The following is a 111,909-nucleotide window of genomic DNA, read 5'->3' as shown; positions in this document are numbered from 1 at the left end:
TCTTGGGCGCTTTAGTGAGTGGCTGGCACTGCGCTTTGATGTGTGGTGGGATCGCTGCAGCTATAGAGCGTCCAGTAGCCCTAGAGAGTCCTCTAAGAGCTAAATCTGAACTCTTTTACCTGCAAATCATCATGCATTTAGGTCGAATCACGACCTATGTCATTTTGGGTGCCTTTGCGGCATGGGTAGGAGTAGTCGTTTGGCAACAAAGCTTTCTACCAATCCAGAGATTCTTATTTGTAATGACTTCTTTGCTATTGATTTTTATGAGCCTTCGCTTGCTAGGTCTTGGTAAGTCAGAGAGTCGACTGGGTGGAAGATGGTTAAGTACCCAGATCGCAAGTTATTGGGCAAAATATTTAGGTCGTTTTGCTAATGGACCCTCTCGCTGGTTTAGTGGCATGTTATGGGGTCTAGTGCCATGTGGTTTGGTATACAGCGTTTTGCCCTTAGCTTTTTTATCAGGTGACGTCTTTACTGGAGCAGCATTCATGTTGGTATTTGGTCTAGGAACCTTACCTAACTTATTATTGATTTCTAAATTTTCAGCGGCATTGACTCAATTTGCGCAGTATGTATGGGTGCGTTACTTTGCTGCCTTACTACTATTTTTTGGTGGTGGTTTTGGCTTGTATCGCGCCTGGATTTTGCCTGAAGCCTTACTTAAGGGCGGTTTCTGTATTACTTAATGCCCTGTCGCTGCTGCAACGCCAGAAGGTAGATCAGGATATAAGCAATCTGGCGGTATTGTTTGCAAGAAGCCGCTACGCTGGGCCATCTCATATGGCTGATGATCTAAACCACAAATAATCAATTTAATATTGCGAACTTTGCAAAGATACGCTAATTCAGTAATCGTTTCCATTCCAGAGGTATCCACATAGATCACATTCTTGAGATCAATGAGCAGTACTTGTGACGGTAGTTTCACTTCAATTTTTTCTAGAAGTTTCACAGCCCCAAAAAAGATGGCGCCATAAATACGGTAAGCATCAATACGGCCTTGATGGTTTTCTAGTTGCGGAAAGTGATCGGTATCAGCCAATTCACAACGAGATAGGCTGGAGATGCGATAGATAAAGGTAATAAATGCAAACAGCAGTCCTACTTGTACTGCAATCGTCAGATCCAAAATGACAGTGAGTAAAAATACACTCATGATGGTGAGTTGATAGGGCAGGCGGAACTGCTTTAAGTCTACAAATTTTTTCCATTCACCCATATTCCAGGCAACATACATTAAGATGGCCGCCAAACTTGCTAAGGGAATATCTTTTGCTAGAGGCGCTGCAAATAGGACAACCAGTAATAGAGTGAGTGCGTGCACGATCCCTGCAATTGGAGTGGTGCCACCGCTTTCGATATTGGTCACGGTGCGCGCAATCGTGCCGGTTGCAGGCATGCCACCAAAAAATGGGATTGCTAAGTTTGCAATCCCTTGCGCAATGAGCTCTTGGTTAGATTCGTGACGATCGTGAATTAATCCATCAGCAATACGAGCGCATAGTAAAGATTCAATTGCACCCAATAGGGCCAGAGTTAATGCGGGGGTGACCATAAATTGCGCAGTACCCCAACTTATGGGTATCCACTCAAAATGTGGCAGGCTAGAGGGAATGCCGCCAAATCGGCTACCTATAGTGTCGATCGGCAGGCTCAATAGGCCCGTAATGATGGTGGCTACCACCATTGCCACAACCGTTCCCGGCAAGTGACTGAGCCAGCCCAAATGTTTCTGAATCATCTTCCAGATAATGATGATGGCTAAGCTGCCGCAGGCTATGCAGAGCGCAGCAGAATTAAATGTATCTGCAGCGTTATAAAGTGCCCCAATAGATTGAAAAAACTGAGCAGGCATTTTCTCAATGGATAAACCAAAAAAATATTTGACTTGAGATAGCCCAATGAGAACTGCGATACCGTTAGTAAATCCAATGATGACGGCAATTGGAATGAATCTCACTAGGGTTCCGAGTCTGAGTATGCCCATCAGTAACAGAAATACGCCAGACATTGCGGTGGCTAATAAAAGGTTAGGAACACCATATCGCTCGACGATGCCATATACAATGACAATAAAGGCGCCAGCTGGGCCACCGATTTGCACACGACTGCCGCCCAGTAATGAGATAAGTCCGCCGGCGATGATGGCAGTAAAAATCCCGGCTTCAGGTTTTAATCCACTCGCAATTGCAAATGCCATCGCCAGCGGGAGCGCTACGACGCCAACAGTAAGGCCAGCTAAAACATCTTTGGTAAATAGGGTGCGGTTATAACCCTGAAAAGAGTCGAGGATTCTGGGGTGAAAAAACATCAGGATTTCAAGAAAGTCGATCGCCTATCCAGTAGGCAAATCCTGCAGAGAATGCCGTTACGAGTGAACCCCAGGCAATATCTACGAAAGCAAGTTTGGTGGGGAAGTCTCGAATCACTGCCAGATTAGTTAAGTCATAAGTCATATAGCAAACCAATCCAAACAAAGCGCCATATTGCAGTGCATGTATCAAAGACTGTTTAGAAAGTGCTGGCGCGATGACAAAAATACAGACGCCTAGGGCATAAATGAGATAAAAAGCTAAGCCTGCTAATAGCTTGGGTTCACTGGCCATCAAATCACCCATCTCGTCACGATATAGATTCTTTGCGATCCCTAAAAGCCAGACTAAATCCACCGCAATCAGGGTGATTAAAAAAGAAAAGTAGATCCCTAAATACTTGAGCAATTAAGTTACCCTTTGAGCTTTTATAGGTCAATAATAAGCATTATGATGGAAAGAGTGAATCAGTAGTTTAATTTAAAGGGGGTTGATTATGTTTAAGCATTTATTGGTGCCGGTTGACGGTTCAGATGTCAGCAAAAAGTCTTTAAAAAAGGTTGCTGAGCTTGCAAAGGCGGATGGTGCGGCTGTAACACTAGTTTATGTTTCTGACCCGTTACCGCCTTTGGTCTACTCCGATAGCACTATGGGCTATGGTTTATCTGCTAAAGAACATAAAAGCGCTTGTGACGCTTACGCAAAAGATGTATTCAAAACAGCGGTTACTGCACTAGGCTCTAGTATCAAAGCAAAATCACTGCATATCTCCAATACAAACCTTGCTGAAGGTATTTTGGATGGCGCTAAAAAAGCTAAGGCGGATGTGATCGTAATGGCTTCCCATAAACGCACAGGAATTAGTGGCGTTTTGTTGGGTAGCGAAACACATGAAGTTATCGTGCATTCCAAATTACCAGTTTTAGTACTTGGTTAAGCTTCACCAAGTTAGAAAAATACAATGGGGTCCATCAGGACCCCATTTGTTTTATGCTGCTTGATTTATTGGCGCGTAATTGGACTGCCGAGTAACAATATCTCGCGGGTTAGCTGCCCACTTTCATTGTCACGCATTGACCATAGATCGAGTTGTGTTTTTGATGCATAGGGGTCAACATAAATACCATCTTTTCTCAACTCAAAATGCAGATGGGGGCCAGTTGATCGACCGGTAGTTCCAACATAGCCAATTTCAAGACCACGACGAACTTCATTGCCCACTTCAAGTTCGGAGTTGTAATTACTTAAATGTGCATAGTAGGTGTGATATCCGCCTGGATGTTCAAGAACAATCAAATTACCAAAGGCGCCGCTAAATCCTTGATGAACTACTCTACCATTGGCTACGCTAAAGATTGGGGTGCCTACAGGAGCGGCATAGTCAATACCCATATGAGCCCGATAGCGTTGTTTGGTAGGGGTGGGTTGAGTTACTGCCATATTATTTTTGGGGCGTTTCGGGCTGCCAGCGCGAACCATCCCTACGCCACGTGAGATGCGTCGATAGCTTAATGGGTTTGTCCAAAAAGATCGCTCTAAAGATTCGCCGCTACCAGTAAAGAAACCACCGGGGATATCGCTGCGTTCTACCCAAAAAGCACTGGCAAATACCTCCTTATTAGCTGGATCAATAATCTCTGCAGCCCATATCTGCGCCCATCTTTCTCGATCACCAAAATCAACAATCAGGCGCACGATACTATTAGTGTTTTCGAGGGAGTTGTTATCTTCAGGATAGATCTGTTTGATGATGGAGTTGAGTTCCCAAACTAACTCCACAGGTAATTTATCACCCAATTTACGTGGATCATATAAAACCTCTTTTAAGGGAACACGTATTTCAGTGAGATTTTTAGATTCGTTTCTTAAAAAGTCTTGCTGCACTAAGAAGCCGCCAAAAGCGGATGGGGTGAATGTCCAAATTTCTGTTTTACTGTCTTGGATTGGACCATTCATGATGCTTAGCGAGTCAAAGCGATTGCGGGTAGTGAAGGCAACGGCATATGGAATACAGTCACCACGCACCTTGTCAAAGAAGCTTTTCGTCTGACTTTTGAAGAATTCAGAAAATTGGCGATTATCAATGCCAATACTGGAGGGTAAATTATTTTCGTTAAAGCTTCGTCGAAGACAACCTTGTATGACTCGATAGTCTAGGTTGGCATCGCTATCAAGCATGAGCTCGCTGGGATTTTTTTTCTGAAAGAGCGAGGGATTTAAGCTCATACTGTTGGTCTTTGAGCCAGACCCCGCAGATTTATCCTTGAACCCTATTTGTTTTGTGTTTTGGACGTACACCTTTGTTCGGCTTTGATTAGCCTGCTGAGTCTTATTTGTTTGGGCATGCGCTGCAGCGCTCAATCCTAGAATCAGGCTGAGTAAACTGCTTCCCAGGAGGAGTGCCGCCCCATCCATGAGGCGGTGATAAACGGTCACTTTTTTATTCACCTCACAATTATCTAATAATGTGAGTTATGACCCGGGGAATTTTGTTGTGCCGCAATAAATTAACCCTACAACAGGCTCAAACTGAGTATTTCATTACTAGCTACAATATTTTTTTCATTAAGGAGTTCAGATGCCAATCATCGAGTCTTTGCAAGTCGCGTCAGTCGCCGTACCCCTGGATAAAGTCACTTCATTTTCAACACGTACTGTAACTGAGCGCCACTATTGTTTGGTTAAAGTGCGCGGCAAAGATGGTAATGAGGGTATTGGTTTTTGTTATGTTGGCAGTGCTGGTGGTGATATTGCCAAAATTGCTGTTCAGCAATTGTTAGCGCCCAAGTTAATTGGCCAGAATAGCCATCGCAGTGAAGGTCTCTGGATGGAGATGTATAACGAATCCATTTTGCAGGGTCGAACTGGCGCTGTGATGCGTGGCATTTCAATTTTGGACACAGCGCTTTGGGATTTAAATGCTCGCGCTGTAGGTTTACCTTTGCACCAGTATCTGGGGTCTGTAGTGGACGATCGTGTGCCTGCATATGCCAGTGGCGGTTATTACTTGGATGGTAAGACTCCAGCCAAGCTTGGTAAGGAAATGGAATCTTACGTAAAGCAGGGCTTTAAGGCGGTCAAGATGAAAGTAGGGCGTCTATCTCCCTCAGAGGAAGAGGATCGCGTCAAAGCAGCCCGCAAAGCGATTGGTGACGATATCTTATTAACATTGGATGCCAATAATGCCTGGCGAGATCTGCCAACAGCGCTGGAGTATGTCAGGCGCTTTGAGGCTTACAACCCATACTGGATTGAGGAGCCTTTTTCACCAGATGCGATCGACCTTCATGCAGCCTTAGCGCGTCAAACCAAGATTAATGTTGCTACTGGCGAGATGGAAACAGGTCGTTGGCGTTTTAGGGAGTTAATCGACGCAGGTGGTGCAGCCATTTTGCAATCTGATGCTGCGGTATGTGGTGGCATTACTGAGTGGCGCCGTATCTCTGCTTATGCAGATTTAAAGGGCATTACGGTTTGCCCGCATTGGATGCATGACTTGCATGCACCGCTGGTGGCAGCAACTCCCAATGCTCGCTTCGTGGAATTCTTTCTAGATGATCAGGTTCTCAATTTCCGTAGATTGATCAATAAGCAACTCACTTTTAAAAACGGAGATTTGATTTTGCATAAAACTCCAGGACTAGGCTTTGAGTTTGATGAGTCAGCCATTAAGAAATATGCTGGCAAAACTCCATGGACTAAGATTGCTTAAATCTTCTACACTCTAAAAAAATCAGCCCGCAATAGCGGGCTGATTTGCTTCTAATACCTTAATCACCAAAAACTTATGTTGATCTGGGGTGTAATTTGAAGTGGGCAATAGTTTGAGTTACCAATACCAAGGCAAAGCCCACAAAACCAATCAAGTCTGCTTCAGTAGATGGGTAAGCTAGCGCAACACCAGAGATCACCATAATGATGCGCTCAAACACCTTGGTCTTCTCGATAAACCAGCCTTGAAGACCACCAGCCAAGCAAATGATGCCAACGACTGCAGTAAACGAGACCCAGGCAATTTGTAGCCAGTCTGCCTGCTCAAGCGCATCGGTTGAGCCCATAAGCAATAAACTCACACCAGATTTATCTAACACGAACATGAAAGGAACAAGGATTGCAGGCGCAACATACTTCCAGGTTTGCAAGGTAGTTTTATAGGGGTTGCCTTTGCAGATCGCAGCAGCAGCAAATGGTGATAGCGCAGTAGGAGGAGATACCTCAGAGAGAACAGCGTAGTAGAAGATAAACATATGTGCGGCAAACGCTGGTACACCCAGGTTAATCAAAGCTGGTGCAGCGATCACTGCGCAAATAATGTAGGAGGCTGTCACTGGTACTGCAAGACCTACCACCCATACTACAAGCGCAGTAAAGATGGTGGTAAGCAATAGAGAGCCACCTGCATACTGAATCACAATCGAGCTAAATTTGAGACCAAGGCCAGTGAGGGTAACTGTACCCACGATTAAGCCAGCGCCTGCACAAGTAGCTGCAATTGCTAGAACACCCGTAGAGCCTGAAGCAAGTGCTTTAGTGAGGTTTGAGTTATACAGACCTGAAAGAATTGGCTCTTTGCCTTTAAACCAAGCCCAAGGAATAATGGCGGTATCTTCTCGGAGCATGCTGGATAGGGCAGAAACTACAGTTGCCCAGAATACAGACATGACTGGTGAAAAGCCCATGAGCATGAACACCACAATAGAGATGAGTGAGAAGAAGTGGAACCAATATTTCTTCGTTAACTGCCAGGCAGTCTCGGCAGATTCAAAATGAATGCTCTTCATGTTGTACTTGCGCACATCGATTTCTACCATGACAAATAAACCAAGGTAGAACAAGATGGTTGGAATACTTGCCATTAAGAGCACATCTAAATAGGAGATCTTGAGAAAGTCGGCAATCAAGAATGCGGCCGCACCCAATACAGGCGGTGAAATAATGGCGCCTAATCCACCGGCTGCCAATAGTCCACCCGCTGCATTTTTTTCGTAACCCACTTTTTCAAGCATGGGCGCAGCAACTGAGCCGACGGTGACAGTAGTGGCTACACCTGAGCCTGATGGGCCCCCCAAGAGGAAGGAGGACATCACAATCGTTCTGCCAACACCAGAAGATTTACCACCCATCGCTGCAAAAGAAAAATCGATAAAGAATTTACCGGCACCAGTGAACTGTAAAAATGCACCGAAGATGGTGAAGAGAATAATGAGGGTTGCAGAGACATCGACTGCGGTGCCATAAATACCCTCTAGGGTCATGTACATGTAACCCACTAAGCGATCAAGATCATAGCCTTTGTGTGTCCAGGGTGCAGGCAGATGATTGCCGAATAGGGCGTATAGCAAAAACAATACAGTGACCGTTACCAAGATCATGCCGTTAGTTCTACGGACACTTTCTAAAATAAGAAGAATTAACCCAATACCTACCATGACATCGGTTGTGTTCGGGGCGGTATTTCTGTCCATGAAATCATCGCCGCCACTAAGGATGTAATACGCAATGGCAACTGATGCCACTGCAAAGACAATATCCCAGGGCATGAGCCGATTTTTAAAGCGCGCGGCAATAGGAAAGCTCAAGAACACCAAAAATAAAACCAGTGCCACATGAATCACGCGTAGTTCTTGAGTTGGTACGATAGAGTAGGCAGCGTACAAATGAAACAAAGACATGCCTACTGCTACGAGCGTGATGAACTTAGCCAATAAGCCTTTGTAGTCATTTGAATCACCTTCCTCCTGCTTAATGAAGGCGTCTAGTTTTTCTTGGGTTTCGTTATCAATGACGTTTTGATTCATGTCTCAACCTATATCTTTATCAATATGTAATTCATTAAAAGCAGAAGGGGTGAGATTAACTCACCCCTGCCACAGTTTTAATTCAATTTAATATTCTTTTCTTTGTAATACTTTATGGCACCTGGATGAAAGTCAACCGGAGTTGCTTTGACTTTTTGATTGTCAAGGCTGACATTCATATATTCCTGGTGTGTACGCACAAGATCGAGCTTATTGTCAAAAATTGCTTTAGTAATTTTATAGGCTTGATCATCAGGCATGTTGGCGTTGACCACTAAGATATTCGCAACTGCAGCAACTTTATTATCTTTTGCCATGCCGCTATAAGTTGCCTTAGGAATGTTTGCATCAAAGTAGAGGTTGCCGTACTTCTTATTCATCGCTACTACCTCTGCATTGGTATCAATCATCACAATCTTGGTGCCAGGTGTATTAGCAAGGTCCGTGACTGCAGCTGTTGGTAATCCACCGACCCAGAAGAATGCGTCGATCTTGCGATCTTTCACTGCGTTAACAGATTCCGCTACGCTTAGACGCTCACGTTTTACATCTTTGTCCTTATCAAGGCCGGCAGCTTCTAGGATGCGAAATGCCATTACTTCAGTTGCGCTTCCAGGGGCGCCAGTGCTCACGCGTTTGCCCTTGAGATCCTTCATGGATTTAATACCAGTGGAATCTACGGTTACTACATGCATGAGGTTTGGATAAAGAACAACGAGTGTTCTTAAATCTACTTTCTTGCCATTAAATTTTCCTTCACCGATCTGGGCATCTTTAGCAGCGTCTGCCATCGAGAACCCAACATAAGGTTTGCCAGTGCCAATCAGGTTGAGGTTATCTACTGATCCGCCAGTCACTTCGGCGGTTGCAGACATCCCTGGAACTTTGCTGGAAAGAACGGATGCTAAGCCACCACCCATTGGGTAATAAACACCACCAGTACCACCTGTCGCAATGGAAATATTTTGTGCTTGCGCTCCAACCCATACAAAGCTGAGGGATAGAGCAATCACTTTGAGTAGTTTCATAGAAGTCTCCTAAATAGCTTTTGAATTAAAGGCCGGGCATGCTGAAGTGAATTTGCTTTAACTCGCTCAGTAGCTGGGCTTGTTGATCTGCTGTCAACTGCATGAGTGGTGGGCGGACACGAAGCCACTCTGGATCTTTGCTGAAATGCGCAACTGCAGTTTTCATACCAGCAATCATTTGATACTTCGCAAATACGCTACGCACTTGATCTAATTCAGCTTGACGCTCATCTGCATTTGATTCTCTCCAGTGTGCAGCAAGGTCAGCGAGGGCGTGAGGATTCACATTAGCTGTCGCGGAGATGCAACCTACACCACCGGCTCTTAGGGTGCGCATTAAGAACACTTCACTACCAGCGTAGACGCGGAAGCCTGATGGCGCCAAGAGTTTAATGACTGACTCGGTGTAAGCCCAGTCACCAGAACTATCTTTCATACCGACCACTGTCTTTGGATAATCTTTGGCGAGGCGCTCAAGTAGTGACAAGCTCAAATTTATTTTGGTAACAGGCGGAATGTTGTAGATATAAATTTGTAATGCAGAGCTACCCACCTTCTGAATGACTTCAGAGAAATAGGCGAATAGACCATCATCAGTAATATCTTTGTAGTAGAACGGTGGCAGCATCAGTACGCCAGCACATTTGTGATTCACTGCATGACGTGTCATATTGACTGTGGCATCGATTGAAGTTGCGCCAGTACCAGGCATCATATGTCCAGGATTTAAGCCACCTTCAATCAGGGCGGTCAAAGTACTCATCTTTTGTGGTGCTGACATTGAGTTGGCTTCAGAGTTTGTGCCAAATATTGCTTGTCCAACGCCATTAGATTCCAACCACTGACATTGTTTTAATAGCTTCTGGGCATCTGGATTGCCGTCCGCCTTAAATGGTGTCAAGACTGGTGATAACACCGCTGGCAAGGTAGAAGGATGCAAAGACATGGGCATGCTGACTCCAATTAATAATGCACTTCGGTAAGAAGTGGTTGTTGTTTAAAGAATGCTTCTAAATTATCTACAGCTAAGTTGGTCATAGCTATCCGTGTTTCCGAGGTAGCACTTCCGATATGGGGGGTGAGCAAAACATTATCAAGATTTAAAAAAGCAGGGTTTGGATTGGGTTCATTATTGAACACGTCCAAGGCAGCGCCGCCGATTTTTTTATGTTGCAGTGCATATAAAAGAGCTTCCTCGTTAACGACACTGCCGCGGGCAATATTAATTAAATAGGATGAGGGCCCCAAAGCCTCTAATACTTTGGCATCCACCAAGTTGTCCGTATCGGCTGAGGCAGGGCAAGCCAGGAATAAAACATCACACGCTGCCGCTAATTCGCGCACATCCTTGTAATAGGTGTAAGGCACTGGTTTTGGATTGGGGCCTGAATAGGCAATTTCGACCTTGAATGGTTCAAGGCGCTTGGCCAGATCCTGACCAATACGACCCATGCCTGCAATCCCGACTCGTTTGCCAGCTAAGGTGGTGGTGAGCTGAAATAGACCTTTGGACCAGGCGCCGCTCTTGACGTGCTCTTGGGACTCTGGAAGACGGCGCATGAGGCTGAGCATCATGCCGATAGCTAGTTCGCAGACGGCATCATTGAGAACGCCAGGTGTATTGCTGGCTTTAATCCCATGTTCCTTGAGGTAGGACAGAGGAAGATTGTCGTAACCGACGCCACAGGTCGATACCAGTCTAATGCTTGGAATTTGTTTTACCAGGGCCTCAGGTAATTTTGTATTGGAGCGAACTAAGATTGCTTCAAACTTACCGGGGGGTGGAGGGGCATTGACATCGGGATGACGGATAGGGGTGAAGCGGCGATCAATTTCCGCCTGCATAATCTCAGGAAAGTGGCCGACCTGCAGCACCGAGTTGACGGGGATCATGTCTGTCTCTATTTTTTATTGGAATAATGATTCCATTGTATGAGGATTTTTTGAAAAAAGTCCTCCCTCTAGGAGAAAGTGATGTTGTTTACCCCAGCAGAAACTAAGGTAGTTGTCGTCGGTGGCGGCACGATGGGCGCGGATGTCGCTGCAGTCTGTGCTCGTGGCGGATGTGCTGTGCAAGTAGTAGAGCCGACCACAGAGCGACGTGCTCTCTTGCCGGACTATTTTGTTAATACTATGACCGAGTTGGGATACGAGAACCGTATTCATTTATTGTCAGTGGCTGGCTCGCTAGAGGAAGTGGATTGGGCTGATATTGATTTGGTGATTGAGTGTGTACCAGAGCGTTTGGATATTAAGCGTGAGTTATTTGCGAAGTTAGAGCAATACGCAAAACCAGAGGCGGTATTGGCTAGCAATAGTACGAGCTTCCCAATTAGTCAAATTGCGAACGGATTAAAAACATCGGCACGCATGATTGGCTTGCATTTTTTCATGCCAGCACATTTAATTCCTTGTGTTGAAGTGATTTATGGTGAAAAGACGTCACCAATGGTAGGTGATAGTCTCACACGATTGATGACAGCCTGCGGCATGGTGCCGGTAACCGTGAAAAAGGACTTGCCAGGCTTCTTGGCTAATCGCTTGCAACATGCTTTATCACGCGAAGCATTCTCTATGGTGGATGCTGGCATTTGCACTCCTGAGGATATCGATAAGGCCGTCCGTTATGGCTTTGGTTTCCGCTACATTGCTGCAGGTCCTGCAATGCAACGCGATCATGCTGGACTTGAGATCCATGCTGCCGGCGGAGCGACGATTTACCCTACGCTGAATAATTCTGCGACGATTGCGAAGTGTTTAAGTGAGCGTGTAGAGAGTGGAAAATTTGGCATGAAAACCGGAGAGGGTTTTTACTCTTGGACTGCGGATAGCATCAAGGCAGAACGTGAGCGTTATCAAGCCGCTTTGCGTGAAGGCTTAAAGATTATTCAAAAAGAATTACCAGAAATCAAATAGGTTTGGTAAACATAAACTCCATCTTTAAGAGATATCTTTGAGATGGAGTTTGCTTAAGTGTGGTGCGAGTCGATAAGTAATGAATACGATCGCAATCGTAGCTACACCACCAAAGACGATAGAGGGTACTAGGCCCATTATGCTTGCTGCGATACCGGATTCAAGCGCGCCTAATTCATTTGATGACCCAATGAATATTCCGTTTATCGCACTGATGCGCCCACGCATATGATCTGGGGTTGTGAGTTGCATGATGCTGCCACGAATGACTACGGATACTGAATCGCAGCATCCAGAAATAAACAAGAAGAAAGCACACACCCAGAGATGACTAGAAAGACCAAAGGCAATAATTGCGAGACCAAACCCTGCCACCGATAGAAATAGATGCTTACCAGAGTCTGTTAGTAATGGTCGTTTGGCTAGATAAATTCCCGTGATGACGGCGCCCGCCGCTGGTGCGGCACGTAATATTCCTAAAACTTCTGGGCCTGCATTCAACACCTCTTTAACAAAGGCGGGAAGAATGGAAACAGCGCCACCAAATAAAACGGCAAACATATCTAGCGCCATGATGCCTAGAATCAACTCGTGCTTACGAACGTAATCAAAGCCCTCTAAAAAGCTTTTGAAAAAATGCCCAGAGAGTTGACTGATTTTTTCATGGGGCGCGTGAATAAAGGTAATGCCATACAGACCAATGGCGCCACATAAACCAGCTAATAGATAAGTCCACTCTAATCCTGCAAAGCCTATCATCAATCCACCTAAGCCAGGACCAGCGACGACGCAGATCTGAAATGCAGAAGATGCATAGGCTGTGTAGCGCGGTAAATGTTCTCTAGAAATAATTTGGCCAAAGATGGCGGTATAAGAGGGTCTTAATAAAGCTCGGCCTGCTCCAATACAAGCAATCGCAGTGTAAATAAGAGGTACGGGTGGCGTGAGCCATCCAAGTGCAATGACGGTTAAAAATAGGGCAACTGCAATATGCATCATGCATGCGATCGCGGCAATCAGTTTGCGTGAGTAGTGATCCACTGCATGACCCGCATAGAGTGCCAGCAAAAAATAAGGCACTAGCTCGGCCAAGCCAACCAAGCCCAAGGAGACAACGCTGTTGGTAAGTTCGTATATGTGCCAACCCACCGCCACCATCGTAATTTGGTAGCTCAGTGTTGCACCAACGCGGTAGAGCAGCAGGGTTCTGAAGGCTTTGCTTGAATTCATTTTTACTGAGTTTAAGGGAGTTTGTGCTTTATCCTTAATGGTATGAAGAAAACGATTCGTGTCTGGGACTTGCCAATTCGCCTATTTCATTGGCTTTTAGCGCTTTGTATTGCGGGTAGCCTCATTAGCATCAATCTGAGTGATGCTGCAATTGAATACCATGCTTATTTTGGCTATAGCATCCTGGCTTTATTGATTTTCAGAATCATCTGGGGTTTTGTAGGCTCTAGGCATGCTCGCTTTGCTTCATTCTTTCCGACGCGTACGGCTATTCAGAATTATTTGCAAGGCAAGTCGCCACGCATGTTGGGACATAACCCGATTGGTGCTCTCTCGGTCTTTGCTTTGCTCTTTGTTTTGAGCGTACAAGTATTTACTGGTTTATTTGTTGATGATGAGATTGCTTTTCAGGGGCCATTAGCGAAATTCGTCCCTAATGCAGTGGTTTCTCTTTTTTCAGAGATTCATGAAGGTAATCAAGTGCTCATCTACACCTTGATTGCGATTCATATTGCTGCAATTCTGTTCTATAAGAAATTTAAAGGTGAAGATTTAATTAAGCCAATGATTAGTGGTGACAAAGAAATTGACCCAAGCGAGGAAGCAAAATATTTGCCTTCTGACTTGAGTCAACCCTCCAAAGATGGAGGTTTACAACGGACTCTAGCTCTAGTGCTCTTAAGTGTTATCGCCGTTGTAGTGGGTTATTTAATTACTAAATAAGCGGATCACTTCTTTTTAAAATCATCATGGCAGCCTTTGCAGCTTGCACCAGCAGCTGCAAAAGTTTTCTTGATACTTTCTAAGTCGCCTGATTGTGCAGCTTTATTCAAATCAGCTACTGCTAGTTGCATTTTTTCAGATGCTGCTTTGAACTTCGCGTTATCAGACCAAATTTCAGGCTGTGCTTTGCCGCCTTCAGTACCTGGACCAAATGCTTGCCAAGGTAATGTAGAAAGTGTCGCAACAACAGCGGCATTCTTGGCTACTTCATCTTTGCTGTAGGGAGCCTCACCTTTCACTACAGCGCCAATTTTTGCCATAGAGTTTGACATTACTGTAAAAACGCTCTGGCGATACTTAATGGCATCTTCAGGTTTTTGGAATTGCGCGACTGCAGTGCCTGCGGCAATGGCTAAAACTGTTGCCGTACTGGCTAGGAGAATTTTCTGTAGTTTCATGTGAACCTCTTTAGGTGTATTAAAAAATGGAGACCGCAACTGTGAAATTAGCATACTCCAGATTGATGACTTTTGTCTGAATCATTCATCAGAAGATCATTTGTAATGGGGAAGTTAATAAAAGAATTAGCCATTGAAAGAAGCTCATGAGTGGCGCCATCCATAAATTGCTGATGATTCCCGTGAACATGAGTCCAAGAACGATGTAGAAACCCCATTTTTCCAATCTATCGAGCGCTAGAGATTGCCGTGTTGGTAAAAGTCCCGAAAGAACTCTTCCTCCGTCAAAAGGGGGAATTGGCAGTAGGTTAAATACAAGCAAGCTGAGGTTCCAGGAGATGCCAGCCTGAGACATAGAAATCAAGAATTTTTCATCTATTCGAAAGCCCATTAACAAAATCAGCAGAATTAGCCAGATTAGCGCCTGAAAAAAGTTCGATCCTGGTCCTGCCAAGGCAACCCAAATTGAGTCGATTCGAGGGTTTTTGAGGCGCCCAAAGTTAACGGGTACTGGTTTGGCATAGCCAATCAAAAAAGGAGACTGCATCAAAATCAATGCCAAGGGGAGCAGGATTGTCCCAACGGGATCGATATGTTTGGCGGGATTCAGGCTCACTCGGCCAAGCATATAAGCCGTGTTATCCCCAAACTTACGGGCTGCATAGCCATGGGCGGCTTCATGGATAGTAATGGCAAAAATCAAGGGAATCGCATTAATGGCGACTGCTTGGATAGAATAGTCAGTAATCATGGCAATATGATATCTATAGGAGCTAAAAGTGACTGACGATAAAAAAACAGACCCAAAAACCCCGGCCAAGCCTGTGGCGGCCAAACCTCCAGCCCGTCCACCAGCACCAAAAGGCCCTTCAGGACCGGCTGGCAGGCCTCAAGCAGGCTTTGGCGGTGGAAAAGGCATGATGCGCAAGGCCGGCCGCGGTCGATAGTGGATAATTACACGCATTATTAATGTGTTTACAGAGGATTTAGCATGAACGAATGGCACAACGAATCTAAAGAAGAAGTTAACAAAAAGATCATTACTTTGATCGTCATGTTGGCTGCTGCAACTAGCTTGGCGATTTTGTTTGCGTTGGTAGCTGCTCATACTGGTTACGTATTCGGTTAATCAGTCTTAATGACTAGCCATCGCCAACCTGCTGTATTTGCTGGCCATGGCAGTCCAATGTACGCCATTGAGCCCAACCGTTTTACAGCGGCTTGGGCTTCTTTAGGAAAATCTCTCAAACGGCCTGATGCCATTCTGGTGATCTCAGCGCATTGGGTAACTCGCGGTACTTGGGTTACTGCAATGTCTAAGCCTAAAACGATTCATGACTTCGGCGGCTTTCCGCAAGCGCTGTTTGATATCCAATATCCAGCCCCCGGAAGCCCTGCATTGGCGGATCGTATTCAAGAGTTATTGAGCATCCCGGTTGTCCTTGAAGAGAATGAGTGGGGTATTGATCATGGTGCTTGGTCTGTTCTAAAGTATCTCTATCCCAATGCGGATGTGCCTGTGGTGCAGTTGAGTTTGGATGGTTCTATGTCAGCCCGTGAGCATTACGACTTAGCAAAACAGTTAAGACCTTTGCGCGATGAAAATATTCTGATTCTGTCTAGTGGCAATGTGGTGCACAACTTGCGTACGATTCACTGGCAAGATGGTGCGCAACCTTACCCATGGGCAAAAGATTTTAATGATTTTTTCGCCGCAGAGATTCATGCTGATCACCATGAGACATTAATTGAGTGGGAAAAATATGGTGAGGCCGCTCATTTATCTATTCCCACTGCAGAGCACTATTGGCCTGCTTTATATACTTTAGCTTTACAAGAAAAAGATGAGCATGCCAAAGTGTTTATCGATGGCATCGAAATGAGTTCGATTAGCATGCTGGGTTTTATCGTTCAATAAAGAAAAGATTATGTGGCTCTCTATCCTTGCAATTTTCTTTGGCGCTGGTCTAGGCGCATTATTAAGGGCGGGCTTTAACTTTCTCACCGTAAGCGCCGCTTCTATTATTCCTTTGGGAACATTACTTTCTAATATGGTGGGTGGCTACTTAGTTGGCTTGGCTGTAGCGTTCTTTGGTAATAATCCTCAGCTCTCACCAGAGTGGCGGCTGTTGGTAGTGACTGGCTTCTTAGGTGGTTTGACAACCTTCTCTAGTTTTTCTGCTGAAGTGGTTGCCTTTATTCAGCGCGGAGAATTTACTTGGGCGCTTGGTACGGCAATGCTGCATCTAGTCGGTTCACTGCTATTAACCTTTTTGGGTATCTTGACCTATCAAGCCCTGAAATAAAAAAAGGGAGCTACTAAGCCCCCTTTTTTAGTTATCAAACGCGTTACTCTGGTTTGATATTGGCCGTTTTCACAACTGCGCTCCATTTGGCTGATTCAGATTTAATCAAAGCAGCAAATTCTGCAGGACTACCGCCACCAATTTCATTTCCTTGAGATAGCATGAGTTCTCGTAATTGAGGATCTTTGAGAGCCTCATTTGCTGCAGCATTGAGCTTATCAATAATGGCCTTTGGGGTTCCCTTGGGCGCAATCAAGCCTTGCCAATTCAGCACTTCAACCTTTGGGTAACCTACTTCAGCAAAGGTGGGTACGTTAGGCAGCAAGGGAGAACGTTTTTTGCTGGTAATGGCAATTGGACGAAGCTTATCGGCCTTAATTGAAGGCATAGCGGAATACATTTGATCGAACATCATGGTGACGTTACCCGCCATCAAATCCGTTAAGCCGGCTGAGCCACTCTTATAGGGCACGTGAATCATATCGATGCCAGCATTTTGCTCAAAGATTTCAGCAGACAGTTGGTGGCTGCCACCAATCCCACCCGATGAAAAGGTGAGTACGCCAGGCTTTGCTTTGGCGGCCGCAACAATATCTTGCACTGTTTTATAAGGTGAGTTTGGGTTAACTACTAAAACTAAAGGACCTTTTTCGATTAACACGATTGGCGTGATATCGGTTTCTGGGTCGTAACGTAAATTACCAAATAACGTTTTATTGACGGCCATTGGGGCAAAGTTCCCCATACCAATGGTGTAACCATCTGGTGCTGCACGAGAAATAAATTCAGTGCCAATATTGCCGCCAGCACCTGGTTTGTTATCGACGATGATGGGTTGCTTCAGAATGACACTCATCTTCTGTGCAATTTGACGGCTACGAGAATCCGCACCACCACCAGCGCCATAAGGAACAACAAAATTAATGGGCTTATTGGGATAACTAGACTGTGCGAATGAAGGGGTTGCGAAGGAGCTTAAAAGCCCTAAAAGCGCAATAGTAATGAATGTAAATCGATTCATTTTCAACATAATCTTAGCTTTCCTTAGATAAAACCCAAAATGCCCAGTACGGCACCAATAGCAATTAAATATAAAGGGTGGATACGAGTAAAGAAGGTAATCGCAATGGTGCCAATCGTCAATAGATAGGCGGCTAGACTTTGATTAATTTGTAATGAGATTTGCCATGCCGCAGAGAGAACTAGACCAACAGCAAGGGCACCAGCGGCAAACTGAATCATTTGCTGCTTTTGCTTATCCTGCATATTAAGGATTGAGCGTTGTAAAAAGAAGATCATGATGGATGAGGGCCAAGAGATCGCAAATGTTGCGATTGCTGCCCCAAGCACACCACCCACGTTCCAGCCAATCAGGGTGACTGTCATCAAATTTGGCCCTGGGGCTGCTTGTGCAATTGCAAAGTAATCAGAGAAAGTTTGACTATTAATCCAATGCTCTTGATTTACAGAGAGGTCATATAGAACCGGCAACAAGGCATTGATTCCGCCAAACGCAAATAAAGAGAACAAGGAAAACTTAAGAAAGAGGCTAATGAGTGAACTAATCATCTTTTTGTCTTCTTCCAAGCTAACAGGACTGCAAGTGGTGATGCTAGCAATACAACCCAACCTAAGCCTAAATGAAAGTAAACAGCCATCAGAATAACTAAAAGAATTACCGTCACCATTGGTGGGTACTTCAGTTCAGTGCGCAACATCTTAAACCCGGTACTCGCAATGAGACCAACGCCAACTGCAGAGACACCTCTAAGCATTCCCTGCACAATTGGCATATAGCTGTAATGCTCATAAAGTACAGCTAGGACTAACAATAAAGCAACTGGTCCTAGCATCAGACCCATCACCGCAGCAATTGCGCCGGGCACTCCAGCAAAGCGACTCCCCACACATACGCCGAGATTAACGATATTAGGACCTGGAACAATTTGGCAGATACCAAGCATAGCGCTGAATTCTTCAGCAGTTAACCACTTCTCTTGTTCAACGATTGTGCGGCGCGCCCAAGGCAATACCCCGCCAAAACCAGACATGCCGATTTTGCTAAACCCAATGAAGAGTTCTTTTGGGGTGAGTGTTTTCAAGGTTACTGTGGCTTAAATGGGTGAGGTAGTGGCTTGTTATCCAACCATGCTTCCAAGGTTTCAGTGATGCCTTTGGAGAAACTAGCAAAGATAGGCTCTGCAATAAAACCTAAATGGGGTGTAACCAGCAGATTCGGTGTGTTGCGCAAAGGATCATTTGCTGGAAGGGGTTCAACATCAAATACATCGACGGCTGCTTGACCCGGCTTGCCTGCAATCAAGGCTTTTTGCAGATCAGTCATATTGATTAGGGCTGCACGTGAAGTATTTACCAAAATAGAATCAGGACGCATCAAAGCTAGTTGATCTGCGCTAATCAATCCTTTGGTACCAGGTCCTGCTACCAGATGCATGGATACCACTTTGGATGTAGATAGCAATTCATCAAGGCTGACTGCTTTAGCATTCTGCTCAGCAGCACGTTCTGGGGTCATGCGAGGACTCCAGGCAACTACTTCCATTCCAAATGCAGCGCCTACTCGTGCTACGCGACTACCAATTGCGCCTAGACCCATAATGCCCAAGCGTTCACCTGAGAGCATGGGGAGAACAGAAAGGTGATCACGCCACCCGCCTGATGCAATCAATTTATTTTCTTCAATCAGACGTTTCGATGCGCCAAGAATGAGAGCCCAAGTCAATTCCGCTGTAGTTTCCTTTGATGGGCCGCCGGGTGAACAGGCAATAGGAATATTACGAGCCACCAATGCCCCCGCATCGAGAGTGCCATTTCGTTCACCTGTAAACATTAAAAATTTGAGCTTTGGTAAGCGTGCAATCATGGCTTCATTGAATGGAGAGCGATCGCGCACGATCGCAATTGCATCTGCATCTTTCACCGCTTCATAAAGCTCCTCATCACGCAGTGGCTCGTGGTGAAAGGTGAGATTTGCTTGCTTCTCAAGTTTTTCCCAATTGGAGAAGCGGCGCAGGGCGCGCTCGTAGTCTCCAAGGATGACGATATTTGGTAATGAAGCCATTAATCAATACTCTCTTTAAATTTAGTCAGGTGTGCAAAGGCTCAAGATCTGTTTAAGGTCAGATGCTTGACCTAATTTCCATAGAGCGGAAATTAGTTGACGAGTTTTCTCTTTGCCAATAATGGGTTCTGCCAAGCTGGTAAATTTCTGTTCCAAATTCGCATCGCTCATGGGGTTTTCTACAGAACCAATCGCATTCTTCACAAAAATATGTACTTCTTTACCGTCTTTTAAGATGGCCTTAACATCAACTGAAGCTTCGCTGATAGATGTATCAGTAGTGGCGTTCACCTTAGCGCGCAATGCTACGACGTCAGCGCGGTTCACGATGTCATCCGCATACTCGCCTTCACCGGCTTGACCAAAGATCAGTCCAACAGCGCAACCATGGTAGACGCTGAATTTGCCCTCAAGACCATCCTTAGGGGTTTTCTTGCCAGTAAGCTCTAGTACGAGTGGGTGCACGCGCAATTCGATACGCTCTACGTCCTCAGCCTTGACGCCCTGTGCGCGTAATTGCGCGCACGCATCAATCGCAGGATGAATCACAATGCCACAAGCAAATGGTTTGTAGGTATTTAAGGAAATCTCAAATGATTTACCCAGGGCACGATCAATTTCTGTCCAATCATTTTTGGTAGAAACCGTTTGCATATAGCCACGACCTGCTTCTAGTGCTTTAGGGCTGGCTGTAAAACCATGCTTAGCTAGTAAAGCAGAGAGTTGACCAGCACGAGCAGCACCGCCTGGATGGAAGGGCTTCGTCATCGTGCCAAACTGCTCGCGCATGCCAACTGGCTGTGAAGCGGCAATACCGAGTGCCATGGTTGTTTTCCGAAGATCAAGACCCATTAAACGCGAACAAGCTGCAGCAGATCCCAACATGCCAGTAGAGCCAGTGATATGCCAACCGCGGTGGTAGTGGTCTGGATACATCGCATTGCCAACGCGACACGCTACGTCAATACCCAAGACGAGTGAGTCGATGATTTGACGGCCATTTGCATTGATGTGCTCGCCCAATGCCAAGATTGCTGAAGCAACGGGGCCTGCTGGATGAATTACGGTCTTTAAGTGAGTGTCATCAAAGTCAAAGGTATGGGAGCTAATGCCATTAATGAGAGCAGCTCCACCCATATCTACCTTATCTTTACGTCCCAAGATGCTGGCCTGTGGTGCTGGCTGAAATTCACGAATTGCAGCTAAAGAAGATTCAACGCTTTCATGGTTAGCGGCGCCAATTGCGCAGCCAAGCCAGTTTAAAAAGGTACGGTGTGCTTCGTGATCCACCTCTGGAGTCCAGCCTTGGCTAGGATGTGAAGTGACAAATTCCGCCAGAATCTTCGTAACCGGTGGCGCATTTAAATCGGCTGCTGCTGCAATAGCGTGAGACATATTATTTCCTGTGATTGATATGAATGATTGGAATGTGATAGATAAATTTATTCAAGTTCAATATGGCGATCTTTGGCAACCTTAGCCCAGCGTGCAATATCTTCTTTGATGTAATTTGAGAATTGGTTTGGAGACATTGGCATTAAGGTCATTGCTTCGCTTGTCATTTTTTCTGAGAAGTCATGTAAAGCCAACACTTTATTGAGTTCAGTGTTCAGTTTGCTAACAATGGCTGGCGGTAGATTTGCAGGCCCAACAATTCCATACCATTGCTGACCATCAAAACCGCTAAAGCCCAACTCTTTAAAGGTGGGGATGGTGGGGGCGGCTGAACTGCGCTTAGCGCCTGTAACTGCTAGGCCGCGCACGCGATTTGTATCAATATAGGGTAGGGCTGCGAATAGAGTGGGGAACATCGCCTGCGTTTGCCCAGCCAGAAGGTCTGTGTAGGCAGGTCCGACGCCACGATAAGGTACGTGCACCATGAAGATGCCAGCGGCAAGCTTCAGTTGCTCCATGCCGAGGTGAGTTAATGTTCCTGGCCCAGCTGATCCATAGCTTAATTTGGCTGGATTCTTTTTTGCGTAGTCCACAAACTCTTTAAAGTTTTTAATTGGTAACTCAGGGTTGATGATTAAGACATTTGGGGTTGCGCCAATCATTCCGATGGGCGTGAAATCTTTGATCGCATCATAAGGAAGGCGACGTACTGCTGGATTAGTGCCATGAGTACCAACATACGCAACCATCAAGGTATATCCATCCGCAGGCGCTTTTGCAGTTGCTTGCGAGGCAATGGCGCCTCCACCACCGCCCATGTTTTCAACAATGACTGGCTGACCAAGTGAGCGAGATAATTTCTCGGCAACAGCGCGAGCGATATTGTCCAAGCCACCGCCAGCAGCAACAGGTGCAATGAGTTTGATCGGTTTAGTGGGGTAAGCAGGGGTTTGAGCATGAGCGCTCAGGGTGATTGCCAGCCCAATGAAGGCAAACAGAAAAGATAAAAAAATCGGCTTTTGCCGATAAATAGTATTAGACATGTCTCAAGTCCGAATTGTTGTTTTGTAATAGTGTGCTGCGATTAAAGTGCTGCTGTTCGGTAATTTTACTATTTATGCCAAATATAGGTGACTACTTAGCCAGTTTTTAGCTTTTTCCGAATAGAACGCTCAACGGGGATGGAATCTAGGTTTGGCTCTAGAGCCTCTCGCTCATCAAAGACAAAGCAACTGCCCTGATAGTGGGCAGAGCCCACTTCTTCAAAGTACTTGAGAATGCCACCTTCCAATTGGTAGCTATGCTCCATACCAATCTCGCGCATATACAAGCCTGATTTTTCGCAACGAATGCCACCAGTACAAAAGCTAACTAGCGTTTTGTCAGCTAACTCTTCTTTGTGGGCGGAGATAGCCGCAGGAAAGTCAGTGAACTTTTCAATATTAAAGTGCAGCGCATTTTCAAAAGTCCCATAGTCCACTTCAAATGCATTGCGAGTGTCTACCATGACCACTGGCCGACCAAGATCATCGGTCCCACGATCTAGCCATTCTTGTAATTTTTTTGGTGAAATGAAATTTGCACGTCCCTTTTCTGGCTGAATAGCGGGGTGATTCATGCGAATAATTTCATTCTTCAGTTTGATGAGCATTTTTTTGAATGGCTGCTCGTCCGACCAACTCTCTTTAGCCTGAAGAGGCGCAAAGCGAGGATCAGTGCGTAGCCAATCTAAGAATCCGCGCAAGGAATCTGCTTTGCCTGCAAGGAACATATTGATACCTTCACCAGTGAGCAAAATAGTGCCCTTGAGCTCCCGATTCTGGCATTGGTCGAGCATTTTGGCGCGCAGCTCTGGCAGGCCATCAAGGCTGACAAATAAGTAGGCGGCAATATTCAAAATCGACTTCATGTTTTCTCTCTTCAGGCTACCCCAGCATTATCGAGCAAATGAGGCTCGGGGGTGGTAATCTTGAGGTCTTAATTACAGGAGACAAAACCATGCTAGATCTGGCGAAAACGGCCAAAAGAGCTCTATTACTGGCCTTATTAGCCCTGGGAGCGGGCAACCTTGCGTTAGCGCAAACGGCGGGAACAGGCACATGGCCTACTCAAAAACCGATTCGATTTATTGCGGTTTTTCCGCCTGGTGGATCTGTTGACCAAGTTGCTCGTATTTTGGCGCCTGCTTTGCAGGCTGAGTTAAAGCAAAACGTCATTGTTGAAAATATCGGTGGAGCTTCCGGAGTCATTGGTACTTCTGCAATGACTCGCTCTGATCCGGATGGTTACACCTTTGCGGTGGTCTTTGATACACACGGTGTTAATCCAAGTCTCAAGGAAAAGCTTCCTTACGACACTATTAAAGATATTTCACCAATTATTTTGGTGGGCACATCACCAATGGTTTTGCTGGCTAGTAAGAATTCAGGAATCACGAGTTTTAAACAGCTGGTGGATCAATCAAAGGCGGGTAAGAAATTTAGCTATGGCTCGATTGGTATTGGTAGCCTAGGCCACTTAGCTATGGCGCGCTTGGCCAAGCAAGTAGGGTTTGATTGGAACCATATTCCTTATCGGGGCGGCGGTCCTTTAATGCAAGATGTTTTGGGTGGCCAAGTCGAGCTGGCAGTTGGTTCGGAGTTTTTAGTAAAGCCGCATATTGATAACAAGGGCGTGATTCCTTTGGTGATTACTACGGCCAAGAGATCCACTTCATTACCTAATGTGCCAACGATTTCTGAGAGCGGTTTCCCAGGATTTAGCGCACCAGCATGGTGGGCAGTATTGGCTCCAGGCAAGACACCACCTGCAATTGTGGATGCGATGAATAAGGCTTTGAATAAAGTATTAAAAAATCCAGCGGTTGCTGAGAAGTTTAAATCCCAAGGAATTGAAATCGTTGGCGGCTCCACTGAAACTGCCCGTGAATTTATTGGCAAGCAGATTGGTATTTGGGGCAAGTTTGTTATCGAAAATAACATCAAAGAAACAGGTCAATAGAAAGTATTTATGTCTGAACGTTTAATTCCTTACCAGCCAATGGATTTGGCTGAGCCTGCTGAGCTGGTTGCCGCGATTCGTCAGCGTCGTGGCGGTCAATTTATTAATTTAGATCGGATGTTGTTGCATAGCGTACCGATTGCTGAAGGCTGGAATCACTTTATTGGTGAAATTCGCAACAATCTTTCTCTTGACCCTAAGTTGCGTGAATTGGCGATGTGCGGTGTTGCAGTACTGAACGGTGCCGAATATGAATTCTTCCACCATGCACCCCCATTCAAAAAGGCGGGCGGTACTGAAGAGCAGGTTCAGGCATTGCGCTTAATTGGGCAAGCTAGTTTTCCCAGAAATTTTTTCTCACAAGTAGAAAACGATGCTGCGGATCTGACCTTTCAAATGACTCGCAATATTAAAGTTGAGCCTGAGCTCATGAAGCGCCTTCAAAAAGAGTTGGGCAGCACCGATACCGTTGAGTTGGTTACAGTGATTGCGGCTTACAACATGGTGTCTCGATTCTTAATTGCCTTGGATGTGAATCCTGAAGATCATCCTCCTGCTTAAATTGAGATTAAAGAGCGCGTAGATGATCCGTAATATTCAAACCATCATTCCAGGTATTGCTACTTCTGACGGTGCGGGGGTGAAGCTACGTCGCAGTCTGGGTGGTCAGCAGCAGGTGAGGCTAGATCCTTTTTTGATGCTCGATGAGTTTTCGTCTAACGATCCCAATGATTATGTTGCTGGCTTTCCAGCGCATCCTCATCGTGGTTTTGAAACCGTGACTTATATGCTTGAGGGTCATATGTTGCACGAGGACCATTTAGGCAATCAAGGACATCTGAAAACTGGTGGCGTGCAGTGGATGACAGCGGGGCGCGGCATTATTCATTCAGAGATGCCGCAACAAGTCAGCGGTGCAATGCGTGGCTTTCAGTTATGGATTAATTTGCCGGCAAAAGAAAAGATGAAGCCTGCTGGTTATAAAGATATTCAGGTTGAGGATATTCCAACAACACCTTTGGCTAATGGCGGGACTGTAAAGGTCATTGCTGGCTCTTATGAAAATGTGGGCGAAAGCATTCAAGGACCTATTCAGGGGATTAACACTGCTCCTTTATTTTTAGATGTACATCTACCCGCCAATGCAGAGTTTGAGCATCGTATTCCTAAGGAGCTCAATGCATTTGTGTATATCTATGAAGGCGGCTTAGAAATTGGTGGCCCGATGAGGGCTGCGCCAAAGCAGGCTGCAATTGTTTTGGGCGATGGTGATCTTCTTAGGGCAAAGGCAGGTAGTGAGGGCGCGCAATTTATTGTATTGGCGGCCTTACCTTTGCAAGAACCCATCGTGCAATATGGCCCTTTTGTCATGAACACTCGCGCCGAGATTGAACAGGCTATTGACGATTATCAAAACAATCGCTTTGTGACATCTTGAATGAATCACTCATGATGATCAATTGGGACGAGGCAGGCCAAACTTGTTCAGCAAAATGGCATTCCGAAAATGGAATCGCCCCACATAAAAAGATTCAGATTGGTGACGATACGCTTACGGCAGATCTGGCCTACAGAATGGCATGCGAAGGCACCGCGATTTTGTATAGGGGGGATTTTCAGAATGCGCGCCAACTACTCCAAGCCTTAGTCAGAAGGGTAGATAAGCCCTCTAAAAAATCAAGCAGGGCGGATAAGGTTGCAAAAGAAAAAGCAAAAAGTCCTTTAGATACCTTTAATCTACATCGTTTGTCTCAGTCGCAACGTGCCCGTATTTTGGGAATGCTGCTGATTCAAGTAAATGCAGATCACACGATTTCATTAAGACGCGCTCCGGATGTTGCCCAAGCTTGTTTTGAGGCATACGGCCAACAGACTGGCTCATACGTTATCTCCTTGCGCGAATTACTGGGCGTTATCAGCGCTCATGAATGGCGTAAAAAGGGTGTACCAATTCTGGCCAGGGATGATGAAGAAATTCGTATTCATCCTCACTATGGAGTGTTCTCGCCTATTCGCGGTGAATATATCGAGCTAGTACTCAAAGCCCCACTTCCAAATGCGCTCAAGCAAAGTTCTACGGCATTTGATATTGGCGTTGGCACAGGTATCTTATCAGTGATCTTGGCAATCCGAGACGTTAAACAGATCATTGGCACAGATCAAGATGATCGTGCGATTGCTTGCGCGCAAGACAATATTGCCCGCCTGCACCTGGAATCCCAAATAGAAATCCAAAAAACTGATTTATTTCCGCAGGGCAAAGCTGCCTTAGTAGTCTGTAATCCACCGTGGCTACCTGCGAGACCCAGTTCGTCATTGGAGCATGCTGTATACGACCCAGATAGCCAGATGCTCAAAGGTTTCTTAGGCCAATTGAAGGATCATTTGTTACCTAATGGTGAGGGCTGGTTAATCCTGTCAGATTTAGCTGAGCACTTAGGCTTACGCACAAGAGCGCAATTACTCTCTTGGATTGGGGATGCTGGATTAAAAGTGATTGCTCGATTAGATACCAAACCACATCATCCGAAAACGTTGGATAAAACTGATGCATTGCATATGGCAAGGGCAGCTGAGCTCACGTCTTTGTGGCGTCTCGCTCGTCTATAGGGAATTTAAGGCCTGATTACTTTTGCCGGATTTTCTTCGTAGGGCGGCGCGTAGATAACTAAGACTTTTGCTGGTTCTTCACTAATGACGGTGAAAACATGCATGGCATCAGCGGGGAAAAAGCAGGCATCGCCTGGACCCATTTCACATACCTCGCCATTCACTTCGGCTCTAGCGCGCCCCTCAAGCATGTAGCAGACTTGTTCAATTCCAGGGTGAGCATGGGGTAAAGCGCCTTTACCTTTTTCAATAGTGCCATGGAGCACCTCAAGCTGTTTGGCCCCAACAGTATCGCTACCAATCAGACGACGATTGACGGTGCCAAGATGGTTTGCTGGGTGATAGCCCTCGACCTCTCCAGCTTTAACAAAGTAACGGGATGGATTTTTACTCATCAATATCTCTATGAAAGGGTTAATAAGATTTCGGAAGTCCTAAAACTTTTTCAGCAATAAAGCAAAGAATGAGTTGTGGGCTAACGGGAGCTAGACGAGGGATCCAAGACTCTCGCAAATAGCGCTCTACATGGTATTCCTTAGCGTATCCCATGCCACCATGTGTCATGATGGCATTCTCACAGGCATGAAAACAAGCTTCTGCTGCGAGATACTTAGCAGCGTTGGCTTCTGCGGCGCAGGATTGTTTTGCATCATACAAACCTGCTGCCTTAAATACCATCAGATCTGCAGCCTCTAGTTCCATCCAAGACTTTGCCAATGGGTGCTGAATACCTTGGTTTTGGCCGATAGGACGATCGAACACAATACGCTCTTTTGCATACGATGCTCCGAGAGCTAATGCCGCTTGTCCAAGTCCAATAGCTTCTGCAGCAATCAGAATTCTTTCGGGATTTAAGCCATGCAGGATATAAGAAAAACCTTTACCCTCCTCGCCAATTAAGTCTTTTGCTGGAATCTTTAGCTGATCAATAAAGACTTCATTAGAGTCAACGCATTTACGCCCCATCTTTTCAATTTCACGCACATCAATACAGGAACGATCAAGATCGGTATAAAACAAAGACAGACCTTCAGTGCCTTTTGCTTCCTCAACTGGTGTTGTCCGAGCGAGCAGCAAAATCTTGGTAGCGACCTGGGCAGTGGAGATCCAAATCTTTTGACCGCTAACCAGATAGTTATCACCCTGTTTTTCAGCTTTGGTAGAGAGCTTTAAGGTATTTAATCCTGCATTAGGTTCGGTCACGCCAAAACAGGCGCGATCTTTGCCAGCAATCAAGGGCGGTAACCAGCGTTGCTTTTGCTCATCAGAGCCAAATACAACTACTGGATGTAAGCCAAAAATATTCATGTGCACCGCTGATGCACCTGATAGGCCTGCACCACTTCCTGAGATGGTACGCATCATTAAAGCAGCTTCCGTAATGCCTAGACCTGCACCACCATATTCCTGGGGCATCGCGATGCCGAGCCAGCCAGCATCTGCTAGCGTTTGATGAAAGTCGAATGGAAAATCACCAGACTGATCTTTTTTGAGCCAATAATCTGCATCAAAAGGTTTGCACAGCTTTTCAATGGCATCTTGAATTTGTAGCTGCTCATTGGTGAACTGAAAATTCATTTTTTGTTTCCTGATTGAATTAACGCCGCAATAGCCTCTTCGGCATAACCAAGTCCTCGAAGAATTTCCGCAGTATGTTCCCCAAGAGCAGGAGCGGGTGTTAAGTTCTCCTCTGCTGGAGTTTCCGACCAGGATACTGGGCTGTTCATGACTCGAATTTGTCCTTCGCTTGGATGATTCTCAATATGAATAAACGAGGTTTTATTAAGATGCTCATCATGAATCAAGTCGCTGATGGAATTCATGGGTTGATTGGGCAGATCGTATTGGTCTAATAGCTGGCGCCATTGCGAAGTGCTTCTCGTTTTAATGATTTTCTCAACCTCACTGTAGACGCGGTCAATATTATTGGCGCGATTTGTATGAGTGCAAAAAATCTCTTCCTTCAGGCGTTCAGGTTGACCAATGGCCTCAAAAAAACTCCTCCAATGCTTATCGTTATAGATCAAGATTGAGATATAGCCATCTTGGGTTGCATAGGGTTTGCGATAAGGGGAGAGAAGGCGGGCGTATCCAGATTTGCCGATCGGCGGAATAAAGGACTCACCACCAAGGTGGTCTCCTAAAATAAACTGAGCAATCGATTCGAACATCGGTACGACAACATATTGACCTTTGCCAGTTTTCTCTCTTGCGTAAAGAGCGGAGGTAACCGCATAGACTGAGTGAAGGCCGGTCACCCTATCGCCCAGGGTAGTTGGCGCATAGCGTGGTTCATGTATGCCATGTTCTTGCATAAGCCAAGGCACACCTGTTGCGCCTTGGATCAAATCATCATACGCAGGTTTATCAGCGTATGGTCCATCCACTCCAAAGCCTGAACAGGACACATAAATAATCTTCTCATTTACCTTTCTTAAATCTTGATATCCCAGTCCAAGACGATCAAGTGCTTGAGGTCTGATATTGGATATGAAAACATCGACTGTTTTCGCAAGATCTAGCGTAGCTTGTTTTGCTTTGGGATCTTTAAGATCTAAAACAATACTTTTTTTGCCGCGATTGGCTTGCAGAAAGATATGCCCCATCTTTGGATTTCTCATAGGGCCGACATCACGCATGTTGTCACCCTCAGGGGTTTCAATCTTAATAATTTCCGCGCCCATCGATGCCAATATCTGGGTCGCAAACGGCCCTAATATGACGGAGGTCAAATCTAAAATGCGAACGCCTGCTAGTGGGCCCATCTTATTCCTTGAGAAGGTGTCAATTAGTTAAGTTCAGACTTGATGCCTGATTGAATAATTAACTTACCCCAGTAAGCCATTTGATCGCTGACGTATTGAGCAAAGTCTTGTGGGTTCTTGGATGGCCAAATAACAAAACCAAGCTGTGCCAACTTGGCTTGCACTTCCTTATCCTTAGTGGCCTCCTGAATAGCAGCATTAATTTTGTCTACGATGGGCTTAGGAAGATTGGCTGGACCAAAGACACCATTCCAAGAAACCAGATCAAAGCCCGGAACAGTTTTTGCAATCGGCGGAACGTTGGGTAGTTGGGCATAAGGGCGGTTACCCGTTAGACCAATCGCACGCACTTTACCTGCCTTAATCATTGCCATCCCTGAACCAGTATCGGCTACGTAAACCTGTATTTGGTTACCGATTAAATCAGTCAGTGCTTGTGGACTAGATTTATAAGGGATTTGCGTCATGCTAATTTTGGTTAAATGCATGATGGTTTCAGTGGTCACCAGCGAAGTGCTATTTGGTGTGCCATAAGAAAGCTTGCCAGGATTCGCTTTTGCGTAATCAATTAACTCTTGAACTGTTTTAACTGGCAGGTCGTTGTTCACACAAAGAACAAAAGGTAATTCACCAACGCGTGCAATCGGCGTGAAGTCTTTAATTGGGTCATATTTCAGATTTTGAAATAACCATGGGTTAGCCGAGTGCGAAGTATTGGTAGTCATGAGTAAGGTATAACCATCTGGCTTCGCTGAGGCAACTAACTGAGCGCCAATCTGGGCGCTAGCTCCAGGTTTGTTATCAATGATGACGGGCTGCCCTAAGATGCTACTCATTTTGGTGGCCATGACTCGAGCCACGCCATCAGTTCCGCTGCCAGCAGCGAACGGTACCACCATGGTGATGTTAGATGATGGATAGCTTTGCGCAGCGCAATGTAGAGAGGTTACGGCAAATACAAGCGCACAGATTTTATGTAATGTTTTCATATTAGTCTCCAGTTGATCTTTTAGCGGCAAGCGCACGCCCTACTCGAGACGCATTACGCTTGCCAATTTTTTTAGTGATGTAGTCGCCAATACTGACTGCGGCGTCAAAGTTGATGTCAGTTTCAATACCTAAACCTTTGAGCATATATAAGACATCTTCCGTGGCGACATTTCCAGTTGCCCCTTTTGCATAAGGACAACCCCCTAAGCCAGCGATAGAAGAATGAAAAATGCTGATGCCCATCTCCATGGCTGCATAAATATTAGCAAGCGACTGCCCATAGGTGTCATGAAAGTGCCCAGAGAATAATTCCTTTGGAGCAAACCCCAGAATTTCTTCAAATACTGCAGCCACTTGCCCTGGCGTGCCTACTCCGATCGTATCGGCAATATCGATTTCATCACAGCCTAAGTCCATCATGCGCTTGACTACATCTGCAACTTGCTTAGGCTCAACAGCTCCTTGATAGGGGCAGCCAAAGGAACAAGAAATACTGCCACGAATCCGAATACCATCACGCTTGGCGGCAGTGGTCACTGGAGTAAAACGCTCAACCGATTCAGCAATACTGCAGTTAATATTTTTCTGGGAAAATGCTTCGGAGGCAGCAGAAAAAATAACGATCTCATCTGTTTTTGCTAGCAAGGCATCCTCATAACCCTTCATATTTGGCGTCAGGGCAGAGTAAATAATTCCTGGTTTTCTGATGATGGAATTCATCACCTCAGCGCTACCGGCCATTTGCGGAATCCACTTGGGGGATACGAAGGAGGCTGCTTCAATATTTGGAAAGCCTGCATTTGAAAGTTGATTGATGAGATCAACTTTGACATCAATCGGTACAAATTCCTTCTCATTTTGCAGGCCATCTCTAGGGCCTACTTCAACAATCTTGACTTTTTTAGGTAGACTCAAGGAGGACTTCATTTATTTTTCTCAAGAAAGGCTTTCATCCGAGCTTGTGCTTCATCGCTAGTGCGAATATTGGCAATGCGCTTTACAGTCTCTTCAATTAGCGAGGTATCAATTGCTTGATGCGCAATATCTTGAACAATCTTCTTGCATGCCATAACTGCCATCTGCCCATTGTGCATAATGGTTTGACAGATTTCATCGACTTTATTGTCGAGCGCCTCTGGATCAACGAGCTCATGCACAAAACCTAAATCTTTTGCGTGTGCAGCGGTAAACACTTCGGCGGTCACAAAATATCTGCGTGATGCTTGCTCCCCCAAAGCTCTAATGACATAAGGGGAAATAGTTGCGGGTAGCAAGCCTAACTTCGCTTCAGAAATGCAGAAGCGTGCTTGAGTAGAGGCTACAACAATGTCACATACGGCAGCCAATCCAACGCCGCCAGCATAGGCATCCCCTTGAACTTTGGCGATGATCGGTTTTGGGCAGGAATAAATGGCATTGAGCATCAGTGCCATCTTTCTAGAATCTGCAATATTTTCTTCATGGGTGAAGTTAGTCATGCTCTTCATCCAATTCAGATCGGCGCCAGCACAAAAACTTTTGCCCACTGATTGCAGGACAATGACGCGGCAGCGATCATCAGCACCTAACTTGTTGAATACCTCATGTAGTTCGCTAATAAGACCTTCATTAAAGGCATTCCGAACTTCAGGTCTATTGAGTGTGACTCGAACTAAGTCTGTACCTTCTAATGTCAGGTATTGGTAGTTGGGCGAATCATGAGTGGCCAATTGCAGTCTCCAGTATCTTTATTTTTCTTTAATTTACTGGAAACTGAAGGCGAGGGTAGATTAAAGGTCAAAAACCATTAACTACCTTTGAAAAATGGTGGAGTCGGCGGGAATCGAACCCGCGTCCGCAAATCCTCCACAACAAGTTCTACATACTTAGTCATATCATTTGATTTAATCAGTTAGGCACGGATTGACACGTTCCTCGCTGACGATTCACTAGGTTTTCGTACTATTCTTCGTGACGCAAAATAGTCTTATCTCTTGTATATGACCCTGATGTAGCTTGCGCTACCTGACCCAAGAGAGAATCAGTTCAGGGGCAACCGCAATTAAGCGGCTAGTGCGTAACGTTCGTCGTTAGCAGTTATTACATTCCCATTGATTTACGAGATAACGGGTCCTCGGTATGCCCTTGATGCTTTGTAATCCACGTCGAAACCATGTCGACCCCAGAGTTCATGCATAGGAAACCCTATTTTAAAGCCGCTAGCTTTAAATTGTTGAATATCTTTGGCTTATTCCCTGTTGGGAAAAATGATTTGCAATAACTCGATTGGGGTATTGATGATGAAATCAGCTCCCCAGGCCTCTGGAGGCTCTTTGCAGCCGCAATAACCATAGGCTGCTGCGACCGTTTGCATACCTGCCGCCTTGCCTGCTAGAACGTCTCTGATGTCGTCGCCAACATAAAGTGATTTTGTGGGGTCAACATTGGCCATTTTGGCTGCATACAAGATCGGCTCTGGATGCGGCTTTGAATAAGGTGTTGTATCGCCTGAGACAGTTGAGGCTGATCTCTGGCTTAAGCCCATTAATTCAACTAAGGGGTTGGTGAACCTCTGGCTTTTATTAGTCACAATGCCCCAGGGAAGTTTGGCCTGATCCATTTGATCAAGCAAGTGATGCATGTCATCAAACAACTTGCTATCCACTAATAATGTTTTTTCATAATTGGAGAAGAATTCGTCTCTGAGGGCAGTAAAGTCTGGGTGCTCTGGATTGATTCCAAAGGCGCCCTCGAGTAAGCCTCGAGCCCCAGCAGATGCGTGAGGCCTAAGAAATTCATACGGTTTTGGCGCTAAATTACGAGCGGTGAGTAGCTTATTGGTAGCCGCCACTAAATCGGGTGCTGTATCAGCGAGAGTGCCGTCCAAATCAAAAAAGACCCCCTGGTAAGGGCTTTGCTTCATGCTTAAGCTCATTTGCGCACAGCAATCATGTAATTCACATCCACATCATCATTGAGGCTGTATACCTGGGTGAGGGGGTTGTAGCTCATGCCTTTCATACCAAGCATCTCCAATCCTGCATGCCGTGTAAAGGCTACCAACTCAGAAGGCTTGATGAATTTAGCGTATTCGTGAGTGCCTTTAGGTAGTAGTTTGAGGATGTACTCCGCGCCAATAATCGCAAATAAGTAGGACTTTGGATTGCGATTTAAGGTGCTAAAAAATAGAGTGCCACCTGGTTTACAAAGTTTGGCACAGGCATTTACTACTGATGCTGGATCTGGAACGTGTTCAAGCATTTCCATACAGGTAACAACGTCATATTGTTCTGGTTGCTCTTCAGCTAGGGCTTCTGCAGAGATGGAGCGATAGGTGAGATTGGCTCCAACTTCTAACGCGTGTAGTTCGGCGACCTTTAATGCTTTTTCAGATAAATCGATGCCAGTGGTGTCGGCGCCAGATTGAGAAATAGATTCAGCCAGAATGCCGCCACCGCAACCAATATCGACCACCTTTTTGCCTTCTAAGTTGACGAAGGATTTAATCCAGTTGAGGCGCAATGGATTAATCGCATGCAAAGGCTTGAATTCGCTATTAGGATCCCACCAACGATGCGCTAAGGCGCTAAATTTAGCGATTTCAGATTGATCTACGTTCATATTGGATTGGTTCAGAGTGAAGCGATTAGTGAAGTTTATGAATATAGCGGAAATAAAAAAGCCCGCTAGAAGCGGGCTTTTTTACAAGTAAAGGGAATTACTTAGCTGCTGTACCAACAACTTCGATGTCAGTACGGCGGTTCTTAGCACGGCCTTCAGCAGTTGCGTTTGATGCAACTGGATTGCTCTTGCCTTTTGATTCTGTGTAGATACGGCTACCGTCAACACCCTTGCTTACCAAGTATGCTTTTACGGATTGCGCGCGACGCTGACCGAGGGCCATGTTGTATGCATCTGTACCAACGCTATCAGTGTTACCAACAGCGATGATTACTTCCAACTTGATCTTGCTCAAATCAGCAGCGATCTTGTCCAAAGTAGCTTTACCTTCTGGTTTCAAATCAGACTTGTTGAAGTCATAGAGTGTGTCAGCTTGCAAAGTGATTTTGCTTTGGCTAACGCCAGAAGCAGCAGCACCAGCAGTCAAAGCACCGTCACAACCTTTAGCTGCAGTAGCAGGTGTCCAGCTGCTGTCACGCCAGCAAAGTGCGCCATCGCCGTTTTTCCAAGCTGTACCAGTGGAGTTGACCCAGTTGTCAACCTTTTGAGCAGAAGCAGCAGAAGCAGCAACTGAAATTACACCAGCAAGTACCAGTTTTAGGGTTTTGTTCATTTTTAGTCCTCAAAAATCTCTTTTAATTAAAGTCAAACTTAAATGTAATTCGCCCTACTCTGAAGCAAAAAACCGCAAAGCGACACATCTCAATTTCGTACAAACTGACAGAATCTTAGCATAGCGCCCCTCTGTCATCAAAATGATATTATTTCTAGATGGAACAAGCCGCTAAAGAAACACTACCAATATCCCTCGAAGATGAAATGCGGCGGTCCTATTTGGACTACGCAATGAGCGTCATCGTCGGCAGAGCCCTGCCAGACGTGCGCGACGGCCTCAAACCGGTTCACCGCCGGGTCTTATTTGCAATGTATGAATTAAACAACGATTGGAACCGAGCTTACAAAAAATCTGCCCGTATAGTTGGCGATGTAATCGGTAAATACCATCCGCACGGTGACTCTGCGGTGTATGACACCATCGTTCGGATGGCTCAAGACTTCTCTCTGCGCTATATGCTAGTTGACGGGCAGGGTAACTTTGGCTCTGTAGACGGCGATAACGCTGCTGCGATGCGGTATACCGAGATCCGCCTTCGCAAGATAGCCCATGAGCTATTGGCCGATTTGGACAAGGAAACGGTCGATTTTGGGCCAAATTACGATGGTAGCGAAAAAGAACCCCTGATTTTGCCGGCCAAAGTACCGAATTTGCTGATCAATGGCAGTTCTGGCATTGCGGTAGGTATGGCTACAAACATCCCTCCCCATAATCTGGATGAGGTGATTTCAGCCTGTTTACACGTGCTTCACAACCCTGAGTGCTCAATTGATGAGTTGATTGAGATTATTCCAGCCCCAGATTTCCCGACTGCCGGCATTATTTACGGCGTTCAGGGCGTTCGCGAGGGTTATAGAACCGGTCGCGGTCGTGTAGTAATGCGTGCCAAGACACACTTTGAAGATTTGGATAAGGGCGCGCGTCAAGCCATCATCGTTGATGAGTTGCCGTATCAAGTCAATAAAAAGAACCTGCTCGAGCGCATTGCTGAGTTGGTGAATGAGAAAAAAGTAGAGGGCATCTCTGATTTACGTGACGAGTCAGATAAATCCGGTATGCGCGTTGTCATCGAGCTCAAGCGCGGTGAAGTGCCTGAAGTGGTTCTCAACAATTTATACAAGAGTACTCAGCTGCAAGATAACTTCGGTATGAACATGGTGGCGTTGGTGGATAACCAGCCACGCTTGTTGAATTTGAAGCAAATGCTCGAGTACTTCTTGCAGCATCGTCGCGAAGTAGTTACACGTCGTACGATTTTTGAATTACGCAAAGCGCGTGAGCGTGGTCACGTATTGGAAGGTCTTGCAGTTGCGCTCGCAAACATTGATGAGTTCATTGCGATCATTAAAGCTGCTGCAAACCCAGTGATTGCGAAGCAAGAGTTGATGGGTAAAGCATGGGATTCATCAATGGTGCGCGAGATGTTGGCGCGTGCTGAGACCGATACGCCTGGTGGGCGCAATGCCTATCGCCCTGAAGGTTTGTTGCCTGAATACGGCATGCAAACTACCGGCTTATATCGCCTCTCTGATAGCCAAGCGCAAGAAATTTTGCAAATGCGTTTGCAACGCTTGACTGGCCTTGAGCAAGACAAGATTGTTAACGAATACAAAGAAGTCATGGCGGAGATTTCTGACTTGCTAGATTTATTAGCAAGACCAGAGCGTGTTACTTCCGTCATTGAGAGTGAACTCAAGGAAGTTCAATCAGAGTTTGGTGCTGCTGGTAGCGATAACGGTCGTCGATCATTTATTGAAATGAATGCAACCGAGCTCTTCACAGAAGATTTAATTACGCCACAAGATTTGGTAGTGACACTTTCAAATACTGGTTATATGAAGAGTCAGCCTCTAAGCGAGTACCGCGCACAAAAACGTGGTGGTCGTGGCAAGCAAGCAGCTGCTACCAAGGATGAAGATTGGATTGATACTTTATTCGTGGCAAATACACATGACACGATCTTGTGCTTCTCTGATCGCGGTCGCATGTACTGGCTTAAGGTTTGGGAAGTTCCGCAAGGAAGTCGCACCTCTCGCGGCAAGCCTATCGTCAACATGTTCCCGCTCATTGAAGGCGAGAAGATCACTGTGATACTGCCGATTAAGGGTTATCAAGATGATCGTTATGTATTTATGGCTACTAGCTTGGGTACAGTGAAGAAGACACGCTTGTCTGATTTCTCTAACCCACGTAAGGCCGGCATTATTGCTGTAGATTTGAACGATAACGACTTCTTAGTTGGTGCAGCGATTACTGATGGTCAACACGATGTCATGTTGTTCTCCGACGCTGGTAAAGCAGTGCGTTTTGATGAGAATGATGTTCGTCCAATGGGTCGTACCGCACGCGGTGTCCGCGGTATGAACTTGGGCGAAGGTCATCAAGTGATCGCGATGTTGGTTGCACCAGCAGAAGCTGCGGAAGGCGCTGAGGTAGCGGCGGTAGATACAAATGGCGTTGCTATTCCAAGCAGTGTCTTGACCGCAACTGAAAATGGTTTTGGCAAGCGTACGCCAATTGCTGAATACACTCGTCATGGTCGTGGCACTAAGGGCATGATTGCCATTCAGACAACTGAACGTAACGGTAAGGTCGTAGCTGCAGCTTTGGTATCACCAGAAGATCAAATTATGTTGATCACCACAGGTGGTGTTTTGGTGCGTACTCGCGTATCTGAAATTCGTGAGATGGGTCGCGCGACTCAAGGCGTTACGTTGATCAATGTGGATGAAGGTACTCGCTTGTCTGGTTTGCAACGTATTGCTGAGAGCGATTCAGATGATGACTCTGACGATGCAGAAGAAGATGTGTCCGCAGAACCGGCAGCTGATTCAAATTCTGATGCGGCAGGTGACGCTTAAGGCGTCATCACAAGACTAGTAACGTTATGACTTTCGACCGCCGCATCTTCAATTTCGCTGCGGGGCCTGCTACTTTGCCTGAGGAGGTGCTGAAGCAGGCTGCCGATGAGATGCTCAATTGGCGTGGACTTGGTACGAGCGTGATGGAAATTAGCCATCGCAGTAAAGAGTTTATGGAAGTCTACGAAGAGACATTGCAGGATCTTCGTACCTTGATGAACATTCCCGACACATACGAAATCTTGTTATTACAAGGTGGCGGTCTTGGTCAGAATGCTGCCATTCCAATGAATCTCATGTCGCTCGCTAAAAATGGCCCTAAGGCGGATTTCATTGTTACTGGTGTTTGGTCTGAAAAATCATATAAAGAAGCGCAAAAATACGGCACAGCAAATTTAGCCGCATCCTCGGCCGCAGAAAAATTCAACACAATTCCCGCAAGATCTACTTGGAATTTATCGAGTGATGCTGCATACGTGCATTACTGTGCGAATGAAACTATTGGTGGCGTAGAGTTTGCGAATGTTCCGGACGTTGGCAACATTCCATTGGTTGCAGATATTTCAAGCAACATTCTTTCTAAAGAAATGGATGTGAATCAGTGCGCAGTGTGGTTTGGTGGTGCGCAAAAAAATATTGGCCCTTCTGGTGTCACGATTGTGATTGTTCGTAAGGATTTGCTTGGTCATAGTATGGGCATTACCCCCACGATTTGGGATTGGTCTGTCCAGGCAAATACCCAGTCCATGATTAATACCCCGCCGACTTTTTCAATCTATATGGCCGGTTTAGGCTTTAAGTGGTTGCTCAAGCAGGGGGGCGTAAAAGCAATAGAAAAGCGTAACCAAGAAAAGGCTGACTTGTTATACAACTTTTTGGATCACAGCAGCCTGTATGAAAACCGCGTCACTAAAGAATATCGTTCGCGAATGAACGTGACTTTCTTCCTAAAAGATGAGAGCCTAAACGCAGAGTTTTTGGCTCAATCGAATGCAGTGGGCTTGGTTGCCTTACGCGGCCATAAAGCTGCAGGTGGTATGCGCGCCAGTATTTATAACGCAATGCCTATTGAAGGCGTCAAAGCCTTGGTTGAATTTATGCGCGACTTTGAAAGGCGGGCTTAATGAGTACTGAAGAACAGCGCTTAGCTCCCTTGCGGGAAAAAATTGATTCTCTTGATGCGCAGATTTTGGATTTGCTGACTCAGCGCGCTAAAGCGGCGCAAGAAGTTGGTCATGTTAAAGGTGGTTTCTCGTCCCCAGTCTTTCGTCCTGAGCGTGAGCGTCAAGTAGTTGCGCGTTTACAGGAAATGAACAAAGGCCCGCTGCTTCCTGATGGCATAGCGGCAATCTGGCGTGAGGTGATGTCCGCTTGCAGAGCTTTAGAAGCTCGTCAAACGATTGCATACCTTGGGCCAGTCGGAACATTTTCTGAGCAAGCTGCTCAAACCTATTTTGGCCACTCAATTGCAGGTTTGCCTTGTGCAAGCTTGGACGAAGTATTTAAAGCAGTGGAGAAGGGCGCGGCACAATTTGGCGTAGTGCCTGTTGAGAACTCCAGTGAAGGCGCTATTTCTCGCACACTTGATTTGTTACTGGATTCATCGATGCGCATCAGTGGTGAAGTGGTGTTGCCAATTCGTCATCATCTTTTGACCAAGAGTGGTAATTTAGACGGTGTGACGACTGTCTGCGCCCATGCACAAGCTTTAGCGCAGTGTCAGCAATGGTTGAGCGTGCACGCACCACAATTAAAGCGTCAGGCAGTAAGTAGCAATGCTGAAGCAGCGCGTTTAGCGGCAAGCGATCCAACTTTAGCTGCAATTGCGGGCGATCCCGCACAAGAGGCTTATGGTTTGCAAGCTGTTGCCGCCCAAATTCAAGATGATCCTCATAACCGTACGCGTTTTGTTGTTGTTGGCAACTATGCGTGCACACCTACCGGCAAAGATCAAACTTCATTGGTGTTATCGGTAGACAATCAGCCGGGTGCAGTGCATCGCTTGCTAGCCCCTTTAGCAAAGCATGGCGTATCGATGAATCGTTTTGAGTCTCGTCCTGCGCGTAAGGGTACTTGGGAATATCACTTCTACATTGATATCGCCGGTCACGCTGATGATGCAAAGGTTGTTAAAGCTTTGGATGAGCTTAAAGAAGTTGCTGCGTTCTATAAGAACTTAGGTTCCTATCCTCATTCCGTTTAATCCATTTGTAAAATTCGAATGACTTCTAAGATTGGCCTAAAACATATTCATGCAATTGCACCATACGTTGGTGGGCGCCCCATTAGCGAAGTTGCGCGTGAATATGGTCTAGATGAAAACAAGATTGTGAAGTTAGCATCCAATGAGAATCCATTGGGTATGCCCAAGTCCGCACAAGACGCAATGCTTAAAGCTGCGAGTGATCTGGGACGCTACCCAGACTCTAACGGTTTTGAGCTGAAGAATGTTCTCTCCACTTCACTAGATGTGCCATCCGATTGGATTACGCTGGGTAATGGCAGCAATGATATTTTGGAGTTAGCAGCACGTGCTGTAGCGCAGGTTGGTGATGAAGTCATTTTCTCCAAGCATGCCTTTGCGGTTTACCCGCTGGCAACGCAAGCAGTTGGCGCTAAAGCAGTGGAGGTATCAGCAACCGCTACCTATGGCCATGACCTGCCAGCAATGTTGGCTGCGGCGAGGTCTGCTGGTGATAAAGCAAAGTTGGTTTTTGTAGCTAATCCCAATAATCCCACTGGAAGTTATCTCACAGCAAAAGAGATTGAGGACTTCCTGCTAGCTATTCCGTCACATGTAGTAGTAGTGTTGGATGAGGCTTATAACGAATACCTGACCCCTGAGCAGCGCTACGATGCCATTGCCTGGGTTAAGCGCTTTCCTAATATGATTTTGTCGCGTAGCTTCTCTAAGGCGTATGGCCTTGCAGGTTTACGTATCGGATATGGTGTTGCTCAGTCTCACCTAACGGATTTATTAAATCGTATACGCCAACCATTCAATGTAAATAGTCTTGCTCAGGCCGCAGCGATTGCAGCATTTCAAGACAAAGCATTTTTACAGCAAGGATTTGAGCTTAATTGCTCTGGCTACAAGCAACTTACAATGGCCTTTGATGAATTAGGTCTGGAGTATCTACCATCTGCCGGCAACTTTGTATTGGTCAAGGTTGGTGAAGATGATCAAGCGGGTGCGCGGATCAACTTAGAGCTACTGAAGCGCGGCATTATTGTGCGACCAGTGGGGAATTATGGTTTGCCACAGTGGTTGCGCATCTCCATTGGTTTGTCAGAAGAGAATGCGGCATTCATCGCTGCCTTAAAAGATATTCTGAAATGACGATCATTCATCCTGCAAGCAATTACGGCACAGTCACGATTGTTGGTGTTGGTCTCATCGGTGCATCTTTAGGATTGGCCCTTAAGAGATCTGGCGTTGTCACTAAAGTTTTGGGAGTTGGTCGTAGCAAAGAAAATTTAGAGCAAGCCCAAAAGATGGGCGCGATTGATGGCGTAGTAGATTTAGTGGAGGCTACTAAGCAGTCAGATGTGATTGTGTTGTGCATGCCAGTCGCACAAATGCGTACTGCATTTGAGGTTATGGAGCCACACCTTGAGCCGCGCACCATGATCACTGATGCAGGTAGCACTAAAGGTGATGTCATATTGGCCGCCAAAGAAGTGTTGGGCAAGAAAGCATGTCAATTTGTTCCTGCGCATCCCATTGCTGGCGGTGCTCAGCATGGCGCCGCAGCTGCTAAAGCAGATTTATTTCAAGGCAAACAAACCATCATTTGTCCTTTGCAAGAAAACTCTCCAGAAGACACCGCATTAATCATCGGCTTTTGGGAGTCGGTAGGATCGATAGTTAAAAAGATTGGTGTTGTACAACACGATGCAATTTATGCGGCTGTATCGCATTTACCGCACATCCTGTCTTATGCCTTAATGGCCAGCGTAGTCAATTCTGAAGATGCCGAACAAAAGTTAGGTCATGTTGGGGCCGGGTTTAAAGATTTCACGCGCATAGCGGCATCCAGCCCAGAGATGTGGCGTGACATTTGCTTGGGTAATCGCACAGCAATTTTGAAAGAACTTGATCAGTACTTACTCATCGTTAATCACATGCGCAAGTTGATTGCTGAGAATGATGGTGCTGGATTAGAAAAATTATTTAATAAGGCGAGTAAAGCACGTCAAGATTTGGATGCAACTGAATGAGTGGTTTGCCAAATATCAGTATTGGTCCATTCAAGCGAGCGCAGGGCTCGATTGTGTTGCCAGGCTCAAAGAGTATTTCAAACCGTGCACTACTGCTCGCGGCACTTTCCTCAGGAACCACCACTCTCAAAAACTTATTGGATGCAGATGACACGCAAGTTATGAGAAATGCCCTGCGACAGCTAGGCTTGTCTATCACTGATAAAGCTGACAAAGTTTGCATAATTGAGGGTTGCGGTGGAAAATTTCCGGTGCGTGATGCTGACCTCTTTATGGGAAATGCAGGTACTGCAATTCGTCCTTTGACAGCAGCACTGGCAATGCAGGGTGGCAACTATCGTTTATCTGGTGTTGCCCGCATGCATGAAAGACCTATTCGTGATTTGGTCGATGGCTTGCGTCAAGTAGGCGCCAAGATTGAATATGAATTACAAGAGGGCTATCCGCCAATCAAAATTTTGGCATCTGATATTCAAATTAAAGATGTCGTTAAGGTTCGCGGCGATGTATCAAGTCAATTCTTAACGGCATTATTGATAGCCTTACCATTAGTTGCAAATCAGCCAGTGCGCATTGAAGTCATTGGTGAACTCATTTCTCGTCCATACATTGATATCACCTTAAAACTGATGGCGCGCTTTGGGGTTGAAGTCGCTTGTCCTGATGCGCAATCGTTCATCATTCCTGCAAAAATCTCGGAGTCTGTGTACAAGAGCCCAGGGCAACTATCCGTGGAAGGTGATGCTTCATCAGCCTCTTACTTCTTGGCGCTAGGCGCCATTGGCGGTGGCCCGGTAAGAGTTCTGGGCGTAGGTAATGACAGTATTCAAGGGGATGTAGCGTTTGCTGATGCACTGGCATTAATGGGCGCAAATATTTCTGCTGGTGAAGATTGGGTTGAGGTTGCAGGCGTTAAAAATGTAAACGGAAAATTGAACGGCATTACGATCGACTGCACAGAGATTCCGGATGCAGCAATGACCCTTGCTGTTGCAGCTTTATTTGCAGAGGGACCAACGCGCTTAAACAGTATTGCTAGCTGGCGCGTTAAAGAAACTGATCGTATCGCGGCTATGACAAAAGAGTTGAAAAAGGTTGGCGCTATTGTTGAAGAAGGTGCGGACTATATTATTGTGCAGGCGCCAGTATCTCAAAGCGATTGGCGCTCCCCAAGCGAAGGTATTGATACTTATGATGACCATCGCATGGCGATGTGTTTTTCTCTCGCCGCCTTTGGGCCAAATGCGCTCAAGATCAATGATCCCAATTGTGTTGCCAAAACTTTTCCAAGCTACTTCGCTGAATTTGCGAAAGTCGTAAGTGAATAAAAATACGATTTCATGAGTAATTTCCCGGTGATCGCAATTGATGGGCCCACTGCCTCAGGCAAAGGAACTGTTGCCTCTTTGGTTGCTGAAAAATTAGGCTTTCATTATTTGGATAGCGGGGCACTCTATCGCCTCGTTGCTCTCGCTAGTGAAAAACAGGGTATTGACGTCAAAAATGGCTCAGAATTGGGTCTTTTGGTACCTAAGTTATTGATTTCATTCAAAAATGGTCAGATCTTTCTGAGTGGTGAGGATGTCACAGATGCTATCCGCACAGAAAATATCGGCTTAAGAGCTTCTGCTTTAGCGGTTCACCCCGAGGTGAGGGCTGCTTTGGTGGGGCTACAGCGCAGTTTTCGCCAATTCCCAGGGCTAGTGGCTGACGGTAGAGATATGGCTAGTGTCATATTCCCAGACGCTGTTTTGAAGGTTTTTCTCACAGCAACGGCTGCCGCCAGAGCTGAACGTCGCTATAAGCAATTGATAGCTAAGGGAATTTCTGCTAAACTTTCCGACTTACTGCAAGATTTGCAGGAGCGGGATGCCAGAGATAGCAGTAGAGGTGCAGCCCCCCTGTTAGTAGCAGAAGGAGCAAAAGTGCTTGAAACATCAGATCTTTCGATAGATCAGGCAGTTAAGACGGTTTTAGATTGGTATCAATCTGCAATTGTTTAGTTTTGTTGGAAGTAAGCAGCAAGGTAGTACGTAGTAGTTTTGGCGTCTTGAGAAACTCCACAACGCGTTCATTTCATCAGCGTGTTTCTTTAAGACTTTTTTAACCTAACCCGTCGGGCCTTCTGACGGCACAAAGTGAATATACATGTCTGAATCATTTGCAGAATTATTTGAAGAATCATTAACCCGATCGAATATGAAGACCGGCCAAGTTATTTCGGCTGAAGTTCTTCGCATCGACCATAACTTCGTCGTTGTTAACGCTGGCTTAAAGTCTGAAGCGTTTATTCCTGTTGAAGAATTCCATAACGACGCTGGCGAGATTGAAGTAGCTCCCGGCGATTTCGTTTCTGTTGCTATTGACGCCCTCGAAAATGGCTATGGCGACACCATCCTCTCCCGTGACAAAGCGAAGCGCTTGGCATCATGGTTGAATTTGGAAAAAGCTCTTGAGCAAGCTGAGATCGTTACCGGTACTGTTACCGGTAAGGTTAAAGGTGGCTTGACTGTGATGGTTAACGGTATCCGCGCATTCTTGCCAGGATCACTCGTTGATACACGCCCAATTAAAGACACCAGCCCTTACGAAGGTAAGACGATGGAGTTTAAGGTTATCAAGCTCGACCGTAAGCGTAACAACGTAGTGTTGTCACGTCGTGCAGTTGTAGAAGCTAGCCAAGGTGAAGAGCGTGCTAAGTTGATGTCTAACCTTAAAGAGGGTGCAGTAGTAACTGGTCTCGTTAAGAACATCACTGATTACGGCGCATTCGTTGACCTCGGTGGTATCGATGGCCTCTTGCACATTACCGATTTGGCATGGCGTCGTGTGCGTCACCCAAGCGAGATGTTGACTGTTGGTCAAGAAGTTACCGCTAAGATTTTGAAGTTCGATCAAGAGAAGAACCGTGTTTCGCTCGGCGTGAAACAACTTGGTGATGATCCATGGGTTGGTATCGCACGTCGTTACCCACCAAATACGCGTTTATTCGGCAAAGTAACCAACTTGACTGATTACGGCGCGTTCGTTGAAATCGAATCTGGTATCGAAGGTTTGGTACACGTTTCTGAAATGGATTGGACTAACAAGAACGTTGCTCCAAGCAAAGCTACTGCATTGGGCACCGAAGTTGAAGTGATGGTTCTTGATATTGATGAAGATAAGCGTCGTATTAGCTTGGGCATCAAGCAGTGCAAAGCAAATCCATGGGAAGAGTTTGCACGTTCACAACAAAACGGTGACAAGCTATCTGGTGCCATCAAGTCTATTACTGACTTCGGTGTGTTCATCGGCTTGCCTGGCGGCATTGATGGTTTGGTTCATCTCTCAGACCTCTCATGGAATGAGCCTGGTGAAGAGGCTGTTAAGAAATACAAAAAAGGTGATGAAGTTGAAGCCACTGTATTGGCAATCGATGTTGAGAAAGAGCGTATCTCTCTCGGTATCAAGCAATTGTCTGGCGATCCATTCAACAACTACACATCCGTTAACGATAAAGGTGCTTTAGTTACCGGCACTGTTAAAGCGGTTGATGCCAAGGGTGCAACAATTCACTTGGCTGATGAAGTTGAAGCTTACTTGCGCGCTTCCGAGATCTCAACAGATCGTGTTGAAGATGCACGCAATGTTTTGAAAGAAGGCGATAGCGTTACAGCGATGATCATCAACATTGATCGTAAGTCACGCGTTATCAATCTTTCAATCAAAGCAAAAGACAGCTCTGACCAACAAGATGCAATGAACAAGCTCCAGGGTGATGCGCAGTCTGGCACAACCAATTTGGGCGCTTTGTTGAAAGCAAAATTGGATAATCAAGGCTAAATCAATATCGCCGCTTTCCTTTGGGAGAGCGGCGGTTTTTTATTGATAGATCATGACAGATCAAGAGCAACAGGCAATTACTCGCTCCGAACTCGTGGAGAGTCTCGCGAGGCAGTTCCCGCAACTTCTACCAAGAGACGTGGAGTTGGCGGTAAAAACATTGCTGGACACAATGACTCAAGCTTTGGCTGAGGGTAAGCGTATTGAGTTGCGCGGCGTGGGAAGTTTTGTACTTCATCATCGTCCTGCACGCACCGGTCGTAATCCAAAGTCTGGCGAGAAGGTTTTGATTCCAGAAAAACGCGTTCCGCACTTTAAGCCCGGTAAAGAATTGCGCGAGCGAGTAGATTACAAGCCACTGAAACAGGCGGGCCCCAAAGAGGGTTCTGGTGCCTAGTATTCTGGCTCATCCTCAGTGGTCCGTTCGGGCCATTTTTTTATTCGGGTTCTGCACACCATGATTCAGATGGCGACTTCTTGGCTGCTGCTTCTGCCGGTTATGTTTGGCATTGGCTGGGTGGCATCACGTTGGGATTTGCGTCTTGAGAATCGCATGGATGAGCGTGAGCGTATGCGTCAACAGCGCTCTACTTTTAAAGGTCTTAGCCTCTTATTAAACGAGCAACCTGATCAAGCGATAGAAACGCTTGTGAAGATTGCGCAACTGGATCCAGAGACCGTTGAACTTCATTTCTCACTCGGCAACTTGTTCCGTCGTCGCGGTGAAACTGAGCGCGCTATTAAAGTGCACCAGCATTTAGCCAATCGCGATGACTTAAAGCCTCGTGATCGTGATCACGCTGCCTATGAGCTGGGTCGAGATTTCTTACGTGCTGGTTTATTAGATCGCGCCGAAGCATCGCTTAATCGTGTGGGTAATGGTAAGTATGCTGTTCCAGCAAAGGAAAGTTTGCTGGAGATGTATCAAGTTGAGCGTGATTGGAAAAAAGCGATCATCGCTGCAACTGAGCTTGAAGGTCTACAAGGTAAATCGCATCATACTGAGATTGCTCAGTTTCATTGTGAATTGGGTCAAGATGCATTACGTCGTAAAGACCTAGTAGATGCGGAGCATTCAATTGCACGAGCTTTGCAGGCGGTACCTAATCATGCCCGCGCACTAATTTTGCAAGGCGATTATTTAATGGCAGTAGATCGACCAGCGCAAGCGATTGAAGCCTGGAGTTTGGTTGCTGCATCCCATCCTGCTTACATGCATTTATTGGCTGATCGCTGGATGATTGCTCATGTAGCGCTAGGCAAAGAGAATGAAGGACTAGACCGTCTTTGTGAGTTACTCAAGACCCAAGCATCTGGTGAGTTGCTAGATATTGTTCACAAGCAGGTCATGAAAATTCGTGGACCACAAGCTGCTAATGTCATGCTTTCTGAAGTGATGCAACACTCACCAAGTTTGAGCGCACTTTCAAAGCTAGCAGAGACTCGTTTGGCGTTAGAAGAAGGTAACGCTAATCCTGAGAGGCTTTCTGAGTTGCAATCCATTCTGCATCTCTTGCGCCAGCGTACTACGAGCTTGGCTCGTTATACCTGTGGTAATTGTGGTTTCCGTGCGCGCCGTTTTTATTGGCAGTGTCCTGGTTGTAATAATTGGGAGGCATACTCCCCAAGACGTTCTGAAGGTGTCGCCCCTAGCGGCCCTTCCATGTAATACCATTTGAATAATAGATACATAGAGATTATTAGGGGTTCACTTGAAAGTTACGATTATCGGCAGTGGTTACGTAGGCTTAGTTACCGGCGCTTGTCTTGCTGAACAAGGCAATAATGTTTTTTGCTTAGATTTGGATCTCAAGAAGATCGAGATTCTGAACTCTGGTGGTGTGCCAATCTATGAGCCAGGCCTTAAAGAAATGATTGAGCGCAATCGTGCCGCCGGTCGCTTGCAGTTTTCTTCCGATATCGCTGCTTCTGTAGCTCATGGGGATATTCAATTTATTGCGGTAGGAACTCCCCCTGATGAGGATGGCTCAGCAGACTTGCAATATGTAGTTGCGGCGGCTCGTAATATTGGGCGTCATGCAACAACGCCAAAGGTGATTGTTGATAAATCTACAGTTCCTGTAGGAACGGCCGATAAGGTTCAGGCAGCCATCATTGAAGAACTTGAAAAAAGAAAGTTACCGTTGGACCTCTGCTCGGTAGTGTCTAATCCAGAGTTCTTAAAAGAGGGGGCTGCTGTAGAAGACTTCATGCGCCCAGACCGTATCGTGATTGGTACAGAAAATACTCCCGCTGGCTTGCGTGCTAAAGAACAAATGCGTAAGTTATATGCCCCATTTAACCGCAATCATGAGCGTACGTATTATATGGACGTGAAGAGCGCAGAGTTAACGAAGTACGCCGCGAATGCGATGTTAGCTACCCGTATTTCGTTTATGAATGAGTTGGCTAATTTAGCCGATCTAGTAGGTGCCGATATTGAGCATGTCCGCCAAGGCATCGGTTCAGATTCTCGTATTGGTTTTGGTTTCTTGTATCCAGGCACGGGTTATGGTGGCTCCTGCTTCCCTAAGGATGTGTCCGCTCTGTCTAAAACTGCCAAGGAGCATGGCAGAGAGCTAAAGATTCTTGATGCTGTAGAGGCGGTGAATGAGTTACAGAAATACACCTTAGTTCATAAGATTGATAAACGCTTTGATCATGATCTTAAGGGCATGAAATTTGCTTTATGGGGCCTAGCCTTTAAACCGAATACCGATGATATGCGTGAAGCACCTAGTCGCGTGATTATTCAAGAATTAGTAAAGCGTGGGGCAGAAGTAGTTGCTTATGATCCGGTCGCTATGCCCGAAGCTCAACATGCACTTGCGCTCGACTTTAAGAGCAACCCAGAGGGTCTAAAAAAGGTTTCGATGACTGCTGACCCCATGACAGCGTTGGAAGGTGCTGATGCCTTGGTGATTGTGACTGAGTGGAAAGCATTTCACACGCCAGATTTTGATCTAGTCATGCAAAAACTCAAGCGACCCATCATCTTTGATGGTCGCAATCTGTACGAGCCTGCTTCTATGCAAGAGTTGGGTATTGAATACTACGGCATTGGACGACATAATTAAGTAACGCTGCAATATTTAAAAGTAAAAAATATTCACATGGAAAAAGCGAACCGCGAACAATTCTCAAAAGCCCGCCTATTGGTGGTGGGCGATGTGATGCTTGATCGCTATTGGTTCGGTGATACGCATCGTATTTCTCCCGAGGCACCAGTTCCAGTGGTGCAGGTGGGAAAAATTGATGAGCGCTTAGGCGGTGCGGCAAACGTTGCGCGTAACGTGGCTGCATTGGGTGCGCAAACAACCATTCTTGGTATTGTTGGAAAAGACGAGCCAGGACAGCGTGTTATTGATTTACTGAAGTCTGGTGGTGTTGATAGCCAATTAGAAATTGATGTAGACGTGCCCACGATTGTGAAGCTGCGGGTCATTGCACGACAGCAGCAACTCATTCGTCTGGATTTTGAAGAGACCCCAAGTGAAAAAGCCTTGGCGCATAAGCTAGAGCGTTTTGAGAAGTTGGTCGGCTCTGCTGACGTAGTGATTCTGTCTGATTATGGTAAAGGTGCGCTGGGACAAGTAGCTCATATGATCGAGCAGGCTAGAGCACAAAACAAAATGATCTTGGTCGACCCTAAGGGGGAAGATTATGAAAAATATCGAGGTGCTACTGTCTTAACGCCAAATCGTAGTGAGCTTCGACAGGTTGTGGGCCAGTGGACCAGCGAAGAGGATCTCACAAAGAGAGCGCAAGACCTCAGAAAGTCACTGAATTTAGAGGCATTATTGCTTACACGTTCTGAAGAGGGTATGAGTTTGTATACCGAGTCAGGTGTTAGTCACGTGAAAGCGCAAGCGAGAGAAGTATTCGATGTATCTGGCGCAGGCGATACCGTGATTGCAACCTTGGCGGTTGCCTTAGCTGCGAAATGGCCTCTAGAAAAGGCGATGGCTTTGGCAAATCGTGCTGGTGGTATTGTGGTTGGTAAGCTAGGTACAGCTACCGTTACTTCAGAGGAATTACAGTGACCATTATCGTAACCGGCGCCGCGGGGTTTATTGGCGCGAATATTGTTCAGGCACTCAATGCGCGTGGTGAGAAAAACATCATTGCAGTAGATGATCTACGTCCTGCAGATAAATATCGCAATCTTGCTGATCTAGACATTATTGACTATCTTGATAAAGACGAATTTCTAGAAGCATTTCGAAGTGGTCGCTTTGGTAAAGTGAAAGCCGTATTCCATGAGGGTGCATGCTCCGACACCATGGAGACCGATGGCATCTTTATGATGGCGAACAATTATCGCTATACCATGGACTTGTTAGATATCTGTACAGCTCAGAAAGTACAGCTCCTATATGCATCTTCTGCTGCAACTTATGGTGGCTCAGATGTTTTTGTGGAGAGTCGTGAGCATGAGAAGCCTCTCAATATCTACGGCTACTCTAAATTTTTGTTTGATCAAGTGATGCGTAAGCGCTTTGCTGAAAATGCGAATACTGCGCAAGTTGTCGGCTTTCGTTACTTCAATGTCTATGGTCCGCGCGAGTCTCATAAAGGTCGCATGGCTTCAGTTGCCTTTCATCAATACCATCAATACAAGGCTAATGGCCATGTAAAACTTTTTGGCGAATATGGCGGCTATGGTGCTGGTGAGCAAAGTCGTGACTTTGTTTCAGTGGAAGATGTAGTCAAGGTCAACCTGTTCTTCTTGGATCATCCAGAAATCAGTGGCATTTTTAATTTAGGTAGTGGACGCGCACAGCCCTTTAACGATGTTGCTCACGCTGTAGCAAATGCGATGCGTAAGCTAGATAAAGCTCAGCCAGCTACTTTGCAAGAATTAGTAAAAGAAAAAGCGATTGAGTACATTCCATTTCCTGATGCACTCAAGGGAAAATATCAGTGCTTCACGCAGGCGGATTTAACAAAGCTGCGCGCAGCAGGCTATCAAGAACCCTTCTTAAATGTTGAGCAAGGTGTAGGGCGTTATATCGAGTGGTTGGAAGCCAATTCTGGTTTCTTGGCAAACCCGCTGTAAGGCGGTCAACTCAAAACCTCATTCTTCGTTGTAAACGATTCACGCGCACCTTGTGCTCGTGGATTTTTATTTACTACGGAGAATATATGACAAGAAATTTCAATAATAGAAGTGTCGCTTTTATGAGATCTGCATTAGCTTCAGCGATGCTCACAATTGCTTCGTTTGGGCTTGCGAATGCTTCACCGATCAATGTCAATACAGCCACCCAGACCGAATTGGAGAGTATTAAGGGAATCGGCCCATCAAAAGCAAAAACCATCATCACCGAACGTACCGATGGTGGTCATTTTCAAGATGCCAATGATTTGCAGAAACGCGTGCGTGGTATTGGCATGAGATCGGTTGAAAAAATGGTGGATAACGGATTGACAATAGAGGCACCAAGCTCCTTTCGGGAGCCTAATGGTCGCACCAAGAAGGAAGGTGGAGCCTCTTCTAGACGTAATTCGCGTAATCAGGGTGGTAATCGTAATCAGCCAGAGCGTACGACGCCACATCGCCGAAATTAAACCCTTTAGGGCATAGGATTGCTTATGGCTAAAATGATTACATGAGCAAACCTTCTTACCTAACAATTTCACAAACTGTAGGCAATACGCCATTAGTACGCCTACAGCGTATTCCCGGTTTAGATAACGAGAATCGCAATAATGTGATCTTGGGTAAGTTAGAGGGCAATAATCCAGCTGGGTCGGTCAAAGATCGACCCGCGCTGTCGATGATCATGCGTGCACAAGAGCGCGGCGAAATTAAACCTGGTGATACCTTGATTGAGGCAACCAGCGGCAATACTGGAATTGCTTTAGCGATGACTGCTGCCATGTTGGGCTACAAGATGATCTTGGTCATGCCAGAGAACCAAAGCATCGAACGGCGTCAGAGTATGGCTGCTTATGGCGCAGAGTTGATTCTGACTGCTGCAACAGGTGGTATGGAGTTTGCCCGCGATTATGCTTTGCAACTGCAGCGTGAAGGTCGTGGCAGATTATTAGATCAATTTGCTAACCCAGATAATCCCAGAGCCCATATTGAAACAACTGGACCGGAGATTTGGCGCGATACCGATGGGCAGATTACCCATTTTGTCTCTGCAATGGGTACCACTGGCACAATCACAGGTGTATCCACTTATCTCAAGTCGATGAATCCTGCGATTCAGATTATTGGTGCGCAACCCGAAGAGGGTTCTCAAATTCCTGGTATTCGAAAGTGGGCGCCAGAGTATTTGCCGAAGATTTATCAAGGCGATCGCGTTGATCGTATCGAGTACGTAACGCAAGCAGATGCTGAAGATATGGCCAGACGTTTGGCGGTTGAAGAGGGAATCTTCTGCGGTATTTCAGCGGGAGGTGCGCTAGTAGTGGCTTTGCGTATTGCTCGTCAGGTAGAAAATGCCACCATCGTCTTCATAGTATGCGACCGTGGTGATCGCTACTTATCTACAGGCGTGTTCCCAGCCTAACCCGCACTCTGCAATGAATTTGATTTCGGTTTTTTCTTAGCGCTAGATTTTTTAGCACCTTTTACTTTTGACTTCTCTGAGCCACCCTTAGTGCTTGCAGACTTTTTAGTGGTATCAAAAGGTACAACGCTTTGATTTTTGTAGCCAAGTGCTTCTGCAAACTCTGCAACACTTTGCGCATAGAAGTAACTACGGTTGTATTGCACAATTGTTAGAAAGTTATTTAAGCCGACAAAGTACTGTGCTTGATCGATACCGTCTTTATCGGGGTAGGGTAGATCTACAATGAGCGCCTTACTTTGAGGATCAACTCCTCCATTCTGCAGGTCTCCTTGCGCAGGTAAGAGAATGCCTTTCTCGATGAGGTCTGCAACGGTGTATTTCAGTTGCGGTTCACCGTCAGCCAATTGCTTTGCTGCTGTAATGGCATTTTCTTGTACTGGAAAAGAAATAGGCATGCCAGTTTGCCAGCCATGTCTTTTCATAAAGTTCGCTACGCTAGCAATTGCATCCTTAGGGTTTTGTTTGAGGTCGATACGACCATCACCATCTCCATCGACTGCAAAACTACGAATACTACTTGGCATAAATTGTGGCAAACCAATAGCACCCGCATATGAGCTATTTTGATTGAGACAGGCATTGAAGCGAGCAGGGTTAAGACCTTGAGCGCTATGCTTTGCGGGTAGCTTGCCACCAGCTTCAGTCCAACACATCAGAATGAGTTCTTGAAGTTGATCTTTGAATAGTTGTTCCCGGGCACTCTTATTGGGAGTATCTGGATAACTAAAGGCTAAAGTAGATAAAACATCTTTCACACGGAAGTTGCCGGTCTGGCGACCGTATATTGTCTCAATGCCAATAATGGCCACAATAATCTGCGCAGGCACACCGGATTCTTGCTCTATTTGGTTCAAAAAGGCTTGATTTTCTTCCCAAAATGCCTTTCCAGCCTTCAGACGCACGGGCTCAATGAAGCGCTTGCGATATGCAAGCCAATTTTTCTTAAAAGCGCCCGCTGGGGGTAATACCAATTTGCGTATCGGCGGAATCGTTTTAGCATCTAGGAAGTCGTTTTCTAGGCTCTGAAGAGGGATTTCATAGGTTTGTGAGACTTGGATCAATAAAGCACGCAGGCTTTGACTATAACGTGCCTCAGTGGCCGCATCATCAGCTTGGTTTACGATGGATTGTTGGGTATCGCCCTGTTGAATAGGGGCGTTTGAGCAGGCGCTAAGAACAAGCGTGAGAAGTAGGCATGAGATATGAAATTTCATGCGCAAGGACCAGGATTTTTGAGTATTAAGCACAATTCATTAGATTATAAAAAATATAGTTTTGCTATTAAGGATTACAGCTGATGACAACAGGATACATAACCCACCCAGATTTTCTAAAACATGAGATGGGAAGTCATCATCCAGAGTGTCCTGAACGGATCCAAGCGATTAACGATCAAATGATTCGCAGTGGGGTTGATCGTTTTTTGCATCACTTAGATGCTCCTTTGGCGAGTGAAGACCAGCTAGAGCTAGTTCATAGCCCCGATCACATTGCATTTGTCAAAGAGCAAGCCCCTCAAAGTGGATATGCCATGCTTGATGGCGATACGATTATGAACCCCCACACCTGGCAGGCATCTTTGCGTGCCGCTGGTGCTGCTATTGCAGGTGTTGATGCTGTCATGAAGGGTGAAGTAGAAAATGTCTTTTGTGCTGTAAGACCTCCGGGACATCACGCAGAGCCAACTCGCTCAATGGGATTTTGTTTATTTGATAACGTTGCGATTGCTGCACGTTATGCCATGGAAACCTACGGCATAAAGCGCGTAGCTATTATTGATTTTGATGTGCATCATGGTAACGGTACTGAGGCAGCATTTTTCAATGACCCTAGTGTGCTGATGTGCAGTTTTTTTCAGCATCCGTTTTATCCCTACAGCGGCTTGGATCACGCCAATAACATGGTCAATGTGCCTCTGCCTGCGGCGACGCGTGGCGATGTCGTGCGATCGATTGTCGAGGAACAGTGGTTACCAGCGCTACGAAACTTTGAACCACAGCTCATTATTATTTCTGCTGGCTTTGACGCGCATCGCGAAGATGATCTTGGCCAAATGGGCCTAGTTGAGGATGACTATGTCTGGATTACTAAGCGCTTGAAAGAGATTGCACATCAGTATGCAAACAATCGGATCGTAAGCTGCCTAGAAGGTGGCTATAACTTATCTGCATTGGGTCGCAGTGTGGTTGCTCACGTTAAAGCTTTAGCTGACATTTAAAGCATCAAAAGATTAAAGTAAAACTGTTATTGAAAGTAAAAGATGGTAAATATTTATGAACAAGGCCTAGAGCGTAATCCTGCAAACTTCACTCCGATTACTCCTCTTCTATTTTTAGAGCGCTCTGCAGAAATCTACCCAAAGAAGATCGCGGTAGTTCATGGCAAGCTTCGTCAAACTTGGGCGCAGACCTATGAGCGCTGCCGCCGCTTGGCAAGCGCTTTACAAAAGCACGGGATTGGCCTTGGCGATACGGTTGCTGTGATGCTGCCCAATACGCCCCCAATGGTGGAGGCTCATTTTGGCATTCCGATGGCTGGTGCAGTCTTGAATGCTTTAAATACTCGTTTGGATCCAGAGTCAATTGCCTTCATGCTCAATCATGGTGAGGCAAAAGTCGTGATTGTGGATCCCGAGTTCTCGGGTGTCATGAAGAAAGCGCTTGAGATCGCGAAGAAAGATTCAGGCCGTGATTTTTTAGTCATCGATGTTGAAGAAAAAGAATATGACGTACTTGGTGAGAAGTTAGGAAAACTCACTTATGAGCAATTACTAGCCGAAGGCGATCCCAACTTTGCATGGCAAGTCCCAGCAGATGAGTGGCAAGCAATTTGTTTGAACTACACCTCTGGTACTACTGGTAATCCTAAGGGCGTGGTGTACCACCATCGTGGCGCCGCAATTAATGCTGTCTCTAACGTACTAGATTGGGATATCAACAAACATCCTGTATATCTTTGGACTTTGCCGATGTTCCATTGCAATGGTTGGTGTTTCCCGTGGACCATAGCAGCACGTGCTGGCGTGAACGTTTGCTTGCGTCGGGTTGATGCGCAGCATATTTTTGCCGCTATTAAAGAGCATGGTGTGACTCACTATTGTGCAGCGCCAATTGTGCATAACCTTTTAGTGAATGCTCCTGATGAACTTAAGGCTGGCGTACCAGCAGGTGTCAAAGGCTTAATCGCAGGAGCTGCGCCTCCTGCTTCGATTATTGAGGGCATGGAGAAACTGGGCTTTGATTTAACCCATGTTTATGGTTTAACTGAAGTCTATGGCCCTGCTGCTGTCTGTGTAAAACAGGATGAATGGAATGATGTGGATATCGGCGAGCGCGCTCGTTTGAATGCGCGTCAAGGTGTGCGCTATCACATGCAGCAAGCCATTGCAGTGCTGGATCCTGAAACTATGAAGCCTGTTCCCGCAGATGGAGAAACCATGGGCGAGATTATGTTCAAGGGCAATATTGCCATGAAGGGTTACCTTAAGAACGAGAAGGCTACCAAGGAAGCTTTTGAGGGTGGCTGGTTCCATTCTGGGGATTTAGCGGTCATGAACCCAGACGGTTATGTGAAGATGAAAGATCGCAGTAAGGACATCATTATCTCTGGCGGTGAAAATATCTCCTCAGTGGAAGTGGAGGATGTTCTCTATCGTCATCCAGCCGTGATTGCTGCTGCAGTAGTGGCTAAGCCTGATCCAAAGTGGGGCGAGACCCCATGCGCATTCCTAGAGATTAAGCCTGGTATGGACGTAACGCCGGCAGACATTATTGCCCACTGTAAGCAGCATCTCGCAGGTTTCAAAGTGCCTAGAGCGATTGTGTTTTGCGAGCTGCCAAAGACTTCTACGGGAAAAATTCAGAAGTTTGAGCTGCGCAAGCAGGCAGGATCAGCATCCGCTATTGATGTCTAGGTAAACACTTGGGGCGGTAAAATAAAGATTACCCAAGTTTTTCAATAAAAATCGTATTTGTAGAGTTTGAGGATTGTGAAAGTCAGATGAAGATCTTAGTTGCGGTTAAGCGCGTTGTTGATTACAACGTCAAAGTTCGAGTGAAGTCAGATAACTCTGGCGTCGATATTGCTAACGTCAAAATGAGTATGAATCCTTTTGATGAGATCGCCGTTGAAGAGGCGGTTCGCCTTAAAGAAGCTGGTGTCGCTACTGAAGTTGTTGTTGTCACTGCAGGCGTTACTCAGTGTCAAGAAACCTTGCGTACTGCCTTGGCGATTGGTGCAGACCGCGCAGTCTTGGTAGAGACTGATACTGATTTGCAACCTTTAGCTGTTGCGAAGATTCTCAAAGCCCTCTCTGAGAAAGAGCAAGCGCAAATCATCATTCTTGGTAAACAGGCAATTGATGACGACAGCAATCAAACTGGTCAGATGTTGGCAAGTCTCTTGGATATTCCACAGGCCACCTTCGCATCTAAGGTGTTAATCGCTGATGGTAAGGCAACAGTGACTCGTGAAGTTGATGGCGGACTGGAAACAATCGCTTTAACATTACCAGTAGTCATTACGACTGACTTACGTCTCAATGAGCCGCGGTATGTGACCTTGCCGAATATCATGAAGGCGAAGAAAAAGACGATTGATATCGTCAAGCCTGAGGACTTGGGTATCGATATTGCCCCGCGTCTAAAAACTCTCAAAGTAGAAGAGCCGCCGAAGCGTAGCGCAGGTGTGATGGTTGCTGATGTAGCCGCTCTTGTTGAAAAACTCAAAAATGAAGCGAAGGTGATCTAAATGGCTGCTCTTGTTATTGCTGAACACGACAATCAATCCTTAAAAGCGGCAACCTTGAATGCAGTTGCTGCAGCCCTGCAATGTTCTCCAGAGGTGGATGTATTAGTGGCCGGTAGCGGTGCTGATGCAGCCGCTGCCTCCGCATCACAAATTACTGGTGTACGCAAAGTCATTCAAATTGATGCAGCAAATCTTGCTGATCAACTAGCGGAGCCTTTAGCAGCGCAGATTCTTTCTCTGGCTAGTGGCTATAGTCATATTCTTGCTCCTGCAACAGCATCTGGTAAGAATGTCTTGCCGCGCGTTGCCGCTAAATTGGATGTTGCTCAGCTATCTGACATTACCAAAGTGGTAAGCGCTGATACTTTTGAGCGTCCAATCTATGCAGGTAATGCAATCGCTACTGTTCAGTCTAGCGATCCTATAAAGATCATCACCGTTCGTACAACGGGCTTTGATCCTGTTGCGGGTACTGGCGGTTCTGCTGCGGTTGAGAAAGCAGCTGCGGCTGACAGCGCTGGAAAATCTTCTTTCGTCGGTCGTGAACTCACTAAGTCAGATCGTCCAGAACTCACTGCAGCCAAGATCATCGTCTCTGGTGGCCGTGGTTTAGGTTCAGGTGAAAAGTACCAAGAATTGGTTGTACCTTTGGCCGATAAGTTGGGCGCTGCCTTAGGTGCTTCACGTGCTGCAGTCGATGCTGGTTATGTTCCGAATGACTATCAAGTAGGTCAAACTGGCAAGATCGTAGCTCCACAGCTTTACGTTGCTGTTGGTATCTCTGGTGCGATTCAGCACTTGGCAGGTATGAAGGACTCCAAGGTCATCGTAGCAATCAATAAAGACCCAGAAGCACCTATTTTTGGTGTGGCAGATTATGGTTTGGTTGCAGACCTCTTTACTGCCGTACCAGAACTAACGAAAGCACTCTCGTAACTTTCAACAGTCCATCGATTTGAATTCATAGGAGTTGTAATGCCATACGTAGCCCCCGTTAAAGACATGTTATTTGTGATGAACGAGCTAGCGGGGCTATCTGATGTGGTGGCCTATCCATCTTATGCGGATGCTGGTGCAGATGTTGATTTGGCCCCAGCAATCTTAGAGGAGTCGGCAAAGTTTAATCAAGATGTTGTGGCGCCACTCAATTGGACTGGCGATCAAAAGCCGAGCTCATTAAAAGATGGTGTAGTGACAACTACCCCTGGCTTTAAAGAAGCATTTGAACAATTTGCTTCTGCAGGCTGGCAGGGCGTGATTCACCCTGCAGAGTTTGGTGGACAAGGTCTACCAAAACTGATTGCAACAGCTTGCTTTGAAATGGTTCACTCTGCAAGCCTGTCTTTTGCTTTGTGCCCAATGCTGACTGATGGTGCAATTGAGGCGCTCTTGACTGCAGCGAGCCCAGAGCTTCAAGAGCAATTTGTGCCGAGCATGATTTCTGGTGAGTGGACTGGCTCCATGTGTCTCACTGAGCCACAAGCGGGTTCTGATTTATCTATGGTGCGCTCTAAGGCTGTGCCTCAAGGTGATGGCACTTACAAAATATTTGGCACCAAGATCTATATCACCTATGGTGAACACGATATGGCCAAGAATATTGTGCATTTAGTTTTGGCTAGGACACCAGATGCGCCAGAAGGAGTTAAAGGAATCTCTTTATTCGTAGTGCCGAAGTTCTTAGTCAATGCTGATGGCTCATTAGGTGAGCGTAATGATGTTCATTGTGTATCGATTGAACATAAGCTAGGCATTAAGGCTAGCCCAACTGCTGTATTGCAGTTTGGCGATCACGGTGGTGCGATAGGTTATTTGGTTGGCGAAGAAAATCGTGGCCTGGAATATATGTTTGTCATGATGAATGCCGCACGATTTGCTGTCGGTATGCAGGGTATTGCTGTGGCAGAGCGCGCTTATCAAAAGGCAGTGCAGTACGCCAAAGATCGTGTGCAAAGTCGTGATCTTGCTGGTTCTGCTGGTCCTGTAGCCATCATTCATCAGCCAGATGTGAAGCGGATGTTAATGACAATGCGCTCTTACGTAGAGGCATCCCGTGCCTTGGCATACTACGCTGCTGCTGCCTATGATGCGCAACATGCTTCACCGGATGAGTCGGTTCGTAAAGCAAATCAATCTGTTTATGAATTTTTAGTACCGATCGTTAAGGGTTTCTCCACCGAGATGTCAATTGAAGTTGCTAGCTTAGGTGTGCAAGTTCACGGTGGTATGGGCTTTATTGAAGAGACTGGTGCGGCTCAACACTATCGTGATGCACGCATTTTGACGATCTATGAAGGTACAACTGCAATTCAGGCAAATGATCTAGTTGGTAGAAAAACTGTCCGCGATGGCGGTGCTACTGCAAAAGTACTGTCACAAAGAATTGCTGAAACAGAAAAAGAACTTGCTGCCAGTGGCAGTGCTGATGCTAAAGCGGTGCTAAAGCAGTTAACTGCTGGGCGCGCGGCATTTGATGAGGCAGTTGCTTACATCTTGGCGAACGCAAAAACAGAGACGAAAGCTGTCTACGCAGGTAGTTTTGCCTATCTCCGTTTGTCCGGCTTGGTATTAGGGGGCTGGCAAATGGCGCGTAGCTTATTAGCTGCCGAACGTTTACGCGATACTGATTCTGCTTTCTACAATACTAAGATTGCAACGGCTCGTTTCTTTGCGGAAAACTTATTGCCACAATCTGGGGCTTTAGCTACTTCAATTATTGAGGGTGGTTACTCTACCAACGCATTAGAGGTGGAGCAGTTCTAAAGCACTAATCTTTAATGAGGTTTTAGAAATTCAAAGCCAGAGCCAGAGCCAAAGCCAAAGCCAAAGCTATCCGCCGTTACTGGGATAGCTTTCTGGCTTCTTGGAGCTGCGAAATAAAGAATTGCTCAAAAGCGATCGCTAAGAATGTCATCATGACGCCTGCCCCAAGCACGAGTGAAAAGATCACAGTTAGGACCACAAGCCAACCTGATTGGCTGCGTTCATGCTCTGCAATGCCAGGATTAAATTGAGCATCCCATTTTTCATCTGGGCGCAGACCAAAGGTAATCGTAGTGAGCCAACTTGCTTCTATGGCAATAAAGCCAAAGGTCAGAAGCACCCAGCCTGGGCCGGAAATAAAGTGCGCATCTTTAAGTAAACCCCAGCCAACAAAGCCTCCAAAGAGAGCAAAAAATTGTGTCCATCCCCAGAAGGATTTAACGCCCTGCAAGTAAAAGCAATTTAACCCAGTGCCCGGAAAAAATAATCCGAGTAGACAAAATATCAGTTTGGATTTCTTCATAAATGATCGGCGCTTCTTTATTTGTTAGTGATGGGACGTTGAATAAAACTGAGCACTTCGCGATCGGTGCCAATCATTAGTAATTGATCACCATTGCGGATGATGCTGCGATAGTCGTTCAGTTCATAGAGAAAGTCATTCTCTAATTCCATACGCTGAGGAGTGCAAGCCATCTTAGTGCTAGCAATTTTGCTCAAACTAAAACCACGCGCATCTTCATCGAGTTCTGCGGTAAAGCGATTGCATCCAGTTGATCCGCTGAGGCGTTTGCCATTGGCGTCAAAAGTTATCTGAATAGGATTGCTGGCTTCGCCCTGAGGAATCTGGCGGGTGCGTACTTCACCGTTGTTATTAGGGGGGAGGTTCCAACGCGTCAGCTCCCATTTGGTATTGCGTAGCTCACTGCTGGGTGGGCTAATTTTGGCTCCACAAGGCGGGATGATATTCGCGCATGCGGTCAAAAGCCCAAGTCCCATGCAAGAAAGTGCAATCCTGAGGCGGTTTAGAAGGCCTCGGTTGGGGTTAAAACGGACTATTTGGAATGGCATATTGATATAAGATATTGATTTATAAGTATTTTTTATTTTTCTATGGATTCTATTCTACTGGCTTAGACGCTTAAATAGGTGGAAGAAGTAGGGGTTTTCGTCTAGAATATGAGGTTTTCCGCTTTACCGTCGTTTAGTTGGTGAGCTGGAGCCCAAGATTTTTGCAGAAATTTCATTGGGTTGTAATCAACCTGTTTTCATTTTTAGATTTTAAGGAATAAGTATGGTCGTCATTCGACTGGCACGCGGCGGTTCTAAGAAGCGCCCTTTTTACAGCATTGTTGCTACTGATAAGCGTAACCGCCGTGACTCGAACTTTATCGAGCGTATTGGTTACTTCAATCCACAAGCAGCTGAATCTGAGCAAGCCATGCGCATTGCTCAAGATCGTTTGACTTACTGGACTGGTGTTGGTGCGCAAGTATCTCCAACTGTTGTTCGTTTAATTAAGAACAATCCAGCTGCTTAATATTTGTTTGCTTGAAGCTTCCACTTTGTGTCGATGCTTCAAGTTTCAAAATTAATTAGTAGTTTTATTTTGGGAAATAAGGTGACTTGCAAATGAGTACGCCTTCCCTTAATGAATTGATTGAACTTGGCGCTATATCTGAGGCGCAAGGTTTGCAGGGGCAAGTGAAAGTTAGACCTCACTCATCTGACCCTGTTGCACTTCTCTCTTCTAAAACAGTTTGGCTGTCTCTGGTCCCGCAAAGGGATGCTGGCGTTGCTGCGTCTGTTGAGCAAGCTTCATTGACGCAATACAAAGTGAAAAGCGCCAAGATGCATAGTGGCAATGTAGTTGTTGCATTAGAGGGTGTGACTGATCGCGATCAAGCCATTGCCTTAAAGGGCGCCCGTATTCTGGTGGCACGTGATGCCTTTCCAAAAGCTGAGAGCGATTCTTATTACTGGGTGGATCTGATTGGTTGTCAGGCAATCAATTTACAAAATGATGTCTTAGGTGAAGTGCTTGATGTCACTGAAAATGGCGCGCATGGTGTCATCGCTATTGGTGATGCCACCACCAAAGAAATCAAGTACCTTGTCCCCTTTGTAAAAGAAGTTGTACAAACCGTAGACTTACCTAATAAAGCAATTACGCTGGATTGGCAATTAGATTGGCAATAAGCCCTCAGCAAAAACTCAAGACATAACCATATGCGCTTTGATGTCGTTACCTTATTCCCAGAAATGTTCTCTGCACTTACGCAGTGGGGTGTTACTGGTCGCGCATGCGAACAATCTTTGGCAAGCGTCCATTTATGGAATCCGCGAGATTTTTGTGGCGACCCTCGGAAGACAGTAGATGACCGCGCTTACGGTGGCGGTCCTGGTATGGTGATGATGGTCAAACCTCTCGAGGACACCATTACAGGGGTTAAGGCAGCGCACCAGGCTGCAGGAGTGACATCTGGTCCCGTTTGTCTTTTGGCGCCCCAAGGGGAGCGGTTTTCTCAAAAAATAGCCTCAGATATTCTGAATATGGGTAATTTAACCTTCGTTTGTGGTCGATATGAGGCAATTGACCAACGGTTCGTAGATCGAAATGTGGATTTACAGTTATCTATTGGTGATTTTGTGCTTTCTGGGGGCGAAATCCCCGCTATGGCAATGATGGATGCGGTTATTAGGCTGATCCCAGGAGCCCTAGGAGATGGCGAATCTGCCACTCAGGATAGCTTTATGAACGGTCTTTTGGACTATTCGCACTACACTAGACCAGAGATTTATGAAAATTTATCCGTCCCAGACGTGCTTTTGGGCGGACATCACGCTAAAATAGCGGATTGGCGTCGGCAGAAGTCTTTAGAGCTGACGTTCAGGTTAAGGCCAGATTTAATTGATTCGGCCAGAGCCAATGGGTTGCTAACCCGAGAAGATGAACAATTTCTTCGCTCGCTGTGAATACTTTTAGTTTCCTCAGTAGTGATTTAAAGGTTTGGTTTTTGGTTTAGTGAAATTGTTTTAACTGCATCCTCTATTAGGTCCGTTGATTTAGATCTCGGGATTAAACGCTAATATGATGTTTAAGGATTAAAAATGAATTTAATTGCAAAAATTGAGCAAGAAGAAATTGCTCGCTTAAGTGCTAACAAAGTATTGCCAAGCTTTGCGCCTGGTGACACAGTAGTAGTTAGCGTAAACGTTGTTGAAGGTACACGTAAGCGTACCCAGGCCTTTGAAGGCGTTGTGATTGCTAAACGTAATCGCGGACTCAATTCCAGCTTTATCGTGCGTAAGATTTCTTCTGGTGAAGGCGTTGAGCGTACTTTCCAAACCTACTCGCCATTGATCGCTAGCGTTGAAGTGAAGCGTCGCGGTGATGTACGTCGCGCGAAGTTGTACTACTTGCGTGATCGTTCAGGTAAGTCAGCACGTATTAAAGAAAAACTTCAAGCACGTGTTAAGCCAACAGCTGCTGCTGCTGAGTAATTGCTGCTTTGAAGCAAATCAAAAAGGCGGCCTAGGTCGCCTTTTTTGTTGCCTTAGAATATGACTATGCCTAAAACCTCAAAGCCTGAAGAAGATGCAATCAATGTAGCTGCGCCTCCAGGTTTTAATGCGGAAGCAATTCCGATACATGAGGTGCGTGTTAGCGATAAGAAGGTTGCTAAAGAGCTCTTAGAGCCGCAGGCTTTGAAGGCGCGCTTGCAATATCCACCAGAATGGCAACCCGAGATTACGGATGAGAATCGTCACGTGATCGCTGCCGATATTATTGCCAGGCGTCAAGCTGCTGGGAAGGTAACGCGGGCAGCAGTCTTAATCCCTTTGCTATTAAAAGCAGATGGTCTATCTGTTTTGCTTACACAAAGAACCAATCATTTGCGTGACCATGCTGGGCAGATTAGTTTCCCGGGTGGACGAATGGATCCTGAGGATCTTAGTCCGGATGACACTGCTTTAAGAGAGAGCCATGAAGAGATTGGTTTAGATCCTGGGCGGGTCGAGATTATTGGGCATCTTCCTCAATATCTGACGGTTTCTGGCTATAGCGTCACTCCGGTAGTAGGATTAGTTCAGCCTCAGGCAGAATATGTTTTAGATGAGTTTGAGGTGGCAGATGTTTTTGAGGTGCCACTCCAATTTTTATTGGATCCGGCTAACCACCAGGTCAGGCTGTGGCAAAGTGAGCAGGGCGGTCGCCGTTTTTATTCAATGCCTTATGAGAACCGCTTTATTTGGGGTGCCACTGCGGGAATGTTACGTAACCTTTATCATTTATTAAAAGTATGACTTTCTTTTCTATTCTCTTCGCCCTCATTGCTGAGCAATATCGCCCAGTAACTACCAATCATTGGATTGCGCGTCTTAGCATGCGCTGGCTAGATTGGGTCGCCAATGAATTTGGTGGCAAGTCTGAAGAGGGTGCGAGTCCCGTGGGCGCACGCATGGCCTGTTTGGTTGCATTTGTTCTGCCAACGTTTTTAGTATTTATGGTTTATGTCACGTGCATGGTGACATATCCTATTCTGGGTTTCTTGTGGAATATCGTCATTGCGTATTTGTTTTTTGGCTTTCGTCAATTCAGCCACTCATTTACTTTGGTGCATGAAGCGATTGAAGCGCATGACCTACCAGCTGCACGTGCCGCTCTTAGCGAATGGTATGGACCTGAATTAGATACCTCGAATCTTTCAGAGACCGAAGTGATTTCACTGGCCTTAGAGCGCGCCATTATTGGCTCGCATCGCCATGTGTTTGGCGTCTTGTTTTGGTTCATGATGCCTATGGGTCCTGCAGGCGTCGTGCTCTATCGCTTGGCGGATATCGCTGCGCAGCGTTGGTCTGAACGTGGTGACTACAATTTGAGCGAGTCTGCGCGTCATTTCTTCTATGTATTGGATTGGATTCCATCACGCATCACTGCAATGGGTTTTGCAATCGTTGGTAACTTCGAGGGCGCGGTGTACGCTTGGCGTTATCTCACTCAAAAATGGGCTGATTCTTTATTCGCAGTCATATTGGCAGCAGGTAGTGGTGCTTTGGGTGTGCGCTTGGGTGAGCCGTTGAGTGAGCCTGATAGTGATGAAGTTTTGAGGATGGCTGAGGCTGGTGAGCCTTTAGTTTATGAAGTAGGTCTTGAGCCTACTGAGCGTACCATGCGCTCTGCAGTTGGCTTGGTATGGCGCTTAGTTATCGTTTGGATGGCTTTGTTGCTAATGCTGACCACCGCTCTTTGGCTTGGCTAATTCCCTGAATTTGTGTATCAGCTGTCTTCGAATCTGAACGCAGCTGCCTAAATAGCGCCAGTCTTTCTGGCGCTATTTCATTTCTGTCTACTGCCTCACGAACAGCGCAGTCAGGTTCAGACTGGTGAGCGCAATTATGAAAGCGGCACTTGCCAAGCAGGTCTTTAAATTCCCTAAAAGCATGCTGCAATTCACTCACTGACATATGCGCTAAGCCAAATTCCTGAAAGCCTGGGGAATCTATTAATGCGCCCAAGTTTCCGGATTCGCCACTGCCCCAAGCTTTGGGTAGCTCAAAATAGCGACAAGCAGTGGTAGTGTGCTTGCCGGTATCCAGGCGCACAGAATATTCTTGAGTAAGCGCTGCTGCATCGGGCACCCAAGCATTGAGTAAGCTGGACTTACCCATACCAGACTGGCCAACAAAGACCGACACTTTACCAGCGAGTGCGGGGCGGAGTGCATCAATTGAAGCGCTATCAAATTTGGCAGATACCTCACTCACGGGGTAGCCCATGCGTGCATAGGGTTCAATGATTTTGCGTGCATGCACTAAGTTATCTTTGAGGTCACACTTATTGAGCAGAATATGTAAACCAATTTGATTGGCTTCTGCAGCAACAATCGCTCTGCCTAATAAATCGGGCGAGAACGCAGGTTGCGTTGCGAGCACAACCAAAATTTGATCCACGTTAGAGGCAATGATTTTGCTTTTGAAGGCATCAGAGCGATAGAGAATATTCTCACGCGGCTCAATTTCAATAATGCGCGCTTGATCTGCTGAAGTCATCTCCAGCAACATCCGATCGCCTACTGCACCAACGTGCTGTTTGGCTGGAGTGCTGACCTGAATCAAGGGACCACTTGGCGATTCAGTACCAAGAGTGTCTGCAACCAGACGCTGCGCTAAATAATGTCTTCCGTAGGAGGCAGGGAGTAGCGCGCGAAATTGTTCCATATACAGTGGGACTAGCTAAAGCGTTGCAAATTCGCGATGCGTAATGGAGCAGGAGGATGCGAGCTATAAAAGGCGGTATAGATCGGATCTGGTGTCAAAGTAGATGCGTTATCTTGGTATAGCTTCACTAGGGCAGAGATCAGGTCTTGTGCAGACGATTTTTCTGCGGCAAAGCTATCAGCCTCGTATTCATGTTTACGCGAGGCCAAGCTTCCCAGGGGCGTAAGGAAAAAGCTAAATACAGGCGATACCAGCATGAATAGCGCCAGAGCTAAGCCGCCGTTGTAGCCATTGAGATTGGGCATGACGCCAAGGTCGGTATAGAACCAGACCTGTGTGCTGATCCAGCCTAGTAGGGCGAACATGGCAAAGCTCAAAGCAAAAGAAACAATTAGACGCTTGCGAATATGTTTGCATTTGAAATGCCCTAGTTCATGAGCAAGTACTGCCTCTACTTCGCCAGGATTGAGTTTCTCAATCAGTGTGTCAAAAAACACAATACGTTTCGCTTTGCCCATACCAGCAAAGAATGCATTGCCATGAGCACTACGCTTGCTGCCATCCATCACAAATAGACCTTGGCTTGCAAAATCACAGCGTGTGAGTAAAGCCTCTATCTGGGTTTTTAGTGGACCATCTTCTAGTGCTTGGAACTTATTAAATAGCGGCGCGATGAAGCTTGGAAAAATCCACTGCATCAAGAGACTAAATACGGAAAGCACTGCCCATGCCCAGAGCCACCAAAGATCGCCAGCCTTGAGCATTAGCGTGAGGATGACCCAGAGTAATGGCAGACCAATGGCTGCGCCCAGAGCAACACCCTTAAACAAATCGGTAAAAAATAATTTTTTACCCATGCGATTAAAGCCAAAGCGCTCTTCAAGGTAAAACTGTTTATACCAAGAGAAGGGTAGATCTATTGCTCCGGAAATCATGGCGATAGATGCAAGGAGAGCGATCTGCTGAGCAATCCCCTCTCCAAGTAATTGCAGTAGAGCAATATTGAGAATTTCCAGGCCTCCCAATAAAGTGAAGGCAATTAAAATGATGGCGCTAACGCCGTTTTCTAGCACACCCAAGCGTAATTTAGCGATCGTGTAGTCAGCCGCCTTTTGATGTTCGGCCAGCGTCACCTTGGGAGCAAATTCTGCAGGAACCGCACCTCGATGTTGCGCAACATGGCGAATTTGACGTTGAGATAACCAGTGGCGCAGGCCAAAACTGGCAATGAAAGCGATTAGGAAAACAATTGTGAATGTCATGAGATCATTATAGATATGAGCGAACAAACCAATCCTGCAGTAACAAAGACGGCGCCAGCCAATGAACACCTAATTTGGGTTGATATGGAGATGTCTGGCTTAGACCCGGAAAATGAGCGAATTCTAGAAATCGCCATTATTGTGACGGACGCCCATCTCAACACTATTGCAACCGCTCCTGTTTGGGTAGTACACCAGGACGACGCGCTGCTAGATGCGATGGATGCTTGGAATAAAGGTACTCACGGTCGATCTGGACTGATCGAAAAGGTCAAGGCCTCCACCATAGATGAGGCGACAGTGGAAGCAGAATGTATTGCCTTTCTAAAGAAGTACATTAAACCTGGTATTGCACCGATGTGCGGCAATACGATCGGTCAAGATCGGCGCTTCATGGCTAAATATATGCCCAAGCTTGAAGCTTACTTTCATTATCGAAATGTGGATGTTTCAACACTCAAAGAACTATGCAAGCGTTGGCATCCAGAGTTGGTAAAAGGCTTTACCAAGAAGCAGGCTCATACTGCGTTAGCGGATATCGAAGAATCGATTGAAGAGCTGAAGTATTACCGCGACAAATTTATTGTCCCGCTGCCTTAAAGAATTTATTTCTTGATTGCGCTCTTCGGTCTAAAGGCCTTGATGATTTCTTCATTGGTCTCGATATATGGTCCGCCAATCAAGTCGATGCAATAGGGTACGGCGGCAAAGATGCCGGGAACGATGGATTTGCCGTTCTCATCTTTCAAGCCCTCAAGGGTTTCGGCAATCGCTTTTGGTTGTCCAGGCAAATTAATTACAAGAGCGGCATGCCCTTCAATTTCACGAAGAACGGCCGTTTGTCTAGACAAAATCGCTGTTGGTACGAATTTCAGACTAATTTGGCGCATTTGCTCGCCAAATCCAGGCATTTCTCGGGTTCCGGCATCTAAGGTTGCCTCGGGAGTGACATCACGTCTAGAGGGTCCTGTGCCGCCTGTAGTGAGAACTAAGTCACAACCAAGCTCATCTACCAATTCAACAATGGTTTCGGTGATAGTTTCCGTTTCGTCGGCAATCAGACGTTCATGGAAGGTGCAGTCATTGAGGATGGCTTTCATAAGCCATGTTTGTAGGGCAGGAATGCCTTCATCTTGATAAATACCTTTGCTGGCACGGTCGGAGATCGAGATAAGGCCAATTTTGACCTCATTTGAGGTCTTCCGCTTCAGGGCTTCGGTATGCTTCATATTTCTATTCTAGCTATTATTAGGGCATGTTTACATATTCATCCAGCCAGTTTCAAGAAATCATCAATTTCATGCTCAAAGAGGCCAAAAGAAGGGGTGCCTCTGACGCGGTTGCGGAAATATCCGAAGGCCAGGGTCTCTCAGTAACAGTCCGTAAGGGAGAGGTAGAGACTATTGAGCAAAGCTTAGATAAACAAGTTGGGGTCACCGTATTTTTGGGTCACCATCGCGGCAATGCCAGTACCAGTGATTTTTCAACAGAATCATTGAGGGCAACTGTGGATGCTGCGTATCACATCGCCCAACATACTGCAGAAGATAATTGTGCTGGGCCTGCTGAAGCCGAGTTATTAGAAAAAAATCCAATGGATCTGGATTTATTTCATCCCTGGGATATTGATGCAGCTCGTGCAGTAGAGATTGCCCGCATTGCAGAGGGTGCTGCATTTTCGGTAAGTAAGCAAATCAAAAATAGTGATGGCGCTTCGGTATCCGCTCATCATGCTCATTTTATGATGGGAACGTCACACGGTTTTATGGGCGGCTATCCATTCTCGCGTCACTATATTTCTTGCGCGCCGATTGCTAGTGAGGGTGGAAAAAAATCCCCCATGCAAAGAGACGACTGGTATTCCAGTTCCCGTATACCTGCAGAGTTAGCTGATCCAGCGGCAATTGGTCAGTACGCTGCACAGCGTGCCTTATCTCGACTCAAAGCAAGATCGCTCACCACACGGCGTTGCCCGGTGATCTTTGAGGCTCCTTTGGCTGCTGGTCTATTGGGGGGCCTGGTACAAGCAGTTTCTGGAGGGGCGCTATATCGTCGCTCGAGTTTCTTGTTGGATAGCCTAGGAAAGCAAGTCTTACCTAAACATATCAGCCTGTTTGAAAACCCGCATCTCAAAGCCATGACTGGTAGTGCGCCCTTCGATGAAGAAGGCGTCAAGACCAGTGCGCGCACGGTAGTGGATAAAGGAGTTTTGGAGGGCTATTTTCTCTCTACCTATTCTGCGCGTAAGCTAGGAATGAAAACTACCGGTAACGCTGGTGGTTCGCATCATCTCACTCTACAAAGTAAAAAGACTCCTAAGGGTGGCTTACCTGCCCTGCTAAAAGAAATGGGCACTGGGTTATTGGTTACCGAGTTGATGGGGCAGGGTGTGAATTACGTTACAGGTGACTACTCACGTGGCGCATTTGGGTATTGGGTTGAGAACGGTGAAATTCAATATCCCGTAGAGGAAGTAACCATTGCTGGTAATCTGCGCGATATGCTTTTAGATATTGAGTTGATTGGTAGCGATTCATTAATTCGAGGTACCAAAGAAACTGGCTCAATCCTCATTGGTTCAATGACGGTTGGTGGAAAATAATCGTCGTTATAGAATTTAAGTAAGTAGCAGTAAACATCTATAAAAATACTGAAGGAGATGGTAATGCAAAGACGTTCATTTCTTAAGAAGGCAACGCTAGGCGCAGGAGTTGCAGCGCTGGGGGCGCCAGCAATTGCACAGAGTTTGCCAACGCTGAACTGGCGCTTAGTTTCCAGTTTCCCCAAATCACTCGATACCCTTTTTGGAACCCCTGAAGTCTTTGCTAATGCCTTGCGTAAAGCTACTGATGGCAAATTTAATGTCAAAGTATTTGCGGCGGGTGAGGTAGTCCCTGCGTTACAAGTATTGGATGCTGTACAAAACGGTACAGTTGAGTGTGGTCACACCGCTAGCTATTACTACTTGGGAAAAAATAGCGCTTTCATTTTTGATACTGCAGCACCATTTGGTATGACTGTGCGTCAGCAATCAGCTTGGATGCTTCATGGCAACGGTATGAAGTTGATGCGCGAGCTCTATGCGAGCTACAACATTGTTAACTTCCTTGGCGGCCAGACCGGTACCCAAATGGGGGGCTGGTTCCGCAAAGAAATTAAATCACCAGAAGACTTAAAGGGCCTGAAATTCCGTATCGCTGGTTTTGCAGGGCAAGTTTTATCTAAGTTGGGTGTGGTACCTCAACAATTGCCTGCTGGTGAGATTTATTCAGCCTTAGAAAAAGGGACGATCGATGCCGCAGAATTTGTTGGTCCTTATGATGATGAAAAGTTGGGCTTAGCGAAAGTTGCAAAGAACTACTATTACCCTGCTTTCTGGGAGGGCGCTGCCGGCCTCTCATTCTTGGTAAACAAAAAACAGTGGGATTCTTTGCCACCTTCTTACCAAGCGGCATGGGAGTCTGCTTGTTTTGAGGCGCATACCGATATGTGTGCAAAATACGATGCACTCAACCCACCGGCATTGCAACGTCTCTTGCAAAATGGCGCCGTTCTACGCAAGTTCAATACATCCATCATGGACGCTTGCTTTAAAGCTAGCCAAGAAACTTACGCGGAAGAATCTGCCAAGAATCCTCAGTTTAAGAAGATATTCGATGACTATCGCGCATTTAGAAATATGGAGGCACAGTGGTTTGGTGTTGCAGAGCAGGCATTTGCTCAATATAGCTTTAACAAGAAGCTCTAATAAGATACCTTTAGCACTCATCAATTAGAATTTTTAGGGCTCTATGGAGCCCTTTTCTTTTAGCTTGGTAAGATCGCTAAATGCTCGAATCTTTGCTCTCCCAGCTAAGCCAATCATTTCAAACCCATAGTTTGACGTTTTTCATTTTCGCCATTCTGAGCGTCCTACTAGTAGGCATCTCTAAAAGCGGTTTTGGGGCTGGGCTTGGCACACTCTCACTTCCTTTATTGGCGAGCCAGGTGAGTATTGCAGAGGCATTGGCAATTTTGTTGCCGCTGCTCATTGCTATTGACTTGGTTGGCTTAAGACGTTTTTTGCGAAATGCAAACTGGAAAATATTAAGCCTCGTATTGCCATCAGCTGCTATAGGCATTTTGATTGGGATGATTTTTTTCGCAGTGATAGCACCTCAAGTGCTGACCTTATGTATTGGAATATTTATTCTGCTGTATTTGCTTCAGGATTTGGTCATGAGTTATTTTGAATCAAACAAAGCAAAACTATCGCCGTGGCTCGGCATATTGCTAAGCATTCTTTCTGGCGTGACTTCTTTTGTGGCTCATAATGGCGGTCCTCCCATTACTGCATACATGCTCAGAGAAAAACTTGCTCCAATGGTTTACACCTCAACATTAGGCATTTTTTTTGCTTGCTTAAACTTCGCAAAGGTAGGGCCCTATGCTTATCTAGGCTTGATTCAGTGGGACTATCTGATCACCTCAATTTTAATTTTGCCCTGTGTGCCAATCGGAGTGTACTTCGGCTTCTATTTGGCAAAACATATACCGGTGAATTGGTACTACCGTATAGTGCGCTTCTTCTTGCTGGTGGCCGGAGTAAAGTTACTCATCGATGGTTTGGCATAGTTTTACGGCTTGATCAATACGCTCTGTAAAAAGCGTGAAATATCCATGAGCTCTTCGCGATTGACTGAGTGTTCCATGGGATATTCATTCCAAGAGACTGAATAGCCCATTTTTTCTAATAAGGCACAAGAAGCTTCGGCACGCTCAGGAACAACTACGGTGTCGTACATGCCATGAGCCATAAAAATAGGTGTATGTTGGTTGGCGGCATGCTTCTCGGTATTGAGTGAGATTGCAAGTGGAAGATATCCAGATAGAGCCATGATGCCAGCTAATTTCTGTGGAAAACGAAGTCCAATCTGTAGAGCCATAGCGCAACCTTGTGAAAAGCCAGCCAACACAATATTGTCATACGCGATGCCACGGTCAGCTTCTTTTTCAATCAATTGGCTAATCGAGGATGCTGAACGATGTATACCAGCAGCATCCTCTTGATCAGTCAGATTTCTGCCGATGATGTCATACCAGGCAGGCATGACATAGCCACCATTAACAGTCACTGGCATAGTAGGTGCACTAGGAAAAACAAAGCGAATCCCCGGGCATCCCTCTAAATGAAGCTCTGGGACGATGGGCACAAAGTCATTGCCATCCGCCCCAAGGCCATGCAACCAGATTACGGAGGCGGTTGGGTTTGGAGAGGTTTCTAATTCGATGCATGGCAACATAAGATTCAAGTGCTCCAGATGGGATGGATTCAATATGAGTCTATTCTAATGCGGTGTAATATGTTTATCAGAGTTCTGATCACCGCCTGAGGAGCCAGATGAAGCCGTTCTATATTGATTACCCCCAAGAAAAAATAGAAGAGCATCAGCATGCTTATCGATGCGTTCACTGCAAGATTCCAACAACAATCATTTTTGGATTATTGGAGAATCATGCCGAGGATTGTGCTTATCGAAAACAACAAAGCAAATGGTCTCAGTTAGAAGCTAAGCTTAAACCTCACAAAGAACATTTTGATGAACCCCATGCTGACGAGGTCGATTAAATGAAAACCTACCCAATCGCAATTGAGTTAACCGTTTGGTTTGATCTTGGCCTCAATCAGTATGAAGTTACTATTGATGGAATCTCTAAGATATCCGTGAAAAGAACCGATGATGTGCTACATAGCAGGGAGCTTACGGCTGCTGAAACCCAAATCCTATTAGATGCAATTGAGGCGTTACAGGTTCCGTTGGCTGAGGAGACTCAGGCTGGCTCAAACAACAAAGCCTCCTCAAGCTATGAGCTGATTATTGAGTCTGCGCATTTCTCCTTGGAGTTTAATTGGGAGAATTTAGATGTTGAAGCCTGCAACACTAATGCATTTGAGTCTGTGACAAAGTTGGCTAGCCTCGTTCAGAGCTTAGATCTAGACCACTAGACTGCCTTAAGTTTCGACAACCACAAAGTCTCTCCTTGAGAAACTTTTTCTCTAAATTGGGAAAAAGAGAAAAGGGCCTTAATGGATTTGGTGTTGATAACCTCGATCTTGCCATCTGGCGTCAAATTGGCAAGATATTCACCTTCCGGAAAGAGAGCCTCCGGAATAGTCTCCGTATTATGAATTTGAGAATTGAGCACTAAGCTTTTTGTAATTTTGATACGCATGGCTTATCTTAAGAACTCATCAACACTAGCAATGATGACTAGGCACAATTTTGTGAAATGAATGCACCATTTAGGGAGACTCGTCACTGGCAGTTAAACCATCTATGCTGGTTGGCTAAAAGGCATTTCGGAGATTCTCTGGATTTAAGAGGTTGCACTAAATAAGTGCGAAAACATCAACGCTAGAAGCAAGTTTTTCGGTGTCGATTTCTCTCTTACATGAGCCCATTTCCGCATGAATAGCAATACAGCTCGCTTTAAATGCTAGTAGTTACTAACTTAATCAATAAGTGCTTTTATGGATGAAGAAATGAGACTAGAATTGACAGCCCCAGCTCAGCTAAGCCTTAAGAGTACCTAGAAATGCTTTTCAAAAAATCTCAATCAATTAAATTTTTACAACCCACCATGGAGTCATTTGAGACCATTGTTGGACCAGCAACTGAAGTTCATGGAAGACTTGTTGCCAGTGAAAGCTTACGCATTGACGGTAGCGTCATTGGTAATATTGAAGCTCGTCAAGGGAAGAATGTCAGCATTGCATTGGGCCGCACGGGTGTGGTGCAGGGTGATATTTATGCTTTTAGGGTTTTAGTTGCTGGTCGTGTTGAGGGCAACATCTATGCAACAGAGCGTGTTGAATTGCATGAAGGGGCTGAGGTCCGCGGGGATATTACTTACGGTCAACTGGGCATTGAGCATGGCGCCAAGTTAAATGGTCTCATGATTTCAAGGAATAGTGATGATCAAGACGCTTCCGCTGGAGATTCAGCAGCAATATTTCAGGCTAACTGGAGCAAAATAAAGTCACAATGAGTGCGAGCTGCTAACAAGATGGCTTAAGCTCAGGCAAACGTGGCTGTTGGACTTTTAGATGCTACAAGTTGTCTTAAGAGTCTGTGTCAGAGTCATTTATTGATCTTCTGAATCGCTGGGGTAAGTGTCGATGGGTTCATGCTCAATGATCCGCAACTCCCCACTTAATTTTGCGCCTTTCTCAACACTCATTTCTGCGTATTGAGTGAGCCCGGTGATTTTTGCGCTTGAGCGGATATTGAGATGATTCGTAACTAAAAGACCTTGAGTAACCTCTCCTCGGACCTCAACAATTTCAGCCTTAATCCTGCCGTTCACCACCCCAGTCGTCTCAACAAGAACTTCCTTGGTATTTAACTCGCCTTCAACGAGTCCGGCAACTACAGCCATCTCAGGAACTTCAAAGGTCCCGCTAACGACGACACCCTGCCCTACAAACAGGGAGCCTTTGGAATTGTATTCAGTCATATAGCATCTCTCTTACATTGGACCCATCAAGCATACAGGAATGTGAACGCACAACATGAATTCATAAACCGAAATCAAGGCTATTTTTTTTCTGGGCTAGGAGTGGATAGTTCTGTGAGCTGATCTTTAAGCGACCTAAGAGTGGCTATTTTGTTCTCAATAATAGGAAGCTGAGCCTTGATAGTTTGAATTTTGTCCTGATAATTCGCCTCCAATTCATCCATCTCTTTGCGGGAGATAACGCCCCCCAGTTCCTTTGCCATTTCAGGGTTGAAGCGGATTGCAACCCTGTAGCCAAAAAAATGAATCCCAATGCCAATTAAAACAAACACGCTAAAGGACAAAAATGCAATCTTAATGACGGTTTTACCCGTTATTTTTATTTGCTTCATGGAGGAGGTGGATCCTGAAATCCAAATTAGCTGCATTTATTTGCTTGAGAAAATAGGACAATCCCAACATTATGCTATAAGTCGAAAAATATACTAATTTTTACCTTATTTATTGGTATATTTGAAAGGATTTAAGAGGTGTCGGTATTTTAAAATTCAAAACAGATTATGAGACTTTTGAAGGCGGTAATATTATGTGCAGCGCAATAATTTTAAGAGTTTATGGCCATGAAATTAGGTAAACATCAATCGCAGCCAAATATCATTGGTAGTGCATTGAAAAATGCAAGAGAGCTCAAAAAACTGGATCGAGCTGAGCTTGCTAATTTGTGCTGCTTGTCTCCCAAAATGGTTTTGGAGTTGGAAGAGGGCGGCCTAAGTTCCTTTTATACATTTCAATTGAAGGTGAGTTCAGCTAAGCGGGTTGGTAGTTTTTTGGGTTTGGTTGAATCATCTTATTTAGCCTATCCCGAATCCCTGGAGACTCTAAAAGTTGCACCTACAGCTTTAGTTGAGGTAGTGGAAATTTCTGAGCCAGAAAATCTAGTGAAATCTGAAAGTGAGATAGAGCCAAAGAAACCAGCTAAAAAGAGTGTCGATTATGTTAGCGAAAAAAATAGCGTAAATTTGCAGGAATCATCTGTCCCCCAGAACTTAGATCTGGAGGAGAAATTGGATGAAACTATCGAAAATCGTGGTGCTGAGTTCAGTTCTAGCATGCCATCTAACCTACTGCGGACAGCGGCACCATTGCTATTTGGTTTTTCAGTCCTCGCGATAGCCATCGTAGGTTTAAATGGTCGCTTCAATCTAAGGTCCTCGCTGTTTGATTTAGTTGGCTCACCCGCTCCCTTAGCAGAAAATACCGCACTCAACGTTAAAACAGAAGTTGAGTTATCTCCTGCTCCTACAAATTCTGAGTCTTCGCTGACAGTTCCCGAATTAAAGTCTGGCCAATTAGCCATTAGCCCTCCAGTTGAGCAGTGTCCCTATAAACAAGAGGCGCAACCTATTAATTATCAATCATCGAACCCCTCCAAGCCCGGTAATGTTGTAAACATTAAGTCTTTGACTAAGCAGATTATTTGTATCGTAGATAGCTCAGGAAAGCAAGCCGTGATTAATCTCGAATCGAACGCTTCTAATGTATTCCGTGGTACCGCACCCTTTGTTGTTTTAACTCAAGATTTAGATAATGTTGAAATGTATTTTCAGGGTTGGAGGGTGCGTGCGCCTAACCCAGGTGTTAAGCAAATTAAGTTACTAGAAGTTCCCATGTGAAGCGGAATTCAATTGAGCAAAATCGAGGTGTGTGATGTTTGAGTTTTCTAAAAAAAATAATCCATTGGCAGACACTGAGCTTTCATATTTGACTACGATTGGTGCTGGTTCTCTCGTCAGAGGCAACTTTACCCATAGTGGAAACATGCTTTTATTGGGACATTTAATTGGCGAAATTGCTCCAGCCGAAGATGATAAGCTTGCTAGCGCTTACACGGCGGTAATTGGTAAAACCGGATTCTTGGAGGGGAACATTTACAGCTCTCACGCGATTATTATTGGGCGAATTGAAGGCTCAGTTCTCGCAAAAGGACGAGTTGAAATTTATCCTGGTGCTGAAGTCTTTGGAGATGTCACTTATTCTCAAATTAATATTCATCCAGATGCTAAGGTCAATGGAAATCTCAAATGTTTATTGCCAGATGGTACACCTCAGGCAAATTTACCTTTGGCTTATGAAGGGATTCCAAATAATGTGGTTCCACTTGCTAAAGCAGAGTGATGATCCCTTGAGTTTACCTATTGAATGAGAGATTCAGAGTCAAGTAAAATAACGCATCAGATCCAAGAATCCTTTAGTGATCATTCATAAAAAAGAAATATCGCATCTTTTCTGCTAGCCCTATCAATTTTTGGTAGTTGCTTCTGGGGCTTATTTATGACTGCCTCACCTGAGATTTATCTATATGCCCCAAAAGATTCTTCTATTGGAGTATTTAAAAGACTGCTGGTAACTGGTTATTTGGGATAAGCAACATTCTTTTGGAAATCTTCAGTCTTCCAAGTTTTGCTTAAATCGCCCGTTGGACCATACATTACAAATATAAACAAGATTCCGATGATTAATCCTGCAAACAAGCCTATTTTAATAATAGAAAAATCATGTTTTGTGGGTACAGGTTTGTTGTTTTGGGAATGTTTAGGTGTAGTAAATAACTCTGGAAATGCAGTTTCTAGGGTGGCGCGGGCATTTTTGATGTGCATGTATATATGCTCCTCACTACTGCCTTGCTCTAAACCAAGCGCAGCATCTTCATAAGATTTGCTTGCGGACCCCAGAAGTTTTGCAATGTGGGCGTAACTTTTTTGGCGATCTGTTGACTCAGGTGTCATGATGTGTTTATAAAAAATTTTTTATAACAAAAACTTACCTACTAAATACAGCATTATTCCCGTAACAAATAAATAGACGGTAGCCTTGGCAAGCGCCCTTTCTATACCTTTTTCGATGCTTTTTTGTATATTTTTATGATGTTCTGTGTCGTTGGCAATAATATTTTTAATATTCCAAAGATCTTTTCGAATCACGTTCAGACACTCATCCAACTTTGAATCCTTTTGTTCTAAATGAGTATTGATGGTGAAAAGGTGATTATTGATTTCTTTCAGCTCACGAATGGTTTCATCTAGATTACTCATATTTGCTTGTCATCAGGAATATTAAATTTTAGTATCGTTTATCGGATCTAGAGATGTACTCAGCCAATGTAGGCTTTGTGTGGATTTAATTACTTCGATATTAGGGGATTTTTATAAAAAAGTCGAATTTCATAAAGAACTCCCCAATTAAGTGGATTGGCCAACCTTTTTTCTGGGGGGCAAAAAAGAATTGATTTATAGTAATGAGAAGATAACATCAAATCCGATTTGCTAACCACTGAATTAGGTGCCATCTAAAATATGCCCAAAAAAATCGAATCGACTGCATTGAAAGTATGGAGGTTGGTGATAAATATTGTCAGGTGGATTCTATACATCTTGATTGCCCTTGTCCTAGCCTATGTTGCATATAAAGCCTGGGAATACAAAGACGAATATGAAAAAGAAAATGAGGCCAAGATTCTAAAAAAAGAGCAAGCAATTAAGTTCGAGGATTTTAAAAAAAACTTAACCACCTATATCCCCTTGTTGGTAGGCAACCCTTCAGCGGATTTGATCAGGCGTGATAATGGAAAATTTATTCTTTCTTACATGCTGGGCTCAGATATTGAAGCCTTTCAAGAGGCATTTAAAGAGAGTGCTCCCATTGTGTATGTGGGCAACCATGTATTGGGAGTAGGGTGCAAAAAATCCGATTGTGATGAATCAGATGCTGCTTTTGTTGTTGATCCTGCTGCTAGTAAAGTTTATCTTGCTATGAATCTAGCTGGTAAGCTAACCTACTATGGGCTTGAGGATGGAATGCCCATTCCATTGGCTTTTGAGGAATGGCGTGGCTACCCAAAGGCTAAGACCCAATGATGAAGTCTGCTATCAGTTTTCTCTTGCTATTAGTTTGGATGACGCTATGTTCTGCGAAATCCTCACATGAGCCACAATCTCTTAAGTCGAATTTAGAAAAAGCTGAAGCGAAGTCTGCTAACGACAAAGATATTGTCTTGAGTAAAAATACTCAAAGTACTCTGTATTTGTTATCCGGTTGGGGGAAAGCGGATGGACCTTATATTTGGTTCACTATTTCCGCTTCTTTCAATGAGAATCATGCTGCTCCAAATAGTCAAAAATTTAATTTATTCAGCGTCAGTGGCGCAATAGATTGCAAGGACAACAGTACCTTCTATTACCTGGTGTCATATATGTTGTTTGATCCCAAAACAAAAAGACTTGGGGAGGTATATTCTGAAAAAAATAAATCGAATGTCATGAAGATTGAATCAGGGACTACAGAGCATGACGTCAAGAAGATTGTTTGTAATTGAGGTGATCTTCAGTGTGAATGTAATACCAAATCAACTATGAACGATTTATTAAATAGTGATCAAGAGTTCAAGGCTCTACTTAATCATTTACAGCAGTTCATCAAAAAAATAAATCAGAATGATTTATTAAAATACTTGGATCAGGCAGTGGGTTTAACAACCCTGGAACGTCAAATATTAAATTTGATGATTTATGGCAAAGTATTTGGTCCCGAGGCTAGGCAAGATTACTTGACTAGACTGTTAGATCGTACTAGTTTTTTAGATCAGCTAAAGCTACTTCTATCGAAGCCTAAATTAAATGGACATTTCTCAGCAATCATTTTTCTAGATCTAGACAACTTTAAAGCGATCAATGATCAGTATGGCCATGCCACTGGAGATCAGGTTCTAGCGATTATTGGTGCACGAATCTCCTCATCAATTCGTGCGTATGATCTTGCTTGTCGTTGGGGTGGAGATGAATTTATATTGGTGCTTCAGAATATTCAGACCATTGATTTTCTTAGGCAGTTATCGAATCGCATATTAACAATAATCTCGGCAGATCTTCGGCTAAATTCTAAAGAATCATTGCAGATATTTCCTAGCGCCAGTATTGGAGTTGCGGTTATCGATAATGTGAATCTCGGACCGATGGATTTCATTGACCGTGCTGATAAGGCAATGTACCGTGCTAAAAAAGCAGGCAAGAACTGTATTGAATACTGCTCTTAGGCTGTTACTTCTTCCGAAGATGCACTGCTGGAATACGCATTAAATCTCGGTATTTTGCAACTGTGCGCCTAGCTATTTCATAGCCCTGATCGCTTAATATCTGTGCAATCTTGCTGTCGGAAATGGGCTTGGTTGCCGACTCTTCTTGGATGATCCGTTTTATCAATTCCTGGATTGCGGTCGCGGATATTGGTGCGCCATTCCCGGAATTTAATTGACTACTAAAAAAATATTTAAATTCAAAAATACCTAGTGGACAAGATAGATACTTTTGAGTCGTTACTCTTGAAATGGTTGATTCGTGCATTCCGATTGTTTCTGCTATCTCGCGAAGAACAAGTGGTTTCATAGCAATTGCCCCTACAGAGAAGAATTGTTGTTGATGCCTAACGATTTCATTTGCAACCTTTAATATTGTCTCTTCACGTTGAGCAATATTTTTGATGAGCCAGTTCGCTTCAAGGATTTTTTGCTTTAAGACTCCATCGCCTCTCTCTTGGCCACTTTCTTTAAGAATTTTGGCGTACTCACTGTTCAGAGAAATTCGGGGTTTCGCATTTGGGTTGGATTCAACCACCCACAGACTGTCAACCATTTTGACCACGATGTCAGGAAGTATCCACTGATCATTCTCACGATCAAAAATAGCACCGGGATTATGTTGCAAAGTACGAATAAGCTCTACCGCTTTAAGAACTTCAGCTTCGCTTTTGCCGCTGGCTTGTTTGAGTTTTAGCCAATCTTTTGATCCCACTTTATTTAAATGATTTTTGACAATATATTTAGCAAGCCTCCATTCTGATTCATTTATATTGGATTTATTCAGAATGCGATCAATTTGCAGAGAAAGACATTCCGCTAAATTTCGCCCTCCAATACCCGGGGGATCAAGTGATTGTAATTTTTCTAGTGCAGCCTCTATTAAACCTAAGGAGTTTAATTCATCACCATTTAGCTCATTTTTAATTTCGAGGTAGATTGATTCAATGTCATCAATCAAATAGCCCCTATTGTCTAGACAGCCCGCCAAATAGATGATGATTGATTGTTCTTTTGCGCTGACATTGAGAAGATGGATTTGTTCCTCTAAGTATTCCAAAAGGGTTTGCTTGTGTGCTATGCGTTCATAACGCTCAGTCCAATCATCCTCATCATCTTGCGAGATCTTATTGCTTGAAGTCCATGAGTTTTGCATTTGCTCTAAACGCTCTGACGATTCAGAGAGATTGGATTCTATCTGTGGATTGGGCTCAAACTCTAGAAATGGGTTTTCTTCGGCAGCTTTTGCTAGTTCTTGCTCTAATTCAATATTAGATAGCTGCAATAGACCTATAGCCTGCTGTAGCTGGGGCGTGAGGGTAAACTGCTGCTGAACTCTAGTATTGAGCGATATAGCCATTTTTATATTTTCTCAGTATTCGCTGAGGCTTTATCTATTGGCGTTGATATTGTTGAGTATTGCATAGGAGAGACATTGGGAAACTTTTAGTTATCCGAGGTTTCTGAAAATGTCCTTTTTTGTCTCCAATAGAACGCATAGATCAGATATAGAGCTATAATTAAAATAACTATATATATCAATGGTTTATATCGGTTTATAGGTAGTTTGATGGCATCTGATGTGAGTTCACCTAAGCAAATCAAGTTTTTAGCCGTAATTTAACTAGAGCACATTAAATCAAGAATTTCATATTATGGAAAATCCTGTCATCACAGAGCATCGTATTAGTGGCGAGCGCTTTTATACGATAGAAAAGAGCAATAAGATTGCTTTTTACACTACCAACATTGCTGCAGCACGATATTGGGTCAAGAATGTGGTGGATAGAGAGGCTCTTGCTGCTACGGAATCGCCTGCGGCAGAACCTAAAGATCAATAAAAAGAGCTCCGTCGTTGTTCAATTAATGGGCAGTTTGGGTATTTAATTAAAGTAACTTGCTAGGGTTATTAGCTTGATTATTCTGCTCTAGAAAGCGGATTTGTCCTTATAATCCATTTATTTGGTTTATTCGCATGTCTCAATCCCGATTCCTATTCGCAATAGCTGTATTGCTTTTAACCTTGAGTGAGGTTGGTTTGGGATTGACTCAGGCAGAAGACGATTTGGTCACTGTAGTCAGCCAAAAAGGGTACTCAGTTGCTTACTTTAGAAGTTCAATTAAAGCGTTGCCTCCAGAATCCAAAAAAGTATGGATTTTGACCAACGGCCACCCAGCTGAGCAAGGCACCAAAGCTCGGATTGGTTCAATACGTAGCAATATTTTATTTAACTGCGTTTATAAAACCTACTCCACCTTAGCCGTGATTAATTATTCCGAACCCAATGCGATGGGCAAAAAGATACTACAAACTGATACTGGCTTTAATTTGGCGGATGATCCAGTGCCAGAGGGTAGCGCTCTATCAATCATACAAAAACAAATCTGTAACGGATAATTAAAGAATATGAGTCCAACCATTTACCCTCCCGAATTTTTAGAAAAAATAGACCCCAAATTTCATATAGAGAAGGGATCTATCTTAAAAACAATGCTTCGAGAGATTGCTAAAACACCATTGGCTGGGGTGTATGCAGTTGATGGTTCTGGCAAGGAGTTTGCTGTCACTATTCTCGATATTTATAAAGGTTTAGTAGTAATGAAACCAGAAACTGAACCTCCTGGAGGGTTTAGTAGCATTATTGGCACAAGTCAAATTGTTGTAGCTTGTAATGGAAACTCTAAAATGCAGTTTCTTTCAAACGATTTTAGGATGCATGAAGATGGTGTATTAATGACCTGTGCTCTGCCTCAGGACTTGATCGTGATCCAGCGTCGAAAAGAGTTTAGGACTCTTGGTCCAAGCGATGAAGATTTTAACTTTGTCCTTTCGCTGGGAGCTGGTCAAGAATTGTTATCTAGAGTAATTGATATTTCTGATCATGGTATTTTGTTAGATCTTCGTTTGGATGCAACTGAAGTTGAAGTCGGACGCTATTGGCACTCGGGATACTTTGAGCGTCCAAAATTCCGCTCGGGCGGTATTGACCTAATCATTCGCAATGTGAGGCCTGGTAGAGCCCTGGATCGAATTCGAGCGGGTTGTGAACTCTACAATCCAAGCAAGAATGTGCTAAAAGATTTTGAGTCTACCAGAACGGCAATAGAAAATGCGCGAGTTGCAGGACGAATAAATCGTTGGTATTTATCTGCTAGTTGGTGTGAATAACACCGCATACATTACTGAATAGGGTGAAGTAAACACCATGAGCTTGTTTACTAATTTTACAAGTGGAAAATTGATCATGATCTTAAGTCTGATCATGCTCATTCCGCTAATTTACTTTTTTATACGCGATTTCTATGGAAAAGTCGTTGAGGAAGTAAAAAATAATGCGGCACCAGAGTCAATTGAGCCTTTACTGATAACTAGCTTGAATAAGACCAATCAACTTGAAGAGGTCATTAATCAAAAGATTGCGAATATGAAATTGGATTTAATGGCAGAGCGTTTGCGCATTACGTCTACAGCAGATGTCTTAAAGAACCTTGCTTTTGAAAGATATCTCCCTGAAACCCTCTATCAGATTTATTTCGAAACTCGAGCCTTTCCAAGAAAAAACTTAGAAGCTCAGCAAACTGATTTGGAGTGGCATGCTAAAGCTGGAATCACCGAGTTAAAAGTCGAACCAATGCCATTAGACGATGGCACTATTATTTATTTCACTTTACAAAATTATCCATATAAACTCAGCGCAATTAACCATCGTTTTGCAAGAACCTATTTTGTTGAATTGGTATTGCGGGATGTTGATGACACTCGATTATTCGTAGTTCGCATCAAAGCCAATGAATCTACTGGAAGAGAAATTTTAGAAAAAGCCATCATTGAAATGAAATCAGGTGAGTGGATAGATGATCTTGCAAGCTGCCGCTTGCTCATGGACAAGCGTAAGACTGAGGTTCAATTAATGGCAGAACACCGTGAAGTAGAGATGTTAAAAAAGCGCTTTGTTTTGAATAAGGCTAGCGATCACTATAAAGCTAATAAAGTCGACTCTGAGTCGCATAAAAGTTGACCATCATCGTGGCTGATCAAACCAATTTTTATACACAAAAAAATATCTATTTTTGGTTTTTAACCTTTTCTGGGTTTTTATTTGCCGTTTCTCTGTTGGTTCTATTAGGAGCTGCAAATGACTTATCGGCATCTGCATCAGACTTGAGACAGTTAAAAGTAACAATGCCTGTACTAGAAGATTATGCAATGTCCCAAAAAATTGATGTTCGCTTAAATAAGAATCAGCGCCGTTTAAAATCTACAGACATTCCAAGATTGGTAGATGGCGCAATTGTTCCGGTAAATACAGATGAGGCAGTAAATCGTGCATTTCAGTACTTCTCTGAATTTGAAAATAAGCGTTCTATACCTGTTCTTACTCTTGAATTACCGATTGTTGAGTCGGTTGAATCTGGTTCACCTGCCGAAGCAGCAGGGATAAAGCCTGGTGATTTGATTCAATTAGTCAACACTACAAAAATAGAATCAGTAATGGCTTTCTTTTTAGCCATCAACGAAAAGCCCTCATCAGATATTGCTGTGAAGTTACTCAGAAATAAAAAAGATGCCTACACAGTGACTATGCGCATGGCGAGTAAATCGACTGCCAATGGAAGCAACCCTGGGATTAAATTCATCCTTCCAGATGATGTCGTATTTCTTACGGAGGCTGAAACAAAGCGCCTTGCAGAGCAATATCGTCGAGATATGCTGTCAACAATTCCAATAGACTGGCGTGCTGAAGTTGCCAATGATCTGATGCAAACGGCTAGACGCTTAAATGCTATTGCCAAGAATGTAATTGACCCTTACGGGGCAAGCTCAGCCAAAGTTCAGACAAGAGATGTTATTGCATGGCATTTCAGAAAAGTCGTAGAAAACATTGATGTTTATTTTTCCCAAAGACGTAAAATTGAAGCCAAAAATGCTTCTTATATGACTGGAATCGGAGATGCTTTTGTTGGGTTTGTATGCAGCATATTCATTTTTTCAATAGCGCTGGCTTTATTTTTATATCAGCGTCGCATGTCAATTGGAAAATCATGACAATATCAGAAATACAAGAATACTGGTTGGGAATGCGCATTAATGGCGGACGTTATGCGCTTTCGACAAAATCTATTAGAGCTGTTTTTTTGTATCCTGAATCTGAGCAGAGTATGAGGGATTTGCGTATTAATGGCGTGGTGGTTTATCAGGGTGAACCTATTTGCTTGCGTAACCATTTTCAATTGCTGCGCTTTGATCAACGTGGAGAAAATCCGCTGGAGTGGCAACAAGTACTCAAGCAATCTAGTGCACCTTGGGTCATTGTATTAAGGGATGGCCCTCAACAGGGTTTAGGCTTTAGAGTCAACAATATTGTTGGTCCATTCCATGCTGCTGCAATACCGGATTCACCTTTTTTTTATCACAACGGCGCTGATTATCATTTGGTGGGGCTCTCATAAGACCCATGATGCTAATCAACCACTTAATCGCTAGTCAAGAGCATTTATATGAGTAAGAAAAATAACAACCCTATCTTTTCTCAGCGCCCTATTCAATTTTGGCAATGGGTATCATATATTTCATTTGTACTGGCTTTAACTGCCAGTATCGGTGCATTTTTCTCTGCGCGTTCTTGGGTATCTGAGGGGAAGTATCTTCAGTCAATTGATAGCGAGCAGGTAGAAATTTTGCGTCTTATTCCGTTTTTAAAGGAGTTGCAGCTACAAACTAATGACCCCGTAGCCCTGGAACCCGCTTTTTTTGTGAGCTTAAAAAAAGCTGAGGTATTCTTAAAATCAACGACTTCAGGCATGAAGAGTCTTCCGGATGCAGAACCTAACTCAGCATCAGTGGTTTCGATAAAAGGGGTGAGTGAACCTGCTCCATTAAGGTCACTGACTGGGGCAGCTCCATCCCCAACAACTAAGACTGCCAGCCTAACTAAAGAAGAACCATCTTCTGCGCTGCTGCCGCTTTCTGATAATCCTGTGGTGGCATTCTTTCAAAGATTGGACTCCAAGATTATGCAGGTTGTCTTTGGTAGGCCTGAGAAATATGCTGTGAAATTAGGAAAAAAGCTTGATGATGAAAAGTCCGACCAAATAGAGCAATCCGATAAAGTCAGGAAAAACTCAAAACCGTCTACAGCGATAGATGTACTCAGCAGCGCTAAAAAAACTGAGCAGGCTATTTCTGCCATCCTCACGCAGGAAAAAAGCCTGAATGATTTTGCAATCTTAGCAAAGTCAGCTGAAGTACTAACTGGGTCTAAAGGGCCACTGGAATTAGATAAACTGCCTGCCGAATCTGCCATAAAAAAATATGCAGAAAGTTTAAATAATTTTATAAAAGCAAATAATGCTTGGCAAAAAAACGTGACTGATAACACCGCCATATCCGATCTTCAAAAAGCACTTAGCGTAGCGATCGAGCAAAAGATGCTTCTAGAAATAGATAGTGGTAAAAAAACTGCTGGCAAATCAAACTTAAGGCTAGGCGATCTAGCGCCTAAAGTTCCGCAAAGCCCTTGGTACTCCAAGTTACCACAAGAGAGTGCAGCGGTGATCAATTCATATGCTTTAAATATGAAGCAGATCAGAGAGTTTGCTAACGACTATGAGTCTTTGCGTCTTGCATCACAAAAGAAATCCCAAGCAATTCAATATTTTGATTTTAAGAGTGCTGGCGGATTTTTGGGGTTAACTATCGTTTCGATTATCGCTACTTTTGGGATCATCTTGGGGGCTTATATGACGCTCCTCAATACAAGGCGTAATATTTCCAGTCTGCAGGGCTCAACTAAACAAGCTAGAGCTACTAGCCAACTATTAAACTCAATTGATTTAGGCTTTGCTAATCCACCTAATGCTAAGGTAGATAAAGCTAAATTACAGCAAGCAGATTCCGTTAATTCAACGGATCCATTAAATGTCCAGACGGTCATGAATGTCATCACTGAGCTTAGTGATGATTTAAAAAATAAAATTGGCAAAATTGACACGCACTTTAAAGTCTTGGCACAGCTCAACAATAAATTACGTCATTCGATTGACACTTTGCAGGAGAAGAGTGGGCAAATTCGTACGCTAGGAACTGACAAGGGAAGTAATTCACCCTATAGTCAAGAAATGAGTATTAGTAGGGGTGGACCTTTAGATCAACTACAAGACGCATTTTCTGCTTTAAAGCAACAAGGTGTTCGTCTTTACTTGGCGATATTAGATAACCACTCTAGTAAACAGCTTGCTATTGAAACTGAGCAACTTAATTTATTAGTTGAAAGAGTTGAGAACACTGTTTCGAAAATGCGCTCCATACTCGCTAACTCCTTAGAGCAAGTCACGCCTACAAGTGAGCCGGCACCACAAATTTCTTTGGAAGCTATTGAGCTTTTAAGTATGGATGCAAAACAGGTGATGCGAGATCTACAGTTATGGCAAGCTGAGTTTGATGGTTTAAATAAAGCGTTTATTGAATTAAAGCGAGAAGCAAGGATTTAATGCAATCGATCTTTTATAAAGCGCAAAGTAATTATGGCTGAAGAAAAACCCCTATTTTTAATCGATATTGATCGTGCTATCGATGGCCTGCAGGCATCTGCTCGGAAAAATAGTGCGGCAGAAGTAGCGATTGAGCCATTGATCATGTATAGCGTTGATTTGGCTAATGCATTAGATGGAGCAGGTTTGGATGCTCTAAGCGAGATTACTAATGAACTAGCGCAGTGTTTTAATCAGCATCATACCCAAGCGTGTTTAGTCATTGATGATCTCGTAACATTAGTAAGATCAGATGTTGCATTTCATCATCCATCGGTTAATAGCGAAAATGCTTTCACCCTAGACCAATTTAATCAAGCGAAAGAATTATTCGCAAAAAAAATATTGCAAATTAAAAAAGGTTTGCCAATTACAAACATTCTTGATGCTGGGTCAAAGCGTGAAATTGATGCTCAGGTAGATTCTGCTATGGGTCAGGGTGATATTCTAAAAAATACAGATAAGGATTCACAAGCCTTTGCTATGGCGTCTAGTGCTGATGAAACAGCTAATCTTTTTGTGCCTGAGTCAGTCCCAGAATTTAGCCAAAAGTTGAGCCCTGAACTTAGCGCTTTGACACAGTCAGTGCCTGATAGTTCAGGGTTAAGCCCATTATCAGAGTTAGGTACTGTATTTGTGCCGCGTTCACAAGATGATGTTCCGGCGACCTTTGCCTCTCCTATGGCTAAGGAATTTTCTTTTCCGGAGGGATTGACTCGTCCCTTAGATCGCGCAAACTCATTGGATTACTCGGGTAGTCAGCGTTATTTAGACAAGCACTTTTCCTTAGATCGCGCACATAACCTCAATCGAATGCAAGTAGCACGAAGTCTAGTAACCAAGACTGATAATTGGAATGGTGTGGAACTTGATTTCTTGCTCGGTCGTGAGCAAGACGAGCTCACTAAAGTCGGGCAACAATCATTGCGCCATATCTTTGAGAATTTGACAGATGAGCTTTTAATTGATGAGGTGTATGCTGATCCTGAAATTGCACAACAATTAGTCACCATTATTAGCATCTTGCCTCCTTGCCCTAGTATTTTTGCAGTTCAGCAAGAGTTAATGATCTTTATTGATTTAGATCATGTCAGTCTTTCACAAGATCATATTATGGCTGCAGGAAGGATGATGGCTGAAATTGCCGGATCATTGGAAATACACCATGAAGGAGTGCGCCTAGCGTGCCCATCGAGTCTGCTCAGAATGCCAATGGCTTACTTTACAAGACACGGTCAATACTATGCCACTTCGGCAATTCAGTATTTAGGGGAAGAGGGTATTGCTAAAGCAGTTGATAGTAAGGTTGATGCATTGGGAGAGGTGATGCATCCTGCAAGGTTGATCAATCTGCGGGTCGGTCACCAAGAGTATTCCATTTATGCCCATGAATTTTTAGGGGTACAGAATATGAATATCCACCAAAATATTCCTCAATCACTCCAAAGGCCTCATTGGTTAGCTGGTATGGCTCTAGATGGGATGAATCATGTCTACTCTTGGGTTGCTTTGGATCGGTTTGCCAAATAATGACCATGGCTTATCGTTTTTTGACATTGGCGCTAATGTGGTCACTGTCCTTTGGATCAAGCGCCGCATTACCCCCGGATCTTGAACTGGCAATAAAGCGGTTTATTCAAAAAAGCCCTACTGTCAATGGATTGCGCGTAGAGACTGAGTTTTTAGAGTCCAACCTTAATATTCCAGCCTGTTTGGGGGGTAGCATTGAGATTTTGGCTCCTACAGGCGCCCGTTTATGGGGGAGGTCAACAATCCAGTTGCGCTGCGCCAAAGCAGCTTGGCTAATCAATATTCCCGTAAATATCCATGCCTATGGCGATTATGTGGTCGCTAGCCGTTACCTGCCATTTGGCCAAAAGCTTGAATTTGGTGATATTCGTACCATCGAAGGCGATTTAACCGTTTTGTCAGACGATGTACTGCGAAGCCCAAAAGCAGCTTATGAGCGGGTTTTGGGCAAATCCCTACAGATGGGAATGCCAGTTGGACTAAACGATTTAAAAGAATCTGCCGTAATAAAAGTAGGGGATCCAGTTAGGATTCAATTGACCGGCCAAGATTTCCAGGTTTCTGGAGAGGGCGTTGCCCAAACCCCTGGAATGATTGGGGATATGGTTAGGGTCCGTCTTGCTGATGGCCAGGTTTTACAAGGCAAAGTTTTAAGGCCAGGAATTATTAGCGTGAATATGGAATAAATCGCTAATTTGCAGTAATATGTAGCCATAGGTAGCACCAAGGAGAATGAGATGAAAATTAACGAGAATGCACCACTAATTCCGCCAAATGCTGGAACAGCCAAAGCTGTGCCAGGCTCAAACTCAGCCGCCAATACCACCAACACAGCACTAAACCAAACCTCAACACCTGCTGTTGCTCGCCCAGCAGTCAATTTAGATATCGGACTTGCGGCCACCTTGGCTGAGGCCCAAAGCAGTACTAATGCCACTAATCAGGTGAGTGATGAGTTACTTATAAAAAAATTGCGCGATAAAGTTGCAAGCGGTCAATTTGAGATTGATTACAACAAAATCTCTCAATCAATGTTAAGTGACGTTGTGAGTGCAATTGGGCAAAAACAAAGTCGCCCTCAAAGCTAACCTGCTCAAATCTACTGTTTTTGCTGTGCCTATTCTGCTCTGTGTTTGAGCTTTATCTTCTGCCCAATTTTCATTCAATCAATTTTCCTGTGAGATGGTAAATTCGCAACCATCACCCTCATCCATGTCGTTTGATGATTTATTCCAGTTTTTAAAAGGAATATCGAGCGCCATTGAGGCTTTGCGTTCTGCCCTTGAGGCGAGCGATATGGATCGATTGCCAGAATCTTTAGACAGCACTAATTTAGCTTTGGATGCCATTCAAGGTTATCCAGGGGGCGCAGATAAATTAAAACACGATATCCACCAATTTGAGCCAGTACAAACTGCACAATTAATGGCGTTACTTGATGAGGCTTCAATCAATCACCAGATCAATGGTGATCTGATTCGGCTAGCCATGCAACGCAGTACTGCGATGCAGTCCTTTATTGCCCAGCAAGCCCCAAGCGCTACTTACGGAAGTGATGGTGGAGTTCCAGGATCGGTAGGCGGTGTTTTATCCCGCAAAGTTTAGGATATTAAAATTTACAACTAAATAATGGTTTGCAAGGTACGTTCAGTATCCTAGCCTTATCCAGCTTTGAGTTTTGCCCGAATGCGGATCATGCCTTGAGTATGGATTTGGCTGATGCGCCCAGGAGTAATGTTCATGACTTGAGCAATTTCGCGATAGGAGAGATCTTCTTGATAATGCAAAGCCATGACCAATTTTTCGTTATCTGGTAAGCCCGAGAGAATCAAGGCAATGCGCTCTGCAAATTGACTCATCGCAACTGAGCGCATCGGGTCAGATTCATCGGTATCGCTTGGCATCAGGTCATCCGATAAATCATCTAGAGGCATTAAATGCACCATATTAGTAATGATGCCGTGATATGCCTCAATGCTCAAATTAGCACCTTGGGCAATTTCTTTCTCAGAAGGGTGGCGTCCCAAACTTTGCTCTAACTGGCGAGTAACCTTTTCGATGCCGACCAGTTCATCGCGTTGATTGCGGGGCAAAATATCATTTTTTCGACAAGAGTCATAAATTGCCCCACGAATCCGCGTTTTAGCATAAGCTTCAAAAGCTAAATTTGGTTGAGGTTCATAGCGCTTAAGGGCATCTAATAAACCGGTTAGACCCTCTTGGATCAGGTCATCGACTTCGACATTGGGCGGTAAGCGCGAGCAGATTTGATGAGCAATACGCTTTACCAAAGGTAAATGCAGACGAATCGCTTCATCAATATCAAGGGATGCAAAATAACTAGAAGGCTTCAATGACAGATCGCTTAATGGGTAAGTGTGAATGACTAAATAATTAACTACTAATTTTCGCAGAAATCGCTTTAAAAAAACCCATTGGTAAAACAAATTCCTCTTGCGGACCTTCACTTGGAGGATTCCAGCTTAGATCATCTAGATCTAAGGCAACTCGCTGAGCTTTAACGGCAGCTATCCAGCCAATCAATTCAATCTCTTGATGTAAGGCAGACATAGCTGCAGTTTGTAAACGCTCAAAGGCCGCAGTGCCAGTAGCTTCATCCTCTCCGCCAACGATGATCACTGCTAACGGTTTATCAACTTGGAAAATAGCCATTTGACGTAGCATCACCAAGGCTTTACTTAAGGATGGTGAATCTCCAGAAGTCACTAGAATGCGTTGGATGTTGCTGCCATAGTAAGAAACAATTTGTGCTTGTGGATCAATCGTCGGAAAGATGACATAGTCAATTGCAAGTTGTTCTTTGACAAGCCGCTCATCGAGCTGAGGATATTTGGCAAAACGGTGCTCTACTTCAGAGCGCAACTTCGTGCTCGTGGCATACCAAAGATAATCATCAATTTGGCGAATGCTATGCGTTAAGGGAACCGCATTATTAAAGACTTGTCCTAAGTCGTAGCGTGTAGGATACAAAAACCCTGACATGGTTTTACGTTGCCCTAGCGGAATTTCATCAACTAGTAAGACGCGGTTGTTGTGTTGCTTAAGACTTTGTGCGGTGCCGTGGCCTAAATGAATCGTACTGTCTGCATCTAGAGTGCTTGCAATACACACCACGCGGCACAGTTCGGCACCAAAAATATTGCGCAGGCCCTCAGCTTGATCGTTACTACCGACTACTGTGTTCATGGATTAACTTTTCGAATCCAGTCGCCAAGGTGATCGGATAATATTGCCGGTACCTGTTCGTCGGTAATGGAGAAGGTTTCAGAAAATGCGCGCATTGCCATTGCCCGATGGCTTAGGTAATTAATATCGGGAGGACTTAAATCCTCTGGCACTCGCTGACCGTTAGAGACAAACAAGATCGATAAATCATGACGAATCACACTATCGATGACAGGTGCTAAGTGAGCAGCTTCATCAATTTTAGTAATAATCACCGAGTCAAGCTTGTTCCCATCGGTATTTTGCATCGCTTGGTTGTGTAAATTAATCACTTCTTCCTGAGTACGCAAATCCGTGGTTGAGCTCATAACCAAAATCCGTTTTGCACGCTCGGACCCATGCTGGAGTAATTGGGATTGCTCCATCATAAGAGTATCGCGTTGACTCACACCAGCGGTATCAAGCAAGATAATTTTGCGATTAGAGAACTCTTTAATCTTGGCTGCTAAATCTTCACTATCGCGTAGTGCAGTAACAGATAACCCTAAAATTTTTGCATAGGTCTTGAGTTGCTCCTGAGCGCCAATTCGGTAGGTATCGGTTGTGAGCAGCGCAACTTGATTGCGGCCATAGCGTAATACACACCGCGCGGCAATCTTGGCAACAGTTGTAGTTTTACCAACACCAGTTGGGCCAATAAAGGCAAAGATGCCACCTTTATCAAAAATATCAAATGCGCGCGATGTTTTGATGAGGCACTTGACTTGCTCACGCGCATTTTTAATCAGTTGTTGGGTATTAAAAGCATCCGGTAGATTCTGCGCAATTTGAGCGCACAATTTAGGAGAAAAGCCGCTATTAAGTAGATGCTTTACGAGCTCAGTAACGTTAGAGCTTTCTTGTTGGAGATTACCCCACAAACTTCCGGCTACGTGTGATTGCAGTAAGTATTTAACCTCACTAATTTCAGCCAATAGTTGCTCTACTTTAGGAGTGCTTGCCACGGTGTTAGATAGTGGGGAGGCAACCGTAGGAGTTTGATCGGAACTGGTGGCTAAAGGGGCGGGCGTGACACTGGCGCCGGGGAGTGGGGAAGAAATACTGCCAGAGGCAGGAGTAGCCTTCAAGCTCGGGTTAGCGGCTGCTTTTGCATCGGCCTTAGCTTCTGCCAAGGCAATAGCATCTTGTTTCTTTTTAGCGTTAACTGCAGCGCTAGCGCTAAATACAGCATCGTTATTAGACGGATTGATCACACTAGCATCGCCTCGCTGGATGCGTTCAGCCCCATGAAAAGAAGCTGGCGTAAAGGCTTCTGAGCCTTGTGCTCGAACTGATCTTTCTCCTCGATCAGAGCGCTCAGATCGAGCAGGGTTTCGGCGCAAAGTCCCTATTGGCAATTCTGCGCTAAAGGGATTGCGAGCACTAGGAGGCGCAATAGCACGATCAAAGCTTGAGCCCAGGTTAGTTCCTAAGTTACTGCGACCAATCGGTCTATTTGATGAGTAATTTGGTGAGTAGCTTGGTGGTTTTTTTGCCATGCTATTGGCAAGCGCAGGATCTGACAGTGAAGCAAGATCTTTAGAGCTAATGGCAACAATTTCAACGCCATGGTCGATGTCAGTAGTGGAGATCACCATGGCATCGGGGCCCATACGGGTACGTATCAGCTTTAAAGCTTCTGCTGAACTAGGGGCGGTAAATTTTTGGGGGCCCATGGCGTTGCTCCAAATAGGGTGGCTGGGGTTATTTTAAGGGTTTTTGCCCGTTTGGGAGCAAAGAACTTTATAGAATTCAAGGTTGGATGTCGGCGGTAGCTCACTTAAGGCCAAAACAATCGCCTGGGGGCAGACGCGCCTAGCAATGCGAGACAGCGTCATGCGGGTACGTGTCCCGCTGACAATGACTGGTGGCAGATTTTGACTCTCTAATTCTTGCACCCCACTAATAACTTCTTCGCCAAACATTCGAGCCAAAGAGGGCTCAATCAGGCCATCGGGCGCAATTGCTCCTTGGCCAATCGATTGCTCAATTAAGCGCTCAAACTCTGGTTGAATTCCGAGCACTTGATAGGAGCTACCTTCCCCGAGGGAGTCCTGCACAATCGTGCGTCTCAGGGCGTAGCGAATGTGGGGTAATACCTCAAGGGGGTCATTTAGCTTATTTGCATGTTCACTAGCAACTTCTAAAATAGTGCGCATATCTTTAATCGGGATGCTCTCTTCAAGTAATAGTTGCAAGAGACGCTGTAACTGTGCCAAGCTCACGATTTTGGGAATCACATCTTCAACCAACTTGGGATAACTCATCTTAAAGTGGTCTACCAAATCTTGCGTTTCCTGGCGACCCAAAAGTTCTGCAGCATATTGATGTATTAAATGATCTAAATGGGTGGTAATCACTACAGCTGGCTCTACAACGGTATAGCCTTTGGCAATGGCCTCATCACGCAGGCCTCGCTCAATCCAAACTGCTGGCATACCAAAGGTAGGATCTTTTACCTCGAGTCCAGGTAGGGTTTCATTGCCACTTTGCTGAATGGCCAGCAAGCGATCGGGTAGGCACTGACCACGACCAACCTCGGCGCCATAGAGCAAAATGCGGTAGGTCTCAGCATTAAGTTGCAAGTTATCACGAATATGGACTGATGGAATTAAAAAGCCGACTTGAGTGACAAACTTGCGCCGAATCGCCCGAATGCGTTTAATTAAATCGCTTTCATCACCTTTATCGACTAGTGGAATGAGTCGATAGGCAAGCTCTAAGGACAAAGGCTCGACGATTGGAACATCTTTCCATTCAAGCTCTTGGTTTACTTCAGGCGGCTGCGAAGCGGCAAGTTCTGCTGCTTTAGCATTACGGTCAATTTTTTGATAGGCTAAATAGGCCAAGCCACCAAAAAGGCAGGCAAAACCCAAGAAGATCACATGGGGCATGCCAGGCAGTACACCCAAAATCCCCAATACCGCTGCTACTACTCCCAGGGCGCTACTATTGGCTTCAAATTGCTTTGACACTTGCCCAGAAAAATCATCTTCAGTGGCAACGCGGGTTACCAAGATACCAGCCGCAGTAGAAATAATCAGTGCCGGAATTTGAGCAACAAGACCATCACCAATGGTTAAGGAGGCAAAAGTCGACAAGGCTTTGCCAAAATCCATGCTGTGTTGTAAGACCCCAATCAGTAAACCACCAATCAGATTGATGACCAAAATCATGATGCCGGCCATGGCATCACCGCGAACAAATTTGGAGGCTCCATCCATGGAGCCAAAAAAGTCCGCTTCCTGAGCCACATCGGCGCGCCGCGATTTAGCCTCTTCTTGTTGAATCAAGCCAGCATTAAGATCGGCGTCAATCGCCATTTGTTTGCCGGGCATCGAATCTAAGGCAAAACGGGCAGAAACTTCGGCAACTCGGCCTGAACCCTTGGTGATCACCACAAAGTTAATAATGGTGATCACAATAAAGATCACAATACCGACCGCAAAATTACCGCCAATTAAGAACACGCCAAAGGCCTCAATCACTTTTCCAGCAGCATCTGTTCCTTTATAGCCCTCCATGAGCACAATTCTGGTTGAGGCCACGTTTAATGACAGGCGCAGCAAGGTAGTAAGCAGCAACACCGTTGGGAAGGCAACAAAGTCTTTAAAGGTCTTGATATTGATCGCCGTAAAGAGCACGATGATCGATAAGGCAATATTGAACGTAAACAGAACATCGAGCAAGATTGCTGGTAAGGGCACCAGCATCATGACTAAGACGAGCAAGACTAAGATTGGGATAGCGCCTTGCGCTGATGGCCTTACTTTGCTGAAGTCAATACCTAAGATCTTCATATCTTAATTAGGCACAGGTAAACAGGGGTAAAAAATGCCTTCAAAAATTGCCTTAACGATATTAAATACACTCTAAAACTTCACAAACCGCTATATATGGTAGAAAAGGAAATATTTGCCACTAAATATACCTTATTCAGGTCAAAAATAGGGGTAAAAAAGCGCCAAAAGTGTGAAAAAGGCAAAAATTTCCTCATAAGTGGGGTCCATGAGAAAAGGTAGGCTAAATTGAGTCTTTAAACCTCCAAGGGGTCAATCATGGACCCAATAAAAGCGCTCAATTGGCACAATTAATAGATGCCCGTTAGAGTGCGCGATAGAGTTGGCGCATATTTTGAATTTTCCAAAATTGCTGCTGAGCAGCCTCAAAGGCCTTGGTGAAGTCTTTTTTTATTGCCTTTTCAAAAATGATCAGGCAACGGTGGGCATGCTCGTGTTTTTGCAGGGTAGCTAGGGTCAAAAAATAGAAGGCCTGGTCATAATCTTGGGGTATCGAGGTGCCATGTTCATATAAAACTCCCAAGTTATAGGCTGCCACCCGACTGCCTCCATTAGCACCAATAGTGAGCAATTCCACGCCTTTAGGAACGTTTTTAGCTACACCTTGGTCAGCGCCGGTGCCCAGAACATAGATATTACCCAGGTTGCAATAGGCATCTAAAACCTCGTCCTTAATGGCCTTTTCATAGTATTTAACAGCAGTTGGCACGTTACGCACGATCTCTCCCATGCCGTTCTCATACATTAAACCTACGTTGTAGTTGGCATAACCATTGCTATTTCGGCTATTGGAATTGAGCCATTCGAATAGCTTATTGATCTGTTCGGGGGTTAATTGACCATCAAAACACATTTTGGTCAGGGCAAAAGCAGCTTCCTCATCCGCTTCATTTTGCGCAACCTCAAAAAAAATCTCAAAGGCGGCCTCATGTCGTCCTCTTTCAATGTTGGAGATGGCTGCTTGGAGGCGCGGATTATCAAATTGCATGGCAAAAGCACTCTCAAAAATGGGGAAAATTAGCCCTAAAGCGAATGTAACTAAACCCCATTTTAGGGTGTTAGTGGCTAATTCACAGTATCTTTTTTATACCCATTTACCTTGATTTTGAATTCCCGTAACGCCAACCTGGGTGCGATTAGGGTGGTAGGGTATTTTTTCATCGATTCATTTTTATCAATAAAATCAATAACTTATATTTTTAAATAGGGCTACATGAATTCAAAGTGAAGTTTATCTAAACGCTTGGTTGAGCAAGTCCGTAATAGGTAAGGCAAGGGGCGCTAATGTTGATAGCCCTGAAAATTTTAGGAGAAAACGATGTCTACCGTTATTAATACCAACATGGCTTCTGTGTATGCCCAGAACAACTTGAGCGCAGCTCAATCTAACTTGGCAACATCCGTTCAGCGACTATCGTCAGGTGTGCGTATCAATAGCGCAAAAGACGACTCTGCAGGCTTAGCAATTAGCATGGGCATGTCCTCACAAATTGCAGGCCTTGACCAAGCAAACCACAACCTAAGCGACATCATCGGTATGGCGCAAGTGGCTGAAACCGCATTGTCAACAATCCAAAGTATGCTCTTGCGTATGAAGACTTTGGGTACTGAGTACGGTAACAATGCCTTAAGTACAGATCAAAAAACAGCGATTACCACTGAAGCTCAGTCCATCAAAGATCAAGTCGATTTGACAATTAAGGAAGCTGTTTATAACGGCGTAAATCTGCTCGATACCAGCGGCTCTACCACTTATGATATTCAGTCTGGTGTTGATGTCGGTACAACAATTTCCTTCACAGTAGCTAACGCTACAGTTGATACAACTGCCACAGACTTCTCTGTAGTTGATGCTGATCTACTGCGCATTTCTAATGAGCGTGCCAAGATGGGTGCTTTAGTTGGTCGTGCAACGTATTCTTCACAAAACCTCATGGCGCAAAGTGCTAATATTAAGAATGCGCGTTCAGCGATTGTTGATACTGACTTTGCCTCAGAGACAGCCAACTTGACTAAGGGTCAGATCATGCAACAGGCCGCTACAGCGATGTTGGCCCAAGCAAACCAGATGCCTAACGTCATCTTGTCATTATTGAAATAAGCGGTTATCTTTAGCAGAAGTCGGCCCATTGGCCGATTTCTGACTTTAGAGTAAGGAGTAGAAAATGGGAGAAATTACTAGTAAATCTGCAACTGCGTCAGTCATTCCGTCTGGCTCTGCACAACTTAATCAACCTCCTGGTATGGGTACGGTAGTAAATGCTCGCACTAATACCGACGCTCAGGCCGTATCCGCTGCCGCCAGCGTAGAATTTAAACCTTCCAATATTCAACAAATTACCCAGCAATCCCGTCAGGCAGTAGAAGCTGCTGCTCAGCAAATGCAAAGTTTTGTCAGCTCCATGGGGCGTAACTTAGACTTTTCAATTGACGGCTCTACTGGCTACCATGTGGTTCGCGTAACTAACCCTAGTACCGGTGAAGTGATCAGGCAGATGCCCTCCGAGGAGGTTTTGAGGTTGGCGCACAGCTTTGATCAGATTTCAGCATTGATTCACCAAAAAGCCTAAATCAAGCTAAGTCCTCTCAAGATGGCATGAAAATTGCTTTCTTTAAAGCGTACTCGTCTTCAGAAACGCGTTGATTAAATAGGTAGATATGTCGATTTCCACCACATCCTCAAGCACCAGTTCTGGTACTGCTAGTATCGACGTGGCTAGTATCGTTTCGCAATTAATGGCATCTGAACAAGTGCCAATGACAACGCTCAAAAATAACATTACTAGTAAGACTACCCTCATCAGCGACTTAGGCACATTAAAAAGCAAAGTTGCAAGCTTCCAAACTGCATTAGAAAATTTGCAAGATCCAACTGCTTTATCTTCGTTGGTGTCTTCTAGTTCAGATCAGACGGTGGTCCAAATTACGAACTCGACTGGCGCTGTTCAAGGGCGCCACGATATTTTAGTAAGCCAGGTTGCTCAGCCTGGTCAGATAACATTTGATCAGTTTGGCTCGACTACCGCCAATGCTGGATTAGCAGCAGGTGATACCTTTTCAATCTCCATTGGATCGAGGTCTTACACCTATACTCCCCCAACGGGCGTAACGATGGCAACTACCACGATTGATGACCTAAAAAATTGGATCAATGCCACGGGGGATAATCTGAGCGCCAGTATTGTCCCAACATCAGGATCGAACTATGCTCTCAAAATCCAGGGAACCAAGCCGGGATCTGATAATACGATCTCGTTCTCTCATACTGCTTCAGGTGGTGGGTCAGTAAATGGTCTGGGGGGAACTCCAGGATCCCCCGTTGCCCCAACAGTTGTGAGTGCGCAAGATGCTACCTTTACCCTTGATGGCGTGTCTTACACCAGAAAAACTAATAGCATTACTGATGCGCTATCTGGCGTCACCATCAATTTAGTGAAGGCAAGCGCAACATCTCAAACGATTAGCGTCGATCCAGGAGCTGATAAAGCTCCCCAAGTCATGCAAAGTCTGGTTGATGCTTTTAATGACCTAGTCACCACTGCGAAAAAATTGAGTGCAAGAGCTGGCTCTTCTAGCGGTGTTACCACTGACGGTTCTTTGGCTAATACTCCGACAGCCTTAAATTTTTTAAATCAAATTAAATCAATGCTGGCTGGCGACATACACTACACTTTGGGCGGTACGTCAAGCAACATCAGTCTGGGTGAGCTGGGCTTTGAAATGCAATATGACGGAACGGCTAAATTTAATGCCACTACTTATAATGCGGTTAGTAATGCTTCAGCAATTTTAGCTTCAGGAATCAAGGTTGGCTATCAAACCTATGTCGTTAGAGATCCTGTTACGGGCGCTGAAATCAGTAAAAACACCACTGACGTTAACTTGGATACCTATCTCACTTCTTTATTAAAGGTAACAACTTCAACGACACAAGCTGGTACACAGACATTAGCAGGCGCTTTTGATCAGATGATTAAGAATGAGCAAAGTAATATCGATGATTTGAATAAAAAAGAGGTTGCATTGCAATTGGTGCTAGATCAAAAGCAGACAAGTTACACTGCTCAGTACTCAGCATTAAATGCACTATTATTCCAATTAAACAATACTAGTAACTCACTCACTAGCGCATTAAGCGGTTTGACAAATGGTCAAAATAACAAATAATGAATCTTAAAACTCTGTGTGGATAGCGAGATAATGTCAAGAAAAGCAGCCTTTAGGTACGCAGAAAATGAGACGATGACTGCAGTCTTGGGTGGCGATGCTCGTGAACTCATTGTGTTAATTCATCAACGAATATTTGATCATTTAAAGCTCGCTAAGCAGGAGCTTGAAAAAGGCAAATTAGGAATTGAGTACTTTATCAAAGCCAGTGATTTGATTCAGCAAGGTTTGCTTGGTTGCTTAGACTACGAAAAAGGCAAAGATGTTGCCCATAACCTGAGTGCTATTTATGTCTGGTCTATGCAAGAACTATTAAATGCAAGGGTGGGCCGCTCACCGGAGAAGGTGCAAGACGTGATTAATACGCTGACCCCACTCTATGAGGCTTGGGTTGAGCTCTCCCCCAATAGTGTTAACCTTAGCCAAGCGGGTTAGATCAAGTTAGACAATCGTTCTGTAGAAAAGTGAGCGCGGCAAGCTCTTAGGTGTTGATCCCTAAATATTGAATTTAGCAAGGGAGGTGGAGTGCCAATACCAATTCCTTCAAACTTATCCGTCAGTCCAATGGTGGATCTTCGTAAAAATGACTTAGTTACTCCGCCTACAGCACCATCCGTTATAGAAAGTCTGAGTGCAATAGATCCGCGCATTGCCCTTAACATGCCAATGCCAGTCGGCGAATCTCCTGCTGGAAATGCAGTCAGAACTGCTTTGCAAAACGGTAATCTGGCAGAACTAAAGACCATGCTCGAGTCTGGAGAGCCCAGTGTTCAGCAAGCGGTATTGTTAGAAATATCAAACCTTGCTACGCAAAATTCTAGTTTGCCGACTCAACTCTCACAGGCTAACTTAAGCAATTTAATATCCGAGAATCTTAGCAAGATCGATAGTTTGGGTAGCGCTGCTTTGGGTCAACTACTCTCTGACATCTTAGTTGCTGACGTACCAGAATCGGTACCAAGTTCACGCCAACAAGCCAGCTTAAATCCGTCCAATAATGTGGTAGTTAGTTGGCCAGCGATAGATGTGGGGCACTTAAATACCCAAGATCCTAAGGCAATGATGGGCGCTCTGTATCAAAGCTTACAAGCTTCCGGTATTTTTGCTGCAGATCAATTAAAGAAAATATTGTTTCCTGCTGGCAACGCTGATGATATTAGCAATTCATTTGTCCCACCCGGCGATCATCAGCAGGCTAGTGAGCTCATCGCTCAATTATCCAGTAATGCGCCAATGGTTCAAGATTCCGTACGTCTACTCTTGCGTGGCGATTTATTGTGGCAAGGTCAATTAATGCCCAATGTACAAGGTCGCCTTTATCGTGAAGATGCCTGGCGCTCGGACCCTAGTCAACCAAGTCAATTAGAGAAGGGTTCTCGAATTACCTTAGAAGTAGGCTTGCCTAATCTTGGCCCCTTAAAAATTATTGGCACGCAGTTTGGTGAAAGCCTGCAGTTAGTCATTCAGGCAGGTGCATCTGCGCAAGCAAGTCTATCTAAAGCCTTTTCGAATTTAGAAGAGCAATTGCATACGCATATTGATCCTGAAACTCGGGTGAGTCTGGGTCAAGCGGAGGTATAAGCCGATGGAAGAAAAAAAGACGCTCAAAGCAGTTGCACTCAAATATGAGATGAATAGTGCTGCCCCCCGTATTACAGGGCAAGGCGAAGGTTTCATTGCCGAGGCTATTTTGGCTAAAGCAAAAGAAATGGGAATTCCGACCAAAATAGAACCTGAATTGGTAGAGTTTTTAATGCAACTTAAATTAAATGAATTAGTGCCGCCAAAACTATATGCCGCAGTAGCAGAAGTACTTGCTTGGGCCTATGAGTTAGATGGCAAAACACTTGAAAGACCAACGCAAGACTAATTTAACCATGGCAAAAACAGGTTTTAAGCCAAGAGGCTAAATCAGAATGCTGTCATGCGGGAAAGGCAAGAAACCAGATTAAGCAAATACTAAATCTTAAACTTGCAGATTGGTCACTTCTTTATAAGCGTCAACCAGCTTATTTCGAACTGCAATCATGCCTTGCAGTGAAAGATTGGCTTTTTGTAAAGAGACGATGACATCTTCCAATGAGGTATCAGATGCCCCAGTAGAAAATGACTGAGCTTTTGCTTGTGCGCTATTTTGGGCTGTATTGACGTTCTCAATGGCATTTTTCAGGATGGCAGAGAAATCAACCCCATTAGAACCTTGGGCATCTGTAGCGACAGGTTTCCCACTGGCTGCAGCAGCAAGTGCTTGCATCCGGGAAATCATGGCATCTACGTTCGGAGTACTCATGTCCATATTATCCAACAAAATCAATCGTTAATAAAGCCAGCCTCTTTGTAGGATTTAAGCTTGTAGCGCAGCGCTCTTGCTGAAATCCCCAATATTTCTACAGCTTTGGTTCTGTTTCCATCAACTTTGGCCAAAACTTTCAGAATATGCTCACGTTCTATTGAATCAATATCTTGAGCAAGTTCATCTATATCTGATGCAATATTTGTGCCACTTTTTGAGGCATCTAAAGCACCATCTACAGCCATATTGCTGGTCCCATTGACCTCAGGTGGCAACTCCTTAGCGGCACTTTTTGCCATTTCTGAAAAATGAACGCCTACAGCCTCTAGCTCCAAGTCCTCTGCCAAGATTTCATCACCATCAGCTAGTAATACGGATCTTTGGATAATATTTTCTAGTTCCCGAACATTTCCTGGCCAAGAATAAGCTTGTAGTAGTTTTTTTGCCCCTTCGCTCAAGCAGAGCTGATCTCGACCAATATTGAGGCGGTAGCGGGATAAAAAGAAATCGGCTAGCGGCAATATGTCTAGTGGACGTTTAGAAAGTTCGGCTACGTGGATCGGGAATACAGCCAATCGAAAGTAGAGGTCCTCCCGAAACTTGCCACTTTTGACTTGCTCCTGAAGATTGCGGTTGGTTGCTGCAATAACCCTGACATCAGCTTGAATTAATTCAGTAGAGCCGATTCTTTCTATCATTTTGTCTTGTAACACTCGCAATAGCTTGGCTTGCAAAGAAGCTGGCATTTCGCCAATTTCATCTAAAAAAAGCGTGCCTTTATGGGCTTGCTCAAATTTACCAGTTTGAGCTTTGGTGGCACCAGTAAAGGAGCCTTTTTCATGTCCAAATAAAATGGATTCAAGTAAGGTATCTGGAATCGCAGCGCAGTTAATTGCTACATAGGGGCCGTTTGATCTTTTGGAATGCAGATGGATGTGACGGGCTACCAACTCTTTGCCAACCCCAGATTGGCCCGTGACCAAGACGCTCGTATCTGTTGCAGCTACTCTCTCGCAGCGAGCAAATGTAGCAATAGTCTCAGGATCGGCAGCAATTAATTGATGCTCAGGTGTACGTATTTCAGAACCTACAAGTGGTGTGTCCTTAGTAGGAGTCAACACCGTGTTTGCCTTAATCGATTCTGGCTGATAGCGCGCAATGATGTCAATGAGCTGTTGCGGCACAAAGGGCTTAATTAGAAAATCCCTTGCGCCAGCACGCAGAGCTTCTACAGCCAACTTGGCATCGGCAAAGGCAGTCATGATCACCACAGGAAGATCAGGACATTCTTTTTGAGCAATCTTGAGTAAATCTAATCCTGTCATTCCGGGTAATTTGTAATCCGTTACTAAAACCGTTTTCAGATCTGGGCGCAATAATGGAATGACCGTCTCCGCTTTTTGGTGAGTCACAAAGTCGATCATATTCATCCGCAAAGTAACGGCAATCGCCTCTCTGAGATCATCATCATCTTCGATCAAAATCACTGGAAAGGGTTGTGGTTCATTGGCACGCATAAAAGTTATCTGACTTAATGGTTTATGGAAGGTTGGGAATAGGGAAGGTTGATCTGGAAGACCGCACCTTGTTTAGAGTTCTCAGCACTGATGCTGCCGCGAAAGCTCTCAATGATATTTTTTGCAATCGAAAGACCAAGTCCAGTGCCATTTGCGCTGGTAGTGGAGAAGGGTTCAAATAAGGATTTGAGCATTTCCTTGGCGATACCTGGCCCTTGATCAGAAATCGTAATGGTTAGGGTTTGTTGATCACTTGTCGCTAGTATGCTGACGGTTTCATTTGCTTTAGAAACTGCTAATGCATTTTCGAGAATGGCAACGATGGCATTGGAGATTGCTTTGGGCTCTACTAATAGATGGACATTATTTATATCCTTGGCCGTGACAGATAAATTAACTTGCTTGGCTTCAAAGAGAAACTGAATACTCGCTTGGGCATCTTCAATAATTTGATTCGCATTTATCAACGTAGTTTTATTCGGTTTATTCGAAATAAAACGCAGCATATCTTGAGAGAGCTTTTCTAAATCCAATAATTGTTTACGCAAGCGATCGGCAAATTCCTTGGAGGTGTCAGCGTTGATCTGACCGTCACAAAGATGTGATGCATATAGCAAAGCAGTTGCCAGAGGCGTTCGAAATTGATGCGCTATACCAGCAGCCATGCGCCCCATTGCCGCCAATCGATTTTCTCGTTGCGTTTCTTCGTGCCGCAAAATGTTAGCAGTGATATCTTGTATCTGAATAAAGCTACGCGGGCCTTCGTTGATCCGAACGACTTGTACGGTTTTTTGGATGCGTTTTTGGGCGCCCTTTTGGGTAATGAGATATTCCCCTGGTGTGATAGAGGCTTGCCAATCGCTTGGAATTTCAAAGGTGGCCCCTGCTTTTAATTGGGGAAGAAAGCTGAGTACTGCAGGGTTATGCAATGAAACGATGTCGTTTTCCAGCAAGATGACTCCCGCTGGAATGGCGTTTAAGAGGATCGCTAAGCGTTGATTTGATTTTTGAAGTTCGCTGCTAAGTTGATTGATCTTTTCCTGAAGTGCCGTTTGTTGGGCTTCTAGTTTTTGAGATTCCGCATAAAAAATCGCAAAAGCCTCCTCAAGATGTTTGGTAGCATCTAATGAGTCTTGTTGAGAAGGCGATTTGCTAGTGTTTGGGCTCAAATAAGGATTTTTTAGGGGGGTGTAGTTTGAAGGCAATATTTGCCTCTTTTTGCCAATTATGGCTTAAGGATATCAATATTTAGGCAAAATAGGCAAAAATGTTCTACATATAGTGATATTATTATTTTCAGAATTTCCCCTGACATGACGGAATTTATCAAAATTGAGTGAAGAAACGCAACCGGGAATACAGGAAAGTGAACGAGAAGCGGCAGTAGTCAATATTGGCTCTGTTGGTAGCTCCACCTCAGCAACTCCTGTTGGCAACCCCAGCGGTGGCGGAATGGTACTCCCTCAAAGTTTGATGGGCTTACAAAATCGTTTTAAGGCCCTCAACGCTCAGCAGCGCCTAATTCTGTATGCGGCAGTATTTTTAGTAATAGCCGTCATGGTCTTTGTATCGATTTCCGGAAGAAGTAAAGACGACTACCGTATTTTGTTCTCAAGCATCAATGAGCGCGACGGGGCTGCCATCGTAGCGGCTTTGCAGCAGATGAACGTGCCTTACAAATTTACCGAAGGCGGGGCAGCGATTTTGGTACCTGAATCGGCTGTGTATGAGACCCGTCTTCGTTTAGCGGGTCAAGGACTGCCAAAGGCCGGCAATGTTGGTTTTGAACTGCTGGAAAACCAAAAAATGGGAACCAGCCAGTTTGTTGAGCAGGTTAATTATCAGCGTGGTTTAGAGGGTGAGTTGGCTCGCAGCATCAGCTCTCTTGCGCAAGTAAAGTCTGCTCGGGTCATGCTGGCTATTCCTAAGCAAACGGCTTTTATGCGCGAGCAGGAAAAGCCCACTGCTTCTGTCATTGTGACAATGCATCCTGGACGTTTTTTAGACCCTCAGCAAGTAGCAGCAATTACGAATTTAGTAGGTTCTTCGGTTCCAAACCTAGGACCAGCCAATGTCACGATAGTCGATTCAGAAGGCAGTTTGCTTGCGCCTAATGCTCAGCGACTTGCCGGCTTGGATAGCACTCAACTGAAGTATGTTGCAGAGCTTGAAGGTGCCCTATCAAAGCGGGTGCAAGCGATTTTAGAACCTGTTACTGGTAAAGAAAATGTCCGAGCTCAGGTAACAGTGGATATGGATTTTGGTGAGCTAGAAAGAACTGAAGAAACCTTTGGTCGCAACTCGCCACCGAATCAATCGTCAATTCGCAGTCAGCAAACGAATGAGGCTGCCACGCCAAGTTCGACTACTTCAGGTGTCCCAGGAGCTCTCACCAATCAAGCACCAGGGGCTGGGCAGGCACCAATTAATACTCAAGCAGCTGGTGGCGCGGCAGGACCCCAAAATCTCAATGCACCTCCTACGAGTTCAGGCTCGAGTGCTAGCAATATTAAGAAAGATGCAACGATTAATTATGAGCTTGATCGCGCCATTCAGAGAATTAAGTCTGAAAAAGGTCAAGTCAGAAGAGTCTCCGCTGGGGTTGTGGTGAATTATAAACAGCCCCCTGGCGTGGACAAGGAGGGCAATCCCCGTAAGCCGATTCCCTATAACGCGAAAGAACTTGACCAAATTAATAATTTGGTCAGGGATGCCGTAGGTTTTTCCGAAAAGCGTGGCGACAGTGTCAGTGTTGCCAATATCCCATTTAAGGTTGAGGTCAGTGACGAACCACCATTTTATAAACAAGCTGGGGTCATTGAATTAAGTAAAGAATTTTTTAAGTTCGCAATTATTCTAGGTTCGCTTGCCCTCATGTTTTTTGGCGTGGTGCGTCCATTGCTCTTTCCTCCGAAAAAGGACGAGGTATTGGAAGAGCAGCGTATTGAGGAAGAGTTTGACGAGAAGATTAAAGCGGAGATGGCGCAGATGGATCCTCGGGCGCGTGAAAAGCGTCGTATGGAAGTGGAATTGTTGCGCGAACGTCAGCGCGCTGCTGAAGAGGAAGAACGTGCCAGAGCTGAGGAAGAGCGTAAACGGTCTGAGGAAGAGAAAAAACGGATCGATGAGGAGAAGAAGCAGGAGTATGAAGAGCTACTCCAGTACGCTAAGGACTTTGTGGAAAATAATCCTCGCGCCGTTTCTGCAATTTTCAAAGAGTGGCTGTCGGAAGATGCGGCTAAGCAAAATGCAGGCGCAGCTGAAGCTGCTGCACCTGCCGGTTAATATGAGGAGAATCTGTTTTGGCTGATGAAGCTCCCGTAGAAAAAACGCTATCAATAGCAGAGGCACTTAAAGAGGGCGTGAAAGCTGCGCCTGCTGGTGGAACAATCTCCTTTGATGACTTGGATGGCGCTTCTCGTGCTGCGGTAGTTCTATTGGCTGTTGGCGCCGAGTCTGCAGCCAATGTGATGCGAGGTATGACGCCATTTGAAGTGCAACGCCTCTCTGGAAAGATGGCCGTTGTGCGTTCTTTAAGTAGAGATTTAGTGCTTGAGGTTTTGCGACAATTTAAAGATGTCACCGCTAACAATACGCAAGTTGCATTTGATACCGATGACTTCATGCAAAACATGCTCACCAAGGCAATGGGTGCAGAGGGCGCTTCAGATCTACTGGGCCGCCTTGAGAATACGCTTGATATGTCTGGTATCGAAACTCTCAAACGCATGGAATCTGATGTGCTCTACGAGCTCATTAAAAATGAGCATCCACAAATTATTGCGACGGTGATGGTGTTCTTAGATCCGACTCAGGCCTCAGCGTTGCTTAAGTTGTTTGAGGATGAATTACGCAACGAACTCATTTTGCGTATTGCTCTGTTGGAAAAAGTCCAACCTGCAGCTCTGAAAGAATTGAACGAGGTCATGTCTCGTTCAGCTGGTCCAGACTCAGACTTCCGCCGCAGCAGCGTGGGTGGTGTAGTGCCTACTGCGGAGATTTTGAACAATCTATCTGGTGGTTTGGATAAACAGGCCTTGGAAAATATCCGAAAATACAACAGTGACTTGGCCGATGCGATTCAGGAAAAGATGTTTGTCTTTGAAGACTTCTTGGAGCTTGAAGATCGTTCTTTGCAGACTCTCATGACAGAGGTTCCGCAGGAAACATTGATCATTGCATTAAAAGGTGCAAGTCCGAAGTTGCGCGAAAAAATCTTCAAGAATATGGCCAAGCGCTCTGCGGATACTGTGCGTGAAGATCTTGAAACAAGACCCCCTGTTAAGGTTGTTGAAGTTGAGACAGCTCAGAAAGATGTTATTGCAATTGCCCGTGCCTTGAGCGAGGAAGGTCGAGTCAATATGGAGAGAGGTAAGTCCGCTGATGCCTTCCTCTGATGAGGACTCCTTGCTAACGCGATGGGAGCCTCCCTCTTTTGATCCTCCTAAACCTCCTAAGCCGCCGAAGGTGGCGCCGATTCCTTACCCCACCGTTGAAGAAGTCGAAGCGATTCGTCATGACGCTTATGAAGAAGCCTATGAACTTGGTTCCAATGAAGGTTTTGTAGAGGGGCGAACAGCTGGTTATGACGAGGGCAAGACTGCTGGATATGACGAGGGATATAAAGCTGGGTACCAAGATGCAGAGCAAGAGACACTGCGTTTGCAAAATGCGTTGGGACAACTTTTAGAGTCGCTTAGTGGAATGCCTGAAGCAATTGCTGCGCCTTTAACTCAGTTTAGTTTTGAAATTGCCTCTCGTTTAAGTGCAAATAGCTCAATGGAGCGTGCCCCCTTTGTGATGGCGGTGCAAGAGGCGTTGATGCGTTTGCCGCGGCCCGGTGAAAATCTCTACCTGCGCTTACGTTCTGAAGAGGTGGAAACCTGGAGAAAGATTGTTGAGGATCCAGGCTTGCCATTTAATTGCACAATTTTAATAGATGCTGATGTCCGTCCAGGGCATGCTTATGTCGAGGTCAGTGGTGCTCGCATTGATGTTGGGCTTGAGGCACGCATGGCACTAGTGAGGACAGCTTTAGGTTTGGATAACCCAGTTGTGCAAGATAACAAAGTGCTTGATCAAAAAATTACACCAGAACTTGTGGAGAATAAATTCATTGATGAGGCACCACTTCACGATCAATCTGAAACAGAAGATGATGACCATCATAGCCATGAGTTTGCAGACAATACCAATAGCGAATCTGAAATGGATGCTCAAAGAGATTTTGAAATAGATCCTGACCATGATCATCCAATCAATCCCGATGATAAGGTGTAGCTAGAGTGAGCGTGTTGCAACCTGAAGAATTGGCAAGTCAGTTAGAGTTGCGTCGCCAACACTTGATGCAAACACCTTACTCTATTCGAGAGGGAAAATTAAAGCGCGTCTCCGGAATTGTTTTAGAGGTTGAAGGCTTGCCAATGAGTATTGGATCTGGCGCTACTATCCTATCGGAGTTAGGTGGTAAGACTTACGATGCAGAATGCATAGGCTTTAATGGCGCAATTACCTATTTGATGCCAATTGATGCGATGGAAAATATTTCTCCGGGCGCATTGGTGTATCCAGCAAATACTCCATTTAATTCTGGGGCAGGATACATCTCTAGTAGTGTCGGTGAGCCCTTGACGATTGGTGAGAGTTTGCTTGGTAGAGTCGTCGATGGCTTGGGTCGACCTATCGATGGTAAAGGATATGGTGAAAAACAATTTTCACCCATCATTCAAAGAATGTTAAATCCTTTAGATCGAACGCCCATTCATGAGCCTTTGGATGTTGGTATTCAAGCGGTTAATGGTTTATTAACGGTGGGCCGTGGTCAACGCGTCGGAATCTTTGCCGGCTCTGGCGTCGGTAAAAGTGTTTTATTGGGAATGCTTGCGCGCAATTGCATTGCTGATGTGATCGTGATTGGTCTAGTTGGTGAACGCGGTCGTGAAGTCCGGGAGTTTTGTGAGGATACCTTAGGTCCAGAATCCTTTCAGCGCGCAGTTGTCGTTGCAGCGCCTGCAGATGCTTCGCCATTAGCGCGCTCGAAAGGAGCGTCATACGCTACTGATGTGGCGATCTGGTTTCGAGATCAAGGTAAGCACGTTGTTTTGATTGTTGATTCGCTGACTCGTTATGCAATGGCATTGCGTGAAATTGGTTTGAGCTTAGGGGAGGCTCCTGTAGCACGAGGCTATCCTCCGAGCGTATTTGCACGTATGCCAGAGTTAGTAGAGAGAGTTGGAAACGGTGCCAACCCCGATGGCTCGATTACTGCTTTTTATACTGTATTACTAGAAGGTGATGACACCAATGATCCGGTTGCTGATACCGCCCGCGGTATCTTGGACGGACACTTTTTCCTTTCTAGAGAGTTGGCCGATAGTGGGCACTATCCAGCGATCGATGTTGAGAAATCGATTTCGCGGGTGATGCCAAAAGTAGTATCAAAAGAGCATCTGCTATCTGCTAGAAGAATGAAGCAGTTATACAGCCGGTATATGCGAGGTAGAGATTTGGTCTCGATGGGTGCATATATCGCCGGAAGTGATCCAGAGTTAGATGCCGCTTTGCAAGCTTGGCCCAAAATTCAAGCTTTTTTGCAGCAAGATGCTGATGTAGCCGTTCCCATTGCTCAAACCGAGACTTTGTTAGCTGAAATTAGCCCTCCCAATCTACAAAGCTTATGAATGCCATTGAACTTCTTCATCGCTTAGCCAAAATACGGGAAGATCAGGCTATGGCACGGGCAAAACGTGTTGCCAGTCAGGTAAATCAGCAAAAAGCCTTTAAAGATCAAGTGCTTGACTATGCCAAAGATTATGAGACTCAGCTTCTTGCTGGTGGTAAAGGTGGATCCTCAGTAGCATTTATTCAGGATGCCAACGCCTTTAGAGAGAAGTTACTTCACAGTGCTATTGAGATGGATGGACAAATTCAGGGCATGGCAAAGGCCTCTGAGGAAACCCTAAAAATAGCCACTTTAGCCAGAATGCGTACCCGTGGACTATCTAAATTAGTAGACAAAATGCACCTAGAAGCCAAAAGAAAACAGGCTAAAGCAGAGCTTAATCAATTTGAAGATAACTTCTCAGCGCGGCTAAGTTTCAAATCTGGCACGAAAGATGCATAGTTGGTAGTGTTCCTTTTGGAGAATGCATGCCAACAGTTAGTCAAATACAGATGCAAGCAGTAAATAGCCCCTTCACTGAGGCTATTGCTCAACCGGGTAGTCTTGCCGGTGGCGCTGCTATGCCTGCTGGTTTTGACACTTTCCTAGCATCCTTGAACCAAAAATTAGTAGCACGCATGGATGGGCGATCAAATTCTGATAAATCAGCAAGCCCTAAAGCAGAATTAGGCATTTTGAATATGCAAAATTTGCCACAATTTGCTGGTCAAGCGAAAGAATCTGCAAAAATTACCGATCCTATGCAGCTATTGGCAGCTCAGCTAGCTGCTCAGGGCCTTATCAACCCTACCTTAACCCTGCCAACAGTAAATGGTTCATTACTCAATGGCGGTAATGGTGTCAATGAAATAGATTCATCTGGTTCCTTATCAAGCCTTAATGTACCAAACGGACTAGGTTTAAATAGTCAAAATATCGATCCACAACAAAGCCAATTAATTACCCAATCGCTTGCTAAAGCAATGAAAGACGCAGGACAAGCCAATAACGTTGGCGCTCAAAATTCGTCAGTAATGCAATTAATGCAAATGTTGCAGCAAGCTAAACCGGTTAACGCAGCTCAGGCCAGCGCCTTAGAGCAGTTAAAAGGTCTGGTGGCCCAAGTAGCTCAAGCTACCCCTAACCAAGCACCTACCATCGTGCTGACCCAAGACCAGATCA

Annotated in this window: 120 protein-coding genes, 1 other RNA gene and 1 pseudogene (1 of these 122 running past the window's edge); 74 read left to right on the top strand and 48 right to left on the bottom strand. The window is 45.0% G+C overall.

Features of this window, described 5'->3' with window-relative positions:
- Positions 1-689 carry the 3' portion of a sulfite exporter TauE/SafE family protein gene (locus ICV38_RS07720; protein WP_215378926.1) on the top strand. It extends 31 nt beyond the left edge of the window, so 689 of the gene's 720 nt are visible here — the last part of the coding sequence; the start codon falls outside the window, past its left edge; its stop codon occupies positions 687-689.
- On the opposite strand, the gene ICV38_RS07715 is transcribed toward ICV38_RS07720, so the two are convergent.
- Entirely contained in the window at positions 686-2,314 is a 1,629-nt protein-coding gene (locus ICV38_RS07715) for a SulP family inorganic anion transporter (RefSeq protein ID WP_215378924.1), read from the bottom strand. The two genes, ICV38_RS07720 and ICV38_RS07715, sit on opposite strands and share 4 nt — an antisense overlap.
- 7 nt (positions 2,315-2,321) lie before the next feature.
- A complete protein-coding gene (locus tag ICV38_RS07710; RefSeq protein ID WP_215378922.1) occupies positions 2,322-2,723 on the bottom strand; it encodes a DUF2177 family protein in 402 nt (133 codons plus the stop codon).
- Positions 2,724-2,811: 88 nt separating this feature from the next.
- Between ICV38_RS07710 and ICV38_RS07705 the strand changes: the two genes are divergently transcribed.
- On the top strand, positions 2,812-3,252 hold the full coding sequence (locus tag ICV38_RS07705; RefSeq protein WP_215378920.1) for a universal stress protein: 441 nt from the start codon (positions 2,812-2,814) through the stop codon (positions 3,250-3,252).
- A gap of 65 nt (positions 3,253-3,317) precedes the next feature.
- On the opposite strand, the gene ICV38_RS07700 is transcribed toward ICV38_RS07705, so the two are convergent.
- A complete protein-coding gene (locus tag ICV38_RS07700) occupies positions 3,318-4,541 on the bottom strand; it encodes a M23 family metallopeptidase (RefSeq protein WP_251368133.1) in 1,224 nt (407 codons plus the stop codon).
- A 352-nt stretch (positions 4,542-4,893) separates the two neighbouring features.
- Between ICV38_RS07700 and ICV38_RS07695 the strand changes: the two genes are divergently transcribed.
- Positions 4,894-6,027: a mandelate racemase/muconate lactonizing enzyme family protein gene (locus ICV38_RS07695; RefSeq protein WP_215378918.1), complete on the top strand. Its 1,134-nt coding sequence runs from the start codon at positions 4,894-4,896 to the stop codon at positions 6,025-6,027.
- A gap of 73 nt (positions 6,028-6,100) precedes the next feature.
- Here ICV38_RS07695 and ICV38_RS07690 read toward each other — a convergent pair whose 3' ends face one another.
- The 4 genes from ICV38_RS07690 to ICV38_RS07675 form a co-directional block, all read right to left on the bottom strand.
- A complete protein-coding gene (locus tag ICV38_RS07690; protein ID WP_215378917.1) occupies positions 6,101-8,113 on the bottom strand; it encodes a TRAP transporter fused permease subunit in 2,013 nt (670 codons plus the stop codon).
- Between the two features lie 77 nt (positions 8,114-8,190).
- The gene (locus ICV38_RS07685; RefSeq protein WP_215378915.1) at positions 8,191-9,141 is read right to left on the bottom strand and encodes a TAXI family TRAP transporter solute-binding subunit; all 951 of its coding nucleotides are present in this window, start codon (positions 9,139-9,141) and stop codon (positions 8,191-8,193) included.
- 25 nt (positions 9,142-9,166) lie between these two features.
- Positions 9,167-10,093, bottom strand: a complete 927-nt coding sequence (locus ICV38_RS07680) for a dihydrodipicolinate synthase family protein (RefSeq protein ID WP_215378913.1) — start codon at positions 10,091-10,093, stop codon at positions 9,167-9,169.
- A gap of 11 nt (positions 10,094-10,104) precedes the next feature.
- Complete coding sequence (locus ICV38_RS07675) at positions 10,105-11,034, bottom strand: 2-hydroxyacid dehydrogenase (protein WP_215378911.1); 930 nt, start codon at positions 11,032-11,034, stop codon at positions 10,105-10,107.
- Between the two features lie 81 nt (positions 11,035-11,115).
- Here ICV38_RS07675 and ICV38_RS07670 point away from each other — a divergent pair, with 81 nt between their 5' ends.
- Positions 11,116-12,057, top strand: a complete 942-nt coding sequence (locus ICV38_RS07670; RefSeq protein WP_215378909.1) for a 3-hydroxyacyl-CoA dehydrogenase family protein — start codon at positions 11,116-11,118, stop codon at positions 12,055-12,057.
- A 24-nt stretch (positions 12,058-12,081) separates the two neighbouring features.
- Here the strand turns inward: ICV38_RS07670 and ICV38_RS07665 are convergent, their stop codons facing one another.
- A complete protein-coding gene (locus ICV38_RS07665; protein ID WP_215378908.1) occupies positions 12,082-13,287 on the bottom strand; it encodes an MFS transporter in 1,206 nt (401 codons plus the stop codon).
- Positions 13,288-13,329: 42 nt separating this feature from the next.
- On the opposite strand from ICV38_RS07665, the gene ICV38_RS07660 reads away from it, so the two are divergent.
- On the top strand, positions 13,330-14,010 hold the full coding sequence (locus ICV38_RS07660) for a cytochrome b/b6 domain-containing protein (RefSeq protein ID WP_215378906.1): 681 nt from the start codon (positions 13,330-13,332) through the stop codon (positions 14,008-14,010).
- Between the two features lie 5 nt (positions 14,011-14,015).
- On the opposite strand, the gene ICV38_RS07655 is transcribed toward ICV38_RS07660, so the two are convergent.
- Together ICV38_RS07655 and ICV38_RS07650 are read right to left on the bottom strand one after the other, a co-directional pair.
- The gene (locus ICV38_RS07655) at positions 14,016-14,468 is read right to left on the bottom strand and encodes a cytochrome c (protein ID WP_215378904.1); all 453 of its coding nucleotides are present in this window, start codon (positions 14,466-14,468) and stop codon (positions 14,016-14,018) included.
- A gap of 88 nt (positions 14,469-14,556) precedes the next feature.
- Positions 14,557-15,219: a site-2 protease family protein gene (locus ICV38_RS07650; RefSeq protein ID WP_215378902.1), complete on the bottom strand. Its 663-nt coding sequence runs from the start codon at positions 15,217-15,219 to the stop codon at positions 14,557-14,559.
- A 28-nt stretch (positions 15,220-15,247) separates the two neighbouring features.
- Between ICV38_RS07650 and ICV38_RS07645 the strand changes: the two genes are divergently transcribed.
- Genes ICV38_RS07645 through crcB form a run of 4 tightly spaced genes read left to right on the top strand, consistent with a single transcriptional unit; the run spans position 15,248 to position 16,774 of the window.
- Positions 15,248-15,415, top strand: coding sequence for a hypothetical protein (locus ICV38_RS07645; protein WP_215378900.1), 168 nt, complete (start codon positions 15,248-15,250; stop codon positions 15,413-15,415).
- Positions 15,416-15,459: 44 nt separating this feature from the next.
- Positions 15,460-15,597, top strand: a complete 138-nt coding sequence (locus ICV38_RS07640) for a hypothetical protein (protein ID WP_172793433.1) — start codon at positions 15,460-15,462, stop codon at positions 15,595-15,597.
- 9 nt (positions 15,598-15,606) lie between these two features.
- The gene (gene ygiD / locus ICV38_RS07635) at positions 15,607-16,386 is read left to right on the top strand and encodes a 4,5-DOPA dioxygenase extradiol (protein ID WP_215378898.1); all 780 of its coding nucleotides are present in this window, start codon (positions 15,607-15,609) and stop codon (positions 16,384-16,386) included.
- A gap of 10 nt (positions 16,387-16,396) precedes the next feature.
- Entirely contained in the window at positions 16,397-16,774 is a 378-nt protein-coding gene (gene crcB, locus ICV38_RS07630; protein ID WP_215378896.1) for a fluoride efflux transporter CrcB, read from the top strand.
- Positions 16,775-16,817: 43 nt separating this feature from the next.
- On the opposite strand, the gene ICV38_RS07625 is transcribed toward crcB, so the two are convergent.
- From ICV38_RS07625 to ICV38_RS07595, 7 genes are all read right to left on the bottom strand, one after another.
- The gene (locus tag ICV38_RS07625) at positions 16,818-17,795 is read right to left on the bottom strand and encodes a tripartite tricarboxylate transporter substrate binding protein (protein WP_215378895.1); all 978 of its coding nucleotides are present in this window, start codon (positions 17,793-17,795) and stop codon (positions 16,818-16,820) included.
- Positions 17,796-17,818: 23 nt separating this feature from the next.
- A complete protein-coding gene (locus ICV38_RS07620) occupies positions 17,819-18,343 on the bottom strand; it encodes a chromate transporter (protein WP_251368132.1) in 525 nt (174 codons plus the stop codon).
- Positions 18,340-18,876 (bottom strand): chromate transporter, encoded by a 537-nt coding sequence (locus ICV38_RS07615; protein WP_215378891.1) that lies wholly within the window; start codon positions 18,874-18,876, stop codon positions 18,340-18,342. Before ICV38_RS07615 ends, ICV38_RS07620 begins: the two co-directional genes overlap by 4 nt.
- Positions 18,877-18,878: 2 nt before the next feature.
- On the bottom strand, positions 18,879-19,856 hold the full coding sequence (locus tag ICV38_RS07610; RefSeq protein ID WP_215378889.1) for a D-2-hydroxyacid dehydrogenase family protein: 978 nt from the start codon (positions 19,854-19,856) through the stop codon (positions 18,879-18,881).
- A 21-nt stretch (positions 19,857-19,877) separates the two neighbouring features.
- A complete protein-coding gene (locus ICV38_RS07605) occupies positions 19,878-21,251 on the bottom strand; it encodes an MmgE/PrpD family protein (RefSeq protein WP_215378887.1) in 1,374 nt (457 codons plus the stop codon).
- A gap of 47 nt (positions 21,252-21,298) precedes the next feature.
- A complete protein-coding gene (locus tag ICV38_RS07600; protein WP_215378885.1) occupies positions 21,299-22,294 on the bottom strand; it encodes a tripartite tricarboxylate transporter substrate binding protein in 996 nt (331 codons plus the stop codon).
- A 95-nt stretch (positions 22,295-22,389) separates the two neighbouring features.
- Positions 22,390-23,160, bottom strand: coding sequence for a sulfurtransferase (locus ICV38_RS07595; protein ID WP_215378883.1), 771 nt, complete (start codon positions 23,158-23,160; stop codon positions 22,390-22,392).
- Between the two features lie 89 nt (positions 23,161-23,249).
- Between ICV38_RS07595 and ICV38_RS07590 the strand changes: the two genes are divergently transcribed.
- The 4 genes from ICV38_RS07590 to ICV38_RS07575 are packed head-to-tail and all read left to right on the top strand — an operon-like array spanning position 23,250 to position 26,861.
- On the top strand, positions 23,250-24,251 hold the full coding sequence (locus tag ICV38_RS07590) for a tripartite tricarboxylate transporter substrate binding protein (protein ID WP_215378882.1): 1,002 nt from the start codon (positions 23,250-23,252) through the stop codon (positions 24,249-24,251).
- Between the two features lie 9 nt (positions 24,252-24,260).
- A complete protein-coding gene (locus tag ICV38_RS07585) occupies positions 24,261-24,812 on the top strand; it encodes a carboxymuconolactone decarboxylase family protein (RefSeq protein ID WP_215378880.1) in 552 nt (183 codons plus the stop codon).
- Between the two features lie 22 nt (positions 24,813-24,834).
- Entirely contained in the window at positions 24,835-25,689 is an 855-nt protein-coding gene (locus tag ICV38_RS07580) for a pirin family protein (RefSeq protein ID WP_215378872.1), read from the top strand.
- A gap of 11 nt (positions 25,690-25,700) precedes the next feature.
- Positions 25,701-26,861, top strand: coding sequence for a class I SAM-dependent methyltransferase (locus tag ICV38_RS07575; protein ID WP_215378870.1), 1,161 nt, complete (start codon positions 25,701-25,703; stop codon positions 26,859-26,861).
- Positions 26,862-26,866: 5 nt separating this feature from the next.
- On the opposite strand, the gene ICV38_RS07570 is transcribed toward ICV38_RS07575, so the two are convergent.
- The 10 genes from ICV38_RS07570 to ompA all read right to left on the bottom strand — a co-directional run bounded on the left by ICV38_RS07570 (position 26,867) and on the right by ompA (position 34,889).
- Positions 26,867-27,256: a cupin domain-containing protein gene (locus tag ICV38_RS07570; protein ID WP_215378869.1), complete on the bottom strand. Its 390-nt coding sequence runs from the start codon at positions 27,254-27,256 to the stop codon at positions 26,867-26,869.
- Positions 27,257-27,275: 19 nt separating this feature from the next.
- Positions 27,276-28,439, bottom strand: a complete 1,164-nt coding sequence (locus ICV38_RS07565) for an acyl-CoA dehydrogenase family protein (RefSeq protein WP_215378867.1) — start codon at positions 28,437-28,439, stop codon at positions 27,276-27,278.
- Positions 28,436-29,626: a CaiB/BaiF CoA-transferase family protein gene (locus ICV38_RS07560; protein WP_215378865.1), complete on the bottom strand. Its 1,191-nt coding sequence runs from the start codon at positions 29,624-29,626 to the stop codon at positions 28,436-28,438. The genes ICV38_RS07565 and ICV38_RS07560 overlap by 4 nt, the downstream gene beginning before the upstream one ends.
- Positions 29,627-29,649: 23 nt before the next feature.
- Positions 29,650-30,615, bottom strand: coding sequence for a tripartite tricarboxylate transporter substrate binding protein (locus ICV38_RS07555; RefSeq protein ID WP_215378863.1), 966 nt, complete (start codon positions 30,613-30,615; stop codon positions 29,650-29,652).
- A gap of 1 nt (position 30,616) precedes the next feature.
- A complete protein-coding gene (locus ICV38_RS07550) occupies positions 30,617-31,531 on the bottom strand; it encodes a hydroxymethylglutaryl-CoA lyase (RefSeq protein ID WP_215382842.1) in 915 nt (304 codons plus the stop codon).
- A gap of 8 nt (positions 31,532-31,539) precedes the next feature.
- The gene (locus ICV38_RS07545; protein WP_215382840.1) at positions 31,540-32,292 is read right to left on the bottom strand and encodes an enoyl-CoA hydratase/isomerase family protein; all 753 of its coding nucleotides are present in this window, start codon (positions 32,290-32,292) and stop codon (positions 31,540-31,542) included.
- A gap of 128 nt (positions 32,293-32,420) precedes the next feature.
- Positions 32,421-32,779, bottom strand: a transfer-messenger RNA (tmRNA) gene (gene ssrA / locus ICV38_RS07540).
- A 64-nt stretch (positions 32,780-32,843) separates the two neighbouring features.
- Positions 32,844-33,518 carry an HAD family hydrolase gene (locus ICV38_RS07535; RefSeq protein ID WP_215378861.1) on the bottom strand — a complete coding sequence of 225 codons (675 nt, stop codon included), beginning with the start codon at positions 33,516-33,518 and terminating at the stop codon, positions 32,844-32,846.
- Between the two features lie 8 nt (positions 33,519-33,526).
- Positions 33,527-34,216, bottom strand: a complete 690-nt coding sequence (gene ubiG / locus ICV38_RS07530) for a bifunctional 2-polyprenyl-6-hydroxyphenol methylase/3-demethylubiquinol 3-O-methyltransferase UbiG (RefSeq protein ID WP_215378859.1) — start codon at positions 34,214-34,216, stop codon at positions 33,527-33,529.
- Positions 34,217-34,313: 97 nt separating this feature from the next.
- Entirely contained in the window at positions 34,314-34,889 is a 576-nt protein-coding gene (ompA, locus tag ICV38_RS07525) for an outer membrane protein OmpA (protein ID WP_215378857.1), read from the bottom strand.
- Between the two features lie 158 nt (positions 34,890-35,047).
- On the opposite strand from ompA, the gene gyrA reads away from it, so the two are divergent.
- The 15 genes and pseudogenes from gyrA to cysM all read left to right on the top strand — a co-directional run bounded on the left by gyrA (position 35,048) and on the right by cysM (position 52,320).
- On the top strand, positions 35,048-37,753 hold the full coding sequence (gyrA, locus tag ICV38_RS07520) for a DNA gyrase subunit A (RefSeq protein WP_215378855.1): 2,706 nt from the start codon (positions 35,048-35,050) through the stop codon (positions 37,751-37,753).
- Between the two features lie 26 nt (positions 37,754-37,779).
- The gene (gene serC / locus ICV38_RS07515; RefSeq protein ID WP_215378854.1) at positions 37,780-38,877 is read left to right on the top strand and encodes a 3-phosphoserine/phosphohydroxythreonine transaminase; all 1,098 of its coding nucleotides are present in this window, start codon (positions 37,780-37,782) and stop codon (positions 38,875-38,877) included.
- Positions 38,877-39,956, top strand: a complete 1,080-nt coding sequence (gene pheA, locus ICV38_RS07510) for a prephenate dehydratase (RefSeq protein ID WP_215378852.1) — start codon at positions 38,877-38,879, stop codon at positions 39,954-39,956. The genes serC and pheA overlap by 1 nt, the downstream gene beginning before the upstream one ends.
- Before the next feature lie 18 nt (positions 39,957-39,974).
- Positions 39,975-41,093, top strand: a complete 1,119-nt coding sequence (gene hisC, locus ICV38_RS07505) for a histidinol-phosphate transaminase (RefSeq protein ID WP_215378850.1) — start codon at positions 39,975-39,977, stop codon at positions 41,091-41,093.
- Entirely contained in the window at positions 41,090-41,974 is an 885-nt protein-coding gene (locus ICV38_RS07500; protein WP_215378849.1) for a prephenate dehydrogenase/arogenate dehydrogenase family protein, read from the top strand. The genes hisC and ICV38_RS07500 overlap by 4 nt, the downstream gene beginning before the upstream one ends.
- A gap of 5 nt (positions 41,975-41,979) precedes the next feature.
- The gene (gene aroA, locus ICV38_RS07495; RefSeq protein WP_215382839.1) at positions 41,980-43,302 is read left to right on the top strand and encodes a 3-phosphoshikimate 1-carboxyvinyltransferase; all 1,323 of its coding nucleotides are present in this window, start codon (positions 41,980-41,982) and stop codon (positions 43,300-43,302) included.
- A 12-nt stretch (positions 43,303-43,314) separates the two neighbouring features.
- The gene (cmk, locus tag ICV38_RS07490) at positions 43,315-43,977 is read left to right on the top strand and encodes a (d)CMP kinase (protein WP_215378848.1); all 663 of its coding nucleotides are present in this window, start codon (positions 43,315-43,317) and stop codon (positions 43,975-43,977) included.
- Between the two features lie 145 nt (positions 43,978-44,122).
- On the top strand, positions 44,123-45,796 hold the full coding sequence (gene rpsA / locus ICV38_RS07485; protein WP_215378846.1) for a 30S ribosomal protein S1: 1,674 nt from the start codon (positions 44,123-44,125) through the stop codon (positions 45,794-45,796).
- Positions 45,797-45,848: 52 nt separating this feature from the next.
- A pseudogene (locus ICV38_RS07480) lies at positions 45,849-46,187 on the top strand (integration host factor subunit beta); the annotation flags it as partial.
- 66 nt (positions 46,188-46,253) lie between these two features.
- A complete protein-coding gene (gene lapB / locus ICV38_RS07475) occupies positions 46,254-47,465 on the top strand; it encodes a lipopolysaccharide assembly protein LapB (protein WP_215382837.1) in 1,212 nt (403 codons plus the stop codon).
- Between the two features lie 43 nt (positions 47,466-47,508).
- On the top strand, positions 47,509-48,873 hold the full coding sequence (locus tag ICV38_RS07470; protein WP_215378843.1) for a UDP-glucose/GDP-mannose dehydrogenase family protein: 1,365 nt from the start codon (positions 47,509-47,511) through the stop codon (positions 48,871-48,873).
- 36 nt (positions 48,874-48,909) lie between these two features.
- Complete coding sequence (gene rfaE1, locus ICV38_RS07465) at positions 48,910-49,839, top strand: D-glycero-beta-D-manno-heptose-7-phosphate kinase (RefSeq protein WP_215378841.1); 930 nt, start codon at positions 48,910-48,912, stop codon at positions 49,837-49,839.
- Positions 49,836-50,855, top strand: coding sequence for an ADP-glyceromanno-heptose 6-epimerase (gene rfaD / locus ICV38_RS07460; protein WP_215378839.1), 1,020 nt, complete (start codon positions 49,836-49,838; stop codon positions 50,853-50,855). Before rfaE1 ends, rfaD begins: the two co-directional genes overlap by 4 nt.
- A gap of 122 nt (positions 50,856-50,977) precedes the next feature.
- Entirely contained in the window at positions 50,978-51,367 is a 390-nt protein-coding gene (locus ICV38_RS07455; RefSeq protein ID WP_251368131.1) for a helix-hairpin-helix domain-containing protein, read from the top strand.
- Between the two features lie 41 nt (positions 51,368-51,408).
- Entirely contained in the window at positions 51,409-52,320 is a 912-nt protein-coding gene (gene cysM, locus ICV38_RS07450; protein WP_215378835.1) for a cysteine synthase CysM, read from the top strand.
- Here cysM and ICV38_RS07445 read toward each other — a convergent pair.
- Positions 52,317-53,597, bottom strand: a complete 1,281-nt coding sequence (locus ICV38_RS07445) for a lytic transglycosylase domain-containing protein (RefSeq protein WP_215378833.1) — start codon at positions 53,595-53,597, stop codon at positions 52,317-52,319. The two genes, cysM and ICV38_RS07445, sit on opposite strands and share 4 nt — an antisense overlap.
- An 83-nt stretch (positions 53,598-53,680) precedes the next feature.
- On the opposite strand from ICV38_RS07445, the gene ICV38_RS07440 reads away from it, so the two are divergent.
- The 5 genes from ICV38_RS07440 (at position 53,681) to ICV38_RS07420 (ending at position 59,895) form a co-directional block, all read left to right on the top strand.
- Complete coding sequence (locus ICV38_RS07440) at positions 53,681-54,601, top strand: histone deacetylase family protein (RefSeq protein ID WP_215378831.1); 921 nt, start codon at positions 53,681-53,683, stop codon at positions 54,599-54,601.
- A gap of 42 nt (positions 54,602-54,643) precedes the next feature.
- Complete coding sequence (locus tag ICV38_RS07435) at positions 54,644-56,296, top strand: acyl-CoA synthetase (RefSeq protein ID WP_215378829.1); 1,653 nt, start codon at positions 54,644-54,646, stop codon at positions 56,294-56,296.
- Between the two features lie 86 nt (positions 56,297-56,382).
- Positions 56,383-57,132, top strand: a complete 750-nt coding sequence (locus tag ICV38_RS07430) for an electron transfer flavoprotein subunit beta/FixA family protein (RefSeq protein WP_215378827.1) — start codon at positions 56,383-56,385, stop codon at positions 57,130-57,132.
- Positions 57,133-58,068 carry an electron transfer flavoprotein subunit alpha/FixB family protein gene (locus ICV38_RS07425; protein WP_215378825.1) on the top strand — a complete coding sequence of 312 codons (936 nt, stop codon included), beginning with the start codon at positions 57,133-57,135 and terminating at the stop codon, positions 58,066-58,068.
- Between the two features lie 39 nt (positions 58,069-58,107).
- Positions 58,108-59,895, top strand: a complete 1,788-nt coding sequence (locus ICV38_RS07420) for an acyl-CoA dehydrogenase (RefSeq protein ID WP_215378823.1) — start codon at positions 58,108-58,110, stop codon at positions 59,893-59,895.
- A gap of 76 nt (positions 59,896-59,971) precedes the next feature.
- Here the strand turns inward: ICV38_RS07420 and ICV38_RS07415 are convergent, their stop codons facing one another.
- Together ICV38_RS07415 and ICV38_RS07410 are read right to left on the bottom strand one after the other, a co-directional pair.
- Complete coding sequence (locus tag ICV38_RS07415) at positions 59,972-60,418, bottom strand: hypothetical protein (protein WP_215378821.1); 447 nt, start codon at positions 60,416-60,418, stop codon at positions 59,972-59,974.
- 17 nt (positions 60,419-60,435) lie between these two features.
- Positions 60,436-60,894 carry an META domain-containing protein gene (locus tag ICV38_RS07410; RefSeq protein WP_251368130.1) on the bottom strand — a complete coding sequence of 153 codons (459 nt, stop codon included), beginning with the start codon at positions 60,892-60,894 and terminating at the stop codon, positions 60,436-60,438.
- A 295-nt stretch (positions 60,895-61,189) separates the two neighbouring features.
- Here ICV38_RS07410 and rpsP point away from each other — a divergent pair, with 295 nt between their 5' ends.
- From rpsP to ICV38_RS07380, 6 genes are all read left to right on the top strand, one after another.
- Positions 61,190-61,435, top strand: coding sequence for a 30S ribosomal protein S16 (gene rpsP / locus ICV38_RS07405; protein ID WP_068948964.1), 246 nt, complete (start codon positions 61,190-61,192; stop codon positions 61,433-61,435).
- 92 nt (positions 61,436-61,527) lie between these two features.
- Entirely contained in the window at positions 61,528-62,094 is a 567-nt protein-coding gene (gene rimM, locus ICV38_RS07400; protein WP_215378818.1) for a ribosome maturation factor RimM, read from the top strand.
- 30 nt (positions 62,095-62,124) lie between these two features.
- Positions 62,125-62,871, top strand: a complete 747-nt coding sequence (gene trmD, locus ICV38_RS07395; RefSeq protein ID WP_215378816.1) for a tRNA (guanosine(37)-N1)-methyltransferase TrmD — start codon at positions 62,125-62,127, stop codon at positions 62,869-62,871.
- A 135-nt stretch (positions 62,872-63,006) separates the two neighbouring features.
- Complete coding sequence (gene rplS / locus ICV38_RS07390; protein WP_215378814.1) at positions 63,007-63,399, top strand: 50S ribosomal protein L19; 393 nt, start codon at positions 63,007-63,009, stop codon at positions 63,397-63,399.
- Between the two features lie 66 nt (positions 63,400-63,465).
- A complete protein-coding gene (locus ICV38_RS07385; RefSeq protein ID WP_215378812.1) occupies positions 63,466-64,203 on the top strand; it encodes a CoA pyrophosphatase in 738 nt (245 codons plus the stop codon).
- Positions 64,200-65,159, top strand: a complete 960-nt coding sequence (locus tag ICV38_RS07380) for a CobD/CbiB family protein (protein WP_215378811.1) — start codon at positions 64,200-64,202, stop codon at positions 65,157-65,159. The genes ICV38_RS07385 and ICV38_RS07380 overlap by 4 nt, the downstream gene beginning before the upstream one ends.
- On the opposite strand, the gene rsgA is transcribed toward ICV38_RS07380, so the two are convergent.
- Both rsgA and ICV38_RS07370 read right to left on the bottom strand, forming a co-directional pair.
- The gene (rsgA, locus tag ICV38_RS07375; protein WP_215378809.1) at positions 65,104-66,117 is read right to left on the bottom strand and encodes a ribosome small subunit-dependent GTPase A; all 1,014 of its coding nucleotides are present in this window, start codon (positions 66,115-66,117) and stop codon (positions 65,104-65,106) included. The genes ICV38_RS07380 and rsgA overlap by 56 nt on opposite strands.
- Positions 66,118-66,128: 11 nt before the next feature.
- Positions 66,129-67,379, bottom strand: a complete 1,251-nt coding sequence (locus tag ICV38_RS07370; RefSeq protein WP_215378807.1) for a M48 family metallopeptidase — start codon at positions 67,377-67,379, stop codon at positions 66,129-66,131.
- A gap of 15 nt (positions 67,380-67,394) precedes the next feature.
- Here ICV38_RS07370 and orn point away from each other — a divergent pair, with 15 nt between their 5' ends.
- Entirely contained in the window at positions 67,395-67,979 is a 585-nt protein-coding gene (orn, locus tag ICV38_RS07365) for an oligoribonuclease (RefSeq protein WP_215378805.1), read from the top strand.
- Between the two features lie 5 nt (positions 67,980-67,984).
- Here the strand turns inward: orn and mog are convergent, their stop codons facing one another.
- A complete protein-coding gene (mog, locus tag ICV38_RS07360; RefSeq protein ID WP_215378803.1) occupies positions 67,985-68,608 on the bottom strand; it encodes a molybdopterin adenylyltransferase in 624 nt (207 codons plus the stop codon).
- Between the two features lie 26 nt (positions 68,609-68,634).
- Between mog and pmbA the strand changes: the two genes are divergently transcribed.
- The 3 genes from pmbA to ICV38_RS07345 all read left to right on the top strand — a co-directional run bounded on the left by pmbA (position 68,635) and on the right by ICV38_RS07345 (position 71,993).
- Entirely contained in the window at positions 68,635-69,981 is a 1,347-nt protein-coding gene (gene pmbA / locus ICV38_RS07355) for a metalloprotease PmbA (RefSeq protein ID WP_215378801.1), read from the top strand.
- Positions 69,982-70,044: 63 nt separating this feature from the next.
- The gene (locus ICV38_RS07350) at positions 70,045-71,127 is read left to right on the top strand and encodes a TRAP transporter substrate-binding protein (protein WP_215378794.1); all 1,083 of its coding nucleotides are present in this window, start codon (positions 70,045-70,047) and stop codon (positions 71,125-71,127) included.
- Positions 71,128-71,207: 80 nt separating this feature from the next.
- Positions 71,208-71,993: a sulfite exporter TauE/SafE family protein gene (locus tag ICV38_RS07345; protein WP_215378792.1), complete on the top strand. Its 786-nt coding sequence runs from the start codon at positions 71,208-71,210 to the stop codon at positions 71,991-71,993.
- Positions 71,994-71,995: 2 nt separating this feature from the next.
- Here ICV38_RS07345 and ICV38_RS07340 read toward each other — a convergent pair whose 3' ends face one another.
- Positions 71,996-72,661 (bottom strand): alpha/beta hydrolase, encoded by a 666-nt coding sequence (locus ICV38_RS07340; protein WP_215378790.1) that lies wholly within the window; start codon positions 72,659-72,661, stop codon positions 71,996-71,998.
- Positions 72,662-72,759: 98 nt separating this feature from the next.
- Here ICV38_RS07340 and ICV38_RS07335 point away from each other — a divergent pair, with 98 nt between their 5' ends.
- Positions 72,760-72,987 (top strand): hypothetical protein, encoded by a 228-nt coding sequence (locus ICV38_RS07335; RefSeq protein WP_215378788.1) that lies wholly within the window; start codon positions 72,760-72,762, stop codon positions 72,985-72,987.
- On the top strand, positions 72,988-73,365 hold the full coding sequence (locus ICV38_RS07330; protein WP_215378786.1) for a hypothetical protein: 378 nt from the start codon (positions 72,988-72,990) through the stop codon (positions 73,363-73,365).
- On the opposite strand, the gene ICV38_RS07325 is transcribed toward ICV38_RS07330, so the two are convergent.
- The gene (locus ICV38_RS07325; RefSeq protein WP_215378784.1) at positions 73,362-73,592 is read right to left on the bottom strand and encodes a hypothetical protein; all 231 of its coding nucleotides are present in this window, start codon (positions 73,590-73,592) and stop codon (positions 73,362-73,364) included. The genes ICV38_RS07330 and ICV38_RS07325 overlap by 4 nt on opposite strands.
- Before the next feature lie 408 nt (positions 73,593-74,000).
- On the opposite strand from ICV38_RS07325, the gene ICV38_RS07320 reads away from it, so the two are divergent.
- Positions 74,001-74,408, top strand: a complete 408-nt coding sequence (locus ICV38_RS07320) for a polymer-forming cytoskeletal protein (protein WP_215378782.1) — start codon at positions 74,001-74,003, stop codon at positions 74,406-74,408.
- 96 nt (positions 74,409-74,504) lie between these two features.
- Here the strand turns inward: ICV38_RS07320 and ICV38_RS07315 are convergent, their stop codons facing one another.
- Together ICV38_RS07315 and ICV38_RS07310 are read right to left on the bottom strand one after the other, a co-directional pair.
- Entirely contained in the window at positions 74,505-74,876 is a 372-nt protein-coding gene (locus ICV38_RS07315) for a polymer-forming cytoskeletal protein (protein ID WP_215378777.1), read from the bottom strand.
- 80 nt (positions 74,877-74,956) lie between these two features.
- On the bottom strand, positions 74,957-75,268 hold the full coding sequence (locus ICV38_RS07310; protein WP_215378775.1) for a hypothetical protein: 312 nt from the start codon (positions 75,266-75,268) through the stop codon (positions 74,957-74,959).
- Between the two features lie 222 nt (positions 75,269-75,490).
- On the opposite strand from ICV38_RS07310, the gene ICV38_RS07305 reads away from it, so the two are divergent.
- Positions 75,491-76,549 (top strand): helix-turn-helix domain-containing protein, encoded by a 1,059-nt coding sequence (locus tag ICV38_RS07305; RefSeq protein ID WP_215378774.1) that lies wholly within the window; start codon positions 75,491-75,493, stop codon positions 76,547-76,549.
- 34 nt (positions 76,550-76,583) lie between these two features.
- The gene (locus tag ICV38_RS07300) at positions 76,584-77,051 is read left to right on the top strand and encodes a polymer-forming cytoskeletal protein (protein ID WP_215378772.1); all 468 of its coding nucleotides are present in this window, start codon (positions 76,584-76,586) and stop codon (positions 77,049-77,051) included.
- Between the two features lie 236 nt (positions 77,052-77,287).
- Here ICV38_RS07300 and ICV38_RS07295 read toward each other — a convergent pair whose 3' ends face one another.
- Together ICV38_RS07295 and ICV38_RS07290 are read right to left on the bottom strand one after the other, a co-directional pair.
- On the bottom strand, positions 77,288-77,662 hold the full coding sequence (locus tag ICV38_RS07295; protein ID WP_215378770.1) for a hypothetical protein: 375 nt from the start codon (positions 77,660-77,662) through the stop codon (positions 77,288-77,290).
- 21 nt (positions 77,663-77,683) lie between these two features.
- Positions 77,684-77,968: a hypothetical protein gene (locus ICV38_RS07290; RefSeq protein WP_215378769.1), complete on the bottom strand. Its 285-nt coding sequence runs from the start codon at positions 77,966-77,968 to the stop codon at positions 77,684-77,686.
- Between the two features lie 261 nt (positions 77,969-78,229).
- On the opposite strand from ICV38_RS07290, the gene ICV38_RS07285 reads away from it, so the two are divergent.
- The 3 genes from ICV38_RS07285 to ICV38_RS07275 are packed head-to-tail and all read left to right on the top strand — an operon-like array spanning position 78,230 to position 79,965.
- Complete coding sequence (locus tag ICV38_RS07285) at positions 78,230-78,790, top strand: hypothetical protein (RefSeq protein ID WP_215378767.1); 561 nt, start codon at positions 78,230-78,232, stop codon at positions 78,788-78,790.
- On the top strand, positions 78,787-79,248 hold the full coding sequence (locus ICV38_RS07280; protein WP_215378765.1) for a hypothetical protein: 462 nt from the start codon (positions 78,787-78,789) through the stop codon (positions 79,246-79,248). Before ICV38_RS07285 ends, ICV38_RS07280 begins: the two co-directional genes overlap by 4 nt.
- A 36-nt stretch (positions 79,249-79,284) precedes the next feature.
- Complete coding sequence (locus ICV38_RS07275) at positions 79,285-79,965, top strand: GGDEF domain-containing protein (RefSeq protein WP_215378764.1); 681 nt, start codon at positions 79,285-79,287, stop codon at positions 79,963-79,965.
- Between the two features lie 4 nt (positions 79,966-79,969).
- On the opposite strand, the gene rpoN is transcribed toward ICV38_RS07275, so the two are convergent.
- The gene (gene rpoN, locus ICV38_RS07270) at positions 79,970-81,364 is read right to left on the bottom strand and encodes an RNA polymerase factor sigma-54 (protein WP_215378762.1); all 1,395 of its coding nucleotides are present in this window, start codon (positions 81,362-81,364) and stop codon (positions 79,970-79,972) included.
- A 295-nt stretch (positions 81,365-81,659) separates the two neighbouring features.
- Between rpoN and ICV38_RS07265 the strand changes: the two genes are divergently transcribed.
- The 11 genes from ICV38_RS07265 to ICV38_RS07215 all read left to right on the top strand — a co-directional run bounded on the left by ICV38_RS07265 (position 81,660) and on the right by ICV38_RS07215 (position 90,669).
- Positions 81,660-81,845: a hypothetical protein gene (locus tag ICV38_RS07265; protein ID WP_215378761.1), complete on the top strand. Its 186-nt coding sequence runs from the start codon at positions 81,660-81,662 to the stop codon at positions 81,843-81,845.
- A gap of 134 nt (positions 81,846-81,979) precedes the next feature.
- Positions 81,980-82,402 carry a surface-adhesin E family protein gene (locus ICV38_RS07260; RefSeq protein ID WP_215378759.1) on the top strand — a complete coding sequence of 141 codons (423 nt, stop codon included), beginning with the start codon at positions 81,980-81,982 and terminating at the stop codon, positions 82,400-82,402.
- Between the two features lie 9 nt (positions 82,403-82,411).
- A complete protein-coding gene (locus ICV38_RS07255; protein ID WP_215378758.1) occupies positions 82,412-83,173 on the top strand; it encodes a hypothetical protein in 762 nt (253 codons plus the stop codon).
- Between the two features lie 76 nt (positions 83,174-83,249).
- Entirely contained in the window at positions 83,250-84,023 is a 774-nt protein-coding gene (locus ICV38_RS07250) for a hypothetical protein (protein ID WP_215378757.1), read from the top strand.
- Between the two features lie 8 nt (positions 84,024-84,031).
- Positions 84,032-85,051: a PDZ domain-containing protein gene (locus tag ICV38_RS07245; RefSeq protein ID WP_215378755.1), complete on the top strand. Its 1,020-nt coding sequence runs from the start codon at positions 84,032-84,034 to the stop codon at positions 85,049-85,051.
- Positions 85,048-85,455, top strand: coding sequence for a hypothetical protein (locus tag ICV38_RS07240; protein ID WP_215378754.1), 408 nt, complete (start codon positions 85,048-85,050; stop codon positions 85,453-85,455). The genes ICV38_RS07245 and ICV38_RS07240 overlap by 4 nt, the downstream gene beginning before the upstream one ends.
- Before the next feature lie 48 nt (positions 85,456-85,503).
- On the top strand, positions 85,504-87,495 hold the full coding sequence (locus ICV38_RS07235) for a hypothetical protein (protein WP_215378752.1): 1,992 nt from the start codon (positions 85,504-85,506) through the stop codon (positions 87,493-87,495).
- A 33-nt stretch (positions 87,496-87,528) separates the two neighbouring features.
- Entirely contained in the window at positions 87,529-89,064 is a 1,536-nt protein-coding gene (locus ICV38_RS07230) for a hypothetical protein (protein WP_215378751.1), read from the top strand.
- A gap of 5 nt (positions 89,065-89,069) precedes the next feature.
- Positions 89,070-89,750: a flagellar basal body P-ring formation chaperone FlgA gene (flgA, locus tag ICV38_RS07225; RefSeq protein WP_215378749.1), complete on the top strand. Its 681-nt coding sequence runs from the start codon at positions 89,070-89,072 to the stop codon at positions 89,748-89,750.
- Positions 89,751-89,801: 51 nt separating this feature from the next.
- Positions 89,802-90,152 (top strand): flagellar biosynthesis anti-sigma factor FlgM, encoded by a 351-nt coding sequence (locus ICV38_RS07220; RefSeq protein WP_215378748.1) that lies wholly within the window; start codon positions 89,802-89,804, stop codon positions 90,150-90,152.
- Positions 90,153-90,246: 94 nt separating this feature from the next.
- Positions 90,247-90,669, top strand: coding sequence for a hypothetical protein (locus tag ICV38_RS07215; RefSeq protein ID WP_215378746.1), 423 nt, complete (start codon positions 90,247-90,249; stop codon positions 90,667-90,669).
- Between the two features lie 56 nt (positions 90,670-90,725).
- On the opposite strand, the gene ICV38_RS07210 is transcribed toward ICV38_RS07215, so the two are convergent.
- The 5 genes from ICV38_RS07210 to ICV38_RS07190 all read right to left on the bottom strand — a co-directional run bounded on the left by ICV38_RS07210 (position 90,726) and on the right by ICV38_RS07190 (position 97,077).
- Positions 90,726-91,418: a FliA/WhiG family RNA polymerase sigma factor gene (locus ICV38_RS07210; protein ID WP_215378745.1), complete on the bottom strand. Its 693-nt coding sequence runs from the start codon at positions 91,416-91,418 to the stop codon at positions 90,726-90,728.
- A 40-nt stretch (positions 91,419-91,458) separates the two neighbouring features.
- On the bottom strand, positions 91,459-92,271 hold the full coding sequence (locus ICV38_RS07205) for a hypothetical protein (RefSeq protein WP_215378743.1): 813 nt from the start codon (positions 92,269-92,271) through the stop codon (positions 91,459-91,461).
- Positions 92,268-93,965: a flagellar biosynthesis protein FlhF gene (flhF, locus tag ICV38_RS07200; RefSeq protein WP_215378742.1), complete on the bottom strand. Its 1,698-nt coding sequence runs from the start codon at positions 93,963-93,965 to the stop codon at positions 92,268-92,270. The genes ICV38_RS07205 and flhF overlap by 4 nt, the downstream gene beginning before the upstream one ends.
- A gap of 33 nt (positions 93,966-93,998) precedes the next feature.
- Entirely contained in the window at positions 93,999-96,089 is a 2,091-nt protein-coding gene (flhA, locus tag ICV38_RS07195; RefSeq protein WP_215378741.1) for a flagellar biosynthesis protein FlhA, read from the bottom strand.
- Between the two features lie 304 nt (positions 96,090-96,393).
- Entirely contained in the window at positions 96,394-97,077 is a 684-nt protein-coding gene (locus ICV38_RS07190; protein ID WP_215378740.1) for a tetratricopeptide repeat protein, read from the bottom strand.
- 330 nt (positions 97,078-97,407) lie between these two features.
- Between ICV38_RS07190 and ICV38_RS07185 the strand changes: the two genes are divergently transcribed.
- From ICV38_RS07185 to ICV38_RS07160, 6 genes are all read left to right on the top strand, one after another.
- Positions 97,408-98,190: a flagellin gene (locus ICV38_RS07185; protein WP_215305952.1), complete on the top strand. Its 783-nt coding sequence runs from the start codon at positions 97,408-97,410 to the stop codon at positions 98,188-98,190.
- 64 nt (positions 98,191-98,254) lie between these two features.
- A complete protein-coding gene (locus tag ICV38_RS07180) occupies positions 98,255-98,659 on the top strand; it encodes a flagellar protein FlaG (RefSeq protein WP_215378738.1) in 405 nt (134 codons plus the stop codon).
- Between the two features lie 88 nt (positions 98,660-98,747).
- On the top strand, positions 98,748-100,256 hold the full coding sequence (fliD, locus tag ICV38_RS07175; protein ID WP_215378736.1) for a flagellar filament capping protein FliD: 1,509 nt from the start codon (positions 98,748-98,750) through the stop codon (positions 100,254-100,256).
- Between the two features lie 33 nt (positions 100,257-100,289).
- The gene (locus tag ICV38_RS07170; protein WP_215378728.1) at positions 100,290-100,691 is read left to right on the top strand and encodes a flagellar protein FliS; all 402 of its coding nucleotides are present in this window, start codon (positions 100,290-100,292) and stop codon (positions 100,689-100,691) included.
- Between the two features lie 90 nt (positions 100,692-100,781).
- Positions 100,782-101,837, top strand: coding sequence for a hypothetical protein (locus ICV38_RS07165; protein ID WP_215378726.1), 1,056 nt, complete (start codon positions 100,782-100,784; stop codon positions 101,835-101,837).
- 4 nt (positions 101,838-101,841) lie between these two features.
- Entirely contained in the window at positions 101,842-102,126 is a 285-nt protein-coding gene (locus ICV38_RS07160) for an EscU/YscU/HrcU family type III secretion system export apparatus switch protein (RefSeq protein WP_215378724.1), read from the top strand.
- 96 nt (positions 102,127-102,222) lie between these two features.
- Here the strand turns inward: ICV38_RS07160 and fliE are convergent, their stop codons facing one another.
- The 3 genes from fliE to ICV38_RS07145 are packed head-to-tail and all read right to left on the bottom strand — an operon-like array spanning position 102,223 to position 105,235.
- Positions 102,223-102,546, bottom strand: a complete 324-nt coding sequence (gene fliE, locus ICV38_RS07155) for a flagellar hook-basal body complex protein FliE (protein WP_215378722.1) — start codon at positions 102,544-102,546, stop codon at positions 102,223-102,225.
- Between the two features lie 20 nt (positions 102,547-102,566).
- Complete coding sequence (locus tag ICV38_RS07150) at positions 102,567-104,066, bottom strand: sigma-54 dependent transcriptional regulator (RefSeq protein ID WP_215378721.1); 1,500 nt, start codon at positions 104,064-104,066, stop codon at positions 102,567-102,569.
- A 14-nt stretch (positions 104,067-104,080) separates the two neighbouring features.
- The gene (locus tag ICV38_RS07145) at positions 104,081-105,235 is read right to left on the bottom strand and encodes a PAS domain-containing sensor histidine kinase (RefSeq protein ID WP_215378719.1); all 1,155 of its coding nucleotides are present in this window, start codon (positions 105,233-105,235) and stop codon (positions 104,081-104,083) included.
- A gap of 163 nt (positions 105,236-105,398) precedes the next feature.
- Between ICV38_RS07145 and fliF the strand changes: the two genes are divergently transcribed.
- The 6 genes from fliF to ICV38_RS07115 form a co-directional block, all read left to right on the top strand.
- The gene (gene fliF, locus ICV38_RS07140; RefSeq protein ID WP_215378717.1) at positions 105,399-107,351 is read left to right on the top strand and encodes a flagellar basal-body MS-ring/collar protein FliF; all 1,953 of its coding nucleotides are present in this window, start codon (positions 105,399-105,401) and stop codon (positions 107,349-107,351) included.
- 17 nt (positions 107,352-107,368) lie between these two features.
- Complete coding sequence (gene fliG / locus ICV38_RS07135) at positions 107,369-108,463, top strand: flagellar motor switch protein FliG (RefSeq protein ID WP_215378715.1); 1,095 nt, start codon at positions 107,369-107,371, stop codon at positions 108,461-108,463.
- Positions 108,450-109,346: a FliH/SctL family protein gene (locus ICV38_RS07130; RefSeq protein ID WP_215378713.1), complete on the top strand. Its 897-nt coding sequence runs from the start codon at positions 108,450-108,452 to the stop codon at positions 109,344-109,346. The genes fliG and ICV38_RS07130 overlap by 14 nt, the downstream gene beginning before the upstream one ends.
- Before the next feature lie 5 nt (positions 109,347-109,351).
- Positions 109,352-110,746, top strand: coding sequence for a FliI/YscN family ATPase (locus tag ICV38_RS07125; protein ID WP_215378711.1), 1,395 nt, complete (start codon positions 109,352-109,354; stop codon positions 110,744-110,746).
- Complete coding sequence (locus ICV38_RS07120) at positions 110,743-111,189, top strand: flagellar export protein FliJ (RefSeq protein ID WP_215378703.1); 447 nt, start codon at positions 110,743-110,745, stop codon at positions 111,187-111,189. Before ICV38_RS07125 ends, ICV38_RS07120 begins: the two co-directional genes overlap by 4 nt.
- A gap of 26 nt (positions 111,190-111,215) precedes the next feature.
- Positions 111,216-111,909, top strand: a 694-nt coding sequence (locus tag ICV38_RS07115) for a hypothetical protein (protein ID WP_215378701.1), incomplete at its 3' end; no start/stop codon positions are given.

The sequence above is a fragment of the Polynucleobacter sp. MG-6-Vaara-E2 genome (assembly GCF_018687695.1).
Lineage (GTDB): Bacteria > Pseudomonadota > Gammaproteobacteria > Burkholderiales > Burkholderiaceae > Polynucleobacter.
This window is presented reverse-complemented; position numbering and strand designations above follow the sequence as displayed.

Excerpts from the sequence above, each read along its gene's own strand:
- ICV38_RS07715 (WP_215378924.1), bottom strand. The coding sequence starts at position 2,314 with ATGTTTTTTCACCCCAGAATCCTCGACTCTTTTCAGGGTTATAACCGC.
- ICV38_RS07705 (WP_215378920.1), top strand. The coding sequence starts at position 2,812 with ATGTTTAAGCATTTATTGGTGCCGGTTGACGGTTCAGATGTCAGCAAA.
- ICV38_RS07700 (WP_251368133.1), bottom strand. The coding sequence starts at position 4,541 with ATGAGCTTAAATCCCTCGCTCTTTCAGAAAAAAAATCCCAGCGAGCTC.
- ICV38_RS07695 (WP_215378918.1), top strand. The coding sequence starts at position 4,894 with ATGCCAATCATCGAGTCTTTGCAAGTCGCGTCAGTCGCCGTACCCCTG.
- ICV38_RS07690 (WP_215378917.1), bottom strand. The coding sequence starts at position 8,113 with ATGAATCAAAACGTCATTGATAACGAAACCCAAGAAAAACTAGACGCC.
- ICV38_RS07685 (WP_215378915.1), bottom strand. The coding sequence starts at position 9,141 with ATGAAACTACTCAAAGTGATTGCTCTATCCCTCAGCTTTGTATGGGTT.
- ICV38_RS07680 (WP_215378913.1), bottom strand. The coding sequence starts at position 10,093 with ATGCCCATGTCTTTGCATCCTTCTACCTTGCCAGCGGTGTTATCACCA.
- ICV38_RS07675 (WP_215378911.1), bottom strand. The coding sequence starts at position 11,034 with ATGATCCCCGTCAACTCGGTGCTGCAGGTCGGCCACTTTCCTGAGATT.
- ICV38_RS07670 (WP_215378909.1), top strand. The coding sequence starts at position 11,116 with ATGTTGTTTACCCCAGCAGAAACTAAGGTAGTTGTCGTCGGTGGCGGC.
- ICV38_RS07665 (WP_215378908.1), bottom strand. The coding sequence starts at position 13,287 with ATGAATTCAAGCAAAGCCTTCAGAACCCTGCTGCTCTACCGCGTTGGT.
- ICV38_RS07660 (WP_215378906.1), top strand. The coding sequence starts at position 13,330 with ATGAAGAAAACGATTCGTGTCTGGGACTTGCCAATTCGCCTATTTCAT.
- ICV38_RS07655 (WP_215378904.1), bottom strand. The coding sequence starts at position 14,468 with ATGAAACTACAGAAAATTCTCCTAGCCAGTACGGCAACAGTTTTAGCC.
- ICV38_RS07650 (WP_215378902.1), bottom strand. The coding sequence starts at position 15,219 with ATGATTACTGACTATTCTATCCAAGCAGTCGCCATTAATGCGATTCCC.
- ICV38_RS07640 (WP_172793433.1), top strand. The coding sequence starts at position 15,460 with ATGAACGAATGGCACAACGAATCTAAAGAAGAAGTTAACAAAAAGATC.
- ygiD (WP_215378898.1), top strand. The coding sequence starts at position 15,607 with ATGACTAGCCATCGCCAACCTGCTGTATTTGCTGGCCATGGCAGTCCA.
- crcB (WP_215378896.1), top strand. The coding sequence starts at position 16,397 with ATGTGGCTCTCTATCCTTGCAATTTTCTTTGGCGCTGGTCTAGGCGCA.
- ICV38_RS07625 (WP_215378895.1), bottom strand. The coding sequence starts at position 17,795 with ATGAATCGATTTACATTCATTACTATTGCGCTTTTAGGGCTTTTAAGC.
- ICV38_RS07620 (WP_251368132.1), bottom strand. The coding sequence starts at position 18,343 with ATGATTAGTTCACTCATTAGCCTCTTTCTTAAGTTTTCCTTGTTCTCT.
- ICV38_RS07610 (WP_215378889.1), bottom strand. The coding sequence starts at position 19,856 with ATGGCTTCATTACCAAATATCGTCATCCTTGGAGACTACGAGCGCGCC.
- ICV38_RS07605 (WP_215378887.1), bottom strand. The coding sequence starts at position 21,251 with ATGTCTCACGCTATTGCAGCAGCAGCCGATTTAAATGCGCCACCGGTT.
- ICV38_RS07600 (WP_215378885.1), bottom strand. The coding sequence starts at position 22,294 with ATGTCTAATACTATTTATCGGCAAAAGCCGATTTTTTTATCTTTTCTG.
- ICV38_RS07595 (WP_215378883.1), bottom strand. The coding sequence starts at position 23,160 with ATGAAGTCGATTTTGAATATTGCCGCCTACTTATTTGTCAGCCTTGAT.
- ICV38_RS07590 (WP_215378882.1), top strand. The coding sequence starts at position 23,250 with ATGCTAGATCTGGCGAAAACGGCCAAAAGAGCTCTATTACTGGCCTTA.
- ICV38_RS07585 (WP_215378880.1), top strand. The coding sequence starts at position 24,261 with ATGTCTGAACGTTTAATTCCTTACCAGCCAATGGATTTGGCTGAGCCT.
- ICV38_RS07580 (WP_215378872.1), top strand. The coding sequence starts at position 24,835 with ATGATCCGTAATATTCAAACCATCATTCCAGGTATTGCTACTTCTGAC.
- ICV38_RS07575 (WP_215378870.1), top strand. The coding sequence starts at position 25,701 with ATGATGATCAATTGGGACGAGGCAGGCCAAACTTGTTCAGCAAAATGG.
- ICV38_RS07570 (WP_215378869.1), bottom strand. The coding sequence starts at position 27,256 with ATGAGTAAAAATCCATCCCGTTACTTTGTTAAAGCTGGAGAGGTCGAG.
- ICV38_RS07565 (WP_215378867.1), bottom strand. The coding sequence starts at position 28,439 with ATGAATTTTCAGTTCACCAATGAGCAGCTACAAATTCAAGATGCCATT.
- ICV38_RS07560 (WP_215378865.1), bottom strand. The coding sequence starts at position 29,626 with ATGGGCCCACTAGCAGGCGTTCGCATTTTAGATTTGACCTCCGTCATA.
- ICV38_RS07555 (WP_215378863.1), bottom strand. The coding sequence starts at position 30,615 with ATGAAAACATTACATAAAATCTGTGCGCTTGTATTTGCCGTAACCTCT.
- ICV38_RS07535 (WP_215378861.1), bottom strand. The coding sequence starts at position 33,518 with ATGAAGCAAAGCCCTTACCAGGGGGTCTTTTTTGATTTGGACGGCACT.
- ubiG (WP_215378859.1), bottom strand. The coding sequence starts at position 34,216 with ATGAACGTAGATCAATCTGAAATCGCTAAATTTAGCGCCTTAGCGCAT.
- ompA (WP_215378857.1), bottom strand. The coding sequence starts at position 34,889 with ATGAACAAAACCCTAAAACTGGTACTTGCTGGTGTAATTTCAGTTGCT.
- gyrA (WP_215378855.1), top strand. The coding sequence starts at position 35,048 with ATGGAACAAGCCGCTAAAGAAACACTACCAATATCCCTCGAAGATGAA.
- serC (WP_215378854.1), top strand. The coding sequence starts at position 37,780 with ATGACTTTCGACCGCCGCATCTTCAATTTCGCTGCGGGGCCTGCTACT.
- pheA (WP_215378852.1), top strand. The coding sequence starts at position 38,877 with ATGAGTACTGAAGAACAGCGCTTAGCTCCCTTGCGGGAAAAAATTGAT.
- hisC (WP_215378850.1), top strand. The coding sequence starts at position 39,975 with ATGACTTCTAAGATTGGCCTAAAACATATTCATGCAATTGCACCATAC.
- ICV38_RS07500 (WP_215378849.1), top strand. The coding sequence starts at position 41,090 with ATGACGATCATTCATCCTGCAAGCAATTACGGCACAGTCACGATTGTT.
- cmk (WP_215378848.1), top strand. The coding sequence starts at position 43,315 with ATGAGTAATTTCCCGGTGATCGCAATTGATGGGCCCACTGCCTCAGGC.
- rpsA (WP_215378846.1), top strand. The coding sequence starts at position 44,123 with ATGTCTGAATCATTTGCAGAATTATTTGAAGAATCATTAACCCGATCG.
- lapB (WP_215382837.1), top strand. The coding sequence starts at position 46,254 with ATGATTCAGATGGCGACTTCTTGGCTGCTGCTTCTGCCGGTTATGTTT.
- rfaE1 (WP_215378841.1), top strand. The coding sequence starts at position 48,910 with ATGGAAAAAGCGAACCGCGAACAATTCTCAAAAGCCCGCCTATTGGTG.
- ICV38_RS07455 (WP_251368131.1), top strand. The coding sequence starts at position 50,978 with ATGAGATCTGCATTAGCTTCAGCGATGCTCACAATTGCTTCGTTTGGG.
- cysM (WP_215378835.1), top strand. The coding sequence starts at position 51,409 with ATGAGCAAACCTTCTTACCTAACAATTTCACAAACTGTAGGCAATACG.
- ICV38_RS07445 (WP_215378833.1), bottom strand. The coding sequence starts at position 53,597 with ATGAAATTTCATATCTCATGCCTACTTCTCACGCTTGTTCTTAGCGCC.
- ICV38_RS07440 (WP_215378831.1), top strand. The coding sequence starts at position 53,681 with ATGACAACAGGATACATAACCCACCCAGATTTTCTAAAACATGAGATG.
- ICV38_RS07435 (WP_215378829.1), top strand. The coding sequence starts at position 54,644 with ATGGTAAATATTTATGAACAAGGCCTAGAGCGTAATCCTGCAAACTTC.
- ICV38_RS07430 (WP_215378827.1), top strand. The coding sequence starts at position 56,383 with ATGAAGATCTTAGTTGCGGTTAAGCGCGTTGTTGATTACAACGTCAAA.
- ICV38_RS07425 (WP_215378825.1), top strand. The coding sequence starts at position 57,133 with ATGGCTGCTCTTGTTATTGCTGAACACGACAATCAATCCTTAAAAGCG.
- ICV38_RS07420 (WP_215378823.1), top strand. The coding sequence starts at position 58,108 with ATGCCATACGTAGCCCCCGTTAAAGACATGTTATTTGTGATGAACGAG.
- ICV38_RS07415 (WP_215378821.1), bottom strand. The coding sequence starts at position 60,418 with ATGAAGAAATCCAAACTGATATTTTGTCTACTCGGATTATTTTTTCCG.
- ICV38_RS07410 (WP_251368130.1), bottom strand. The coding sequence starts at position 60,894 with ATGGGACTTGGGCTTTTGACCGCATGCGCGAATATCATCCCGCCTTGT.
- rpsP (WP_068948964.1), top strand. The coding sequence starts at position 61,190 with ATGGTCGTCATTCGACTGGCACGCGGCGGTTCTAAGAAGCGCCCTTTT.
- rimM (WP_215378818.1), top strand. The coding sequence starts at position 61,528 with ATGAGTACGCCTTCCCTTAATGAATTGATTGAACTTGGCGCTATATCT.
- trmD (WP_215378816.1), top strand. The coding sequence starts at position 62,125 with ATGCGCTTTGATGTCGTTACCTTATTCCCAGAAATGTTCTCTGCACTT.
- rplS (WP_215378814.1), top strand. The coding sequence starts at position 63,007 with ATGAATTTAATTGCAAAAATTGAGCAAGAAGAAATTGCTCGCTTAAGT.
- ICV38_RS07385 (WP_215378812.1), top strand. The coding sequence starts at position 63,466 with ATGCCTAAAACCTCAAAGCCTGAAGAAGATGCAATCAATGTAGCTGCG.
- ICV38_RS07380 (WP_215378811.1), top strand. The coding sequence starts at position 64,200 with ATGACTTTCTTTTCTATTCTCTTCGCCCTCATTGCTGAGCAATATCGC.
- rsgA (WP_215378809.1), bottom strand. The coding sequence starts at position 66,117 with ATGGAACAATTTCGCGCGCTACTCCCTGCCTCCTACGGAAGACATTAT.
- ICV38_RS07370 (WP_215378807.1), bottom strand. The coding sequence starts at position 67,379 with ATGACATTCACAATTGTTTTCCTAATCGCTTTCATTGCCAGTTTTGGC.
- orn (WP_215378805.1), top strand. The coding sequence starts at position 67,395 with ATGAGCGAACAAACCAATCCTGCAGTAACAAAGACGGCGCCAGCCAAT.
- mog (WP_215378803.1), bottom strand. The coding sequence starts at position 68,608 with ATGAAGCATACCGAAGCCCTGAAGCGGAAGACCTCAAATGAGGTCAAA.
- pmbA (WP_215378801.1), top strand. The coding sequence starts at position 68,635 with ATGTTTACATATTCATCCAGCCAGTTTCAAGAAATCATCAATTTCATG.
- ICV38_RS07350 (WP_215378794.1), top strand. The coding sequence starts at position 70,045 with ATGCAAAGACGTTCATTTCTTAAGAAGGCAACGCTAGGCGCAGGAGTT.
- ICV38_RS07345 (WP_215378792.1), top strand. The coding sequence starts at position 71,208 with ATGCTCGAATCTTTGCTCTCCCAGCTAAGCCAATCATTTCAAACCCAT.
- ICV38_RS07340 (WP_215378790.1), bottom strand. The coding sequence starts at position 72,661 with ATGTTGCCATGCATCGAATTAGAAACCTCTCCAAACCCAACCGCCTCC.
- ICV38_RS07335 (WP_215378788.1), top strand. The coding sequence starts at position 72,760 with ATGAAGCCGTTCTATATTGATTACCCCCAAGAAAAAATAGAAGAGCAT.
- ICV38_RS07330 (WP_215378786.1), top strand. The coding sequence starts at position 72,988 with ATGAAAACCTACCCAATCGCAATTGAGTTAACCGTTTGGTTTGATCTT.
- ICV38_RS07325 (WP_215378784.1), bottom strand. The coding sequence starts at position 73,592 with ATGCGTATCAAAATTACAAAAAGCTTAGTGCTCAATTCTCAAATTCAT.
- ICV38_RS07320 (WP_215378782.1), top strand. The coding sequence starts at position 74,001 with ATGGAGTCATTTGAGACCATTGTTGGACCAGCAACTGAAGTTCATGGA.
- ICV38_RS07315 (WP_215378777.1), bottom strand. The coding sequence starts at position 74,876 with ATGACTGAATACAATTCCAAAGGCTCCCTGTTTGTAGGGCAGGGTGTC.
- ICV38_RS07310 (WP_215378775.1), bottom strand. The coding sequence starts at position 75,268 with ATGAAGCAAATAAAAATAACGGGTAAAACCGTCATTAAGATTGCATTT.
- ICV38_RS07305 (WP_215378774.1), top strand. The coding sequence starts at position 75,491 with ATGGCCATGAAATTAGGTAAACATCAATCGCAGCCAAATATCATTGGT.
- ICV38_RS07300 (WP_215378772.1), top strand. The coding sequence starts at position 76,584 with ATGTTTGAGTTTTCTAAAAAAAATAATCCATTGGCAGACACTGAGCTT.
- ICV38_RS07295 (WP_215378770.1), bottom strand. The coding sequence starts at position 77,662 with ATGACACCTGAGTCAACAGATCGCCAAAAAAGTTACGCCCACATTGCA.
- ICV38_RS07290 (WP_215378769.1), bottom strand. The coding sequence starts at position 77,968 with ATGAGTAATCTAGATGAAACCATTCGTGAGCTGAAAGAAATCAATAAT.
- ICV38_RS07285 (WP_215378767.1), top strand. The coding sequence starts at position 78,230 with ATGCCCAAAAAAATCGAATCGACTGCATTGAAAGTATGGAGGTTGGTG.
- ICV38_RS07280 (WP_215378765.1), top strand. The coding sequence starts at position 78,787 with ATGATGAAGTCTGCTATCAGTTTTCTCTTGCTATTAGTTTGGATGACG.
- ICV38_RS07275 (WP_215378764.1), top strand. The coding sequence starts at position 79,285 with ATGAACGATTTATTAAATAGTGATCAAGAGTTCAAGGCTCTACTTAAT.
- rpoN (WP_215378762.1), bottom strand. The coding sequence starts at position 81,364 with ATGGCTATATCGCTCAATACTAGAGTTCAGCAGCAGTTTACCCTCACG.
- ICV38_RS07265 (WP_215378761.1), top strand. The coding sequence starts at position 81,660 with ATGGAAAATCCTGTCATCACAGAGCATCGTATTAGTGGCGAGCGCTTT.
- ICV38_RS07260 (WP_215378759.1), top strand. The coding sequence starts at position 81,980 with ATGTCTCAATCCCGATTCCTATTCGCAATAGCTGTATTGCTTTTAACC.
- ICV38_RS07255 (WP_215378758.1), top strand. The coding sequence starts at position 82,412 with ATGAGTCCAACCATTTACCCTCCCGAATTTTTAGAAAAAATAGACCCC.
- ICV38_RS07250 (WP_215378757.1), top strand. The coding sequence starts at position 83,250 with ATGATCTTAAGTCTGATCATGCTCATTCCGCTAATTTACTTTTTTATA.
- ICV38_RS07240 (WP_215378754.1), top strand. The coding sequence starts at position 85,048 with ATGACAATATCAGAAATACAAGAATACTGGTTGGGAATGCGCATTAAT.
- ICV38_RS07235 (WP_215378752.1), top strand. The coding sequence starts at position 85,504 with ATGAGTAAGAAAAATAACAACCCTATCTTTTCTCAGCGCCCTATTCAA.
- ICV38_RS07230 (WP_215378751.1), top strand. The coding sequence starts at position 87,529 with ATGGCTGAAGAAAAACCCCTATTTTTAATCGATATTGATCGTGCTATC.
- flgA (WP_215378749.1), top strand. The coding sequence starts at position 89,070 with ATGGCTTATCGTTTTTTGACATTGGCGCTAATGTGGTCACTGTCCTTT.
- ICV38_RS07220 (WP_215378748.1), top strand. The coding sequence starts at position 89,802 with ATGAAAATTAACGAGAATGCACCACTAATTCCGCCAAATGCTGGAACA.
- ICV38_RS07215 (WP_215378746.1), top strand. The coding sequence starts at position 90,247 with ATGGTAAATTCGCAACCATCACCCTCATCCATGTCGTTTGATGATTTA.
- ICV38_RS07205 (WP_215378743.1), bottom strand. The coding sequence starts at position 92,271 with ATGAACACAGTAGTCGGTAGTAACGATCAAGCTGAGGGCCTGCGCAAT.
- flhF (WP_215378742.1), bottom strand. The coding sequence starts at position 93,965 with ATGGGCCCCCAAAAATTTACCGCCCCTAGTTCAGCAGAAGCTTTAAAG.
- flhA (WP_215378741.1), bottom strand. The coding sequence starts at position 96,089 with ATGAAGATCTTAGGTATTGACTTCAGCAAAGTAAGGCCATCAGCGCAA.
- ICV38_RS07190 (WP_215378740.1), bottom strand. The coding sequence starts at position 97,077 with ATGCAATTTGATAATCCGCGCCTCCAAGCAGCCATCTCCAACATTGAA.
- ICV38_RS07185 (WP_215305952.1), top strand. The coding sequence starts at position 97,408 with ATGTCTACCGTTATTAATACCAACATGGCTTCTGTGTATGCCCAGAAC.
- ICV38_RS07180 (WP_215378738.1), top strand. The coding sequence starts at position 98,255 with ATGGGAGAAATTACTAGTAAATCTGCAACTGCGTCAGTCATTCCGTCT.
- fliD (WP_215378736.1), top strand. The coding sequence starts at position 98,748 with ATGTCGATTTCCACCACATCCTCAAGCACCAGTTCTGGTACTGCTAGT.
- ICV38_RS07170 (WP_215378728.1), top strand. The coding sequence starts at position 100,290 with ATGTCAAGAAAAGCAGCCTTTAGGTACGCAGAAAATGAGACGATGACT.
- ICV38_RS07160 (WP_215378724.1), top strand. The coding sequence starts at position 101,842 with ATGGAAGAAAAAAAGACGCTCAAAGCAGTTGCACTCAAATATGAGATG.
- fliE (WP_215378722.1), bottom strand. The coding sequence starts at position 102,546 with ATGAGTACTCCGAACGTAGATGCCATGATTTCCCGGATGCAAGCACTT.
- ICV38_RS07150 (WP_215378721.1), bottom strand. The coding sequence starts at position 104,066 with ATGCGTGCCAATGAACCACAACCCTTTCCAGTGATTTTGATCGAAGAT.
- ICV38_RS07130 (WP_215378713.1), top strand. The coding sequence starts at position 108,450 with ATGCCTTCCTCTGATGAGGACTCCTTGCTAACGCGATGGGAGCCTCCC.
- ICV38_RS07120 (WP_215378703.1), top strand. The coding sequence starts at position 110,743 with ATGAATGCCATTGAACTTCTTCATCGCTTAGCCAAAATACGGGAAGAT.